The sequence below is a fragment of the Streptomyces sp. CC228A genome (assembly GCF_021390935.1).
Taxonomy (GTDB): Bacteria; Actinomycetota; Actinomycetes; order Streptomycetales; family Streptomycetaceae; genus Streptomyces.
The window spans coordinates 1-115,343 of record NZ_JAJPUI010000009.1 but is presented as its reverse complement, the minus strand read 5'-3'; the positions used below and the strand labels follow the sequence as shown (position 1 = coordinate 115,343).

The window sequence follows — 115,343 nt, the reverse complement described above, 5'->3', positions numbered from 1 at the left end:
GGCCGGGGAAGTCCTCGACGGACTCCAGGTCGTCCAGGTTCTTCCCGAGATCCTTGCCGAGATCCTTGCCGCCGAGGTCCTTCCGAAGGTCGTCCAGCTCCTTGTCCGCCGGGCCGCCGTGCCGGCCGGCCGCGCCCTCGGACTCCTCGTCGAGCTCCGTGACCTTCGCGCCCCTGGGCGGGGTGAAGGCGAAGGTGTCCGCCGCGGGCTTGGCGAAGTCGACCTGGGTGAAGCCCGCGTCCACCACGGCCTTGCCGCCCGTGCTCGGCGTGAGCGTGAACTTCAGCGGGACGCCGTTCTGCGCGTCCACCGAGACCTTGATCGCGCCGATCGTCGAGCCGCTCTGCTTCGGCTTGATGACGAGCTGGTACGCGTCCCGCCCCGCGATCCGGGCCGTGCCGCCCACCGTGACCGAGGTCGTCCCGTCGACGGCCTTCAGGGCCTCGGTCGCCAGCTCCTTGGGCGTGACCGGCGGTTCGTGCGCCTCGTCGGCGCCGCCGCTCTCGTAGGCGTCGTCCTTCGCGTGCAGGACTTCGTTGGCCTTGCTGTCGTACGTCCAGACCTCGCCGCCGCGGTGGATGACGGTGTACTCGTCGTCGCCGTCCTGGATCGTCAGCCGCTGCCGGTCCGGTCCGTCCGCCGCGACGCGCAGGGTGTGGGTGCCGGACGCCAGCTCCAGCAGCTTGGCCTCCGCCTCCTTGGCCTCCCCGGCAGCGGCCCCGGCCTCGCCCAGCAGGTCGCCGAGGCCGGCGAACGAGGGCAGGCCCAGGTCCGTGCTGACCTTCAGCGTCCCGGACATCTGCTCGACGTCGGATGCGGCGATCTTCTCGATGAGTTCCTGTGCCGTGATCTCCGGCAGGTCGGGGTCGCCGGCCGCGGCCAGCGCGGGGACGAGCCCGATCGTCGCCGCCGCGACCCCCGCCACCGCGACCGGGACCGCGTACCGCGCCATCCTCCTGCGTGCGGCCGGGGCGGCCGGGGTCGCAGTGCTGACGCTGTCGTTCGGTTCCATGTGGGCTACCTCCGTGGTGTGGTGTGTCCATCTGACCAAAGCCACACCCCGAAAGCGTCAGTCCACGGGATCAACTCGGCATACCTCTCAGGGATGACGCCCTCTCAGGGTCTCCCCATCCCGCCCCACCGGACCCGCGCCCGCATCCCGGCGGCACCCGCGAGCGCGCTCCGGCGGCGCCCGCGTCCGCATCCCGGCGGCGCCCGCGTCCGCATCCCGGCGGCACCCGCATCCGCGCCCCGGCGTCACTCGCGAGCGCGCTCCGGCGGCACCCCACCGGATCCACGTCCGCGCCCAGGCGGGCCGACGCCGCACCACCGCCGATGCCCCTCCGACACGGCACTCCGCCGCCGACACGGCACCCCGCCGCCGGACGCCGCGCCCCGCACGTGACGGCGCGCCCCGCACGCCCCCGCGCTCACCCCGCTCGGTGGACCACCAGGTCGCAGAGCTCCTCCAGCGCGGCCTTCGCGTAGCACTCCTGGAGGGGGGCCAGCATCGCCCGGGCCTCCTGCGCGTACCGCACCGTGTCCCTGCGGGCGCGCTCCAGCGCCGGGTGGGCGCGCAGCCGGAGCAGCGCCTCGGCGTGCCGCCCGTCGTCCGACAGGTCGCCGTCCAGGAGCTCCACCAGCTCCAGGTCCTCGGGCCGCCGGTGCCGCTCCGCCTCGGCCCGCAGGTGCAGGACGGGCAGCGTGGCGATGCCCTCGCGCAGGTCGGTGCCGGGAGTCTTGCCCGACTCGTGCGAGTCGGAGGCGATGTCCAGCACGTCGTCCGCGAGCTGGAACGCCACGCCCAGCCGCTCCCCGTACTGCGTCAGGACCTCCACGACCCGCTCGTCCGCGCCCGCCATCATCGAGCCGAACCGCCCGGAGACGGCGATCAGCGAGCCGGTCTTCCCCGCGATGACGTCCAGGTAGTGGCCGACCGGGTCGTCGCCCTCGCGCGGCCCGGCCGTCTCCAGGATCTGGCCGGTGACCAGCCGCTCGAACGCCTGCGCCTGGATGCGCACCGCCTCGGGGCCGAGATCCGCCAGGATGTGTGAGGCACGGGCGAAGAGGAAGTCACCCGTGAGGACGGCGACCGAGTTGCCCCAGCGCGCGTTCGCGCTGTCCACCCCGCGCCGTACGACCGCCTCGTCCATCACGTCGTCGTGGTACAGCGTCGCCAGGTGCGTCAGCTCGACCACGACCGCGGAGGGCACGATGCCGGGGGCGTGCGGGTCGCCGAACTGCGCGGCCAGCATCACCAGCAGGGGCCGGAACCGCTTGCCGCCCGCCAGCACCAGGTGCTGGGCCGCCTCCGTGATGAACGGCACGTCGCTCTTGGTGGCATCGAGGAGCCCGGCCTCGACCGCCGCCAATCCGGTCTGGACATCGGCTTCGAGAGCCTGGTCCCGCACGCTCAGCCCGAACGGCCCGACTGCGGTCACGAGGAGGTCTCCTGTCTGCTGACGATCACGACGCTCACCGTTCACACGGATTGTCGATGTGTCGCTGGATTCACTCACGTCAGCGTATCCGGTCCCGTTTGGATCGCCGTGGGCACCTTCCCGCCACCCCCGGTATGTTCGTGATCAGCGTTTTCAGACGAAATAACCGCTTTTAAGCGTACCGTCGCGCGCGCCCCGGCCGACCGGGGACGGTCCCCGCGCGCGCCCGTACGGAACAGGAGGCTCCGCCCATGCGCTCCCGCGTCCGCACCTCCTTCCCGTACCGGACGGACCGCACGGACGTCCGGGTCCCGCTGCCCGACGGCACCCTGCTGTACGCGCGGGTCTGGCGCCCGCTGACGGACGGGCCGGTCCCCGCGCTCCTGGAGTACGACCCGGGGCGGCTCACCGACGGCACCGCGCCCCGGGACGCCCAGCGCCACCCCTGGTACGCCGGCCACGGCTACGCGTCGGTGCGGGTCGACCCGCGCGGCCGCGGCAACAGCGAGGGGCTGCCGCAGGACCGTACGGACCCGCAGGACGCCGCCGCGGTCGTGGCCTGGCTCGCCGACCGGCCGTGGTGCACCGGCCGGGTCGGCATGATCGGGCTGGGCCCCGGTGGCGGCACGGCGCTGCGGGTCGCCGCCCTGGCCGCCGAGGCCGCGCCGGCGCTCGCCGCCGTGGTGGCCGTCGGCGCCCCTGACGGCCACGACGACCACGACGGCCACGACGACCACGACGGCCACGACGACCACGACAGGCGCGACACGCACGACAGGCAGCACGCCCACGACAGGCACGGCGGCCCCGACGGCCCCGGCGGTCCCGGCAGTCCCAGCGGTCCCGACGGCCCCGACGGCCCCGGCGGCCCCGACGGCCCCGGCGATCCCGGCAGTCCCAGCGGTCCCGGCGGCGACGGGCCGGTCGCCCGCGACCGGGGCAGCGGAGGTTTCGCCCCGCCCCTCACCGCCCGGGCCGCCGCACTCGCCGGTGCGGCCTCGCCGCCGGACCCGCGCTACGCCGGGGACGCCTGGCGCGACCTGTGGGCCCGGCGGCTGGCCGCACTGGAAGGACGGGACCCGACGGCCGCCGGCGAAGCCGGGCCGCCCCTCCCGTACGGCGCCGTGCGGGTCCCGGTCCTCGCGGTGGCCGGCTGGCACGACCCGCACCGGGACACCGTGCTGCGCCTGCTGGAGCACCTGCCGCGCCACCTCGTCAGAGGCGTCCTCGGACCGTGGCCGTGCCGCTACCCGGACCGGGGGGAGCCGCCCGGCCCGGCGATCGGCTTCCTCCAGGAGACCCTGCGCTGGTGGGACCACCACCTGAAGGGCCTGCGCACCGGCGCCATGGACGAGCCGCTGCTCCGTTCCTGGACCCGCGGCTGGCGCGGCGACGACGCCTGGCCGCCCCCGCACGTCACCCCGGTCGCGTACGCCCTGCAGGGCGGGCCCGCGCCGGTGCGCTCTCCGCTGCACACCGGTCTGGACGCGGGGCGTTTCGCGCCCTCCGGCGGGGACGCGGACCTGCCGCCGGACCAGCGCGCGGAGGACGCCCTGTCGGCCTGCTTCGACATCGCCGTCCCACCCGGCGGGCCGCCCCTGGAAGTGCTGGGCCACCCCGTGGTCCGCCTCGCCGTACGGGCGGACGCGCCCGCCGTCCGGGTCACGGTCCGCCTCTGCGACGTGGCCCCCGACGGCACCTCCCTGCTGGTCGCCCGGGGCACCGCCACGGGCGCCTCCGGCACGTACGGCATCCGGTGCGGCGCCACCGGCCACGCCTTCCCACCGGGCCACCGGATCCGCGTCGCCGTCTCGTCGGCGTACTGGCCGTGGGTGTGGCCGCTCCCCGCCCCCGACGCCGCGGCCCCGCCGCCCACCGCGACCACCGGCACCGGCACCGGCACCGGCACAGGCACCGGCACCGGCAACACCAGCACCACCAGCACCACCGGCACCACCGGCACGAGTGCCCCGCAGCCCGCCGCCACGGGCACGAGCACCGACCGGCCCGGCGCAGTCACCGCCGACCCCGCCGGCGGGCGCGCCGACGCGCGGGCCGCCGCAGAGGTGCACGACGGGGCCGCCACCCCGCCCGGCAGCGCCCCGGGCTCCCCGTCGGCGGCTTCACGCTCGACCCGGCCGGCTGCTCCCTCCTCCTGCCCGTCCGCGCGCCCGCGCCCCACGACGCCGCCGTCGGCTTCCCCGGGCCCGAGCACGCCCCGCCGCTGGGCGTCGGCGTCCCCGCCATGCTCGGCGCACCCGACGGCGAGCGGCCGCCGCTCCTCCTCGTACGGGACGTCGCCCGGGGCGGGTGGCGCCTGGAGGCCGACCCGTGCAGCAGCGAGCACGGCAGCGTCCGCACCTACCCGGACGGACTGGAACTCACCGAGCGCGCCGTGGAGACGTACGAGATCGAGGAGGCCGCCGGGCCGCTCTCCGCGCGGGCGCGCGCCGAGTGGCACGTGCGCTGGCACCGGCCGGACCTCGACCCGCCGTGGCACGCCGCCGTGGAGGTGCGGTCCGAGGCCGCGTCCGACGCCGCCGGGCTGCTCGTGCGCACCGAGCTGATCTGCACCGGCACAGGCGGTGAGGGTGCGGAGGGAGGTGACGAGGTCCTCCTCCACCGCACCTGGGAGAAGCGCGTGCCCCGGCCGTAACGTGTCCCCCACACACGTGGAAAGCGAGGCAAGCACCGATGCCCGAGCAGTCCGAGCGGTCCGAACAGAGGCCGCGTAGCCCGCTCGACCTCGCCGAGGGCGATCCCTTCGGCCCGCACAACCTCCCGTACGGCGTGTTCTCGACGGCGGACGACCCCGCACGCCGCCGCGTCGGCGTCCGGATCGGCAGCCATGTGCTGGACGCGGGCGCCGCCGCCCGCGCGCTGGGCTCCCCCTACGCGAGCCTGCTGGCGCAGCCCGCCCTCAACCCGCTGATGGCGGCCGGCCGCACCGCGTGGCGCGACGTGCGCCGGGCCCTCACGGCGTGGGTGACCTCGCCCGCGCACCGCGCCGCCGTCGAACCGCTGCTGCACCCGCTGGACGGCCCCGGCGCGGTCACCCTCCACCTGCCGTACGAGGTGGCCGACTACGTCGACTTCTACGCGAGCGAGCACCACGCGTCGAACGTGGGCCGGATGTTCCGCCCCGACGGCGAGCCGCTGACGCCCAACTGGAAGCACCTGCCGATCGGCTACCACGGCCGCTCCGGCACCGTGGTGGTGTCCGGCACCGACATCGTGCGGCCCTCGGGCCAGCGCAAGGCCCCGCAGGACGCGGCGCCGGTCTTCGGCCCGTCCACGAAGCTGGACATCGAGGCGGAGGTCGGCTTCCTGGTCGGCACCCCGTCCGAGCTGGGCCGCCCGGTGCCGCTGCGCGACTTCCGCGACCACGTCTTCGGGCTGACGCTCCTGAACGACTGGTCGGCGCGGGACGTCCAGGCATGGGAGTACGTGCCGCTGGGCCCGTTCCTGGGCAAGTCGTTCGCCACGTCGGTGTCGGCATGGGTGACGCCGCTGGAGGCGCTGGACGCGGCGCGGGTGGCGCCGCCCGCCCGGGACTTCCCGCTGCTGCCGTACCTGGACGACGCGGACGAGGACGAGCCGGGCGGCTTCGAGCTGCACATCACGGTGCGGATCAACGGCGAGGTCGTGGCCGAGCCGCCGTTCTCCACCATGTACTGGACGGCGGCCCAGCAGCTCGCGCACATGACGGTGAACGGCGCGTCGCTGCGCACCGGCGACCTGTACGGCTCGGGCACGGTCAGCGGGCCCGAGACCCACCAGCGGGGCTCACTGCTGGAGCTGACGTGGAACGGCCGGGACGCCCTCGAACTGACCTGCGGCAAGCGGACGTTCCTGGAGGACGGCGACGAGGTCACGCTCACGGCATGGGCGCCGGGCCCCGACGGTGTGAAGGTGGGCCTGGGCGAGGTCGCCGGCCGGATCGCCCCGGCCGTCTGACCCCGCGGCGGCAAGGGCCCGGCACCCCCGGCTCACGGGGTGCCGGGCCCGCGCGGCTCCCACAGCTGGGCCGCGCCCCGGGGTGGTCAGTCCGCCCGCCACAGGGCGGGCGCGTTCGGCGGCTCCCACCCGGGCTGCGCGGTGTGGCCCTGCAGGCAGGTGTGGCCGCGCCCGCCGTACGTGACGCGGTCGCCCGCGCGGTACGCCGTCCCCGCGGCCCATGTGCCGCCGGTGGGGGTGGGCGTGGGCGAGGGGCCCGGGTCCTGCGGTACGGCGAGGACGAAGTCGAACGTGGCGGTCCTGGCGCCGCCCGCGCTCTGCACGGTCATCAGCAGCCGCGGGTCGAACAGCGCGTCCGTGTGGTTGCGGGGCTCGCCCGGGAAGTACAGCTGCGTGGTGAGGACGGGCCGACCGGGGGCCTGCACCTTGACGTGGAGGTGGCGGGTGCGCCCCGGGTACAGGCCCGGCACGATGGTGGTCAGCCGGAACGCGCCCCGCTCGTCGGTGAACTGGTGGCCCCGGTAGCGGAACCCGGCGTTGTCGTACGCGCCGTCGGTGTCGGCCTGCCAGAAGTCGAGCAGGACGCCGGCCACGGGCCGGCAGGCCAGGCCGAAGACGTAGCCCTGCACGTCGAGCCGGACACCCCGGCCTCCGGGTTCGAGGAGTGAGGTGCGGCGCGGGGAGTCGGGCTTGAAGTAGGGGCCCTCCATCTGCGGGGGCGTGGGGTCGTCGCCGTCGTCGCACTGCGGGGTGAGCGGCGGCGGCGCGTCGGCGGTGGCGGTGCGGGCGAGGGCCGGGACGCCCATCAGGGCGGCGGGGGTCGCGACGCCGGCGGCGAGCGCGGCGCGCAACACGGTCTTGCGGCTGGGGTGCCGGGGATGCTGGTCCATGCCGGTGGCTCCTCGTGGCGAAGAGGTCTGGGGGACGGTGTCGGGAGCACCACCGAACCTAGGCGCGGCCTGCGGGGCGGGCGAGGGACGGGATGCGGTGGTCGTGGTGTTTATCCCGGCCGCCCTCCGCGCCCCGCCGGAAGTCCCCGGGGCTCAGCCCGGTCTCGCGGCGGAAGAAGCGGCAGAAGTACGAGGGGTCGTCGAAGCCGACCCGCAGGGCGACCTGGCGGACCGTCAGGTCCGTCTTGGCCAGCAGCCGTTTGGCCTCCTGGGTGCGGGCGTCGCGGACGAGCCGCCCGGGGGTGCGGCCGGTGGCCGCCTTGACGGCTTCGGCGAGGTAGCCGGGGGTGACGCCGATACGGTCGGCGCAGGCCCGCACCGACCACAGTGCGGCCTCCCCTCGGCCGATGAGCCGGCCGAACTCCTCGGCCACGCGACCGGGCCGGGCGGGCGCCGCGGGGCCTTCCGCGCGGCCGGGCCCCGTCGCGGGGGCGGGGAGTCTGGCCGCCCGGACGACGAGGATGTGCAGCAGGGCGCGCAGGACGGACGCGAAGCCCTCGGCGCCCTTGCCGTACTCGTCGTGGAGGTCGTCGACGAGCCGGGCGACGGTGGGGCGGGCCGGCCCGTCGAGCCGGAGCCACGGCCGCTCGCTCAACCGCCGCAGCAGCTCCCGGTCCCCGGGGTGGTCGAGCAGGAAGTCCTCGGTGAAGAGGATGACGGACCCGTCAAGCCCGGCCGCGCCCTCCCAGTGGTGGACCTGCCCCGGGGCGACGACCCCGAGGTGCGGGGGGCGCAGTTCCTGGCGGGCGAGGTCGACGACGTGGACGCCGCGCCCGGAGGTGACGTGGAGGATCTCGTAGAAGGTGTGCCGGTGCGGGAAGGCGGCCCTGGACAGGGGGCCGATGGTGTCGAAGGTGCCGACGGCGAAGGGCAGGGCCTGCGGCTGGGGCACCTCCAGCCGGTGTGTCGGCAGCGCGGCGTCCCCGGCGTCCCGCCCGCGTCGCATCCCCCGCCACCCCCTACAGGTCCAGACCATTCCCCTGCGGTCACCATGCCACGGGGCGGACCGCGGGGAACAGGGCGCGTTCCGCCCGTCGGCCCTCCTCCGGGTGCGGCGGCGCGCCGGGCGGCACATGCTGCTGGGGGCGGGGCAGGGAACCGCCCGGGCCCGGCCCCGCCCGGACGACCGGACCCGCCTGTACGACCAGAGCCGCCCGTACCGACCAGAGCCGCCCGTACCGACCAGAGCCGCCCGTACCGACCAGAGCCGCCGGTACGTACCGGCCCGGGGCGCCTGTACGGCAGGACCGTCCGCACGGCCGGAGCCGCGAGGCGCCCGGTCCCACCGGGACGACCGGGCCTGGCGCGGACCGGCCGGTTCGCACCGGGGGCGCCGGCACCGCCAGGGACGGCCCGGGACGGCCCGGCGACCGGTGCGGCCCGGTGGTACGACCTGCGCCCGGGACGGCCCGGGTCAGCAGGGTGACACGCACGCACTGTCGCGAGGAGCACCGCATGCACCCGAAAGGGCCCATACCCGCTGCCGCAGTCACCGCACTCGTCTCGCTGGCCCTCCTGGCAGGACCGGCGGCACCCGCCGCGACCGCGTCCGCAGGCGAGGCCGCGTCCGCACACGCCGACCTGGTCACCACGTACCAGGCGACGCTCAAGTACCACTCCGTCGAACGGGCCGTCCAGGACGGCTACCTGCCGATGCGCGGCTGCATCGAGCGGGAGGGCGAGGGCGGCATGGGCTACCACTACGTCAACAAGGCGTACAACAACACCACCGACCCGGCGCACCCCTCCGCCCTCATGTACGAGCCGGGCCCCGACGGCGCACTGCGGCTGGTGGGCGTCGAGTGGTTCGTCGAGGACGCGGACCAGGACCTGAGCACGGACGACGACCGGCCCGCCATGTTCGGCCAGCCCTTCCTGGGGCCGTCGCCGGGCGTCGAGGAGGGCATCGCCGCCCACTACGACCTGCACGTGTGGATCTACAAGCCGAACCCCAAGGGCATGTTCCACGAGTGGAACCCGCACGTGTCCTGCCCCGCGGACTGACCCGGGGCCGCACACACAGCGGTCGGGCGGGGCGCGCCACCGCGCCCCGCCCGACCGCTGCCGCGACCAGCCGCCTGCTACCGCACGAAGACGCCCGCCTGCGAGGCCAGGTCCAGGAAGTACTGCGGCGCGACGCCGAGCACCAGGGTGACCGCGACACCGACGCCGATCGCCGTCATCGTCAGCGGTGACGGCACGGCCACGGTCGGGCCCTCCGGGTGCGGTTCGCTGAAGAACATCAGCACGATGACGCGGATGTAGAAGAACGTCGCGATCGCGGAGGCGACCACGCCGACCACCACCAGCGCCCCGGCGCCGCCCTCGGCCGCCGCCTTGAACACGGCGAACTTGCCGGAGAACCCGGACGTCAGCGGGATGCCGGCGAAGGCCAGCAGGAACACCGCGAACACGGCCGCCACCAGCGGCGACCGGCGCCCGAGCCCCGCCCACTTCGACAGGTGCGTGGCCTCGCCGCCGGCGTCCCGCACCAGCGTGACGACGGCGAAGGCACCGATCGTCACGAAGGAGTACGCGGCCAGGTAGAACAGCACAGACGAGATGCCGGACGGCGTGGCCGCGATGACACCCGCCAGGATGAACCCGCCGTGGGCGATCGACGAGTAGGCCAGCAGCCGCTTGATGTCGGTCTGGGTGATGGCGACGATCGCACCGACCAGCATGGTGACGATGGCGACGCCCCACATGACGGGCCGCCAGTCCCAGCGGAGCCCCGGCAGCACCACGTACAGCAGCCGCAGCATCGCGCCGAACGCGGCGACCTTCGTGGCCGCGGCCATGAAGCCGGTGACCGGTGTCGGCGCGCCCTGGTACACGTCCGGGGTCCACATGTGGAATGGCACGGCGCCGACCTTGAACAGCAGGCCCATCAGCACCAGGGCGAAGCCGATGAGCAGCAGCACGTCGCTGCCCATGGTGGCGGCCAGCGCCGGGTCGACGGTGCCGACGGCCCCATCGACGACGTCCGCGATCCGCGCGTACGACACGGAGCCCGCGTAGCCGTACAGCAGGGCGATGCCGAAGAGGAAGAACGCGGAGGCGAAGGCGCCGAGCAGGAAGTACTTGACCGCGGCCTCCTGCGACACGAGCCGCTTGCGGCGGGCCAGGGCGCACAGCAGGTACAGCGGCAGCGACAGCACCTCCAGCGCGATGAACAGCGTCAACAGGTCGTTGGCCGCCGGGAAGGCCAGCATGCCGGCGACGGCGAACAGCGCCAGCGGGAACACCTCGGTGGTGGTGAACCCGGCCTTGACCGCGGCCTTCTCGTGGTCGCTGCCGGGCGCGGCCGCGGCCTCCGCCGCGAACGAGTCGACCCTGTGGCCGTGCCGTGCCGGGTCGAGCCGCCGCTCGGCGAAGGTGAACACCGACACCAGCGCGGCCAGCAGGATCGTGCCCTGGAGGAACAGCGCGGGCCCGTCGACGGCGATGGCGCCCATGGCGGCGATCCCCGCCTTGGTGGTGCCGTATCCGGCGACGGCGAGGCCGACGACCGCGGCGAACGCGGCGGCCAGCGCCGCGACGCTCAGGAAGAGCTGGCTGTGGTAGCGGGCGCGGCGCGGGACCACGGCCTCGACGAGGATGCCGAGGACCGCCGCGCCGACCACGATGAGGATCGGTGCCAGCTGGGCGTACTCGATCTTCGGCGCCTGGATGGCGCCGAGCGGCTCCGCGACCGGCCCGGCGGCCGCCGTCCACAGGCTGTGGAAGTCCGTTGTGCTCACTGCGCCGCCTCCACCTGGGGCCGGACCTCGGGTGCGGGGTCCTTCTGGTCGACGTCGGACATGGTGTGGCGCACCGCCGGGTTGACCACGTCGGTCACCGGCTTCGGGAACACGCCGAGGAACAGCAGCAGCGCGATCAGCGGTGCGGCCACAACCAGTTCACGGGCCCTCAGGTCGGGCATGGCCCGCACCTCGTCCTTGACGGGTCCCGTCATGGTCCGCTGGTACAGGACGAGCGTGTACAGCGCGGCCAGCACGATGCCGAGGGTGGCGACGACACCGGCCGCCGGGTACCGGGCGAACGTGCCGACCAGCACCAGGAACTCGCTGACGAACGGGGCGAGTCCCGGCAGCGACAGCGTGGCGAGGCCGCCCACGAGGAAGGTGCCCGCCAGCACCGGGGCGACCTTCTGCACCCCGCCGTAGTCGGCGATGAGCCGGGAGCCGCGCCGCGAGATCAGGAACCCGGCGACCAGCATCAGGGCGGCCGTGGAGAGCCCGTGGTTGACCATGTAGAGGGTGGCGCCGCTCTGCCCCTGGCTGGTCATCGCGAAGATGCCGAGGATGATGAAGCCGAAGTGGGAGATCGACGCGTAGGCGATCAGCCGCTTGATGTCCCGCTGGCCGACCGCGAGCAGCGCCCCGTAGACGATGCTGACCAGTGCGAGGACGAGGACCACGGGGGTCGCCCACTTCGACGCCTCCGGGAACAGCCCGAGGCAGAAGCGGAGCATCGCGAAGGTGCCGACCTTGTCGACCACGGCCGTGATGAGGACGGCGACCGGAGCCGTGGACTCGCCCATCGCGTTGGGCAGCCAGGTGTGCAGCGGCCACAGCGGCGCCTTCACCGCGAAGGCGAAGAAGAAGCCGAGGAACAGCAGCCGCTCGGTGTTCGCGGCCATCTCCAGCTCGCCGCTCGCGCGGGCGGCCGCGATCTCCGTGAGGGAGAAGTTCCCGGCGACGACGTACAGCCCGATGACGGCGGCCAGCATGACGAGCCCGCCGACGAGGTTGTAGAGGAGGAACTTCACCGCCGCGTACGACCGCTGGGCGGCGGCGTGCTCGTCGGTGCCGGCGTGCGCCCGGTCCCCGAACCCCCCGATGAGGAAGTACATCGGGATGAGCATGGCCTCGAAGACGAGGTAGAAGAGGAAGACGTCGGTGGCCTCGAAGGAGAGGATCACCATCGCCTCGACCATGAGGATCAGGGCGAAGAAGCCCTGGGTGGGCCGCCACCTCTTCGACTGGCCCGCGGCGGAGCCGCTGCCGGACGCGGCCAGGTGGTCGGCGTCGTGCCAGCCGGCGAGGATGACGAAGGGGACGAGGACGGCGGTGAGCGCGACGAGCGCCACCCCGATGCCGTCGACGCCCAGTTCGTACCGCACCCCGAAGTCCGGGATCCAGGCGTGGGACTCGGTGAGCTGGTAGCGGGCGCCGCCCGGGTCGAAGCGGGCGAACACGGTCGCGGCGAGCGCGAGCGTGGCGAGGGAGAAGGCGAGGGCCACCCACTTGGCCGCGGTGCGTCGGGCCGCCGGCACGGCGGCGGTGACGATCGCACCGGCTGCGGGCACGGCCGCCGTCGCCGTCAGGAGGTAGGACATCGCGGTCACACCCCCCTCATGAGCAGGGTCGCGGCGATCAGCACCGCAGCACCTCCGAACATCGAGACCGCGTAGGAGCGGGCGAAGCCGTTCTGCAACCTGCGCATCCGGCTGGAGAGTCCGCCCATCGACGCCGCCGTCCCATTGACGACCCCGTCGACGAGGGTGTGGTCCACGTAGACCAGCGAGCGGGTGAGGTGCTCGCCGCCGCGCACCAGGACCACGTGGTTGACGTCGTCCTGGTAGAGGTCGCGGCGGGCGGCCCTGGTGAGCAGCGAGCCGCGCGGCGCGACGACCGGCACGGGCCGCCGCCCGTACTGGGCGTAGGCGATGCCGACGCCGATGAGCAGGACCACGACCGTGGACGTGGTGACCACGGCGGCGCTCACCGGCGGATGGCCGTGCTCGAAGTCCGTGACGGGCTTCAGCCAGTTCACGAACGCGCTGTTGAGCGAGAACAGGCCGCCGGCGAAGACCGACCCGAAGGCCAGCAGGATCATCGGCACGGTCATGGACTTCGGCGACTCGTGCGGGTGCGGCATCCGACCGGGGAGGGCCTCGGCGGCGGGTTCGGCGCTGGGCACCTGGTCCGCGTCGGGGGCGGGCTGCCAGCGCTTCTCGCCGAAGAAGGTCATCAGCATCACGCGGGTCATGTAGTACGCGGTGAGCCCGGCGCCCAGCAGGGTGACCGCGCCGAGGATCCAGCCCTCGGCGCCGCCCTTCGCGAAGGCCGCCTCGATGATCTTGTCCTTGGACCAGAAGCCGGACAGGCCGGGGAAGCCGATGATGGCGAGGTACCCGAGCCCGAAGGTCACGAAGGTGACCGGCATGTACGTCCGCAGGCCGCCGTACTTGCGCATGTCGACCTCGTCGTTCATGCCGTGCATGACCGAGCCGGCGCCGAGGAACAGCCCGGCCTTGAAGAAGCCGTGCGTCACCAGGTGCATGATCGCGAAGGCGTAGCCGATCGGGCCGAGGCCCGCGGCGAGGATCATGTACCCGATCTGGGACATCGTCGACCCGGCCAGGGCCTTCTTGATGTCGTCCTTGGCGCAACCGACGATCGCACCGAAGAGCAGCGTGACCGCGCCGACCACGACCACGGCGAGCTGGGCGTCCGGGGCCGCGTTGAAGATCGCCCCGGACCGGGTGATGAGGTAGACGCCGGCGGTCACCATGGTGGCGGCGTGGATCAGGGCGGAGACCGGTGTGGGGCCCTCCATGGCGTCCCCGAGCCAGGACTGCAGCGGCACCTGGGCCGACTTGCCGCACGCGGCGAGCAGCAGCATCAGCCCGATCGCCGTGAGCGTGCCCTCGGACGTCTCGCCGGCGGAGCCGAGCACCGGGCCGAAGGCGAAGGTGCCGAAGGTGGTGAACATCAGCATGATCGCGATCGACAGGCCGATGTCGCCGACCCGGTTGACCAGGAACGCCTTCTTCGCGGCGGTGGCCGCGGTCGGCTTGTGCTGCCAGAAGCCGATGAGGAGGTACGAGGCGAGGCCGACGCCCTCCCAGCCGAAGTACAGCAGCAGGTAGTTGTCGGCGAGCACCAGCAGGAGCATCGCCGCGAGGAACAGGTTCAGATAGCCGAAGAAGCGGCGGCGGCGCTCGTCGTGCTCCATGTACCCGATCGAGTACACGTGGATGAGCGTGCCGACGCCGGTGATGAGCAGCACGAACGTCATCGACAGCTGGTCGAGCTGGAAGGCGATGTCCGCCTGGAAGCCCTCCACCGGCACCCAGGTGAACAGCCGCTGTCCCAGCGTCCGTTCGTCGGCGCTCCGGCCGAGCATGTCGGCGAACAGCACCAGGCCGAGGGCGAAGGAGGCGGCCGCCAGCAGCGTGCCGATCCAGTGCCCGAACCGGTCCAGCCGCCGGCCGCCGCAGAGCAGGACGGCCGCTCCGAGCAGAGGCGCCGCGATGAGCGGCGCGATCAGGTTCGAGGTATCCACGGTTCTAGCGACCCCTTACAGCTTCATCAGGCTGGCGTCGTCGACCGAGGCCGAATGGCGGATACGGAACAGCGACACGATGATCGCCAGCCCGACCACGACCTCCGCGGCGGCGACGACCATCGTGAAGAACGCGATGATCTGGCCGTCGAGGTTGCCGTGCATCCGGGAGAACGCGACCAGGGTGAGGTTGCAGGCGTTCAGCATCAGCTCGACGCTCATGAACACGACGATCGCGTTGCGCCGGATCAGCACACCCGCGGCGCCGATGGTGAACAACAGGGCGGCGAGGTAGATGTAGTTGACGGGATTCACTTGGCCGCCTCCTCTCCGTCCCGCCCGGCGGACCCGTCGCGCTCGCTTCCGAGCCCGCGCACGTCCTCCTGCTCCCGGCCGAGCCGCTCCTCGGAGCGCTGCTCCAGGGCCTTGAGGTCGTCCAGCGCCTGCGCGGAGACGTCGCGGACCTGGCCCCGCGCGCGCAGCGTGCGGTTGACGGTCAGCTCGGACGGGGTGCCGTCGGGCAGCAGGCCGGCGATGTCGACCGCGTTGTGCCGGGCGTACACACCGGGCGCGGGCAGCGGCGGGAGCTGCGTCCCTTCCCGTACGCGCTGCTCGGCCAGCTCCCGCTGGGTGCGGGCCTTCTCGGTGCGCTCGCGGTGGGTCAGCACCATGGCGCCGACCGCGGCCGTGATGAGCAGCGCACCGGTGATCTCGAAGGCGAAGACGTACTTGGTGAAGATGAGCACCGCCAGGCCCTCCACGTTGCCGCCGGAGTTGGCGGCGGCCAGCCCGTTGAACGTCTCCAGGGAGGCGCTGCCGATACCGGCGGCGAGGAGGGTGCCGAAGCCGAGGGCGCACAGCGCCGCCAGCCAGCGCTGGCCCTTGATGGTCTCCTTCAGCGAGTCGGCGGCGGTGACGCCGACGAGCATGACGACGAAGAGGAACAGCATCATGATCGCGCCGGTGTAGACGACGATCTGCACGATGCCCAGGAAGTAGGCGCCGTTCGCCAGGTAGAACACCGCGAGGATGATCATGGTGCCGGCCAGGCAGAGCGCGCTGTGCACGGCCTTCCTCATCAGGATGGTGCACAGGGCGCCGATCACCGCGACCGTGCCGAGCAGCCAGAACTGCACGGCCTCACCGGTCGACGTGGTGTACGCGGCGGCCAGGGTCTGCGCGGTCATGCCTCGACCACCTTCTCCGAGGCGGGTTCGCCGGGGCCGAAGTCCGACGCCGCCTCCTGCGGCCCCGCCCCGTCGGAGACGGGCTGGCGGACCGTGCCGGGCGCGGCCTCGGTGACCAGGCCCCGGTAGTAGTCCTGCTCGGTCATCCCCGGGTGGATGGCGTGCGGGCTGTCGACCATCCCCTCCTCCAGTCCCGCGAGGAGCTGCTCCTTGGTGTAGATCAGGTTCGCCCGGGAGCTGTCGGCGAGCTCGAACTCGTTGGTCATGGTCAGCGCGCGCGTGGGGCACGCCTCGATGCACAGTCCGCAGAAGATGCAGCGGGCGTAGTTGATCTGGTAGACCCGCCCGTACCGCTCGCCCGGCGAGTAGCGCTCCTCGTCGGTGTTGTCGGCGCCCTCGACGTAGATGGCGTCGGCGGGGCAGGCCCAGGCGCACAGTTCGCAGCCGACGCACTTCTCCAGCCCGTCCGGGTGCCGGTTGAGCTGGTGGCGGCCGTGGAAACGGGGCGCCGTGGTCTTCTGCTGCTCCGGGTACTGCTCGGTCAGCCGCTTCTTGAACATGGCCTTGAAGGTCACGCCGAAGCCGGCCACCGGGTTCTGGAAGTCAGACACCCTCCGTCTCCTTTCCGTCACTGGCAGTATCGGGGCCGCCACTGACAATGAGCTCTCGGTCGGCCCTGGGCCTGCGCCGCGGCACCGGCGGCAGGGTCTGCCCGGGCAGCGGGGGCACCGGGAACCCGCCGGCCATCGGGTCGAAGCCGGCGTCCTGCGCCGCCTCCGCGGCCTCCTCCTCCGCCTTGGCCCTCCGGTCGCGGAACATGTCGGCGACGAAGGACAGCAGCAGCACCGCCAGCACGGCCCCGGCGACGTACAGCACGATCTGCTGGAACGCGACGTTCTCGTTGCGCAGCGCGCGGACGGTCGCGACGAGCATCAGCCACACCACGGAGACGGGGATGAGGACCTTCCACCCCAGCTTCATCAGCTGGTCGTAGCGGACACGGGGCAGGGTGCCGCGCAGCCACACGAAGAAGAAGATGAAGGCGACGACCTTGCCCACGAACCAGAGCAGCGGCCACCAGCCGTGGTTGGCGCCCTCCCAGAACGCGGACACCGGGTACGGGGCCCGCCAGCCGCCCAGGAACAGGGTGACCGCGATCATCGACACGGTGACCATGTGGATGTACTCGGCCAGCATGAACATCGCGAACTTGATGGAGCTGTACTCGGTGTTGAAGCCGCCGACGAGGTCGCCCTCGGACTCCGGCATGTCGAACGGGGCCCGGCTGGACTCGCCGATCATCGTGACCATGTAGACGAGGAACGACACCGGTAGCAGCACGGCGAACCAGCGGTCCTGCTGCGCCTCGACGATCGTCGAGGTGGACATCGAACCGGAGTAGAGGAACACCGACGCGAAGGCCACACCCATGGCGATCTCGTACGAGATGACCTGCGCCGCCGACCGGATGCCGCCGAGCAGCGGGTACGTGGACCCGGACGACCAGCCGCCGAGGACGAAGCCGTACACCCCGAGCGAGCCGATCGCCAGGACGTACAGCATCGCCACCGGCAGGTCGGTGAGCTGCATCGTGGTGCGGACGCCGAAGACGGACACCTCGTTGCCCGCGGGCCCGAAGGGGATGACGGCGACGGCCATGAAGGCGGGGATCGCGGCCAGGACGGGCGCGAGGACGTAGATCACCTTGTCCGCGCGCTTGACGACCACGTCCTCCTTCAGCATGAGCTTCACGCCGTCGGCGAGGGACTGGAGCATGCCCCACGGGCCGTGCCGGTTGGGGCCGACGCGCCGCTGCATCCAGCCGACGACCTTGCGCTCCATCACGATGGAGATCAGGACCGTGACCATGAGGAAGGCGAAGCAGAAGACCGCCTTGACGACCACGAGCCACCAGGGGTCGCGGCCGAACATCGAGAGGTCCTCGGCCGCGAGGAGGGCCGGGTTCACGCTCGCACCTCCGACGGGTTCGAAGAGTCGGGTGAGTCGGGTGTTTCCGCCGGGGCCGGTGCGGCCGCGGCGGCCGGGTCGACCGCGGCGGGGCCGATGCGGACCAGCCGGCCCGGCACCGTCCCGGTGTCGGACAGCACGCCGCCCCCGACCGAGTTGAGCGGCAGCCACACGACCCGGTCGGGCAGTTCGGCCGTCACCCGCAGCGGCAGCCGCACCGCGCCGGAGGGGCCGCTGACCTCAAGCAGCTCGCCGTCCGCGACACCGCTCTCCGCGGCCGTGGCCGCCGACAGCCGGGCGACCGCGGCGTGCCGGGTGCCGGCCAGGGCCTCGTCGCCCTCCTGGAGCCGCCCCCGGTCGAGCAGCATCCGGTGGCGGCCAGCACCGCCTCGCCCTCGCCGGCGCGGGGCAGCGGCCGGGCCGCCTCGGACGGGTCGCCCGCCGGGGCGCCGTCCCACGCGCCGAGCCGGTCCATCTCGCGCCGCACGGAGGGCAGGTCGGGCAGCCCGAAGTGGACGTCCATGGCGTCCGCCAGCATGTGCAGGACCCGAGCGTCGGCGGGCGGCAGCGGCCGGGTCATCTGGTCCGGCTTCAGCGCGGCCTCGAACATCCGCACGCGGCCCTCCCAGTTGAGGAAGGTGCCCGGCTTCTCGGCGACCGCGGCCACCGGGAGCACCACGTCGGCCCGCCGGGTGACCTCGCCGGGCCGCAGCTCCAGGGACACGACGAATGCCGCGTCGAGCGCCTCACGCGCCCGCTGCGGGTCGGGCAGGTCGGCGACGTCCACACCGGCGACCAGCAGCGCGCCGAGCTCGCCGGTGGCGGCGGCCTCCAGGATCTGGCCGGTGTCCCGCCCGTAGCGGTGCGGCAGCTCGCGCAGCCCCCAGGCGACGGCCGTCTCCTCGCGGGCCCGCGGGTCGGTGGCCGGCCGCCCGCCGGGCAGCAGCGACGGGACGGCGCCCGCCCACAGCGCGGCGCGCTCCCCGGCCCGGCGCGGGATCCACACCAGCCGGGCACCGGTCGCGGAGGCCAGCCGCACGGCGGCGGTGAGCGCGCCGGGCACGCCCGCGAGCCGCTCCCGGCCACGATGACGGCGCCCTCGGCGCGCAGGGCCTCCGCGGCGGCGGCTCCCGGGCCGTCGAGCCCCGTGCCGGACGCGAGGGCGTCGAGCCACTCGGTCTCCGTGCCGGGCGCGGCCGCCAGCAGCGTCCCGCCCGCCTTGGTCAGGCCCCTGGTGGCGAACGGCGCGACGGAGTAGGTCCGCCGGCCGTGCTTGCGCCACGCCTTGCGCAGCCGCAGGAAGACGCCGGGCGCCTCCTCCTCGGCCTCGATCCCTACCAGCAGCACCGCGGGGGCGCGCTCCAGAGACCGGTACGTGACGCCTTCGCCGTCCAGGTCCACGCCCCGGCCGGCGACCCGGGCCGCCAGGAAGTCGGCTTCCTCGCTGCTGTGCAGGCGGGCGCGGAAGTCGATGTCGTTGGTGTCCAGCGCCACGCGGGCGAACTTGGCGTACGCGTAGGCGTCCTCGACGGTGAGGCGTCCGCCGGTCAGCACCCCGGTGCGGCCCCTGACCAGGCCCCGCGCCGCCGCCTCCAGCGCCTCCGGCCAGGACGCGGGCTCCAGCACGCCGTCCGCGCTGCGCACCAGGGGTGTGGTGAGCCGGTCGCGCTGCTGTGCGTAGCGGAACGCGAAGCGCCCCTTGTCGCACAGCCACTCCTCGTTGACCTCCGGGTCCTCGGCGGCCAGCCGCCGCATGACCTTGCCGCGCCGGTGGTCGGTGCGGGTGGCGCAGCCGCCGGCGCAGTGCTCGCACACGGAGGGCGTGGAGACCAGGTCGAAGGGGCGGGAGCGGAACCGGTACGCCGCCGAGGTGAGCGCGCCGACCGGGCAGATCTGGATGGTGTTGCCGGAGAAGTACGACTCGAAGGGGTCGCCCTCGCCGGTGCCGACCTGCTGGAGGGCGCCCCGCTCGACCAGTTCGATCATCGGGTCGCCGGCGATCTGCTGGGAGAAGCGGGTGCAGCGGGCGCACAGCACGCACCGCTCGCGGTCCAGCAGCACCTGCGTGGAGATCGGCACCGGCTTCTCGTAGGTCCGCTTCCTGCCCTCGAAGCGGGACTCGGCCTGCCCGTGGGACATGGCCTGGTTCTGCAGGGGGCACTCGCCGCCCTTGTCGCAGACGGGGCAGTCCAGGGGGTGGTTGATGAGCAGCAGCTCCATCACCCCGACCTGGGCTTTCTCTGCGACCTGGGAGGTGAGGTGAGTACGGACCACCATCCCGTCCGTACAGGTGATCGTGCAGGAGGCCATGGGCTTGCGCTGGCCCTCGACCTCGACGATGCACTGGCGGCAGGCGCCGGCCGGGTCGAGGAGGGGGTGGTCGCAGAAGCGGGGGATCTCGATGCCGAGCTGCTCGGCGGCGCGGATCACCAGGGTCCCCTTGGGGACCGAGAGCTCGACGCCGTCGATGGTCAGCGAGACCAGGTCCTCCGGCGGCACCGCCGGGCGCGCGCCTCCACCGGTGGAGGACGTGGTGACGGTCATGCGTTCACCTCCACGTGGTTGTCCGCCCAGGCGGTCGACTTGGCCGGGTCGAAGGGGCAGCCCTTGCCGGTGATGTGCTCCTCGTACTCCCCGCGGAAGTACTTCAGGGAGGAGAAGATCGGTGAGGCGGCGCCGTCGCCGAGGGCGCAGAAGGACTTGCCGTTGATGTTGTCGGCGATGTCGGCGAGCTTGTCGAGGTCGCCGAGCCGCCCCTTGCCGGCCTCGATGTCGCGCAGCAGCTGCACGAGCCAGTAGGTGCCCTCGCGGCAGGGGGTGCACTTGCCGCAGGACTCGTGGGCGTAGAACTCGGTCCAGCGGGTGACGGCCCGGACGACGCAGGTCGTCTCGTCGAAGCACTGGAGGGCCTTGGTGCCGAGCATGGAGCCGGCGGCGCCCACGCCCTCGTAGTCGAGCGGCACGTCCAGGTGCTCGTCGGTGAACATGGGCGTGGACGAGCCGCCCGGGGTCCAGAACTTGAGGCGGTGGCCGGGCCGCATGCCGCCGCTCATGTCGAGCAGCTGCCGCAGCGTGATGCCGAGCGGTGCCTCGTACTGGCCGGGTCCGGCGACGTGGCCGCTGAGCGAGTACAGCGTGAAGCCGGGGGACTTCTCGCTGCCCATCGAGCGGAACCAGTCCTTTCCGCGGTGCAGGATCGCGGGAACCGACGCGATGGACTCGACGTTGTTCACGACGGTGGGGCACGCGTAGAGGCCGGCGACCGCGGGGAAGGGGGGCCGGAGCCGGGGCTGGCCGCGGCGCCCTTCGAGCGAGTCGAGCAGGGCGGTCTCCTCGCCGCAGATGTACGCGCCCGCGCCCGCGTGCACGGTGAGGTCGAGGTCCATGCCGCTGCCGAGGATGTCCTTGCCGAGGTAGCCCGCCTCGTAGGCCTCGCGCACCGCCTCGTGCAGCCGCCGCAGCACGGGGACGACCTCGCCGCGCAGGTAGACGAAGGCGTGCGTGGAGCGGATCGCGTAGCAGGCGATGACGATGCCCTCGATGAGGGAGTGCGGGTTGGCGAAGAGGAGGGGGATGTCCTTGCAGGTGCCGGGCTCGGACTCGTCGGCGTTGACCACGAGGTAGTGCGGCTTGCCGTCGCCCTGGGGGATGAACTGCCACTTCATGCCCGTGGGGAAGCCCGCGCCGCCGCGGCCGCGCAGGCCGGAGTCCTTGACGTAGGCGATGACGTCGTCGGGTGTCATGGCGAGGGCCTTGCGCAGGCCCTCGTAGCCGTCGTGCCGCCGGTAGGTGTCCAGGGTCCAGGAGTCGGGCTGGTCCCAGAAGGCGGACAGAACCGGCGAGAGCAGCTTCTCGGGGCTGGTCTCCCCGATCTCGGGTGCCAAGGTCATCACTCCCCCTCGGTGGTCTCGTCGTGCCGGGTGGCGTCCTGCCCGCTTTCGCCGCGCGGGTGGACGACCCGGGGCGGCAGCGCCTCGCCCTTGGCGAGCTTCAGCCCGATGAGGGAGGCGGGGCCGGCGCCGCCGGTGGCCTCGACCGCGCCGGGCCGGGGGTCGGGGAAGCCGGCGAGGATGCGCGCGGTCTCCTTGAAGGTGCACAGCGGCGCGCCGCGGGTGGGGGCGACGGGGCGGCCCGCCCGCAGGTCGTCGACGAGCTTCCTGGCGCTCTCGGGCGTCTGGTTGTCGAAGAACTCCCAGTTGACCATCACGACGGGCGCGAAGTCGCAGGCGGCGTTGCACTCGATGTGTTCGAGGGTGACCTTGCCGTCCTCGGTCGTCTCCTGGTTGCCGACGCCCAGGTGCTCCTTGAGCTCCTCGAAGATGGCGTCGCCGCCCATGACCGCGCAGAGCGTGTTGGTGCAGACGCCGACCTGGTAGTCGCCGCTCGGCTTGCGCCGGTACATGGTGTAGAAGGTGGCGACCGCGGTGACCTCGGCGGTGGTCAGGCCGAGGGTCTCGGCGCACCAGCGCATGCCGGTGCGGGTGACGTGGCCCTCCTCGGCCTGCACGAGGTGCAGCATCGGCAGGAGCGCGGAGCGGGAGTCGGGGTAGCGGGCGATGATCTCCTTGGCGTCCGCGTCGAGCCGGGCGCGTACGTCGGCGGGGTAGTCGGGTGCGGGGAGCTCGGGCATGCCGAGGCTCGTCGCAGTCACGTCGGTCACCGGTCGACGCCTCCCATCACGGGGTCGATGGACGCGACGGCGACGATGACGTCGGCGATCATGCCGCCTTCGCACATCGCCGCCATGGTCTGGAGGTTGGTGAAGGACGGGTCGCGGAAGTGGACCCGGTAGGGGCGGGTGCCGCCGTCGGAGACGACGTGGGCGCCGAGCTCGCCCTTGGGCGACTCGACCGCGGCGTACACCTGTCCGGCGGGGACCCGGAAGCCCTCGGTGACCAGCTTGAAGTGGTGGATCAGGGCCTCCATGGAGGTGCCCATGATCTTCTTGATGTGGTCGAGGGAGTTGCCGAGGCCGTCGGGCCCGAGGGCGAGCTGCGCGGGCCAGGCGATCTTCTTGTCGGCGACCATGACGGGCCCGGGTTCGAGCCGGTCCAGGCACTGCTCGACGATCCGCAGCGACTGGCGCATCTCCTCCAGGCGGATGAGGAAGCGGCCGTAGGAGTCGCAGGTGTCGGCGGTCGGGATGTCGAACTCGTACGTCTCGTAGCCGCAGTACGGGTCGGACTTGCGCAGGTCGTGCGGGAGGCCGGTGGCCCGCAGGATCGGTCCGGTGGCGCCGAGCGCCATGCAGCCGGCCAGGTCGAGGTGGCCGATGTCCTGCATGCGGGCCTTGAAGATGGGGTTGCCGGTGGCGAGCTTGTCGTACTCCGGCAGGTTCTTGCGGAGTGTCTTCACGCACTCGCGGATCTGGTCGACGGCGCCGGGCGGCAGGTCCTGGGCGAGGCCGCCGGGGCGGATGAACGCGTGGTTCATGCGGAGCCCGGTGATCAGCTCGTACAGGTCCAGGATCAGTTCGCGGTCCCGGAAGCCGTAGATCATGATCGTGGTGGCGCCGAGCTCCATGCCGCCGGTGGCGATGGCCACGAGGTGGGAGGAGAGCCGGTTGAGCTCCATGAGCAGGACGCGGATGACGGTGGCCCGGTCGGGCACCTGGTCCTCGATGCCGAGGAGCTTCTCCACGCCGAGGCAGTACGCCGTCTCGTTGAAGAACGACGTCAGGTAGTCCATGCGCGTCACGAAGGTGGTGCCCTGGGTCCACGTCCGGTATTCGAGGTTCTTCTCGATGCCGGTGTGGAGGTAGCCGATGCCGCAGCGGGCCTCGGTGACGGTCTCGCCGTCGATCTCCAGGATCAGCCGGAGCACCCCGTGCGTGGAGGGGTGTTGGGGGCCCATGTTGACGACGATCCGCTCGTCGTCGGCCTGCGCCGCGGACGCGGCGACCTCGTCCCAGTCGCCGCCGGTGACGGTGTAGACGGTGCCCTCGGTGGTCTCGCGGGCTTCCGCTTCTGGCGCGTGGTAGCTGGTCACGAGTAGGACCTCCGCTGGTCCGGAGCCGGGATCTGGGCGCCCTTGTACTCGACGGGGATGCCGCCGAGGGGGTAGTCCTTGCGCTGCGGGTGGCCCTGCCAGTCGTCCGGCATCATGATCCGGGTCAGGGCCGGGTGGCCGTCGAAGACGATGCCGAAGAAGTCGTACGCCTCGCGCTCGTGCCAGTCGTTGGTCGGGTAGACCGCGACGAGCGACGGGATGTGCGGGTCGCGGTCCGGCGCGCTGACCTCCAGGCGCAGCCGCCGCCCGTGGGTGATCGAGCGCAGGTGGTAGACGGCGTGCAGCTCGCGGCCGGTGTCGCCGGGGTAGTGGACGCCGCTGACGCCGAGGCACAGCTCGAACCGGAGGGCGGGGTCGTCGCGCAGGGTGCGGGCGACGAGGGGCAGGTGCTCGCGGGCGATGTGGAAGGTCAGTTCGCCGCGGTCCACGACCGTCTTCTCGATGGCGTTGCCGGGGAGGAGCCCCTGCTCCTCCAGGGCGCCTTCGAGTTCGTCGGCGACCTCGTCGAAGTAGCCGCCGTAGGGGCGGGTGGCGGCGCCGGGCAGGCGGATGGAGCGGACGAGGCCGCCGTATCCGGTGGTGTCGCCGCCCTTGTTCGCGCCGAACATGCCGCGCTGGACGCGGATCTCCTCGCCGTGCTCGCCGCGCTGCCCGGGGAGGTTCTGCGCGGCGAGGTCCTTCTCGGGGTTCGGCTCGTGGGCCTCGGCGGGCTCGCGTGAGCGTTCGGGCCGGGTGGGCTCGGGCGGCCCGGAGTCCGGCCGGGTCGGCTTGGGCTGGTTCGACTCGCGCCGGATCGGCTCGGGCCCGTTCGCCTGGCTGTCGGTCACCGCAGCAGCCCCTTCATCTCGATCGTCGGCAGCGCCTTGAGCGCCGCCTCCTCCGCCTCGCGGGCCGCCTCGCGCGCGTTGACGCCGAGCTTGGACGACTGGATCTTCTGGTGGAGCTTGAGGATCGCGTCCAGCAGCATCTCGGGGCGCGGCGGGCAGCCGGGCAGATAGATGTCGACGGGGACGACGTGGTCGACGCCCTGCACGATCGCGTAGTTGTTGAACATGCCGCCCGAGGAGGCGCAGACGCCCATGGAGATGACCCATTTCGGGTTGGGCATCTGGTCGTAGACCTGGCGCAGGACGGGGGCCATCTTCTGGCTGACCCGGCCCGCCACGATCATCAGGTCGGCCTGGCGCGGGGAGCCGCGGAAGACCTCCATGCCGAAGCGCGCCATGTCGTAGCGCCCCGCGCCCGTCGTCATCATCTCGATGGCGCAGCACGCGAGGCCGAAGGTCGCGGGGAAGACGGACGCCTTGCGCACCCATCCCGCGGCCTGCTCGACCGTCGTCAGCAGAAATCCGCTCGGCAGCTTCTCTTCGAGTCCCATGAGTGTGCCCTTCAGCCCCTCAGTAACTCCTCAGTAACCCCAGTGGCCCCGATGCCTGCTCAGTCCCACTCCAGGCCGCCGCGCCGCCACACGTAGGCGTAGGCGACGAAGACGGTGAGGACGAAGAGCAGCATCTCGACGAGGCCGAAGAGCCCCAGCGCGTCGAAGGTGACGGCCCAGGGGTAGAGGAAGATGATCTCGATGTCGAAGACGATGAAGAGCATCGCCGTCAGGTAGTACTTGATGGGAAAGCGGCCGCCTCCGGCCGGCGTGGGCGTCGGCTCGATGCCGCACTCGTACGCCTCCAGCTTGGCCCGGTTGTACCTCTTGGGGCCGATGAGCGTGGCCATGACCACGGAGAAGATCGCAAACGCCGCGCCGAGGGCGCCGAGCACGAGGATGGGCGTGTAGATGTTCACGCTCCTCGCTCCTTCCAGTCGTCCTTGACCGTTGGACCGCACCGCGGGCGTGCGTCCCGCCGCCCCGCTTCCGCCGACCCCGCCGACCCCTCTCGGAGCGGGAAGATCGCTTTCATGTGAGGCAGTTCACAAGCCCGTCTGCCACGCATCCTATGCCCGTCGATCTGTGATCTGCGACACGGGGTGCGTCAACGTCTTTGTGATCTCTGCCACCTGGCGAACGATCATGAATTCGGATGAACGGTCATCCTCACACCAGGCGTGTTCAAGTGGTGACGATCCGCGACATCTGCGCCGGTCAGCGCTGGTCGGAGGGGGTGCGCCCTATCAAAGGATTCGCATAGCAAGCAAATTCGCCCCGGACTCCTGCGGGTGATAGGGGGACTCACCCCACTCGCGCGAGGGCCCCTCGGGTACGGAGGTGGACGCGGACACCCCGCGTGCGCGCGTTCACGAGAGGCACATGCCGACGGATGTTGCCGTCCTGTGACCTGCGCCACGTACGACAACCCGTCAGATATTGCGGGCTTGGCCAACTGGCGCATCGAGTGGTAAGTGGGCGGCAATTCGGGCGTTTTACCGAAAACCCTTGATCATGGGCCCGATGCCCCGGGACCGAAATGTCCGTTAGGGCGTCAATAAAGGCGCGCAGAAAACGGATTCAGGCCCTCCAGGCGCAACTGTGGCGCAACACACGTTTCTTGAAGGGAACCGTAACCCCCTGATAGCGGTTGTACCCATGTCCCACACCGCTCACATACCCAGCCACCGGAAGCCCCGCCGCAGCGCCTCGAAGCTCACGCTGCGCGCCGGAGTTGCCGGTGGCGTCCTCAGCACCATCGCGGTGGCCGCCTCGCCCGCCCAGGCCGAGACGGTGACCGAGACCATCGAGATGCCCACGCTCGCCGGCGTGGACCTCTCCGAGGCGCTGTCCACCGCGGTCGCCGCCTCCGCCGAGGCGACCCAGCACGACGCCCTCGTCCAGGATCTCCGGGCGCAGGAGGACGCGGCGGCCGAGAAGGCGGCCAAGGACGCCAAGAAGGCCAAGGACGAGGCGGACCGCAAGGCCGAGGCCGAGCGCAAGGCCAAGGAGGCCGAGGAGCGCCGGGCCCGCGAGGCCGAGGCGCGCGCCCGAGCCGAGGCCCGGGAGCGCGCCTCCCGCAGCAGCGGGCGCACCACCCTGTCCGCCTCCGCCTCCGCGAGCACGGGCAGCAGCACCGTCTCCGCCCCGGCCAGCGGCTCCGCCGCCGCCATCGTGGCCTTCGCCCGCGCCCAGGTCGGCGACGCGTACGTCATGGGCGCCACCGGCCCCAACGCCTGGGACTGCTCCGGCCTCGTGCAGGCCGCCTACCGGCAGGCCGGCATCGACCTGCCGCGCGTCTCCGGCTCCCAGTCCAGCATGGGCACCTCCGTCTCCCTGAACGCCCTGCAGCCCGGCGACATCCTCTACTGGGGCAGCCGCAGCGGCTCGTACCACGTGGCGATCTACGTGGGCGGCGGCAAGTTCGTCGGCGCGCAGAACCCGAGCACGGGCGTCGTCGAGCGCTCCCTCGACTGGGACCGCCCGTCGGGCGCGGTGCGCATCCTCTGACCCGCGAGGCCGTGGGCCACCGTGCGGCGCGGTGGCCGGTGGTCGCCTGCCTCCACGCGGCGCGGTGCGCTGCGCGGTGCGTCGGCTGCGTGCGAGGCGGCACTGTGGCCCCACGCGGCACGCTGCGTCGGCCCCGTACGGCCCGGCGCCCCGGGAGGTGCGGCCCGCTGACCCGCGCAGTGGCGTGACCCGCCGGGCCCGCTGCGCGCCCGGTCGTCGGCCCGCCCGTCTCCCCGCACACGCATGGGCCGGTGCTCCCCCGCCAGGGGCGAGCACCGGCCCTTCGCCGTGCGGTCAGGCCTTCGGCGCCACCTTCGACAGCCCGTTGATGATCCGGTCCATGGCGTCGCCGCCCGTCGGGTCGGTGAGGTTCGCCAGCAGCTTCAGCGTGAACCGCATCAGCATCGGGTGGGTCAGGCCCCGCTGCGCGGCGATCTTCATGACCTTCGGGTTGCCGATCAGCTTCACGAACCCGCGGCCGAGCGTGTAGTACCCACCGTAGGTGTCCTTCAGGATCTTCGGGTAGTTCTGCAGGGCCAGCTCCCGCTGCGCCGGCGTCGTGCGGGCGTGGGCCTGCACGACGACGTCCGCGGCCAGCTGCCCGGACTCCATGGCGTACGCGATGCCCTCGCCGTTGAACGGGTTGACCAGCCCGCCCGCGTCACCGACCAGCAGCAGCCCGCGGGTGTAGTGCGGCTGCCGGTTGAACGCCATCGGCAGCGCGGCGCCCCGGATGGGCTGCGTCATGTTGTCGGGCGTGAAGCCCCAGTCCTCCGGCATGGACGCGCACCACGCCTTCAGCACCTCCCGCCAGTCCAGCTCGCGGAAGGCGGACGAGGAGTTCAGGATGCCGAGGCCGACGTTGGACGTGCCGTCGCCCATGCCGAAGATCCAGCCGTAGCCGGGCAGCAGCCGGTCCTCGGGGCCACGCCGGTCCCACAGCTCAAGCCAGGACTCCAGGTAGTCGTCCTCGTGCCGCGGCGTCGTGAAGTACGTGCGGACGGCGACGCCCATGGGGCGGTCGTCGCGCCGGTGCAGCCCCATGGCCAGCGACAGCCGCGTGGAGTTGCCGTCGGCGGCCACGACGAGCGGGGCGTGGAAGGTGACGGGCGTCTTCTCCTCGCCCACCTTGGCGTGCACGCCGGTGATCCGCCCGGTGCGGTCGTCGACGATCGGCGCGCCGACGTTGCACTGCTCGTACAGCCGGGCACCCGCCTTCTGGGCCTGCCGGGCGAGCTGCTCGTCGAAGTCGTCCCGCTTGCGGACGAGTCCGTAGTCCGGGTACGAGGCGAGGTCCGGCCAGTCCAGCTGGAGCCGCACCCCGCCGCCGATGATCCGCAGCCCCTTGTTGCGGAGCCAGCCCGCCTCCTCGGAGATGTCGATCCCCATGGCGACGAGCTGCTTCACCGCGCGGGGGGTGAGGCCGTCGCCGCACACCTTCTCGCGCGGGAACGCCGTCTTCTCCAGCAGGAGCACGTCGAGGCCCGACTTGGCGAGGTGGTAGGCGGCGGTCGAACCGGCCGGTCCCGCCCCGACGACGATCACGTCCGCGGTGCGTTCGGAGGGGGTCGAGGGGGTCTCGGTCACGGCGGTCACGGCGGGTCTCCCGAGGCTCGAGTTCGCGTGCAGGGGCACTGGACACCGGGCAGTCTATGGGGCCCCGCCGCCGCCCCGTCCCGGTGCCCGGCCCCGCCCCCGCACCGCGGGCCCGCCGGTCGGGCGGGACGCGCCGCGGCGAGCCGTTCGCCTGCCGCCACGCCTCCGCCGGTCGTCCCTCCGACCACCGCGGTACGGGGCGCGGGCTCCGGTCGGCCCTGCGCCGCCGGGGCGCGCCGCCGGGGCCGGGCAGCAGCCGACCGGCCCTCCTCCCGGACCGGCGCCGCCGGGACCTGGCCCGGCCCCACCGGGACCTGCAACCACCTGGCCGTCAGGGCGCCTTGCCGTCAGGGCGCCTTGCCGTCAGAGCGCCTTGACGCCCCGGTGCAGGGCGACGATGCCTCCGGTCAGGTTGCGCCAGGCCACCTTCGACCAGCCCGCCTTCTGCAGCATGCCGGCGAGTTCCCGCTGCTCGGGCCAGCTCTGGATGGACTCGGCGAGGTAGACGTACGCGTCGGGGTTCGAGGACACGGCGCGGGCGATCGGCGGCAGGGCCCGCATCAGGTACTCCTCGTACACCGTGCGGAACGGCGCCCACGTGGGGTGCGAGAACTCGCAGATGACGACCCGCCCGCCGGGCTTCGTCACGCGGTACAGCTCGCGCAGGGCGGCGTCGGTGTCCTGGACGTTGCGCAGCCCGAAGGAGATGGTCGTCGCGTCGAACGCGTCGTCGCGGAACGGCAGCCGCGTCGCGTCGCCGGCGGTGAGCGGCAGCCACGGGTGGCGCCGCTTGCCCTCCTTCAGCATGCCGAGGGAGAAGTCGCACGGCACGACATAGGCGCCGCTCTCCACGAAGGCCATGGAGGACGTGCCGGTGCCCGCGGCCAGGTCCAGGACGGTCTGCCCGGGCCGGGCGTCGACGGCCCTGGCCACCTCCTTGCGCCACCGCCGGTCCTGGAAGAGGGAGAGGACGTCGTTGGTGAGGTCGTAGTGGGCCGCGACGTCATCGAACATCGAGGCGACTTCGTGCGGCTGCTTGTCCAGCTTTGCTCGGGTCACGCAGCCCATTCAAGCAGGGCCGCGGCAGGGCCGGGACGGCACGCCCCGGCCCTGCCATGCGTGGTGCAGGGCGGCCCGAGGCCCTGCCGTCCGCACCGCCGCCGCAGGGCCGGACGGGGCCCTCCGGCCGTGACGGCCTACGCCCGCCGGTGGACGAGGCGGCCGCCCAGGACGGTCGCCACGCAGGTCGCCGCGCCGCGTTCCCGGAGGGCGGCGGCGTCCGGGACGTCGAAGACCGCGAGGTCTGCGGGGCCGCCCACCTCCAGCGGCCCGTGCACGGCGCCCGGCAGGTCCCGGCCCTCCACGAGCGGGTCGAGGCTCGGGCCGGACACGAGGATGCCGGGGCCGCCGAGCGCGGACACCACCCGCAGCCCGGACCGGGCCACGGCGGGCCGCACCGGGTCCGGGAAGCCGCCCGTGGCGGCGACGGCGGTGGTGCCGTGCGCCAGCATGCGCTGGACCCCGCGCCGCGCGCTGCCCGCCCAGTCGTACGTCTCGGGCGCGGCCAGCGCGTCGACGGGGACGGGTTCGGTCCCCAGCCGGTCCGCTTCCCTGGGGTCGGGGTGGTAGAGCCGCGTCAGCAGCCAGCGGGTGTGCCACTGCCGCAGGCCGGGCGTCAGCAGTCCCGGCCAGCGCCGCACCCGCGCTTCCGGGCGGGAGGCGGCCAGCTCCTCGTACGGGCCGACGGCGGCGATCCGCCCGCCGTCCACGAGCACGGCGCCCTCCGGCACCGGTTCGCCGGCCAGGGGGACGACGAGGGGCGAGGTGTGCAGGGTGAGCATCCCGGACCGGACCGTCAGTTGGAGGTGAGCAGCTTCAGTTCGGGGTGGGCGGTGCCGCCCTCGATGGCCGTCGAGGAGATGTGCGAGACCACGCGGTCGTCGACCGGGTCGTTCGCCGGGTCCTCGTGGACGACGAGGTGCTCGTACGTCGTGGAGCGCTGCGCGGGCACGCGCCCGGCCTTCCGGATGAGGTCGATGATCTCCATCCGGTTGGAGCGGTGCTTGGCGCCCGCGGAGGACACGACGTTCTCCTCCAGCATGATCGAGCCGAGGTCGTCCGCGCCGTAGTGGAGCGACAGCTGCCCGATCTCCTTGCCGGTGGTGAGCCAGGAGCCCTGGATGTGGGCGACGTTGTCGAGGAAGATCCGCGCGACGGCGATCATGCGCAGGTACTCGAAGAGAGTCGCCTGCGTCCGGCCCTTCAGGTGGTTGTTCTCGGGCTGGTAGGTGTACGGGATGAAGGCGCGAAAGCCGCCCGTGCGGTCCTGGACGTCGCGGATCATGCGCAGGTGCTCGATGCGCTCGGCGTTGGTCTCGCCCGTGCCCATGAGCATCGTGGAGGTGGACTCCACACCCAGGCCGTGCGCGATCTCCATGATCTCCAGCCAGCGCTCGCCGGACTCCTTCAGCGGGGCGATGGCCTTGCGCGGGCGCTCCGGCAGCAGTTCGGCGCCCGCGCCGGCGAAGGAGTCGAGGCCGGCGGCGTGGATGCGGCGGATGGCCTCCTCCACGCCGACGCCGGAGATCCGCGCCATGTGCTCGACCTCGGACGCCCCGAGGGAGTGGATGACGAGCTGCGGGAACTCCTTCTTGATGGCGGAGAAGTGCTCCTCGTAGTACTCGACGCCGAAGTCCGGGTGGTGGCCGCCCTGGAACATGATCTGCGTGCCGCCCAGCTCGACGGTCTCGGCGCAGCGGCGCAGGATGTCGTCCAGGCCGCGGGTCCAGCCCTTGCCGCTCTTCGGCGGGGCGTAGAACGCGCAGAACTTGCAGGCGGTGACGCAGACGTTCGTGTAGTTGATGTTCCGCTCGATGATGTACGTCGCGATGTGCTCCGTACCGGCGTAGCGGCGGCGCCGCACGGCGTCGGCGGCGGCCCCGAGCGCGTGCAGGGGCGCGGAGCGGTACAGCTCCAGCGCCTCCTCGGGGGTGATCCGCCCGCCGTCGGCGGCGCGGTCGAGAACGGACTGCAGCTCGGCCTTCTCGGTCACCGGTTGCGTACCTTTCGGCGGGTTGCGGGCGGACTGGTTCAGCCTACGCCAGGGGGCCGCGCGGGCCGCCCGGGGCCTTCGCTCGCCCGGGGCGCCGGAGCCTTTGCTCAGCGGAAGCGGTCGAGGGTGGCGGTGGGGTTGCCCGCGCGCGGCTCGTCCGAGGTGTACTCCAGCCGCTCCCCGTTCAGCTTGAGCTTCACCGTGTGGGCGCCGCTGGTGCACCGGTTGTGGGGTTTGGCGCTGGCCCTGCCCTCGACCAGCAGCGTGTCCTCGGTGGCGCTGGTCAGGGTGATGTCGTCCTCGCAGGTGAAGTTGCCGAACGCGTCGAACTGGTTGACCGTGCCCACGCGCTCGCCGGTGCCGCCCTCGGTGAGGACCACGGTGAAGGTGCCCGCCGATATCTCGGTGCCCGCGAAGGTCAGTCTGAAGGGGCCCTTCCACGTGCCGACGAACGCCTTCGGCACGGAGGTCACGGCCGCGGGCGACCCGGCGCCGGAAGGCGAGGGTCCGGTCGGCGCGGTGCCGCCGGAGCCGCCTCCGGATCCGGACCCGGAGGCACCGGGGCTCTGGGAGGCCGCGGTGGGGCCGCCGCCCGGCCGGCCGCCGCCCGGGAGCACGTCGAAGAGCACCGCCGCGCCCGCGGTGACGGCGGCGAGCGCGCCCGCCACGGCCAGGGCGACGACGCCCCTCGCCTTGCGGCCGCCGCGCGGCCCGGCGGGTTCGGTGCCGGGGGCGGCGGACGGGGAGACCGGTGGGGTGCGGGGCGGCGGCGGCACCGCATCCTCGGTGGGCAGGTGGGCGACGGGCGGCGGCCCGAAGGCCCCGGCGGAGTCGGCCGCGGTGGGCGGGGGCGGGGTCGCCGTACCGGTGAAGGGCACCGGCCCCGACCCCGTACCGGCGCCCGGCCAGGACCCCGTGCCCGAGTCCGTACGCGCACCCGGCCCTCGTGCGGTCCCGGCGCGTCCTGGGCCGGTGCCGCGCCGTGCGGGCCCGCCTCCAGGTCCAGCAGCCGTACGGCGGCGCGGCTGACGTCCTCCACGACCGGCGGCGGCAGCCACCCGCCCGCCATCGACGCGGCCGCGCCGTCCGGTGCCAGGGCGGCGGCCAGCTCACCCGGCGCGGGGCGGGCGGCCGGGTCCTTGGCCAGGCACGCGGCCACCAGCTCCCGCAGCGTGCCCGCCAGCTCCGGGGCCAGCTCGGGTTCCTCGTGCACGACCTTGTACAGCAGGGCCGCCGAGGAGTCGCCGGAGAACGGCGGGACGCCGGTCGCGGCGAAGGCGAGCACGGCGCCCAGGGAGAAGACGTCCGTGGCCCCGTCGACGCCCTGGCCGCCCGCCTTGCCGAGGATCTGCTCGGGCGACATGTAGCCGGGCGAGCCGACGGACACGCCGGTGGAGGTCAGGGAGGCGGTGCCGTCGGTGGCGCGGGCGATCCCGAAGTCGATGAGCCGGGGGCCGTCCAGGGCGAGCAGCACGTTGGACGGCTTGACGTCGCGGTGGACGAGCCCGAGGGCGTGGACGGCGGCGAGCGCCTCCGCGAGCCCGGCGCCCAGGGCCCGCACGGACCGCTCGGGCAGCGGCCCGTGGGCGGCGACCGCCTGGGCGAGCGACGGCCCGGCGACATAGCCGGTGGCGACCCACGGGACGGGCGCCTCCGGGTCGGCGTCCAGGACGGGCGCGGTCCACCGGGCGCCGACCCGCCGGGCGGAGGCGACCTCGCGGCGGAACCGCTCCCGGAACTGCTCGTCCAGCGCGAAGTGCGGGTGCACGACCTTCACGGCCACGGTCCTGCCGCCCTCGGTGCGGGCCAGGTAGACCCGGCCCATGCCGCCCGCGCCGAGCCTGCCGAGCAGTCGGTAGGGACCGATGACCCGCGGTTCGTCCGCATCCAACGGCTGCATGTGCCGGTGCTCCCCGATTCCGTACCCGTGCGTCCGCCGCGGGCCCGGCGCCCGCGGCGGTGCCGCGGCGGACGCGCACCGCGGTGTCGCGGCGGCGTGCGCGGCGGCGTCCGCGACAGCAGCGTAGAGCCCGCCGCGGCAGACCTCCCAGGGATTGCCTGCGGGATCACAGGCCCGTGAGCCAACCCATCCAGGCATTCCCCCATCTATCCGGCCGTAGTCGACGACGCCCCCGCCCGTCCGCCACCAGAAGCACACGTCCCGGAGACCTTCCATGAAACGTCCGCTGAAGACCCTCGCGGCAGCCGCCGCGCTCGGTTCGCTCACGCTGGCCGCGGGCTGTTCCGGCGAGCCCGTCTCGTTCGACACCCCGGCGGCCGCGGCCGCCTCCCCCACCGCGCGGGCCGGCGCCCCGGCGGAACGCGACTCGGGGAAGAACGGCGACCCGGCCGACGGGGCGGCGGCGAAGACCCTGCTCCCGACGGGCCCGCGCGCCGAGTTCACCGAGGCGAACACCGTCGAGGACGGCACGAAGATCGCCGTCACGACCCTGGAGGGCAGGAAGTCCGGCTTCACGGGCCGGGTGTGGGTCTGGGCCCCGCCGCAGTATTTCGAACCGCGGTACGCGAAGAGCGGGTTCCCGGTGCTGATCGCCCTGCCGGGCGGCAACGGCTACCCCAAGAATTACTGGATGGGCACCGACCTGAAGCTGCAGAGCAGCATCAGCCGGTGGTCGAAGGACGGCAGAAGCCTGCCCTTCATCGTCGTGATGCCGGTGCTCAACCCGGACGACACCCACTACTACGACGGCAGCGACATACCGGGCCGCGAGAAGATGGGCACCTGGATGACGGAAGACGTTCCCGATTTCGTCAGGGCGAATTTCCGTACATTCACCTCGCGGGACGGCTGGGCCTTCATGGGCTCCTCGTCGGGGGCCTTCGTCGGCCTGAAGTCGGTCCTCAAGCACCCGGAGAAGTTCAAGGCGGTCATCGCGTCGGGCCCCGACACGGTGCCGGACTCCCCGCTGTGGGCGGGCCACGAGGCGGAGAAGCAGGCGAACAACCCGGAGAAGCTGGCCGAGGCCCTGTCGAAGCAGCCGAGCGACCCCGCCAGGGACGTCTACATCGCGTTCCAGATCGGCTCTGAGGAGTCCGGCCTGCAGAACCTCCGCTCGTTCATGGGGAAGTACGGCAAGGGCCCGGTCAAGACCCGCCTGGAGGTCATCGAGGGCGGCGGCCACAACGCCAGGAGCTATGTGCGGGGCATGGGGGACGGCTCCATCGAGTGGATCAGCAAGCACATGCAGGCGCCCGTCCCGTCCCCGTGAGTCATCCCCGCCGACGCCCCAGCAGCTCCACCCGCACATCCGCCGGGAACCCCGCCGCGTGGCCGACCCGGCGGGCGAACTCCCGCACTCCGGCGAGCTGTTCGGGGCCGAACCGGAAGTCCAGCGTGGTGAAGTAGCGTTCCAGCAGCTCCGCGTCGAACGCCTCCCACCGCGCGGCCTGCTCGGCGACCTTGCCGACCTCCTCCAGCGACAGGTCCCGGGACGCCAGGAACGCCGCGTGCACCTCCGCCACGACCTCGGGCGCGGCGGCCAGGTAGTCCTTCCGCGCCGCCCACACCGCGAACACGAAGGGCAGCCCGGTCCACTCCTTCCACATCAGCCCCAGATCATGGACCCGGAGCCCGAGCCGCGGAGCGTCGTGCAGGGAGGCCCGCAGCGCGGCGTCGCCGATCAGCACGGCCGCCTCCGCCTCCTGCATCATGACGCCCAGGTCGGGCGGGCAGGTGTAGTAGTCGGGCGCCACGCCGTACCGCTCGGCGAGCAGCAGCCGGGCGAGGCGTACGGACGTGCGGGACGTGGAGCCGAGGGCGACCCGGGCGCCGTCCAGCTCCTCCAGGGGCCGCTGGGAGACGATCACGCAGGACATGACGGGCCCGTCGCAGCCGACGGCGATGTCCGGGAAGGCCACCAGCTCGTCGGCGTGCCGCAGGTACTCCACGAGGGTGATCGGACCGATGTCGAGGCCCCCGGCGACGAGCTGCTCGCTGAGCCGCTCCGGGGTGTCCTTGCTGAGCTCCAGGTCGAGCAGGGTCCCGGTGCGGGCGAGCCCCCAGTAGAGCGGTAGGCAGTTCAGGAACTGGATGTGCCCGACACGGGGCCGGGTACGCCGAGAGGTGTCCACTGTGTCCACATGGTGAGGCTAGACCCCGCCGGACGGCCCCCGTCCCACCGGGTGGGCCGCCCGCCGCCGGGTCCCTGCGGGGGGTGCGCGGCACGGCGGGGCACCCGCAGGGCGGGGCCTCCAGGGGGGTGGAAATCCGCCCCTGACCCGGACCGCCCCCGTTCAAACATCCGGGTGACATCTTGAAGGGGTGATCTTTCCCTCTACCGCTGCTCGGACCGTGCGTGCTAGGCTCAACGCAAGTTGCAGTTTGGTTTCCCTTGCAGTACAGAGCCTGCGGAGCATGTAACCGCGGGCTCTCGTAGTTTTCAGACTTGTTTGCAGGTTCTGGAGCAGGGCGACCCTTTGGCCCAAGGAGGGCTTTATGGCTACCGGAACCGTCAAGTGGTTCAACGCTGAAAAGGGCTTCGGCTTCATCGCCCAGGACGGCGGCGGCCCGGATGTCTTCGTCCACTACTCCGCGATCAACGCGAACGGTTTCCGCTCGCTTGAGGAGAACCAGGTCGTGACCTTCGACGTGACGCAGGGCCCGAAGGGCCCGCAGGCGGAGAACGTCACGGTCTCCTGACTTAGCAGTACCCCAAGGGGCCCTGTTCCAGCGTTTCCGCTGCGAACGGGGCCCCTGCCCTTTTTCCCGAAGGCAAACGCCGCCCGCCGGGAGCCGTACGCAAGGCAACCGGGGGGCGGGCGCCGACCTCCGCCGCGCGCCCGCCGCAGGCTTCCCGCTCCCGGGCCGGGCCGCAGGCCCTCAGCCGATCTCCCGCACCAGCCGGGACAGCACCGGTACGGGTACGGAGTGCCGCTCGGCGGCCCTCAGCAGCGCGCCGCCGACGGCGTCCAGCTCCAGGGGCCGGCCCGCCTCGGCGTCCCGCTGCATGGAGGACTTCGTGGCGGCGGGGAACGCGTCGTACCGCGCCACGATCGCTTCGGCGTCGAGCGGCACCCCGGCGGCCCGGCCGACGGCGACGGCCTCCCCCACGGCACCGACCAGCTCGTCACGCCGCGCCGTCCTCACCTCACCGATGGGCAGGCCGTACCGCGTGGTGAGCAGCGCGAACGGCGCGAGCAGCGCCAGCTTCCCCCACAAGGCCGCCTCCACGTCCTGCCCCACGCTCACCCCGATCCCCACGCCGCGCAGCACCCCGGCCAGTGCCTCCAGCCGCTCCCGCAGCGCCTCGGGCCCCGCCAGCTCCACGTCCGTGAAGGGCGTGCCGTGCTCGATCACCCCGGGCGCGACCCGCGTGGCCTCCACCCGGATGGCCCCGGCCGCGACTCTCCCGGGCCCGTACCGCTCGCGCAGCAGCTCCAGGTGGTCGATCCCGTTCAGGAGGGGCACGACCAGGGTGTCGTCCCGCAGCACGTCGGCGGGCACCCGCTCCAGCGCCTCCCGCAGGGCCGTCTCCTTCACGGCGACCAGCACCAGGTCCGGGGCGTCCGCCAGCCGGGTACCGGCCTCGACCGCCGCGTGGAAGTCCCCGTGCTGCCCGCTGCGGACCCGTATCCCTCCGTCACGCAGCGCACCCGCGGTCTCCTCCCCCGCCAGGCAGACCACCCGGTGCCCGCCCCGGGCGAGCAGACCCGCGAGCAGCCCGCCCACCCCTCCGGGCCCCAGCACGGCCACCGTCAGACGTCCGTTCACGCTCACGCGCTTCCCCCCTGTCGCATCGGCTGATGCATGATCAACGCCGGGCGTACGCGGAAAATGCCCGTCCCGCCGGGAGGGGCGCGCCGCCTCGTACCCTGAAGCCATGACCGAGCGGAAACCTCCCGGTGTCACTTTCGAGTCATGGGTCGACAAGCAGATCCGCGAGGCCGCCGAGCGCGGCGCGTTCCAGGACCTCGCGGGCCTGGGCAAGCCGCTGCCCGACGACTCGGCGCCGTACGACGAACTGTGGTGGATCAAGGGCAAGATGCGCCGCGAGGGGCTGTCCGCCCTGCCGCCCGCGCTGGCCCTGCGCAAGGAGGCCGAGGAGGCCCTGGAGCGGATCGCCCGGGCGTCCTCCGAGGCGGAGGTACGCCGCCTCGCGGCGGACCTCAACGAGAAGATCGCCGCCGCGGTGCGCCGCCCGCCCCCGGGCCCTCCGCTGCACCTGAAGCCCCTCGACGTGGACGCCCTCGTCCGTGACTGGCGCACGCACCGCGACGACGGGGACCGGCGCGCGTAGCGGGCGGACCGGGACCCTGCGGGGTCAGGGCGACGGCGGGCGGCAGTCCCGGCAGCGCCCGGGTTCCGGGGCGCGGAAGGCCCGGTCGCAGCCCTCGCAGGTGTGGAACGGGTGCGGCCGGTCCGGGGCGGGCCTGTCGGGCAGGGGCGGCGGGATCAGCTCGGCGAGCCGGTGCGCCAGGATCCCGGCGGGGTACGCCATCTTCCCGGGTAACCCGTGCGTGAGCCCTCGGCGTACGGCGACGGGGTCGGCGTTCCGCTCCAGCCAGGCGGCGACGGCGGGGGCGAGGCGCCGGACGTCCGCCTCGGCGAGCAGCAGCCGCGGATCGTGGCAGCGCAGTTCGGCCAGCAGCCCAGCGGCCACCCGGAGCCGCTCGGGGTCGGCGTTCCGCGGCGCGGGCAGCGGCGCCTTGCGCCTCGCGGCGGGCGCGGGGTCCACAGCGGAGGGCGGGGCTGTCTCCGCCGCGACGGCGGCGGGCGCCTCCTTCACGGCGGGACCGGGTGTGGCGGGTGTCGGCCTCTGCTCCGGGGTGCGCTGGGCAACGGGAGCCGCGGGCCGGGCGGCGGGTGCAGGGGAGCAGGCAGGAGCCGCGGGCCGGGCGGGCGCCGGGGGCCGTACGCCGGGTGCGGCGGTCCCTGCGGGAGCGGCGGCTTCCTGACCGCCAGGGGCGGGCGCGGCGCTTCGGGCGGGGGCGGGCTTGGTGGCGGGCCTGGGGCTGGGTGCCGACGGAGCGGCGAGCGCGGCGCTCCAGGCGGGGGTGGGCTCCGGTGGGGTGGCGGGCCTCGGGCCAGGTACCGCCGGAGCGGCGAGCGCGGCGCTCCAGGCGGGGGTGGGCTCCGGTGGGGTGGCGGGCCTCGGGCCAGGTACCGCCGGAGCGGCGAGCGCGGCGCTCCAGGCGGGGGTGGGCCCCGGTGCGGTGGCGGGCCTGGGGCTGGATACCGACGGAGCGGCGGGCGCGGGGGTGAGGGTTCCTTCCCCAGCAACGGCGAGCGCAGGCCTGGCAGGGGGCTTGAAGGTGGGGGCGGGCCCGGGGACTGTCGGGCTCTGCCGCGGGATGCCCGGGGCGGCGGGTGCGGCGGGTGCGGCGGACGCGGCAGGGGCCACCGGCCGCGTAGGAGCCACGGACCGCGCAGGGTCCGCCGACCGGGCCGGAGCCCCGCAGCGCGCAGAAGCCGCCGACGGAGTGGGAGCCGCCGACGGGGTGGGAGCCGCCGACGGAGCCGGAACCACCGACGGGGTGGGAGCCGCCGACGGAGTACGAGCAGGGCCGGGAGCAGCAGCGCCCTCTACGGCGGCGGGACCCTCATCGGGCGCAGCCCCGTACGTGGCCGCAGGACCCGCGTCGGGAACAACACCCAGGCGCGCGCCGGGCACAGCACCCGAAACTCGCCCGCCGGCATCAGCGCCCACCCCCGCGTCATCCATCGCACCCGCCCCCGCGTCAGGCGCAGACGCAGGCGCAGGCGCAGGCGCAGACACAGACACGGGGGCGGGTGTGGTGGCGGTGACTGTGGCGGTGGCCTTCAGGTGGTCCCCGCCGACGCCCGCGGGCTGGTTGTAGAAGACGGTCCGGGTCACGAGCTTGCCGTTGGAGAGCCGCTTGCGCTCACGTTCCAGGTATCCGGCGGCCTCCAGCTCCCGAAGCCCGGCGGCGATCCGCTCCTCGCTCTCCGGGAAGCGGGCGGCGAGGAACCGGATGCTGATCCGGGCGCCGTCCGGCAGGGACTGGATGTGCAGGGCGAGCCCGATGGCGAGCAGGCTGAGCCCCCGGTGCTGGGCGAGGTGGTTGCCCACGACGGTGAAGTGGCGGGTGTGCCGGGCGTTGACGTGAACGACGCCTGATCGGGGGGCGGTTGCCGGAAGGGCGCCATCGGCGGGGGGCACCGCGCTAAGCTGCTGGGTATCCATTTGGGAAGGTCCATTCCTGAGTGGTCAGGCCCCCTCCCCGGATCGGTAGTCCGGCTGGGGGCCGCCGCATGTCTGCGGTGGTCGGCTTCGTGCTCGCTGCGAGCATATGCCGCCCAACCATCCAAACCCTGGCCTCAGTTGGACAATCCACTCGTGTGAGTGACGGGTAGGTCGGGGTGGGTGGGGAAGGTTCTTTCCCTCTTACGTTCTTCTCTTGAGAGACGACGCGGACGACCGGGTCGCGGCGCACCGCGACCCGGTCCGACCAGCACAGAGTCACCCGAGTCCCGGCCCCGCAACCGGGCCCCGGCGGGGCCCGTCCCGCGCCCGCGGCCCTCCCGCCCCTCGGCCCTACCCGGGCGCCACACCGGCCGGGCATCCCCGCCGCACGGGCGACGCTCAACCGGCCGCAACCGCGGCCCCCGCCGTGCCGACGGGCTCACGCGCGAAGAACTCCGCCGCCTCGGCCAGGGCACTCGCGTCGGCCAGGACCTGCCCGGGAGCGCTGCCGTTGCCGAGCAGCAGCCCGCCCCAGCGCATCTCCATGTAGGAGGCGGTGTGCCGCAGCGCCGCGTGCAGCGGATCGGCCACCGACCGGTCCTCCTCGGCGAGCACGCTGACCCCCCACAGCGTCTTTCCGGCCATGCGCTCCTTGAAGTCGAGCCCCGGCACCCGCATCCACCCCGTCCAGTGGTCGAGGTAGTGCTTGACCGGCGTGGAGAAGCTGTACCAGTACAGCGGCGTGGCGATCACGACGTCCGTCGCGCCCAGGGTGGCGTCCAGCAGCCGCTTGGCGTCCCCCTCGGGCGCCGGGTGCGTCCCGTCCCCGGTGTGCCGCAGGTCCGCGAACTCCGGGAGTGCCAGCTGCCGCAGGTCCGTCCACTCCTGCCGGACGCCCGCGGGCAGCCGCTCGGCGGCCCGCCGGGTGAGCTGCTCGGTGTTGCCGTCCGGGCGCGTGCTCCCCAGCACGAAAAGAAACGTCCGCTCTGTCTCTGCAGCCATCGCCGCGACTCCCCACTGGTCATGAGCTGGAACAAGATCAGCCGTGCACAGACGACAACTCCCCCAGCAGGCCCCGCATTCCGTACATCCGTACGCCCGTACGTCCGGTGGTACGCGTGGCCGGAGGGCCGGCAGGGCTGGTAGCCCCCGCGCCCCCGCCAGGGGGAAGCCCGCCACGGGGGAAGGGCCCGCGGCCGCGCGCCGGGGGGACAGCCGCCGACAGGGGCGTCCGGTCCGGGACTGGGGCCCCCGGTCCGGGACTGGGGCACCGGTGGCTCCCTGGGGACTTCCCACCGCTACGCGCGCCGGGTCCGGCCCCGGCCATCGGCAGCTCCCCGCCGTTGTCAGTGGCACCCGTTAGCGTCGACGGCATGGAACTGCGCATCGAGCAGCACGCGTTGACCGAGGCCGTGGCATGGGCGGCCAGGGTCCTCCCCACCCGGTCGCCAGTGCCCCTCCTCGGCGGCCTGCTGCTGGAGGCGGAGGGGGACCGCCTCCGCGTCTCGGGCCTGGACCACGAGGCGTCGGCGCGCGTGGAGACCGAGGCGGAGACCATACGGCCGGGCCGGGCACTGGTCATGGGCCGCAGGCTCCTGGACGTGTGCCGGGTCCTGCCGGAAGGCCCGGTGACCGCCGCGGTGGACAGCCCCTCACGCCTGACGCTCGGGGCCGGGGGCGCCCGCTTCGGCCTGTCCCTCCTGCCCTTGCAGGACCACCCCGCGCCCCCTGGCGTACCGGAGGTGCGCGGAGAGGTGGACGCGCCGGCGTTCGCGGCGGCGGTGGCACAGGTGGCGGCCGCTGCGGGCAGGGACGAGACGCTCCCCGCGCTGACGGGCCTCCGCCTGGCGCTCACCTCTGGAACGCTCACCCTGGCGGCGACGGACCGCTACCGCTACGCCCTCCGCACGATCCCGTGGAAGCCGACGGGCGCGGGGCTCCCCTCAGCGGCGGCCCCGGAGACCGAAGCGCCCGCGACGGAGACTGCCGAGACAGGGGTCTCCGCGGCGGAGGCCGTTGAGACTGCGGCCCACGCGGTGGAGGCCCTGGTGCCTGCCCGCCGCCTGGCGGAACTGACCCGCGCCCTCGCGACCGAACCGGGCACCCTGACCGTGGCCCTCGACGATGGCACCTTGGCCCTGGCGACCTCCACGCGCCGCGCCACGACACGCCTCCTGGAGGGCAGGCTGCCCCGCCACGACAAGCTCTTCGCCCTGGACGACACCCCGGCAACGGCCACGCTCGACCGGGCGCCCCTGACGGAGGCGGTGAAGCGCGTGGCGGTGGTGGCGGACCGGGACAGCCCGATCCACCTGACCTTCACCGGCGACACGGTCCACCTCCAGGCCGGCCACGAGGACGACGTGGCCTCCCAGCACGTCCCGGCCCACCTGGACGGCGAAGCCCCCCTGACGGTCGCCTTCAACCCGGCGTACCTCCTGGAAGCCCTCACCACCTTCGAAGCGTCCACCCTCCACCTCCACCTCCAAGGCCCCGGCCAACGCGCCCTCCTCACCGCAGGCCCCACCCACCAGCACCTCCTCATGTCGATGCGGACACCGGGGGTGTGAGGGGGCGCCCTGGTGCCGAAGCTGCCCCCGTCCCGCGCGACTTCACAAGGGCACGCCGCGGGTCGATCGACCCGACCACCCTCACCCGCGCCTTCACCACGCTCCTCGGCAGTGCGGCCTCCGCCGCATCCGCTTTCACGGCCTCCGCCACTCCACCGCCACCCCCGTTATGTTTTCTGCGGCTCCGCAACGGGGCCGCTGGCCTCCGGGCCCGGCATGACTGTTGCCCCCTGTCGAAGGCATGACCTGGGGGGTGGTGTCACCGGGTCCGGGGGTGTTCGTCGGAGACGCTGATCAGAGGTCCGGCCACCGTCCGGTCCGGCGCAATGCCGGACAGTTCGCGGGCGGCAGGTCTGCATAACGTGGATGCGCGAGCACGACACCCGAGCCGAGGCCGGCACCGCCAACACCCCCTGGGAAGGGGCACGATGTTCGAGATCGAAGACGTGGGCGTGTTCCTGGGCCTGGACGTCGGCAAGAGTGCCCACCACGGTCATGGGCTCACCCCGGGCGGGAAGAAGGTCTTCGACAAACCGCTGCCCAACAGCGAGCCCAGGCTGCGGGCCGTCTTCGACAAGCTGCGCGACAAGTTCGGCACCGTCCTGGTGATCGTGGACCAGCCCGCCTCCATCGGCGCCCTGCCGCTGACCGTCGCCCGCGACGCCGGCTGCCAGGTCGCCTACCTGCCCGGACTCGCGATGCGCCGGATCGCCGACCTCTACCCGGGCGAGGCCAAGACCGACGCCAAAGACGCCGCCGTCATCGCGGACGCCGCACGGACTATGCCGCACACCCTGCGCTCGCTGGAACTGACCGACGAGATCACTGCCGAGCTCACCGTGCTCGTCGGCTTCGACCAGGACCTCGCCGCCGAGGCCACCCGCACCTCCAACCGGATACGCGGTCTGCTCACCCAGTTCCACCCCTCGCTGGAGCGCGTCCTGGGCCCGCGCCTGGACCACCAGGCCGTGACCTGGTTGCTGGAGCGCTACGGATCCCCGGCCGCCCTGCGCAAGGCAGGCCGCCGCAGACTCGTGGAGCTGATCCGCCCGAAGGCCCCGCGCATGGCCACCCGGCTGATCGACGACGTCTTCGACGCGCTCGACGAACAGACCGTCGTGGTCCCGGGCACCGGCACCCTCGACATCGTGATCCCCTCCCTGGCCGCCTCGCTCACCGCTGTTCACACCCAGCGCCGGGCGATGGAAGCCCAGATCAACGCTCTGCTGGAGGCTCACCCTCTTTCCCCGGTCCTGACGTCGATGCCCGGCGTCGGCGTCAGGACCGCCGCCGTCCTGCTGGTTACCGTCGGCGACGGCACCAGCTTCCCCACCGCAGCCCACCTCGCCTCCTACGCCGGCCTCGCACCCACCACGAAGCAGTCCGGGACCTCGATCCACGGCGAACACGCACCCCGAGGCGGAAACCGGCAGCTCAAACGGGCGATGTTCCTCTCGGCCTTCGCCTGCATGAACGCCGACCCGGCCTCCCGCACCTACTACGACAAGCAACGAGCCCGCGGCAAAACCCACACCCAGGCACTCCTCCGCCTCGCCCGCCAACGCATCAGCGTCCTGTTCGCCATGCTCCGCGACGGCACCTTCTACGAACCCCGGACACCGACGGACGTCGAACTCGCCGCATAGCTTCAGCAAGCCCGAACCACCCGAAACCCGACAGAGGTGCCTTGACGAAAGACATAGAGGCACCCTCCTGGAACAGGGCGTCGAACTCGTCGTCATCAAGGAACTCCTCGGCCACGCCCACATCGGCGTCACCGCCACCGTCTACGCCCACGTACGCCTCCACCTCCAGCGCGACGCCATCGACACCCTCAGCACCGCCCTGGACGCCCCTGCCAACGACAAGTCGACCCGCAACGACGGCGACGACCCGCCGCTGTGCGGAGCCACCGTCCACTGACGTTGCCGTCAACTACTGCCGTCACCCCACGCAGAAGCCCCGCCAGGACGCACCTGACGGGGCTTCAACTTTGCTGGCGCTATCGACCCTTTAAGCGGGATGTGTTTCACGCCAACATTTCACGCGACCGAGAGTTAACCCTGAGACTGGGCCCCAGAAAACTCCCAAGAGAGTCGAAGCTACCCTGACCGAAGCACCTTCATCTGAGGGTCAAAACAGTTCAGTCCAAATCTGTTGGCAACCTGTGCCACATACGCAGACGCCACATCTGCGCTACTCCACGCAAGCGCGATGTAAACGTAAGGCCCACTTGCCCCTTTGGAAAGTGGCGTTGCAGCCCAGGGCGTATCGTCTCCGGTATCCCTATCAGGCCAACGCTCAGTAAGGGCGGCCAGGAAGTCGGCGATGACGCTTACCACTGGGAACAGCTCATCACCGTCGAGATACTCGTCGTAAAGGCGATTATGCACCCTAGCCGCTTCGCGACCGCTGGCCGGCACATCCCCTTGCCAAACCGCCAGGTCATAGCTCATCTTTCACTCACCTCGTCTCGCGTGCAGTAGAGCTCGGCGCTTGCCAATGCTCTTTTCCTGACCCCTCCTACCATGCCTTTGCCCCGCCATAAAGGATTATGTTGACGTCAGCCTGCGGGAGCAAATCACCACTCTTCAAGCCCCAGCTACTCAGCTGGTCGGACCGCAGGATCACATTCCCGCCATCCCCAAGCTGCCCATACACAGTCTTCTGCGGAGGCGACAGTCTGGCTGAAGGGCCATTCTTCACTTCAAAATACTCGGGCGCACCCAAGCCGGGACCATTCCTGGTTGCGACGACATCAACATACGATATCGTCCCGTCTTTAGCTTCAAGCTTCACGTGCGTCCCCATGATCGTGTAACCACGGCCCTGAAGCTCCTGGATAGCTCTGGCTTCGCCCACCGCGCCCTTGGCCGGTCCGCACGGTCCGCTGTTGTGAACGAGAACCGGCGTCTGCCCCGCCAGCACATAGTACGTGTGCAGGTCCGCGACAGTCAGGTTGTAGGTGTTCTGGCGGGCCTGGTATGCGCGGACAGCGTTGACAGCGACCGTGGAACCCTCATCGGTGCGGAGCGTCATGCCCGGCTTGAGCTCACCCGCATCGAGCCATGCCTTCTCCGACTCGGACCAGAAGGGGTGGTGGTCCGTCGCGACGATGACCTTCGGGCCGTCTTCCGTGGAGACGGTGACATCGACGTAGGACTTGTCGTCCGCCGTGAAGATCGTCGCCGTTACGGTCTCCGCTTCGACCTCGCCCGTTTCCGGATCTGTCGCGAGGACTTTGTCTCCCACCTCAAGTTCTTCGATGGGTTTGACAATGCCGTCCGCAAGCAGGACCTCGGTCCCCGCAACGAAGCTGTCGCCCGTGGGGCAGCGTCCGGGTCGGGAACCCTTACTGGGCTTCATCAGCCCTCTGGCAACAAAACCCCCGGTGAGATAAAAGTCCATCGTTGCTTCAGCAACGACATCGCTGAGCTTCTTGCGACGATCACAAGACGCCCCATCCTCAAAGCAGACGATGTCGTGAATGGCGTACTCGACTGTCAGGCTGAATGGCAGCTCAGAAACGCAGCCGTAATCGTTGCGCACGCAGCCATTACGCATGTCGTACGCCCGGGACACCCCCGGGTACTTCTTCTCGACCTTCGCCATGACCTTGTGGAAGGTCTTCCGGTTCTTGAAGGTGACCACTGCGGACCCGATCCGCACAGGAAGGGGGTTGTCGTAGTAACCACTCTGGTAGCCGCTCTGGTCGCTACTCCCGTATTTCAGCTTGTGGACCTTCGCGGCCGTATTGCATCCACCGCAGCCGCCGCTGTCGAAGCCGCCGTCGTTGTTGCCCTCGAAGAGCTTGAGGCCCGTGGGGTCCGAGTTGGTGATCGGGTTCTGGTTGGCGTAGGCGTACCCGTTCATCTGGAGCGGGTCCGCGATGTCGATGATCGGGTCCGCCGAGATGAACCGGCCCGTCGACGCGTCGTACTCGCGGGCGCCGATGTGCGTGAGGCCCGTCTTCGGGTCGTCGATGCCGACGCCCAGGAAGGTGCGGCGGTCCGGCCAGGTGGTCGGCTCGGTGCCGCGCGGGTTGCCGTACGGGTCGAACTTGCGGCGGGTCACCGCCTGGCCGGCCGCCAGGTCGACCGCCGTCTCTCCGGTGTTGTGGTGGTCCGTCAGGACGAGCGTCAGCTTGTGGCCCGTCGCCTTGCCGCCCGTGGAGCGGACCGTCGTCGGCGCCCCCGGGTGGGTGTAGTAGCGGCGGGCGTCCACCGGGGTGCCGGCGGTCGTGACCACGATCTCCACCTCGCCCAGGTACAGCGTGCGGGTGGTGCCGTCGTCCTCGACCAGGCGGTTGCCGGACGCGTCGTACAGGTACGTCACGTCCGGTGTGCCGTCGTCGTCCGTGTCGGCGGACGTCAGCTTGTTGCGGCGGTCCCAGCTCAGGGACTGCGTGTCACCGCCGATGACCCGCTCGGTCGTGTTGCCCGAGGCGTCGTACGCGTACGTCGACTGGGATGTCACCGTCTGGCCCGGGGTGCGGACCGTCGCGTCCACCCGTGCGAGGGTGTGCGGCTGGTGGGTTCCCGCGGGCAGCGGGCCCGAGGGCGTGCTGCCGTACGTGTAGGCGTACTCGTCGTCCAGAGCCTCGTCCGTGAGGTCGTGGACCTTCATGCCCGTCCGGTTGCCGATCGCGTCGAACGCATACGAGTGCCAGTAGCCCGCCCCGTCGACGCTGGGCGACACGTCAGCCCGGTCGGGGCCGGCGTCCTGGGCCGCCGAGCTGCGCGGGCAGCCCGGGGTCTTCGCCGTCCACGCGTGGGCCAGGCGGCCCATCGGGTCGTACGCGAAGCACTGGCGGTCCACCCGCGTCGCCGACTGGGTGTCCGTGACCGACGTGATGTTGCCGACCGTGTCGTACGCGTACGCCAGGGTCGAGAGGCGGCTCGGGTTGAGGGTCTCCCGGTCGGTGGTCGACTTCACGAGCCGGCCGGTGTCCTGGTCGTAGACGGACGTCGACCACACCCGGTTCGGAGCCTCGCCCGACGCGGTGCGCAGCACCTGGCCGAACGGGTTCGAGACCGTCTCCGCCGTGTACCAGGCGAGACCGGACGTCGTGCGCGGTGAGCCCTCGCCGTCGTAGCGGGTGATGACCTTCTCCGCGGCGAGCCCGCCGGGGGTCGCCGGGAGGTCCACCGACTGGAGGAGGCCCGTGGCGGTGTAGGTGCTGCCGTACGTGTAGGTGCCGGCCAGGCCCGTCGTCCTGGGCGTGGACGGGATGGTGATCCGGGTGCCGGTGGGGCGGTACTCCTGGTCGTAGCCCGTGACCTCGGACGTGAACGCCGCGCCTTCGTTGTACCGGGTCGACGCCACCGGCAGGCCCTTGGCGCCCGGCAGGGTGTCATACGTCCACTTCGCCACGAGCGGGCCCGTCGCGGAGTCGTCGCGCAGCTCCGTCTGGCGGCCCAGGACGTCGTACGACGTGTGCTGGGCGCGGCCGCGCGAGTCCTTCGTCCAGGTCCGCCGGTCCAGTACGTCGTAGCCGAAGTAGCCGGCGCCGACGTCCGGGTCCGTGGAGGACGTCATGCGGCCGCGCACGTCGTACGTGTACGTCCACTTGTTGCCGTCGGCGTCGGTGACCTGCGAAAGGAGCCCGCGGGGGTCGTAGGCGTACGACGTGTCGATGCTTGCCGGCGGGTCCTCGGGCTCGGTGCCGGCGGCGGGCTGTGTGCCGGTGATCGCCGTGAGGTCCGTGGTCGTGAAGTGCTGGATCTTCGAGGTGCGGCCGAGCGCGTCCGTCCACGTGCGCGCGGCGCGGCTGCCGGACAGCGGGGTCGCCCCCTTGACCGACATGCCGGAGCGGGTGAGGGTCCAGTCGCCTCCGTAGGCGACCGTGGAGGAGTGCTGGGGGTCGCCCTCGTACAGGGTCGTGGCGCGCAGGGGGCGGCCGAGGCCGTCGTAGGACGTCTGAATCGCGTTCGGGATCTGCGTGAGCGACAGCGGTGCGAAGAGCTGGGTCTCCGGCTCGCCGTCCGCCAGGTAGGCGTTGCGGGTCTCCTGGGCGGTGCCGTTCGCGTTGTACAGCGTCTCCGTGATGATCCGGCCGCCGCCCAGCGCCTCCGTCTGCGTCTGGCGGGGGCGCATCAGGCCGTCGTAGATCTCGACGGTGTCGCTGTACGTGCCGTTGTCCCGCAGGACCAGGGTGCGTACCGACGGGACCTCGTTGTCCTCGATCTGGTACTCGAACTTCGCGGACGCCGCGTCGGTGCCCTGGGTGCGGGACGGCGACCAGACCGCCGTGGCGCGGCCGAGCGCGTCGAACGTGCCGCTGGTCTTGCGGCCGTTGGCGTCGGTGACGGACAGGGCGGTGCCGCGGGCCGGGTCGAGGGCCGTCGTGGTGGTGTGTCCGGCGGCGTTGGTGGAGGCGGTCTGGAACGCCGGGCCGGTGGCGGGCGTGTAGGCGACGGTCGTCGCGTGGCCGGCCGCGTCCGTGACCTTGGTGCTGCGGCCGAGCGCGTCGTACACGGTACGGGCGGAGGTGACCCAGCCGGTGCCGTCGGCGTCGACGGTGTCGACCTGGAACGGCAGGCCCTTGAGGGGGGCCGTGCCGAAGGCGGCGAGGGCGTCGTACGAGACGCGCTGCGCGGAGATGATCTGCGTGCCGGTCGCCGTCGCCGCCTCGGCGCAGGTCCCCACCGTGGTGCGGGAGTGGTGCGGGAGGCCGATGAGGTGCTTGGCGGTGTTGTGGACGTACGAGGTGGTGGTGCACTTCTCGTCGCCGGTCGTCATGCTGCCCGTGCCGTTCGGGGTGAGCGTGAGCGTCTGGGCGGTGAGGGTCACGCCGTACGTCGGGTCGAACGTCAGCTGGGTGCGCTGTGTGCGGGTGCGGCCTTCGCTGATGGTCTCGACGGTGTCCGTGCGGGACGTGGCGGTGCGGTACGCCTTCAGGGCCGGGAGGCCGGTGCGCGCCCGGGAGGCGGTCTCCTTGCCGTACGGCCACGACAGCGTGCGCGACACGAGGGTGCCGCCTGCCTTCGTGTAGGTGAGGGTCTCCGCCGGCATGCCCTGGTACGGCAGGAGGTCCTCGCCGAGGGTCTCGGTGCCGGTGGAGTCCTTGACGGTGACGGTGTCGCGGCCGGCGTCGCCGGACATGCCGCGGAAGTAGCGGGTGCGCGTCTGGGACTGCTGGGTGGCGTCGTGGGCCGTCTGGTCGGCGCTGGTGACGCCCTTCTTCGTGACGACGCCGGCGTAGCCGCGCCACTGGTCGTAGGTGCGCAGGGCGGGCTTGGTGAACTCGTCGGTGTTCTTGGCCCAGGCGCCGCCGCCCTCGTAGGTGTACGTGGTGGTGACGTCGGGCTGGCGGGCCACGCGGTCCTTCTCCGTCACCGCCTCGACGACGTACTTGTTGAACCACTCCACCGGCGGCTGGTAGCCGTCCTTGGACATGCGCTCGTCGGTGAACGCCTCGGCGTCCGCCGACCAGTGGACGGGGAAGCAGCGGGTGGTGTTCGAGGCGGGCGAGGGGTGTTCGGTGCCGACGGGGCAGTGGTCGGAGTAGTCGACGTGGATCTCGCCGCCGGTCTCGGTGCGGATCGTCTCGACGCGCAGGCGGTCGAAGTCCGGTGTCTCGTCCGTGGCGCTCTTCGCGACCCGGTTAGGCATGTCCTCGACGTTCGGGAGGAACACGACCGGCGGCAGGACCTTGTCGGCCTCCTCCTTCGGGGAGCCGGGCCGGTTGTGGCCGGTGCGGGTGATGGACTCCAGCCACAGCGGGGGGTGGGTGTCCGTGCGCTGCTTCGGGAAGGACTGCTTCAGCGTCCAGGTGTCGACCGGGGACAGGGCGGTGGAGCCGGGGGTGCGCTGGCCGTAGGTCTCGACCTCCTCGAGCTTGACGCGGCTCCAGAAGGTCGGCGCCGTGACGTAGCAGTTCTTGGCGCCGACCTTGCAGTGGAGCGTGGAGGGCGTGTCCCACCAGGGCTGCTTGTCCTGGTAGTTCTTGGACTCGAACTTCGTGTCGGAGCAGGTGGCGGAGTCGCCGTCGCAGCGCTGGGCGGTCTTGAAGACGACCTTGCCCGCGGGGGCGCCGTCCAGATCGTCGGCGCGCAGGCCGTACAGGATCTGGGTGGGGTAGCTGTCGCGGTCGTAGGAGACGGCCTGAGCGAACTTCTCGTTCTTGGCGTAGCGGTTCTGCTCCTTCTTCCAGTCGACGATCATGGCGTTGCCGTGGACGTCCTCGACGTAGTCGAGGTTCCAGCGCCATGCCTGGGTGCAGGAGGAGTCGGCGTAGGCGGTGGCGTGGCAGGGCTCGCCGCTGTGGTTGCCGAAGACGGGGACCGTGGCCGTCGAGTTGGTGGCGGTGGCGCGGCCGGGCAGGGTGCCCCGGCCGAACCAGTAGCGGGTGCCGTCCGGGGTGGTGACGATCCAGTGCTCGCCGTCGTACTTGCCGGTCTGGGCGGCCTTGGTGCTGCCGTCCTTGGCCTTGTACTCGATCCGGGCGCCGGTGTCGTTCTGCGCGACCCACTTTCCGGTGGCGTCGTCGCGGACGAGGGAGGTGGCGGAGCCGCCGAGCGACATCACGACGTTGTCGCCGGCCCAGCACAGGTCGGACTTCTTCTTGTGGGTGCTGTTGTCGTTGTTCGGGGTGCCGGAGCGGTCGTCGTCGCAGGAGCGGTAGCGGCGCTCGATGAAGCCCGGGTGGTAGTCCCAGCCGTCACCGATCCACGATGCCTGGCCGTTGGCGACGGAGGTGCGGCCGTCGACGGACTGGGAGGAGTAGGAGAGGGCGACCTTCGGCGCGGGCCCGGCCGGCGGCTCGGGGAGGGGCAGCGGGTACGTCCAGGAGAAGCCGCCGCTGCTGCCGCCCGCCGACCAGGTGCCGGTCGCGGAGAGCGGGGTCGCCTTGTACGTGCCGCCCGCGCCGGCCGCCGAGTCGGTGGCGGCCAGGACGACGGGGCCGCCGCCGGACTGGGTGGACAGGCCCTGTGCCTGGCTCGCGGCCGGGTCGACGGTGGCGCGGACCGTGTCGCCTGACGGATCGTTGCTGCTGGGCACGTCGACGGGGGTGGTGCACTCCTCCAGCTCGGGCGTGGTGAGGAAGCACTGGGGGAGCTGGGTCAGCTTGAGGCGGGAGGACCACTCGGTGCCGAACAGGTCCTCGAACTGGCCGTAGTCCAGCTCGATGTCGACGGGTGTGGAGCCGCTCTCGGGCGGGGTGACCGTGATGAGGGCGCCGTCGACGTCGGCCGCTTCGGTGCTGGTGCGGGGCTCGACGGCGACGTCCCAGGTGCCGCTGGGGGCCGGCGGGTTCGGGTCGGCCTCGGTCGGTGACGCCTTGCCGATGCTGACGGGCAGGGTGCCGACGGGCACGAGGTCCTCGCCCGCGCCGTCCAGGGTGACGGGGGCGGTACCGCCCGCGGGAGGCGTGATGGCCGTGGGGTCGAACACGGTGGGCGGCTCGACGGCCGAGCCGGACCAGGCGCTGAGTTCCTCCATCTTGGCCTGGTCGGGATCCGCCGGCTCCTCCTGCTGGAGGGCGTCCAGCACCGGGCCGCTGCGGGGGGCCGGGGGTGCGATGGCCCAGGCCTCGGCGGGCAGCAGCGTCGCCGCGAGCACGGCCGAGAGCGCGACGCCGAGGCGGCGGGCGCGCGCGGTGCGTCTGCGGCGGCGTACCGCGGCGCTCGACCAGCGCGACGCCGCGCGCGAAACCGCGTGCGGGGAAAGCCGGTTGAGGCTTTCGGGCACGCGGAAGGTGCGTCCTGAAACGGACGAGGACATGTGACCCCCCACTTCCGCCGCGCGCCATCAGAGGGAGGGCATGCGGGGAAAACGACAAATAGCCAGGTGATTGTGCAGGGGTGGTGAACGCGAAATCCACAAGCCTCGAACAGCTGTGACCTCAATCACGCGATGGATGTATATGCACAGGGCGAAGGGGAGTTGACGGGGCGTCGCCGTACATCGCTGCACATGTCGCTGTGATCGACTTTTCTGCGGATCTTGGCGCTCTACCGGCACAAAAAGGCTCACTGTCTGCCTGGTTTGACCGTGAAACGCCCCACCGGACACGCCCGCTTCCCGCCGGGGAGTGAATACGCCTCCTCATCACCACCCCCAGGGACGCCGCCACCCGGCGCTCCGGTTCTCAGTCGCCCCCGCTCGAAAGGGGCGTGACGAAATCGTGAACATGGTTCATGCTCTGCTGGCACACATCTGCGTGCCGGCAGGAGTTCCGAGGGCCGCTCGACAACCAGGCGCCCGCGGGGGGAAAGGAAGTCATGGACGCCGCCTCAAAGACGGTGGAGAGCGACGAGAACGCGCCATCGGAGAAAAGACCCGGAGCGGCAGCGTCCCCTCCGGATCCACTCGCCGCACCGGGAAAGCGCAGCCGCCGGCGCCGCCGCTACGCCGCCCTGGCCGCTCTCCTGGCGGTCGCCGTGGCCGTACCCCTCGGCGTCCGGGCCGGGCAGGGCACCGACACCCACGCTCGTCCCGATCGCCCCGAGACGGCGAAGGCCGCGCCGGAGCAGCCGGTCACCGCCGACGCGGCGATGCGGAAGGCGAAGCGCACCGGCAAGGACGTCGAGGTCACCGCGTACCGCAGTGCAGGCTCCACCACGTGGGCCCAGCCCGACGGGCTGCTGCGGACCCGCATCCACAGCTCGTCGATCCGCGCCGAGGTCGACGGCGAGTGGAAGCCCGTCGACACCGACCTCCGGCGCGTCGACGGCGGATACGCGCCCAAGGCCGTCAACGACCCGCTGCTCTTCAGCGCGGGCAGCGGCGGCGAGGGCGAGCGCGCCTCCCGCTCCCTGCCGCGGACCGCCCTCGTCCGCAGCACGGCGGACCGCACGGCCGAGAAGGACCCCGCCGACTGGAGCGACCTCGTGCAGCTCACCACGGGGCGCCACCGGATGGTCGTCAAGTGGCCGGGCCGGCTGCCGGCACCCGTGGTCAGCGGTCCCCGCGCGCTGTACGAGGACGTGCGGCCCGGCATCGACCTGCTGCTCACCGCGCGGGACAGCGGCTTCTCCCACGTCCTCGTCGTCAAGGACCGCGAGGCCGCGCAGGACCCGCTGCTCGACCGGCTCTCCTACCATCTGGCCTCGCCCACCCTGACGTTCGTCATGGACCCGGAGTCCAAGGCGGTCAGCGCCCGGGACAGCGCGGGCCAGGAGTTCGCCGCCTCGCCCACGCCGTACATGTGGGACTCCTCGGCCCCGGTCCGCACCACCATCGGCGAGACGCCGACGCCGGACCCCGCGGTGGGCGGCACCTCCCTGGCCCTGCCCGGGCTGGCGGGCCCTCAGCCGGGCACCCGTGACGCCGTGCTCGACGCGGCCCTCGGCGCGAACGGCAAGCTGGACCTCGTCGGCGCCGACCGGATGCTGGCGGACCCCGACACCACGTACCCCGTCTTCATCGACCCCTCCTTCAAGGGGCGGAAGCTCAACTGGACGACGCTGTACGCGAAATACCCCTCGTCCAGTTTCTGGAACGGGCAGAACTTCAACGACGGCGCGAACGAGGCGCGGGTCGGGTACGAGCGGACGACCGGCGGCCTCTCCCGCTCCGTCTTCACCTTTGAATTCGGCCAGGCACTGCACGGGACGAAGATCCAGACGGCGTATTTCCGCGCCCGCCAGATCTACTCGTGGGGATGCAGCGCACGCCAGTACAACCTGCACCTGACCGGGTCCATCTCCTCCTCCAGCACCTGGAAGAACCAGCCGACGTGGGGAGAGGTACTCGACAGCAAGAGCAACGGCTACGGATACAGCGCCGACTGCCCCGACCAGTGGTCGGCTCTGAACATCACGTCGGCGGCCCAGAAGGGCGCCGACCGGAGTTGGAGCACCCTCACGCTCGGGCTGCGCGCCGCCAATGAGAGCGACACCTACGCGTGGAAGAAGTTCACGGCGAACGGCGAGAACGCGCCGTACATCGAGGTGACCCACAACCGCCCGCCGAACTCGCCCAAGGCGTCGGCGATGAAGACCTACCCGGGCGGCACCTGCGACTACACGGCCCCGTATCCCGGCATCGGCAAGTCGGACATCACCTTCACCGTCACGGCGAGCGACCCGGACGGCAACCTGAAGTCCATCGTCCTGAAGGTCTGGCCGAGCGGCAGCGACTCCACCACCTCCGCCGTCGTCCACCAGACGCTCACGCCCAACAGCAGCGGCACGGTCACGGCGACGTACCCCTGGTCGAAGTTCACCAGCGGCAAGGCCTACTCATGGGAGGCGATGCCCGTCGACACGCTCGGGGAGACGACCCGGTGGGGACCCGCCGAGACGGGCTCCGCGTGCCAGTTCACCGTCGACCACTCCGCGCCCAACAGCCCCGAGGTCGTCTCCGACGCCTTCCCGCCGTCCGGTGACGACGGGTCGGTCTGGTCGACGGTGACCTTCGGCGGCTCCGGCCGGTTCACCTTCTCCCCGGCCGGGTCGACGGACGTGAAGGAGTACCAGTACGGCTTCACCACGGCCTTCGCGTCCAGGGCCGCCACGACCGGCGGGCCCGTGACCGTCACCCTCACCCCGCCGCACGCCGGGCCGACCGCGCTGTACGTGCGCTCCGTGGACGGCACCGGCAACATCTCGCGGGCCACGGTGTACACCTTCCAGGTGCGGCCCGCGCCGGTGTCCGACAGCCCCATGGACGTGACCGGCGACCAGGTGCCCGACCTGTACACCGTCGACGCGGACGGCAACCTGGCCCTGCACGCCAAGGCCAAGGGCAGCGACCGGCTCCACACGTCCATGCCCGCCGCGTACACGACCGACACGGCCGACGGCTCCGCGCAGCTCGTGGCCGACGGCTACTGGACCGGGGCGCTCATCACCCACAACGGCGACTGGCTGCCCGGCGACGGGGTCCAGGACCTGGTGGCGCGGATGCCCGACGGCAAGCTGTACGTGTACCCCGGCGACGGGTACGGCGGCTTCGACGTCACCCGCCGGGTCGAGGTGCTGCTGCCGTCCGGGGCCCCCGCACCGGCGTCGCTGCGGCAGATCCTCGCCGTCGGCGACGTCACCGGCGACGGGCGGGCCGACCTGCTGGCCCTCGCGGGCACCGACCTGTGGGCCTTCACCGGCTACACCGGGGTCAGCTTCGCCAAGGCCGCGCACCTCACCGGCGAGGCCTGGAGCGAGCGCGACCTCGTCCAGGTCGGCGACGTCACGGCGGACGGGGCGCCCGACCTCGTCTACCGGAACAACCCGACCGGGCAGCTCCACCTGCGGTACGGCAAGAAGGCGGCGGGCGGCGGCCTCGCCCTGGCGTCGATCGGCACGAAGGCGGCCTCCGCGGGGCAGCTCGACACATACGGACCGTCCGGCTGGTCCCGTTCGGCGCTGCCCATCGTGACCGGCACCCCGGACATCAGCGGGGACGGCGTGCCCGACGTCATCGCGCTCTTCGCCGGCGGCCAGGCACGCGTCTACCCGGGCCGGGCGATCGGGCTCACCTCGGCGAACGCCTTCTACATCATCAAGGACTCCGTAGGGACCAGCTGGTCCGGATACACGGCCATCGGCTGACCCCGGGCGCCCAGCGACGCGGAGCCCCCGACCGGTACCCCCGGCCGGGGGCTCCGCCGTTCAGTGCCAGGCGGCGGTGAGGTCGGCGGCGTGGACCGCCAGGGTGCCGCAGACGAAGGCCAGTTCGTGGGAGACGCCCGCCGGGTGCGGGAGGAGTTCGTCGAGTTGCAGGGCGCCCAGCCGGAGGTGGTGGCCGTCCGGCTCGTCGGCCTCCAGGCGGAAGGTGCGGACGTCCGCGTACCGCAGGTGCAGGGCGCCCGCGTGCTTCCACTCGTTCGGTGTGAAGGCCAGTTCCAGGGCGAGCGCGCCCCCGCTGTCGGTGAGCGTCGAGCGGGCGAGCGTCAGGTCCTTGACGCAGCGGGGACTCGTGAAGTCGTGGTGGGCCGGGTCCTGCGCGAGGCGCCGCGCCCCCGGGGGCAGCGCGTCGAGCAGGCCCGGCAGGGCGTCCCGGTAGGGCCGCGGGTCGAGGGCCACCCGTACCGGTCGGGGAGCGGGGTGATCCGTGCGTACCGCACCGGTCAGGACGCATCCGCGGTGAGGCGGGAGAGGCCCGGCCACGTGAGGGTCATCAGGGTGGTCGCGGCGTCGCGGGCGGAGGCGCCGGGGGTGTCGTTGGCCCAGTCCGCCAGGGACTCGGCCGCGCCCGCCAGGGCGTGGGCCAGGGGGGCCGCCACCCGCTGCGGGACCTGCGCGTGGGAGGTGACCAGCGTCGCCACGTACGCGACGATCTCCGCGCGCAGCGACGCGACCTCCGCGGCGAAGGGTTCGCCGTGGGTGCGGGCCTGGCGGTGCAGGATCGCCCAGCCGTCCGGATGCTGCGCCGTGTGGCTGAAGAACGCCAGGAGCGCCGACCACAGCGTGCGCTCCGGGGACCGGCGGGCGTCGGCGGCAGCCCGCTCGATCGCCGCCTTGAGCGCCGACGCCTCCCGGCGGATGCACGCGCTGAACAGCGCGTCCTTGGAGGTGAGGTAGAGGTACACGAGCGGCTTGGACACCCCTGCCGCCTCGGCTATCTCGTCCATCGACGCCGCCTGGTAGCCCCTGCGGCCGAAGACGCGGACCGCCGCGTCCAGCATCTGCTGCTCCCGCACCTCCCGCGGCAGGCGCTTGGCCCTGGTGTCCATGGCGACAGACTACTGGGCGGTTTCGCATGGGTGTGCCCCCTCGGCGCGGGCCAACGGGGGGCGTGGACCCGGTGAGGTGAGGGAGTGTCACCCCGCACCGGGCAGCAGCATCACCTGCGGTCGCCGGGCTGCCACCGCCTGTGACACCGCACGCCGAAGCGCCCCGGACCACCGCGGGTCCGGGGCGCTTCGGCGTGTGCACGGGGCAGGTCCTCCCTGACGCAGGGCCTGCACGAGCAGGGGCGCTACGCGGCGGCGGGGACGGCCTCGCGCTCTTCGCCGGCCGGCTCCGGGTCGTCCACGGGGGACGCCGACGCCGAGTTGTACGCGTCCAGGTCGAGGATCTTCTCCCGGGCGGCGACCACGACCGGCACCAGTGCCTGGCCGGCCACGTTCGTGGCGGTGCGGACCATGTCGAGGACCGGGTCGATCGCCATGAGGAGGCCGACGCCCTCCAGGGGCAGGCCGAGGGTGGAGAGGGTCAGGGTCAGCATGACCGTCGCGCCCGTGAGGCCCGCCGTCGCCGCCGAGCCGATGACGGAGACGAAGGCGATCAGGACGTAGTCCTGGATGCCGAGCTCGACGTTGAAGATCTGCGCGATGAAGATCGCCGCCAGTGCCGGGTAGATCGCGGCGCAGCCGTCCATCTTCGTGGTGGCGCCGAACGGCACCGCGAAGCTCGTGTACTCCTTCGGCACGCCCAGGCGCTCGGTCACGCGGACCGTCACCGGCATGGTGCCGACCGACGAGCGGGAGACGAAGGCCAGCTGGATGGCCGGCCAGGCGCCCTTGAAGAACTGCAGCGGGTTGACCTTGGCGACCGTGGCGAGGAGCAGCGGGTACACGCCGAAGATCACGAGGGCGCAGCCGATGTAGACGTCCGCGGTGAACGTGGCGTACTTGCCGATCAGGTCCCAGCCGTACTCGGCGATGGCGTAGCCGATGAGGCCCGTGGTGCCGATCGGCGCGAGGCGGATGACCCACCACAGGGCCTTCTGGAGGAGCTGCAGCACGGACTCGCTCAGGGCGAGGACGGGCTGCGCCTTCTCACCGAGCTTGAGGGCCGCGACACCGGCGACGGCCGCCATGAAGACGATCTGCAGGACGTTGAGCTCGGTGAACGGCGTGATGACGTCCGTCGGGATGATGCCGGTCAGGAAGTCCAGCCACGAGCCGGCGTTCTCCGGCTTCTTGCCGTCCATCGGCGTCAGGCCGGTGCCGGCGCCCGGGTTCGTCAGCAGGCCGATGGCCAGGCCGATCGCGACCGCGATCAGCGAGGTGATCATGAACCAGAGGAGGGTGCGGGTGGCCAGCCTGGCGGCGTTGTCGACCTTCCGCAGGTTGGTGACGGACACCAGGATCGCGAAGAAGACCAGCGGGGCCACGGCCAGCTTCAGCAGCTGGACGAAGATGTGGCCGACCTTGTCGAGGGTGGTGTAGAGCCAGGCCACGTCGTAGCTGCGGGCGATCCAGCCGAGGACCACACCGAGGACGAGACCGGCGACTATCTGGGCCCAGAAGGGCACCTTGGCGAGGGGGCGCGCGGACACGGACACACTCCAGTAGTGCGCGAGGGGACGTACGGGGGCAAGGGTGCTGCGGGGCGCCCGCGCGCTCGGGGCGGCGCCGCCGGGGAGAGCCGGGCCGGGGCAGGCAGGGCCTCAGGGCCTCAGGCTGCGCGGCTGCGACACGCCGCGGAGAAACAGCGGCACAGGTCGACGTGCAGGCGCGCCACGAGCGGGGTGCTCATGGCCCGGTACGGGAGGCGCGCTGCGGTCTTCATGGCCTGAACGTTAACACCTGAACTTTGAGAGCCTCAAAGGCGTTCTTTGAGGGGTGGGAGCCCTGCTTCGACCTTGGAATGTGCAACACCCCAGGACGGGAGCCGTGTTCCCGTCCCGGGGTGCCCGGAATGCGTGTGCGGTGTGTGACGTACGCGATAGCGCTACGCGTGGCCCTCCTGCGCGTGGCCCTCCTGCGCGTGGCCCTCCTACGTGGCGCCCTCCTACGCGTGGTCCTCCTGCGCGCGGTTGGCGTTCAGCCGGTTCTTCGCCTTGTCGACCCGCTCGACGATCTGCGCCGACATCGCGTCCCGCTGCCGGCGCAGCAGGACGTAGCTGAGCGGCGCGGACACGACGATCGACAGCAGCAGTACCCACAGCCCGTTCGAGTCGCCGAGGCCGCGCGGGACCAGGCCGAAGGCGACGAGGGTGTACAGGACGACGAAGCAGGCGGCGAAGACGCCGAAGCGCATGAGGGTGTACTTGAGGGTGGCGCTCGACCTGGTGGGGGTGGCGGACACGGCGGGCCCTTCCTTCTCCGTACGGTCCCGGGACCGCGCTGGGCGGGCCCGACGTGCTGACTGGTCTGACTGGTCCTGTCCGACTAGTGAAGCACGTGCCGTATCGATCACTTCAGGGGGAGCAGCATGTGGATGTCGTCGCGGTACTCGCCGTCCCCGACCCGGATCGCGTCGGGGATGCGGCCGACCTCCTTGTAGCCGCAGGAGGCGTAGAACCGCTCCAGGCCCAGGCCGCCGCGGCAGGTGAGGCGTATCGCCTCGATGCCCGGCATGTCCCACACGGCGGCCTCGGCGGCGGCGAGCAGGGCGCGGCCGCAGCCCGTGCCGTGGTGCCGGGGGTGGACCATGACCGTGTAGAGCCACACCCAGTGCTGCATCAGCCGGTGGCTGTTGAAGGCGACGAAGGCGGTGGCCGCGATCCGCTGCTCCTCGTCGTAGCCCGCGAGCAGCCGCATGCGGCCGTCCGCGAGGGCGGTGAGGTGCTGCACCCATTGCGGGCGGATGTCCTCCGGGGTGACGGGCGGCACGAAGCCGACGGCCCCGCCGGCGTTGGTGACGTCCGTCCACAGGGTGAGGACACCGTCACGGAGGTGCTGGTCGACGGGCGGGTCCAGGACGAAGTTGAGCGGCATGCCTCCGACGATAAGCCGCTCAGCGGAGTGCCTCGGCGGCGACCGCCAGGTCGGACACCAGGCCCGCGTACGCCGCCTCGCGGTCCCGGTCGCCCGCGCGGAGGACCGCGGAGGGGTGGATGGTGGCGACCAGGCAGTCGCCGCGCTCCTCGTACGGCAGGAGGATGCCGCGCTGCCGGGTGACCCGGAACGACGAGCCGAGCAGCGCCTTGCCGGCGGTGGCGCCGAGGGCGACCAGGACGTCCGGGTCGACGAGCCGGACCTCGGCGTCGAGCCAGGGCTTGCAGGCGGTCGCCTCGCGGAGGGTGGGCGCCTTGTGGATGCGGCGCTTGCCGCGCTCCGGGACGTGGGCGAACTTGAAGTGCTTGACGGCGTTGGTGACGTACGTGTCGTCCGGGTCGATGCCGGCCTCGTCGAGGGCGCGGTCGAGGACGCGGCCCGCGGGCCCGACGAAGGGCCTGCCCTGCCGGTCCTCCTGGTCGCCGGGCTGCTCGCCGATGAGGAGCACCCGGGCGTGGGCGCTGCCGGCGCCGAAAACGGTCTGCGTGGCCGCTTCGTGCAGGGGGCAGCCGCGGCAGCCGCCCGCGGCCTCCCTGAGTTCGGCGAGCCCGGCGCCCTCCGGCACGAAGGGCTCCGCCGTGTACGCGCCCTCGGGGCGCTGCGTGCTCGCGGTCCTCGCCATGCGCGCCGGGTACCCCCGGCGGCCCGCCTGTCACCCCGGCGCCGCGGGCGCCGTCCGCTTCGCCGTACGGTCCGCCGTGCGGGCACGGGCGGGTGCGGCCCGCCGGGCGGGGCGGCGGGGGCGGTCGCCTGGAGGCCGGGTGGGCCGGTGGGCGTGACGGGGGCCCGGCGGCCCGGTGACGGGGGCCGGTGACGGGGGCCGGTGGGCGTGACGCGGGGCCGGTAGGCCGGGCGGCCGGGCCGTCCCGGCCGTCCCGTCTGCGCCGCCCGCGGGGGCCTCGGGCTCAGACCCGCATCGGCTGCGGCGACTCGCGGCGGTCCGGGTCCGGGCCCGGGTACTCGCGGATGACCTCGTAGCGGGTGTTCCGCTCCACCGGGCGGAAGCCGGCGTCGCGGATCAGCTCCAGCAGGTCGTCGCGGGTCAGCTTGTTCGGCGTGCCGTAGTTGTCCGCGTCGTGCGTGATCTTGTACTCGACGACGGAGCCGTCCATGTCGTCCGCGCCGTGCTGGAGCGCGAGCTGCGCCGTCTGCACACCGTGCATCACCCAGAAGACCTTGACGTGCGGGACGTTGTCGAACAGCAGCCGGGAGACCGCGAACGTCTTCAGGGCCTCCGCGCCGGTGGCCATGGTGGTGCGGGCCTGGAGGCGGTTGCGGACCTTGCCGTCCTGCATGTCCACGAAGTCGTGCTGGTACCGCAGCGGGATGAAGACCTGGAAGCCGCCCGTCTCGTCCTGCAGCTCACGCAGCCGCAGCACGTGGTCGACGCGGTGGCGGGGCTCCTCGATGTGGCCGTACAGCATGGTGCACGGCGTCTTGAGGCCCTTCTCGTGCGCCAGGCGGTGGATGCGCGACCAGTCCTCCCAGTGGGTGCGGTGGTCGACGATGTGCCGGCGCACCTCCCAGTCGAAGATCTCCGCGCCGCCGCCGGTGAGCGACTCCAGGCCGGCGTCGATGAGCTCGTCGAGGATCTCCGAGGCGGTCATGCCGGAGATCGTCTCGAAGTGGTGGATCTCCGTCGCCGTGAACGCCTTCAGGGAGACGTTCGGGAGGGCCTTCTTCAGTTCCCGCAGCGAGCGCGGGTAGTAGCGCCACGGCAGGTTGGGGTGGAGCCCGTTGACGATGTGCAGCTCGGTGAGGTTCTCCGACTCCATCGCCTTCGCGAGGCGCACGGCCTCCTCGATGCGCATGGTGTACGCGTCCTTCTCCCCCGGCTTGCGCTGGAAGGAGCAGTAGGCGCACGACGCGGTGCACACGTTCGTCATGTTGAGGTGGCGGTTGACGTTGAAGTGGACGACGTCGCCGTTCTTGCGGGTGCGCACCTCGTGGGCGAGGCCGCCGAGCCAGGCGAGGTCGTCCGACGCGTACAGCGCGATACCGTCCTCACGGGTCAGCCGTTCACCGGACCGGACCTTCTCCTCCAGCTCGCGCTTGAGCCCCGCGTCCATCAGGCCGCCTCCCATACGTCTTCCGCCATTCGGTGCCCTTCGGGCTCCACTTACCGTACTCCCCCGCCTTCCGGGCCCGGCGACCCCGTGGTGCGCGGGGCCTCAGACCTCGTCCGGCAGTTCGCCGACCCGGTTCTCCCACTTCGTGGACAGCACGATCGTGGTGCGGGTGCGGGAGACGCCCTTGGTGCCGGAGAGGCGGCGGATGATCTTCTCCAGGCCGTCCACGTCGTTGGCCCGGACCTTGAGCATGTACGAGTCGTCGCCCGCGATGAACCAGCAGTCCTCGATCTCCGGCAGGTCCTTGAGGCGACGGGCCACGTCCTCGTGGTCGGCGGCGTCCGAGAGCTGGATGCCGACGAGGGCGGTCACACCGAGGCCGAGCGAGGCCGCGTCGACCGTGGCGCGGTAGCCGGTGATCACCCCGGCCGCTTCGAGGCGGTTGATGCGGTCGGTGACGGAGGGCCCGGAGAGCCCGACGAGTCGGCCGAGCTCGGCGTACGAGGCCCTGCCGTTCTCGCGCAGAGCCTGGATGAGCTGCCTGTCCACGGCGTCCATATGCCTGAAGCCTTCCATTGTTCAGCGATACCGCAAGTTCTACTGTAGAATCTAAGGCGAAGCGGGGTCAATGACCTGAGAATCTGTGACCCCGTGTTGTGTTCAGTCGATCAACGACGATCCCTGAGGAGATGACACCCACCGTGTACACGATCGAGATGGCCTACGCCCAGATGCGTTACCTGCAGGAGCAGGCCAGCCGCTCGCGTGTCAGCAGCTTCGCCCCGTCCGAGCGCGTCGTGCGACGGGAGACCGAGGTGTGGGAGGACGCCGGCGCGGCCGGCGGCCGCGCACGCCGTACCCGCGGCCGGAAGCACTGAGCCCACCGCACCCCGCGCCCGCTGCGGCCCCGCACCGGAGTGCGCACCACCGGCCGGAGGCCCGCCCGCCCGGCGGCCGGGCCCTCGGCCGACCGGGTGGCCGGCCGGCCGGTCAGTCCTTGCGGGAGCCACCGAGCTCTCCCTTCCAGCGGCGGTACAGCCCGTGCGGCACCCCCGCCGCGTCCAGCACCCGGCCGGCGACGAAGTCCACCAGGTCCTGGATGTGCGTCGCCCCCGCGTAGAACGCCGGAGAGGCGGGCAGCACCACGGCGCCCGCCTCCTCCAGCGCCACCAGCTGCCTGAGCGTCGGCCCGTTCAGCGGGGTCTCCCGCACGGCGACGACCAGCGGGCGCCGCTCCTTGAGCGTCACGCCCGCCGTCCGCTGGAGCAGGTCCTTCGACAGGCCCAGCGCCACCCCCGCCACACACGCCGTGGAGGCGGGCACGATCAGCATCCCCTTGGCCGGGTACGAGCCGGAGGACGGCCCGGCGGCCAGGTCGCCCGCCGCCCAGTGCCGTATGTCCGCGCCCGCCACGTCCACGTCGAAGGCGCGCGCCGAGCCGTCCGCCCCGCGCGCCAGCCACTGCGCGAGGTCCTCGCGCCAGCGGGCGTCGCGGAACGCGATGCCCGTCTCGTCCAGCAGCGTCAGCCGCGAGGCCCGCGAGACGACGAGGTCCACGCTCTCCCCGGCGGCCAGCAGCCCCGCAGCACGGCCGCCGCGTACGGTGTGCCGGACGCCCCGGACACCCCGACGACCCACGGCCGCCGCTGCCGCGCTGCCTGCTGCTCTTCCACCACCGGTACGGGCTCCACGCCGACGAGCCTATCCGCCCGCCGGAGCGCGGGGCCCCGCGCGGTCCGCCGGGGAACCGGCCCGGTCCGCCGCGCGTTTCCCCACCGTGGGACGCGCGACAGGTACGGGGGGCGCGATGCGCAGCAGCACGGCGGCGGGAAGAGAGTGGACCGGGGCGGACCGGGTGAAGGCCGCCGCGTGGCTGATGGCGGGCTGGATCGCCCTGCTGTGGCTGCTGGAGGTCGCCGACCTGCTCACCGGGCACGCGCTGGACCCGTACGGGATCACCCCGCGGGAGGTCGGGGAACTGCGGGACGTCGTCCCGGCGGCGTTCCTCCACTTCGGCTTCGGCCACGTGGCGGCGAACTCGGTCCCGCTGCTGGTCTTCGGCTTCCTCGCGGCGCTCGGCGGCATCCGCCGCTTCCTCGCGGTGGCCGCGATGATCATCGTGGTGGACGGCCTGGGCGTCTGGCTGGTGTCGCCCGCGTACAGCAACACGGCGGGCGCGTCGGGCCTGGTCTTCGGCCTCTTCGGCTACCTGGTGGTGCGGGGCTTCGTGGACCGCAAGGCGCTGGACATCGGCGTGGGCCTGGTGATCGGCCTGGTGTGGGGCTCGACCGTCCTGCTCGGCATATCGCCCACCCAGTCGGACGTGAGCTGGCAGGGCCACCTGTTCGGCCTGGTCGCGGGTGTGGCGGCGGCGTTCGTCTTCCGGCGGCGGCGACCGGGCCGGGCGGGCGCGCCCGGCCCGGACGCCTGAGGTCAGGCCTCGGACCGGGGATCGACGGGGAGCCGGCTGGTGTCGATTGCGAGACGACCAGCACCCGAGTCGACAGTGAACGTCTTGCCGTAGGGAATGACGTCCCGGCCTCGGTATCCGTCGGGGCCCGGATTCCACAACGTCACACACTGCCGCCGGTACGGGTCGAAGATCAGGTAGTGCGGGATACCGCGCCGCGCGTAGGCCGTGTCCTTGATCTCGTAGTCGTTGCGCACGCTGCTCGGAGAGACGACCTCCACCACGAGTTCGATGAGCTCCGGTCCGTAGGCGCTGAGGTTCTTGCTCACCTCGGCCTCAGGGATCACCGCGAGGTCGGGGCAGAACTCGTTGGCGTCGTCGAACGGGACGGCGACATCGCTGATGAAACCCCACTCCGTCTCGACCTGGGCTTCAAGCAGGTTCCACACCAACCGGATGGTCTGGGCGTGGTGTGGCTTGACCGGACTCATCATGAGGGCGCCCTCGACAATCTCCGACCGATAACCCGGGAACATGCCCTCGAGTCGGCTGAGCTGCGAGTGCAGGCGGTCGATCTCCGAGACGGTCACGTCAGCCTCCCTTCCTTGCACTCGATGGTAGGGCGCACGCTACTCAGAGAGTCAGGCCGCGCACCGCCAGATCGAGGACCGCACACACGAACAGGGCCATGCCGATGAAACCGTTGACCGTGAAGAACGCCCTGTTCAGCCGGGACAGGTCGTGCGGCCGGACGATCGTGTGCTCGTACACGAAGGCCCCGGCGACGATCAGCAGGCCCAGCCACAGCAGCGGGCCGCCGCCGGTGAGGACGGCGAACCACACGAACAGCGCCATCGTGACGGCGTGGCAGACCCGGGCGCTCCGGATCGCGGCCGGGACGCCGAAGCGGGCCGGCACGGACCTCACGCCCGTCTCGCGGTCCGAGTCGACGTCCTGGCAGGCGTAGATCAGGTCGAAGCCGCCGATCCACACGCCGACCGCCAGGCCGAGCACCACCGCGTCCCAGGACCACTCCCCGGTGACGGCGAGCCAGCCGCCGACCGGGCCCATGCCCTGGGCGAGGCCGAGGATGGCCTGCGGGTAGTTCGTGAACCGCTTGCCGTACGGGTAGACCACCATCGGGACGACGGCGACCGGCGCGAGCGCCAGGCACAGCGGGTTCAGCAGCGCCGCCGCGCCCAGGAAGACCACCAGGGCGATCAGCGCACCGGTCCACGCGGACCGGACGGACACCGCGCCGGTGACCAGCTCCCGCCCCGCGGTGCGCGGGTTGCGGGCGTCGATCTCCCGATCGATGATCCGGTTCGCCGCCATGGCGAAGGTGCGCAGCCCCACCATCGCCACGGTGACCAGCAGCAGCGTCCACCAGTCGACGCTGCCGCCGTCGAGGAACATCGCCGTCAGCGACGCGATGTAGGCGAAGGGCAGCGCGAAGACCGAGTGCTCGATCATCACCAGGCGCAGGAACGCCCTGACCCTGCCGGGCTGCGGGGCGGCCGCGGGAACGGCGCCCTCCGCCGCGGTCACAGCCCGTACTCCTTCCAGCGGCGGGTCACCTTGGCCGCCGTCGCCGCGTCCGACTCGATCATCTCGGGCCAGCCGCCGTCCCGCACATAGCCCTCCTCGGGGAGCTTGCGCGTCGCGTCGATGCCGGCCTTGCCGCCCCAGAACTTCTGGTACGAGGCGTGGTCCAGGTGGTCGACCGGACCCTCCACGACCGTCAGGTCCCGGGAGTAGTCGACGTTCCCGAGGGCGCGCCACGCCACCTCGTGGTAGTTGTGCACGTCGCAGTCGGCGTCGACGACCACGATCAGCTTCTCCAGCGACAGCATGTGCGCGCCCCAGATGGCGTGCATGACCTTCTGGGCGTGCTTCGGGTACTTCTTCTCGATCGAGACGATCACGCAGTTGTGGAAGCCGCCGGACTCCGGCAGGTGGTAGTCCACGATGTCGGGCACGATGACCTTCAGCAGGGGCAGGAAGAAGCGCTCGGTCGCCCTGCCCAGCGGGCCGTCCTCCGTCGGCGGGCGGCCGACCACGATGGACTGGAGCAGCGGGCGGCGGCGCATCGTCACGCAGTCGATGGTCAGCGCCGGGAAGTCCTCCTGCGGCGTGTAGAACCCGGTGTGGTCGCCGAAGGGGCCCTCCGGGAGCATCTTGCCGGGCTCCAGCCAGCCTTCCAGGACGACTTCGGCGTGCGCCGGGACCTGGAGGGGGACCGTCTTGCAGTCCACCATCTCGATCCGCTTGCCCTGCACGAAGCCGGCGAACAGGTACTCGTCGATGTCCTCGGGCAGCGGGGCCGTCGAGGCGTACGTGACGGCCGGGGGCGCGCCGAAGGCGATGGCGATCGGCAGGCGCTCGCCCCTGCGCGCGGCGACCTGGTAGTGGTTGCGGCTGTCCTTGTGGATCTGCCAGTGCATGCCGATGGTGCGGCGGTCGTGGCGCTGGAGGCGGTAGAGGCCGAGGTTGCGCACGCCCGTCTCGGGATGCTTGGTGTGCGTCAGGCCGAGGTTGAAGAAGGAGCCGCCGTCCTTGGGCCAGGTGAACAGCGCGGGCAGCGCGTCGAGGTCCACCTCGTCGCCCTGGAGGACGACTTCCTGGACGGGGGCGTCCTTCACCTTCCTCGGCGGCACGTGCGTCATCGCGCCGAGCTTCCCGAACGCCTCCCGCACCCCGACGAAGCCGCTCGGCAGCTCCGGCTTCAGCAGGCCGCCGATCTTCTCGCTGATGGCGTCGTACGACTCCAGTCCGAGCGCCTTGAGCAGGCGGCGGTCCGTGCCGTACACGTTCATGGCCAAGGGCATCGCGGAGCCCTTGACGTTCTCGAAGAGCAGCGCGGGACCGCCCGCCTTCTGCACCCGGTCGACGATCTCACCGACCTCCAGGTGCGGGTCGACTTCGGCCTTGATGCGCTTGAGGTCGCCTTCGCGCTCCAGCGCCCTGAGCAGCGAGCGGAGATCGTCGTAAGCCATGCGCCCAGTATCCGGGATGCCCGCGGCCGCGCCCCGGGCGGGCCCCTGGCGAGGTGCACGCCGAGCCCCCGGCCGGGCGGGGGGCACCGGCTACGCTGGGCGTGTCACCGGGGCTGCCGAACGCGGCCCGCCAACGCATTCAGGGGGCTGTCCCACATGCTCAGGGCACTGATGTACATCCTGCCGATCGTCCTGACGATCTTCGCGTTCATCGACTGCCTGAACACCCCTGAGGACGAAGTGAAGCACCTGCCGAAGGTGGCGTGGGTCTTCATCATCCTGCTGTTCTGGGTCGTCGGCCCGATCGTGTGGCTCGTGGCGGGCAGGACCCGGCGCGCGGCGGCCGGAGGGGCAGCCGGCGGGGGGCGCCGCGGCTCCCGTGCGCAGTGGGTGGCCCCGGACGACAACCCCGAGTTCCTTGAGTCCCTGCGCGAGCAGAACAAGAAGAAGGACGAGGCGCTGTTCGAGGACTGGGAGGCGGACCTGCGCCGCCGCGAGGAGGAGCTCAGGCAGCGCGAGGAGGACGGCGGCGAGGACGGCCCGCGGGGCGGGCGGAAGGGCGAGCAGCACGGCGAGGGCGACACGCCCAGGTCCTGACCGCCGGGACCACCGGCCCGCACCCGCCCCGCGCCCAGGTCCAGCCCCGGCCCGCACCCGCTGCGCCCGCTCCGCACCCCCGGCCCGCACCCGCTCCGTACGTGAGCCCTGACCACCGGCCCGCACACCCCGCGCTCCCCCTGGCCACCGGCCCGCGCACCCCGCGCCCCAGGCCCCGACCACCGGCCCGCCCCCGCCCCGCGACCGGCTCCGCGGTCCGGCCGCGCGCGGAGGGCGCGTCACGGTCGGGTGACGACCCCGGCACCAGTACGAAACTCTCCGCGACACAGCAAGCACCCTTGGCTATCCTGCACCTGAAAGTGTGACAGGACGTGTCTTGTGACGCTGACGCTACGGGGGGTGGCGGGTGGACAGAGAGCTGTACGGCCGCGAGGCGGTGCTCGATCCGGCCGGCCTCGCCGCCCGCCTGACCGGCCTCGCTCCGTACGGCTTCGCCAAGGTCGCCTACGAGCACGGCGACGACCCCCCCGTTATGTTTTCTGCGGCTCCGCAACGGGGCCGCTGGCCTCCGGGCCCGGCATGACTGTTGCCCCCTGTCGAAGGCATGACCTGGGGGGTGGTGTCACCGGGTCCGGGGGTGTTCGTCGGAGACGCTGATCAGAGGTCCGGCCACCGTCCGGTCCGGCGCAATGCCGGACAGTTCGCGGGCGGCAGGTCTGCATAACGTGGATGCGCGAGCACGACACCCGAGCCGAGGCCGGCACCGCCAACACCCCCTGGGAAGGGGCACGATGTTCGAGATCGAAGACGTGGGCGTGTTCCTGGGCCTGGACGTCGGCAAGAGTGCCCACCACGGTCATGGGCTCACCCCGGGCGGGAAGAAGGTCTTCGACAAACCGCTGCCCAACAGCGAGCCCAGGCTGCGGGCCGTCTTCGACAAGCTGCGCGACAAGTTCGGCACCGTCCTGGTGATCGTGGACCAGCCCGCCTCCATCGGCGCCCTGCCGCTGACCGTCGCCCGCGACGCCGGCTGCCAGGTCGCCTACCTGCCCGGACTCGCGATGCGCCGGATCGCCGACCTCTACCCGGGCGAGGCCAAGACCGACGCCAAAGACGCCGCCGTCATCGCGGACGCCGCACGGACTATGCCGCACACCCTGCGCTCGCTGGAACTGACCGACGAGATCACTGCCGAGCTCACCGTGCTCGTCGGCTTCGACCAGGACCTCGCCGCCGAGGCCACCCGCACCTCCAACCGGATACGCGGTCTGCTCACCCAGTTCCACCCCTCGCTGGAGCGCGTCCTGGGCCCGCGCCTGGACCACCAGGCCGTGACCTGGTTGCTGGAGCGCTACGGATCCCCGGCCGCCCTGCGCAAGGCAGGCCGCCGCAGACTCGTGGAGCTGATCCGCCCGAAGGCCCCGCGCATGGCCACCCGGCTGATCGACGACGTCTTCGACGCGCTCGACGAACAGACCGTCGTGGTCCCGGGCACCGGCACCCTCGACATCGTGATCCCCTCCCTGGCCGCCTCGCTCACCGCTGTTCACACCCAGCGCCGGGCGATGGAAGCCCAGATCAACGCTCTGCTGGAGGCTCACCCTCTTTCCCCGGTCCTGACGTCGATGCCCGGCGTCGGCGTCAGGACCGCCGCCGTCCTGCTGGTTACCGTCGGCGACGGCACCAGCTTCCCCACCGCAGCCCACCTCGCCTCCTACGCCGGCCTCGCACCCACCACGAAGCAGTCCGGGACCTCGATCCACGGCGAACACGCACCCCGAGGCGGAAACCGGCAGCTCAAACGGGCGATGTTCCTCTCGGCCTTCGCCTGCATGAACGCCGACCCGGCCTCCCGCACCTACTACGACAAGCAACGAGCCCGCGGCAAAACCCACACCCAGGCACTCCTCCGCCTCGCCCGCCAACGCATCAGCGTCCTGTTCGCCATGCTCCGCGACGGCACCTTCTACGAACCCCGGACACCGACGGACGTCGAACTCGCCGCATAGCTTCAGCAAGCCCGAACCACCCGAAACCCGACAGAGGTGCCTTGACGAAAGACATAGAGGCACCCCCCCGGTCACCGTCTTCACCGGCGGCCGCGGCATGGGCAAGACCGCCCTCCTCAAGCAGATACGCAACGCCTACCGCGGCGGCACCCCGCTCGCCCTGCTCGACTGCGCGCACGTCGAGGAACCCGCCGAGCACGGCGCCGGGTGGAACCCGGTCACCGGCGCCCTCGCCGAGCTCGCCGTGCAGCTCTCACCGCGCGTGCTCTCGGCCCCGCCCGTGCAGTTCCCCCGCCTCTGCCTGGGCCTCGCCGCCGTCACCAGCATCGGCTGGTCCCAGGAGGACGACGAGCGCGCCCGCCGCGACCTCCAGCGGCTCGCCCCCGTCATGGCGACCGTCGACGAGTCCAAGGGCATGGGCACCGCCTGGGTCAGCAAGGTCCTCGCCACGCTCGCCTCGACCGTCGCCGACGGCACCGCCCCGATGGCCGGCGTCCTCGCCGAAGCCACCGTGGAGACCGTGCTGGAGGAGGTGTACGGCCGCTACCAGCGCCGCACGGAGGGCTGGTACGGCACATACCGCGACGCCGGCGGGAACGGGAAGCTGGGCCTGCACCGGCTCGCCGTCGACTTCCGGCACGGCGGGCCCCGCCGCGCCGCAGCCGAGCGGCGGCTGGTCGGCGCACTCGTGGAGGACCTGCGCCGCGCCTACACCGGCCTCACCCGGCTCGGCAGCCGCCGGGGACGGCCCGTCCTGCTGCTGGACAACGCGCACGCGCCGCTCGGCCGCCGCCTCGTCGAGCCCCTCCTGCGGGACCGCGCCGACGGCCGCCGCGACCAGCTCGTCGTCATCGCCGCCTCCCTGCAGACCGACCACGAGGGCCTGCGGCACGCGACCCGCCGCCGACTGCCCGAGGTCGCCCACCTGGCGCCCTGCCCGCGCGGCGACGACATCACCTCCGGCGTGCTCGCCGTGGAGCTCACCCCGCTGAGCACCGCCCACACCCGCAGCCTCTTCGACCGGTACGACCCGGCGGGGCACGCCCCCGCCGACCTGCCGGGCGCCGTGCACCGGCTGACCGGGGGCCGCCCGCTCGGCGTGGACCTGCTGGGCCGGGCGGCCGGCCAGGCCCCGGCCGCACTGCGCGGCGCGCTCACCCCCGGCGCGCTGCTGGACCTGACGGTGGAGCTGCGCGAGGACTCCCCGGGCGTACCGGTCGCCGAGACACTGCTGGCCCGGCTGCTGCCCGGTCGGCACCGCGACGAGCCCGCGGTGCTCGCGGTGCTGGCCGCCGCCCACGACGAGGGCTCCGCCCGGGTGCTGGCCCGCACCCGGCTGCGCGCCGCCTCCGCGGAGGGCGACGTGGCGCTGCGGGCCCGCGACACGCTCCGCGCCGACGGCTGGCCGACCGGGCCCGCGCGCCCGGCTCAGCCCGCGCACTTCGTGGCCGACCCGCTGCTGCGGGCCCTGCTGCTGCACCGGCTGCGCTTCCACGACGGCGACGCGCCCGCGTACGCCGCGTGGCGGGCCGTCCACGAGACCCTCCGCACCCACTACGAGCACGGGCCCACCCCGTACCGGCTGCGCCAGGAACTGGCGCTGGGCCGCACGGAGAGTGCGGTGACCGAGCTGCGGACCGCCTTCCCGGACCCGGACGTGCAGGGCTGGCTGGCCCGGCTGCGGTTCGTCGCCTCCGCGCCGTACCCCCGGGAGCTCCACCGGTCGGGGCCCGACCCCCGCCGCGCGCTCGCCCTCGGGCAGGACCCGGGCGGGGAGCCCCCGGCCGGGCTCACCGGCGACGCGGCGGCGCTGCACATGGCGGTACGGCGGCTGCTGCACGCCCTGTGGCTGCTCACCGACCCGCTGACGCTGCCCGACGCCGAGGTCGTCGACCGCATGGCGTACGAGCTGCGCCAGCTGTCCGGCCGGCACCTGACGGGCAGCAGCGCGCTGTGGGACGCGGCCACCCACTGGCCGAGGGACATCCGAGCCTGGCGCAGCCCGTCGTTGCCGCCGGGGAGCGAGGACGGAGCGTGACGAGCATGCGCAACCCCCTGCGCTACCGCGTCTTCTACACCACCCGTCAGCGGATCGTGACCAGCACCGTGGTGCTCGCCCTGCTGGCGTGGGGCACCGTCACGGTGGTCCGGCGCGTCACCACGCCCGAGGACCGCTCGTGCGCCCCCGGCGTGGTCCGCCCGGTCGGCAGCGACGAGTGCGTGGGCGTCGCCTCCGCCGGGGACGGCTACGCCTTCGGCGAGGACGGGCTGGCGCAGGTCGCCGCCGCGATCGGCCGCGAGAACGCGGCCCTGAAGGACGGCGAGTACGCCACGGTCGCGCTGCTGCTGCCGCTGACGTCGGCCGACGCGGGCCTCCGCGCCAAGATGCGGCACGAGCTGCAGGGCGCCTTCGCCCAGCAGTACCGCGCGAACCGGCAGAACAACGAGGCCCCGAAGATCCGGCTGCTGCTCGCCAACACCGGCAAGGACAACGCCCACTGGAAGGTCCCCGTCGAGCAGTTGAAGACGATGACGGGCGCACCGCACCACCTGCGGGCGGTGTCCGGCATCGCCACCAGCTCCACCGCCGTCCGCTCGGCCGTCGGCGAGCTCACCGGCGCGGGCATCGCCACCGTCGGCACCACCATCACCGCCGACGACATCGCCAACGGCCCCGGCGGCTCCCCCTTCCCGGGCCTCGCCCGGGTGTCCCCCACCAACGGCGACGAGGCGCGGGCGCTGGCCCACTTCGGCCGCGTCAACGCCGCGAAGGCGCTGCTGGTCCACGACACCCGCACCGGCGACCACTACACCGACACCCTGAAGGACGCCTTCTCCTCGCTGCTCTCGCGCTCCCCGTACGAGCCGCAGCTCTTCACCTCCGGCGAGGACCCGAACGCCGAGGGCACCACCGCCAACACGTTCCGCCAGATCACCCACCTGGTGTGCGACACCCGCGCGGAGACGATCTTCTTCGCGGGGCGCCACGTCCAACTGCGGCAGTTCATCAACGCGCTGGGCGGCCGCGGCTGCAAGGACCGCTCGTTCACGCTGCTCACCGGCGACGAGGGCTCCTACCTCGGCGCGGACCCGCAGCTCGACCGGTCGGCGCTGGAGAAGGGCCTCACGGTCCGGTACGCGGCGCTCGCCCACCCCGACGCGTGGCGCGCCCGCGACGGCTACGAGGCGCCCGCGACCGGCGGGTCGACGGAGGCGTACGACACGTTCGTACGGACCCTCGCCGAGGTCTCCAAGGCGCCCGCGGGGCCCATCGGGCCGACCGCGCTCGCCGACGGGCAGGCCATCATCGCGTACGACGCGCTGGCGGCGGCCGTGCGCGCGGTCCGCGAGGCCACGCCGCCGGGGCGGCACCTGCCGCCGGTGGCGGACGTGGCACGGCAGTGGCCCCAGGTGAAGGGCTCCCTGAAAGTGCAGGGCGCGAGCGGCTGGATCTGCCTGGACAACTACGGCAACCCGCACAACAAGGCGGTGCCGGTGGTGCAGTTGACGCGCGGCACACCGGCGTTCGTCGCCATGGCCTGGCCTGAGGGGAAGCCTCCGGCGGCGGACTGCCTGCCACCGCGGCAGTGAGAGCGGCGGCGGGATGTCCGGGGCGGTGGGCAGGCGCACCCGGCACCGCACCGCCGCCGACGGCACCACCACCGTGCCGCCGACGGGGCCGGCGCCGTACCGCCGGCACCACCACCGTCCCGCCGACGGTGTCAGAGCAGCACCGCCGACAGCCGGTCGAAGCGCACCCGCCAGGCCGCCTCCTGGTCCTCGCGCAGCGCCTCAGGGCCGTCGAACGTGTGGGTCAGGCGGAGCACGGTGGCCGCGCGGTCGCCGTGCTCGCCGGGTTCCAGGTGGAAGCGGACCCGGCCGGCCCCGCCCGTGAACGTGTACTCGACGACCCGTTCGACGTCCCAGGCCGTGACCGTCCCGGTGACCGCCGCACCGGCCGGGTCGTCCAGCCACCGCAGCGCCACCGCGCCGCCGAGCCTCGGCTCCAGCACGTCGACCGCGGCCAGCCACGACCGCAGCCCGTGCCGCGCGGCGAGGGCGGGCCAGACGTCCTCCTCCGGGCGCGGCAGGTGCACCACCTGCCGGACCGTCCGCGTACCGTGCGGGGCGTGCGGGGCGTGAGCGACGTCCATGCCTCCAGCGTCGCGCGGCTGCCGCGGCGCCGCTACCGCAGCGCGGCCCTGGGCTCCCCCCAGGTCGCTCCGCGCCCGCGTACGGCTGGCTGCCGGGTCACTCCACGCCCGCGTAGGAGTGCAGGCCGTCCACGAAGATGTTCACGCCGTAGTAGTTGAACAGCCAGCAGCCGAACGCCACCAGCGCCAGCGCCGCCGCCTTGCGGCCCTTCCAGCCGACCGTCGCCCGCGCGTGCAGGTAGCAGGCGTAAGCGACCCAGGTGATGAAGGACCAGACCTCCTTCGGGTCCCAGTTCCAGTAGCGGCCCCAGGCGTCGCCCGCCCAGATCGCGCCCGCGATGATCGTGAACGTCCACAGCGGGAACACCGCCGCGTTCACCCGGTACGCCAGCTTGTCGAAGGAGGCCGCCGACGGCAGCCGCTCCATCACGGACCGGGCGAACGCGCCCGATTTCTCGCCGAGCGCCGCCTTCGCCTCGTACTTGTCCTTGAGGAGGTACAGGATCGTGGCGACGGCGCCGATGTAGAACACCGCGCCGCAGAAGATCGCGGTGGAGACGTGGATCCACAGCCAGTACGAGTCGAGGGCCGGGACGAGCTGGTCGCTCTCGGTGTACAGCCAGGTCGTGGCCACGCCCAGGTCGAGGAGGACCGTCGTCACCAGGGGCAGGCCCAGCCAGCGGACGTTCTTGCCCGCGAGGAGGAACGCGAGGTACGTGCCGGTCGCCACCGTGGAGAACGTCAGCGAGAACTCGTACATGTTGCCCCAGGGCGCCCGCTGCACCGACAGGGCGCGAGCCACGACGGCGCCCAGTTGGAGCAGGAACGCGAGGGTGGTGAGGGAGACCGCGATCCGCCCGTACAGGTCGCCCTTGAGGTCCCCGCCGGCGGCTCCGGGGCCGTCCGGTACGTCCCGGGCGCCGGCGGCGGCGCGGGTGACGACCTTCGGCTTGTCGAGGACCTGGGTGCCGCCGCCCGCGGTGCGGACCTGCACGGCGGGCGCCGCGGCGGTCCGGTGCGCGGGGGCGAGCGCGGCGGCCGTGCGGCCGACCTTGCTGCGGCTGCCGAGCACCCACTCGGTGATGTGCGCGAGGAACGCCAGCGTGTAGACGGCCATCGCCGAGTAGACGAGGACGTTGCTGATCTGCGCGAGATTCTCGTTGGTCGCGGCGGCGATGTCGGTCACTGCTTGGCCCCTTCGGCGGGAACAGCCTGGTCGGTGTCGGCGCCGGCCGCCGGAGCCGCTGGCTCCGGCGCGGTGGGCGCCACGGCGTGGAGTTCGGCCGCGAGCTCGGCCAGTTCCTCCGGAAGCTTGGCGGACTCGCTGCGGCCGAGCCCCGCCATCTCGATGACGGTCACGCCGTCCTCACCCGCGGCGGCCCGCACCCAGACGCGGCGGCGCTGCACGAACAGCGAGCCGACCAGGCCGGCGAGGGCGGCGACGGACCCGGCGAGGGCCCAGCCGTTGCCGGGCTGCTGGGAGACCTGGAAGCCGGCCCACTCCCGGATCTCCTTCTCGAAGGTGACCGTACCGGCCCCGTCGGGAAGGGTCATGGTCTCGCCGGGCAGCAGGGTCTGCTTGAAGATGTCGCCGTTCTTGTCCTTGAACGGGGTCATCTTGCTGGTGTCGAGCTGGTAGACGTTCTGCGGGATGCCGGAGTCGATCCGCAGGTCGCCCTGGTAGGCCGACAGGTTCAGCGCGGGGAACGCCAGGCCGGGGAACTCGGAGAACATCTGCCCCTGTCCCTTGCCCGCGTACGTCGGCACGAAGAACAGCGGGAAGCCGAGCTGCTTCTTCTCGCCCTTCGCGTCGCGGTAGCCGTCCATCACCTTGAGCACGCCGGTGGAAGTGACGTTCGCGTCGATCGGCAGCAGCGGCACGGGCTCGCTGGACACCACCTTGCCGCGGGCGTCCCGGACGGTGACCACGGGCGCGTACCCGTGGGAGATCAGGTACACCTTCGCGTCGCCGATCCTGAGCGGCTCGTTGACGCGGATGACGGCCTTCTTCTCGGGGCCGCCGCCCTCGGAGTAGCGGATGTCCGCCTCGAACGTGCGGGGCGTGCCGCGCTGCGGGCCGCCCGTCTCGTAGGTGCCCGTGAACTGCTTGAGCTCGAAGCTGAACGGCTCCAGGTCGTCGAGGGCGAAGAGGCTGCCGGAGCGGAAGTCGTCGTACTGGGTGAGGGTGTTGGCGAAGCCGTAGCCCTCGCCCTCCACGATCAGCTTGCCGCCCTCGGAGCGGAAGAGCTGGCCGCAGGCGAACGCCACGAGCATCACGATCAGCGCCACGTGGAAGAGGAGGTTTCCGGCCTCCCGGAGGTAGCCCTTCTCCGCGGCGACCGCGTCCCCGGCCACATGGCTGCGGAAGCGGCGCTTGCGGAGCATCCGCAGCGCGGCCTCGCGGGCCTCGTCGGGCGTGGCCGTGGTGCGCCAGGTCGCGTACGCGGGCAGCCGGGTGAGGCGGCGGGGCGCACCCGGCGGACGGCTGCGCAGCTGCCCCGCGAACTGCCAGGTGCGGGGCACGATGCAGCCGATGAGGGAGACGAACAGCAGGATGTAGATCGCGGAGAACCACACCGAGCTGTAGACGTCGAACAGCTGGAGCTTGTCGTAGATCGGACCGAGGGTCTCGTGCCTTTCCATGAAGGCGCGGACCTTGGTGTCGTCGACGTTGTTCTGCGGGATGAGCGAACCGGGGACGGCGCCGAGGGACAGCAGGAACAGCAGGAGCAGCGCGACCCGCATGGACGTCAGCTGCCGCCAGAACCAGCGGATCCAGCCGACGAGGCCGAGCGCGGGCAGGGTGACGGCGTCGTCCGGCTCCTGGACGGGCGCGGTGGACAGGCCCCGCCCGGTCGCCTCCTGCGACTCGGCGCGCTCGGCGGATCCCGGCTCGCCGCCCTCGTCCGCCGCTCCGGCGGGCCCGTGCTCTCCCGTGCCGCCGTCCGGCCGCGGCGGCCGTTACCCCCCGGGCTTCCAGGGCGCCCCTGACGGCCGGTGCCGCCCGTGGGCCCGGTGGGCTCGGGACGGCCCGTGTCGCCCGTCGGCCCGGCGGGCTTCGGGTGGGCTTCCTGCGTGTGCCGGGCCGACTCCGTCGACCCGGTGCGTTCCGTGTTGCTCATCGTGCCTCAGATTCCCACCGTGAACCCCTGCGACCAGCTCTGCATCTGCTGCACGAGGACGCCCCACGCCCCTGTCAGCAGCAGCACACCGGTCAGGATCATCATGCCGCCGCCGATCCGCATCACCCACACGTAGTGCCGCTTCACCCAGCCGAAGGCGCCGAGCGCCTTGCGGAAGGCGACGGCCGTCACGATGAACGGGACGCCGAGACCGAGGCAGTACGCGAACGTCAGCAGGGCGCCGCGCCCCGCGCTGGCCTCGTTCAGGGCGAGGACGTTCACGGAGGCGAGCGTCGGCCCGACGCACGGGGTCCAGCCGACGCCGAAGAGCACGCCGAGCAGCGGCGCCCCGACGAGGCCGGACACCGGACGCCGGTGGAAGCGGAACTCGCGGCGGGTCACCCAGGACATGAACCCCATGAAGAAGAACCCCATGAAGATCATGACCACGCCGAGTATCCGGTTGAGCAGCTCCTGGTGTGCGAGGAGGGTCTGCCCGGAGTACCCGAAGAGTGCGCCGCCGGAGACGAACACGGCGGTGAACCCGAGGACGAACAGCGCGGCCCCGGCGGCCATGCGGCCCCGCCGCGCCTCCGCGAGGTCGGTACCGGTGACCCCGGTGACGTACGAGAGGTAGCCGGGCACCAGCGGCAGGACGCACGGGGAGAAGAAGGACACCAGGCCGGCGAGCAGGGCCAGGGGCAGCGCCAGCAGGAGGGCCCCGCTGAGGACGGTGTCGTTCATCGACTACTTCCCCGACGCCTTCTCGGCGATGAGCGGCTTGACGAGGGACCGCAGGTCGTCCTCGCCGAGTTCCTTCAGCGACCGTGCCGCGATGTTGCCGTCGCGGTCGAGGATGACGGTGGAGGGAATGGACTGCGGGCTGAGCGTGCCGCGGGGGAAGCCGTTGACGACGATCTTTCCGATGGGGTCGTGGAGGCTCGGATAGGTGATGCCGAACTCCTCCTCGAAGAGGAGTGCCTTGTCCTTCTGCGGGTCGCGGGTGTTGATGCCGACGAACTCGACGCCCTCGGGCTTCAGCTCCTTGGCGACCTTCTGGAAGTGCGGCGCCTCGGCGCGGCAGGGCGCGCACCAGGAGCCCCAGACGTTCATGACGACGACCTTGCCCTTGAAGTCGGCCACGTCGAGCTTCTCGCCGTCCAGCGTCTCACCGGCGAGGTTGTGGGGGGCCTGGCGTTCGCCCCTGGCGACGGTGGAGACGCCGCCGGCGTTGGTGATGAAGTTGGTGTTCCCGCCGCCGCCGGACTTGCCCGTGTCACCGCTGCACGCGGTGAGCAGGAGCGCGGCCGTCACGGCACCGGCAGTGAGCAGAAACCCTCGGGGGGCACGGCTGAGGCTCATGTGAAAAGTTTCGCATGGCCCATTCCGGGATCTTGCCCACCCCCCTCGGTCGCCCGAAAGACCCATGAAGCCCCTTGTCAGGGCGGGCTAAGTGAAGCCCGCATAAGGAAAGGAGCGCAGAGCGCAGGTGATCAAGGCGGCGCGTCGATCATGCCCGCAGGTACGACTTCCAGCCGCCGGCGGGGGATTTTCCGACACCGAGTCCGCGCAGCTTCCGGAGGATCTCCGGGTCCTGCACGTCGAGCCAGTCGACGAACTGGCGGAAGGACACGAGCCGCACGTCCTTCTTCCCCGCCATCCCCTTGAGGGATTCCTCGACGGCGTCCATGTAGATGCCACCGTTCCACTGCTCGAAGTGGTTTCCGACGAAGAACGGCGCGCGGTTCGTTTCGTACGCCCGCCGGAATCCGCTCAGATACGCCTCGGTGGCCTGCTTCCGCCAGCCGGGATAGCGGGAGGGCACGCCCTTCGTGGTGTTCCCGGACTGGTTGGCGAGGATGTTGTAGTCCATGGAGAGGACCTCGAAGGAGCGCCCGGGGAAGGGCATCGCCTGGAGCGGCAGGTCCCACAGGCCCTGGCGCTTGCCGGGCCACACCTGGAGGCCGCCGGGCGACGAGGCGTCGTAGCGCCAGCCGAGCTTCTTCGCCGTGGGCAGCAGGCCGTCCCGGCCGAGCAGGCAGGGGGTGCGCCCGCCGACGAGTTCCCTGCGGTAGTCGAAGGGCAGCGGGTCCTCGTCCTTCCAGCCGGTGTGGGTCTTCCATTCGGTGACGAAGGTCACCGCCTGGTCGATCTCGCTGCGCCACTGCTCCGGGGACCAGTTCCCGACGGATCCGGATCCGGCGCAGAAATGGCCGTTGAAATGCGTTCCTATTTCGTGGCCTTCGAGCCAGGCGCGGCGGATGGCGGCGAGGGTGTCCTTGATGTGGTCGTCGGTGAGGTATCCGATGTCGGAGGCGCCGACGCGGTTGTTCGGCGGGCGGTAGAGGGTCTTCTTCGACTCGGGCAGCAGATAGATCCCGGAAAGGAAGAACGTCATGGCCGCGCCGTGGTTCTTCGCCAGGTCGAGGAACCGGGGGAACAGGCCGTTCCCGACCTCGCCCGCGCCGTCCCAGGAGAACACCACGAACTGCGGCGGCGTCTGGCCCGGCTCCAGCGGGACGGGCCGCTCGGGCTGGTGCGGCTGTTTCCCGGTGTCCGCTGTGGAGCCGTCCCCTATGAGCCGACCCTGCGGCTTCCCACCGCCGGGCCCTCCCCGGTCGCCGCCCTTGCCGTCGGCGCCCTTGCCGTCGCCGCCCCGGCCTCCGGGCCCCGCGCCGCCACCGCTGCCGCCGGTGAGCCCACAGCCGGCCAGTCCGGCCGCCGCGGCGGTCCCGACTCCGGCACCCAGCAACGCCCTTCGGGTGATCTCGCGCATGCTTTCCCCCTCCGTGCTCGCGTGCTCCGGACATACGTCCGGACCGGCACTGGCAAAGATGGCGGAAAAGAGCTGCCGGTTCCCGTGGCGAGGCCGCGAAGGGGAAGAAGATGCGGGGATCTTCGTACGGAATCACTGTGGCCGAAAAGCGTCCCCCTGATCGCACGGCGGGTGGGACGGCGCGGCCTCCGCGACGCGGGGCGGGCCGCGCGGGTCAGCACGCCCCGGCCTCGGGCCCGCGCCCCCGCACGGGCGTCCCCGGGCGGAGGCCCGAGGGATGCAGGCGTACGGAAGACGCACGGGACGAACGCGGGCCCGGCACCACGGGCCGGTCCGGCGCCGCGGACTGGTCCGGCGCCACGGGAAGGACGCGGCCCGGCACCACGGGCCGACCCAGCACCACGGGCTCATCCGGCGCCACGGGAAGGACGCGGCCCACCACCACGGGCTCATCCGGCGCCACGCGAAGGACGCGGGCCCGATGAATGCGGGTGTACGGAAGGCGTACGGGACGAGCGCGGCCCGGTGCCGCGGGGCCGGTCCGGGGCCACAGAGAGACACAGGCCCGGCCACGGGCGGGGACGCGCCCTCGCCGCGGGGGTGCGGGGGCGGGCGCCGCCCCCGCAGGGCGCCCCGCTACGCGCCGAACGCCTTGGACTTCCCCTTCACCGGCTTCGCGCCCGCGAGCAGGTGCGGCGGCACGAGGTCCCGCGCCGGTTCGCTGTAGCCGACCGACACGATCGCGTCGCCGTGGTACGTGAACGTCGTCAGCGACGCCAGCGTGCACTGCCGCCGCCGCGGGTCGTGCCAGAGCCGCCGCCGCTCCACGAAGCTCCGCACGATCCAGATCGGCAGCTGGTGGCTCACGCACACCGCCTCGTGGCCGCGGGCCGCGTCCCGCGCCGCGTTCAGCGCGCCCATCATCCGTACCACCTGGTCGATGTACGGCTCGCCCCACGAGGGGCGGAACGGGTTGGTGAGGTGGCGCCAGTTCCCCGGCCTGCGCAGCGCGCCGTCGCCCACGCCGAAGGTCTTGCCCTCGAAGACGTTGCCCGCCTCGATCAGCCGCTCGTCCGTGGCCAGGTCCAGGGCGTGCGCCTTCGCGATGGGCGCCGCCGTCTCCTGGGCCCGCTCCAGCGGCGACGCCACCACGTAGGTGACGTCCCGGTCCGCCAGGTGCTCGGCGACCCGGTCGGCCATCTGCCGGCCGAGCTCCGACAGGTGGTAGCCGGCCCGGCGCCCGTACAGGATGCCGTCCGGGTTGTGCACCTCGCCGTGGCGCATCAGGTGGACGACGGTGACGTCCTTGCCCCCGGTCATACGGCGGCCTCCGGCGCCGCCTCGGCGGCGGCGCGGGCGGCGGCGGCAGCGCGGCCGCGATCCGCTCGACGGCACGCTCGTCGTGGGCCGTCGACACGAACCACGACTCGAACGCCGACGGCGGCAGGTACACGCCCTGCGCCAGCATCGCGTGGAAGAACGCGGTGAACCGGAAGGCCTCCTGCCGCTTGGCGTCCTCGTAGTCGAACACCTCGCGGTCGGTGAAGAAGACCGAGAACATGTTGGACGCGGTCTGCAGCCGGTGCGCCACGCCCTCCTTCGCGAGCGCGTCGGTGACCAGCCCCTGGATCTCCTTCGACACCGCGTCGACCTTGGCGTACGCCGCGTCGTCCAGCAGCCGCAGCTGGGCGAGGCCGGCCGCCGTGGCGATCGGGTTCCCCGACAGCGTGCCCGCCTGGTAGACGGGGCCTGCCGGCGCCAGGTGCGCCATGACGTCCGCCCGGCCGCCGAACGCCGCCGCCGGGAAGCCGCCGCCCATGACCTTGCCGAACGTCATCAGGTCCGGCACCACGCCGTCGACGCCGTACCAGCCGGCCTTCGAGGTGCGGAAACCGGTCATGACCTCGTCGGAGACGAACAGCGCGCCGTTCTTCGCGCACGCGTCCTTCAGGCCCTGGTTGAAGCCCGGCCGCGGCGGCACCACGCCCATGTTGCCCGGAGACGCCTCCGTGATCACGCAGGCGATCTCGCCGGGGTGGCGGTGGAACGCCTCCTGCACCGCCTCCAGGTCGTTGTACGGCAGCACGATCGTGTCGCCCGCCTGGGCGCCCGTCACACCGGGCGTGTCGGGCAGCCCGAAGGTCGCCACCCCGGAGCCGGCCGCCGCCAGCAGCGCGTCCACGTGGCCGTGGTAGCAGCCCGCGAACTTGATCACCTTGGCGCGCCCGGTGAAACCGCGGGCGAGCCGGATCGCCGACATCGTGGCTTCGGTGCCGCTGGACACCAGCCGCACCTGCTCCACCGGCGCGATCCGCGCCACGATCTCCTCGGCGAGCGCCACCTCGCCCTCGCCGGGCGTCCCGAAGGACGTCCCGCGCGCCACCGCCTGCTGCACGGCGGCGAGCACCTCGGGGTGGGAGTGGCCGAGGATCATCGGCCCCCACGAGCAGACGAGGTCGACGTACTCGCGCCCGTCCGCGTCCGTAAGGTACGGACCCGTACCGGACACCATGAAACGGGGCGTACCGCCCACGGCGCGGAAGGCCCGGACGGGAGAGTTCACGCCGCCGGGCGTCACGCGGGACGCGCGGTCGAAGAGCGACTGTGACACTGGGGCTTCGTATGAATACGACACTTGGGTCCTGACCTGCGAGAACGAGTGGACGGACGGCTAGCGGACGGCTGGCGTGCAGCTACCTGGCGGGCGAGCAGCGGCCCCTTTCGCGCCACTCCGGTCCACCGGATTGACGCGATCGGGCCGACGCCCTTGCTCGATCGGGAGTCGTTACCTCACGATCTTGTTTCATCAGGCTCACGAAGGGTTTCCGAACCTTCTTTTAGGCAAGGCGCCAGTCCTCCGCGTCTGCGAAACTGGGGCGTCATAGGGACAGCTCACGGAAACCATGGTGTCAGAGGCCCGGACGTTCCAGCGGAACAGGTGTTTCACCACACGCCCGCGGGGGAGGTCACTGACACGATGATCGGGTCGCACGGCGGGGACCGTGCCGCCCAGCAAGCAGTCGGGTGGAGATATGCAGCGCGGTGGCGGACGGGGCGACGGGACGGGCGACCGGGGTCCCGGGCCTGCCCGGCGGGGGAGGCACCGGCGACAGCGGGATCCCGTGGAGCGGGACGACCCCGCGGCGGAGCGGTACGACGCGGCGGAGCGGGGCACCCCCGTGGGAGGCGGGCCCATGGCCATGAGCGGTGACCCCTTGGCCGGCAGGGGCGGCGGCCGCGGCATGGGCGTGACGTACAAGTACTTCGGCGCCCCCAACGGCGCCACGGCCGCACGGGTCCCCGTCTCCATGCGCCCCGAGGAGCTCGGGGGCGACGAGCTGGGCATGGGCGGCCTCTTCACGAAGATCAAGCCGGAGACCATAGCCGCAATGGTCCTCACCGGGCTCCAGGGCATGCCCCTCCACAAGGTCCCCCCGCTCGAACTGGTCGTCCTGCACCCCGACTACGCCGTGGTGAAGCTCCCCACGACGGTCGTCGACCCGCTGCGCGGCGTCGGCGAGGAGTCCGTGGGCGCGGCCGCCTTCATCTGGTCCACCGTCCCCGACCGCAGCGGCCCCAGCGACGCCTTCACCGTCTACCGGCTGCTGCACGAGTGGCAGGACTTCTCCGTACGCCTCCACGAAGCCGGCCACCAGCCGTACTGCCTGGTCTGGGGGTGACCCCGACCGCCTCTGCGGCCTGACCACCCCTTGGAGCCCCTCACCCTCCGGGGCCTGACCGCCCCTTTCCTGGGAGCCGACCGCCCTTTCGGGGCCTGACCGCCCCTTTCCTGGGAGCCGACCGCCCTTTCGGGGCCTGACCGCCCGGGGCCCGGCGAGCATCTGCGTCCGGCGGGCCCCCGCGTCCAGGGCCAACGCCGGGGACACCGCACAGGGGCGCGTGGACCAGCGGCACCGGCCGCACGCCCCGGCCGTGCCGGGAACCCGCGGCCCCGCAGGCGGGCGCCACCGCGCCTCGGCGGCCGAAACGCCTGGCCGGGCAGCGCCGCCGGTGGCATTCTGGCCGCGTGAACGGACCGGAGATCCACATACGCTTCGCCCCCTCCCTGGGCCTCTTCGTACCCGCCGCCCGCCGCGCCGGGCGGACGGCCGTCCTCACCGACGGGGTGTCCACCCTCGGCCACGTCGTGGAATCCCTCGGCGTCCCCCTCACCGAGGTCGGCGCCCTGCTCGCCGACGGCCGGGCCGTCGCCCCCTCGCACGTCCCCGCGCACGGCGAGGAGATCGAGGTACGCGGAGTCGACCGCCCCCAGCAGGTGCCCGGCGCACCCCTCCGGTTCCTCCTCGACGTCCACCTCGGCACCCTCGCCCGGCGCCTGCGGCTGCTCGGCGTCGACGCGGCGTACGAGAGCGAGGACATCGGCGACGCCGCGCTCGCCACCCGGTCCGCGCGGGAGCAGCGCGTGATGCTCTCCCGCGACCGGGGCCTGCTGCGCCGCCGCGAGCTGTGGGCCGGCGCGTACGTGTACAGCCACCGGCCCGACGACCAGCTCCGGGACGTCCTGGAGCGGTTCGCCCCGCGCCTCGCGCCCTGGACCCGGTGCACCGCCTGCAACGGCGAGCTCACCGAGGCGCACAAGGACGAGGTGCGCGACCACCTGGAGCAGGGCACCGAGCGGACGTACGACGTGTTCGCGCGCTGCACCGCGTGCGGCCGGGTCTACTGGCGGGGCGCGCACCACTCCCGCCTCGACACCATCGTCCGCACCGCCCTGCGCGACTTCGGCGACGGCACGGCCGCCTGACCGCGGCCGCACCGGCCCGGTCACCCGCCCCGCCGGGGCCCCGGCGCCCGCGCCCCGACCGCGAGGCGGCCCGGACCCGGCGCCCGCACCCCGGTCAGAAGGCGTACGGGTCCCCGGTGGCGGGCACCAGCACCCGCTGGTCGTTGTCGTCCGGGTACCGGTCGGTCGCACCCCCGCACCACACGGTGTCGACCCGTACCGTCACCTCGAACGGCGTGCCCTCCACCTGGAGGCGCAGGGCGACCTCCTGGGCGGTGCCGTCGGCGGGCAGGGCGCCCGTCGAGCACAGCACCACCCGGTCGCCGCCGCGCAGGCACCCCGCGGGAAGGGTGCGGCCGACCTCCGCGAGCGGCACCGAGACGGTGACCCGCAGCGTCGCGTCCTCCAGGTCCGAAGGCCCGAGGTTCCGGCTCAGCACCAGCACGTCCAGCCGCCCGCCGGAGGACAGCGCGGCGTACCCGTGGTGCGCCACGTCGGCTTCGGGCGCTGCGGCCAGCGCGCTGTGCGGGACACCCACGGCCGCGGCCATGGCGGCAGCCGCCGCGAGGGCGGCTCTACGCATCGCAGACATGGCCGAAAGGTATCCATTTCACACGGTATGAACCGCGGCAGCCACGCGGCCGTGTCCCCCGTTCACCCCGGACACCTATGCTGACGGCGGATCACCCCGCAGTCCCCTGACCCCTCGCGAGGAGCGCCCGACATGACCGCCGCCGCCCGCCCCGTCGCCGTCGTCACCGGAGCCAGCAGCGGCATCGGCGCGGCCACCGCCCGCCGCCTCGCCGAAGCCGGCCACCGCGTGGTCCTCACGGCCCGGCGCAAGGACCGCGTCGAGGCCCTCGCCGCCGAGCTCTCCGCGGCGGGCCACGAGGCGGCCGCGCACCCTCTGGACGTCACCGACCGCGCGGCGGTCGACGCCTTCGCGGCCTCGCTCGACCGCTGCGACGTGCTGGTCAACAACGCGGGCGGCGCCCTGGGGGCCGACCCGGTCGCCACCGGCGACCCCGACGAGTGGCGCCGCATGTACGAGGTCAACGTGATCGGCACCCTGCACATGACGCAGGCGCTGCTGCCCGCCCTCACGGCCTGCGGCGCGGGCACGGTGGTGGTGGTCTCCTCCACCGCGGGCCACGGCACGTACGAGGGCGGCGCGGGCTACGTGGCCGCCAAGCACGGCGCCCACGTCCTCGCGGAGACGCTCCGCCTGGAGATCGTGGGCACCCCGGTCCGCGTCGTCGAGATCGCCCCCGGCATGGTGAAGACCGAGGGGTTCGCCACCACCCGCTTCCACGGCGACACGGAGAAGGCCGCGAAGGTGTATGCGGGCGTGGCCGAGCCCCTCACGGCCGACGACGTGGCCGACACCGTCGCCTGGGCGGTCACCCGCCCGCCGCACGTCAACATCGACCTGCTGGTCGTCCGGCCCCGCGCCCAGGCGTCCAACACCAAGATCCACCGGGAGCTGTGACCCGGGCTCAGCCCTTCACGCAGATGACCTGCTTCAGCTTCGCGACGACCTCGACGAGGTCCCGCTGCTGGTCGATGACCTGCTCGATGGGCTTGTAGGCGGCGGGGATCTCGTCGACCACGCCGGAGTCCTTGCGGCACTCCACGCCCCGCGTCTGCTCGGCCAGGTCGCCGGCGGTGAACCGCCTCTTGGCGGCGTTGCGGCTCATCCGCCGGCCCGCGCCGTGCGAGGCGGAGTTGAAGGACGCGTCGTTCCCGAGGCCCTTCACGATGTACGAGCCGGTGCCCATCGAGCCGGGGATGATGCCGTACTCGCCGCTGCCCGCCCGGATCGCGCCCTTCCGGGTGACCAGGAGGTCCATGCCGTCGTAGCGCTCCTCCGCCACGTAGTTGTGGTGGCAGGAGATCTCCTGCTCGAAGGAGACCTTGGCCTTCTTGAACTCCTTGCGGACCACGCCCTTGAGCAGCGCCATCATGAGCGCGCGGTTGTGCTTCGCGTACTCCTGCGCCCAGAACAGGTCGTTGCGGTAGGCGGCCATCTCGGGCGTGTCGGCGACGAACACGGCCAGGTCGCGGTCCACCAGGTCCTGGTTGTGCGGGAGCGACCGGGCGACGCCGATGTGGTGGTCGGCGAGCTCCTTGCCGATGTTGCGGGACCCGGAGTGCAGCATGAGCCACACCGCACCGGCCGTGTCGATGCAGACCTCCACGAAGTGGTTCCCGCTGCCGAGCGTGCCCATCTGCTTGGCGGCGCGCTCCCGGCGGAACCGGACGGCCTCGGCGACGCCGTCGAAGCGGCCCCACAGGTCGTCCCAGCCGGCCGGGGAGAAGCCGTGCAGCTGCGCCGGGTCGACCATCTCGTCGTGCATCCCGCGGCCCACCGGGATTGCCGCCTCGATCCTGGAGCGGAGGCCCGACAGGTCGCCCGGGAGGTCGTTGGCCGTCAGCGACGTCCTGACCGCGGACATGCCGCAGCCGATGTCCACCCCGACCGCCGCCGGGCAGACCGCACCGCGCATGGCGATGACCGAGCCGACCGTCGCGCCCTTGCCGTAGTGCACGTCCGGCATGACGGCCAGCCCCTTGATCCACGGCAGCGTCGAGACGTTGCGGAGCTGCTGCATCGCGGCGTCCTCGACCGTGGCGGGGTCCGTCCACATCCGGATCGGGACCTTCGCCCCGGGCACCTCTACGTACGACATGGTTCCTCTATCCCCCCGAAAAGTCCGAAATCGCAAAAACCGGTGCCAGTAGCCACACATGGGGCAGTGGAACGGCAGCGACGGCTGTGCGTGCGATACACATTGTGTTCACCGGCCGCCGACCACCGGCAAGCCGTTTTCAGCGTCCACCCGCAGCGAAGGGAGCCCGGGACCGTGCAGCGAAGGGCGTACGCACCCAGCCTGGCCGCGCTCGCCGCGGTCCTCGCCACCGGGCTCGCCGGGTGCACCTCGGGCTCCGCCGACGGCGGCGCCGCGCTCGACTCCAAGACCGGCGCAGCCGCCGGCCCCGCGGCCGCCCCCGGCCGCTACAGCACCCTCTTCGAACCGTGCGGCTCCGTGGGCCGGGCCCTCCTGCAGGAACTGCTGCCCGGCGCCGCCGACCTGCCGCCCGAGCAGCGCGACCGCGTCCTGCGGGGCGCCGCCGCCGTCACGTACGACAGCAGCCGCCGCGCCGGGTGCAGTTGGAAGGCGGACGGCACCGCCGCCCACCACCAGCTCACGCTCGATTTCGAGCGCGTCGTCTCCTACGACCCGGCCGTCAGCGACGACGACCGCGCCCAGGAGGTCTTCACCGACAAGGAGGCCGAGGCCGGGCTGCCCGCGCGCACCCCGAACGCCTCCACCGCGGCGGTGCCCTCAGGGGCCGCGGTCCCGGCCGCGTCCGGCAGCCCGAGCACCACCGCCGGCACGGCCGACGGGCCGCAGGCGCAGACCGCCGCACCCGCCCCCAGCTCCTCGGCCGGCGCCTCCGCCCCCGGCGCGCCCGCACCCTCGGCCACCCCGGACGAGCTGCGCCCCCGCGCACTGGAGGACCTCGGGGACATCGCGTTCCTGAACGACGTCGTCACCCCCGCGGGCGCCACCGCGCAGCAGCGCACCGTGAGCGTGGTGTTCCGCACATCGAACGTGCTGGTGACCGTGCGGTACGCGGCGCAGGCCGCACGTGTCGGGGAGGTTCCGGACAGTGAGGAACTGCAGGACAAGGCACGCAGACTGGCCCGGCAACTGGCCGACCGATTCGAGGAGTGAGCGCCGTCACGGCCCGGTCGGCCGCGGCCGGGCCCTGCCGGCCCGCGGCCGAATCGGGCTAACGTGGCCGGGCCGGCAAGCGGCCGACACGCGACAGACAGAGCGACCGACTGAAGGAACCATGCACCGATCAGCCCCGCGCCTCACCCGCATACTCGCCTGTGCAGCCGTCGTCCCGGCGCTGCTGGTCACCGCCGCCTGCTCCTCGGACGACTCCGACGCATCCGGCAGCAGTGGAGCCGGAGCCACGTCCTCCCCCGCGGCCGGCGCCTCCGCGCCGCCGTCGCCCTCGGCCAAGCCCTCGCCCAGCGTCGCGCCCGCGAAGTTCGCCAAGCTGCCCGACGCGTGCAGGACGCTCGCGGAGAAGACGGTCGACGAGCTGGTGCCCGAGGCCAAGAAGAAGGGCGGCACACCGGGCCAGTCGACCGACCTGGGGGCCCGCGCCGCCTGCTCCTGGAACGGGCTGGACGACAAGGGCGTCAAGGGCTCCGACTACCGCTGGATCGACGTGTCGCTGCTGCGGTTCGAGTCGGAGCAGGCGATCGGCAGCGCCGAGCAGCGGGCCCAGCGCAAGTACACCGACAAGGTGGCCGAGACGCAGACCCTCGAAGGCGCCAAGAAGGTGGCCACCGCCCCGGCGAAGGGCGTCGGCAACGAGGCGACCACCATCACGTACGAGCTGAGGAAGACCGACGCGGACTTCCGCTACGCGGTCGTCGTGGCCCGCACGGAGAACGTGGTGGTCACCGTCTCGTACAACGGCACCGGCTACGCGGGAGCGAAGGCACCGTCCAACGAGGACATGGTCGAGGGCGCCGTGAAGGCCGCGCAGGAGGCGGTCGCCGCCGTCGCGAAGGCGAACGCCTGACGCGGTGACGGCCCACCAGCAGGCGGGGCCCTTCGGGGCGTTGGCCCTGCGGCTGCCGCAGGGGCGCTCTCCCACGGGGAGGCGCAGGGGTGCCGGCTCCCGCGGTGAGCCCCAGGAGGTGGGCTCCCGGCGGCGTGTGTCAGGCTGTGCCCCCGAGTTTCGGATCTGAGTGGGGGAGGGACCGCGCGTGCCCGCGATGCAGCTCACACGGACGCACCGTGTCCTGATCGGTGTCGTCATCGCGGGCGCGGTGGTCATCGCCGCGATCGGTTTCGCGGGGTCGTACACGGCGGTGCGGGACCTGGCCGAGAAGAAAGGTTTCGGCGACTTCTCGCTGGTCTTCCCCATCGGCATCGACGCGGGCATCTGCGTGCTGCTCGCCCTGGACCTGCTGCTGACGTGGATCCGGATCCCCTTCCCCCTGCTGCGGCAGACGGCGTGGCTGCTGACGGCCGCGACGATCGCCTTCAACGGCGCGGCGGCATGGCCCGACCCGCTGGGCGTCGGCATGCACGCCGTCATCCCGGTGCTGTTCGTGGTCACCGTGGAGGCCGCCCGGCACGCGGTCGGCCGGATCGCGGACATCACCGCCGACAAGCACATGGAGGGCGTGCGGCTCACACGGTGGCTGCTGTCTCCGATACCGACCTTCCGCCTGTGGCGCCGGATGAAGCTGTGGGAGCTGCGCTCGTACGAGCAGGTCATCAAGCTCGAACAGGACCGGATGATCTACCAGGCGCGGCTGCAGGCCCGGTTCGGGCGCGGCTGGCGGCGCAAGGCCCCGGTGGAGGCGCTGATGCCGCTGCGGCTCGCCAGGATCGGGGTGCCGCTCGCGGAGACGGCGCCGGCCGGCCTGGCGGCGGCGGGCATCGAGCCGGTGCTGCTGCCGCCCAAGCCGGTGGCGGCGGGCACCACCGTGACGGTGGAGACCGTGAAGGCGCAGGCGGTGACGGCGGACACCGCGGTGGCCGCGGTCACCGCCGGGCCCGTCGGCGCGGCGGGCGAGCTGCCGCGGCAGGCGACGCCGCAGCGCCCGGACCGGCAGCCGCAGCCGGACGCGGAAGCCGAGGCCGGTGCAGGTGCCGAGGCCGGTGTGGCCGAGGACGGCGCGGAGGGCGCGTACAGGAGCGGCCAGGGCGGACCGGTGGCTCCCGAGCCGCCGCACGCGGTAGGGGGCCGGGCCGACGCCCGTGCCCGCAGGGGCATGCCCCAGGCGCCCCGAAGCCCGACGGGCCGCAGCCCGGGCAGGCCCGGGAACCCCGCGGGCAGGCGGGCCCGGCGGGCGACGCCGCCCGGTCCCGTGTGCGGGAGGCCGCCCGGACCGGCGCGCAGGACCGGCCGCAGGCCACCGCGCAGGCAGAGGGCCAGCCCCCGTGCAGGCAGAGGGCCAGGCCCCCGTGCAGGCAGAGGGCCAGGCCCCCGTGCGGGCAGAGGGCCAGGTGCCCGGACACGTGGCGCAGCAGGCCGCCGGGCAGGCGGACCGGCCGCACGCCGAGGCCGCGGGCCCGGCCCCGCAGCAGCCCTTCGGCCGGCCCGGCCCCTACGACCAGCCGCATCCCCGGCAGTTCCGGCCGCAGCCTCCGGTGCGGCCGCGGACGGAGGCGGAGGGCGAAGCCGCGCACGCGGAGCAGGCCGGCGCCGGGTACGCGGACGCCCTGCCGCCCCAGGCGCCCGGCCCCGACGCCCCGCAGGAGCACGGCGCCCCCTACCCGGCGCCGCAGGGGTACCCGCAGCCCGGGTTCCCCCAGCCGCAGTACGGCCCGCCCGTGTACGGCCAGGAGCAGCCGGCGTACGGGCAGGAGCACGGCCGCACCGGCGCCTCCCCCGGCGAGCAGGCGCACCCTGCACCGAACACCCACCACAGCCCCTGGTTCGCCGCGCCCAAGGTGGCGCCCGACACCTACACGGGGACGTACGCCCCCACGCAGCAGGAGGCCGACGGGGCCGCGGAGACTGCCGCCGCCGCCGACGGCGGCGAGGACGACCCGGACACCTCCGGAACCCAGGAGTTCGCCGGCCTGGCGTACGACGTGTTCCGCACCTACGCCCGGCAGAACGGCAACTGGCCCAGCGCAGACGTCCTGGACATACACCTCACGGACGCGTACGGGGTGAGCCACCCACGCAGTGCCGCCCTGCTGCGCCGACTGCTGCCGGAGTTCAAGAACCGCTACCAGGCCGAGCTGGAGGCCGAGCACATCGCCTAGGGGCCGAGCGGCGGCCGGGCCAGGGCGACGCGCCCAGGTGCGGCCGGGCCAGGGCCTCGGGGCCAGGTGCGGCCGGGCCAGGGCCGCGGGGCCAGGGGCGGCCGGCCGGGTCAGGGGCGGCCCGCGGAGCGGGCGCGGGCCTTGGCGGTCTCCCGGTACACCGCGAGAGCGGCGCCCACGAGGGCGAGCACGGCGTAGCCGGGCGTGGGGATGTCCCACCACCGGTGCAGCAGCCCCCACGGGTGGTCTCCGAAGGCCCGTCCGGCGATGCCCAGGACGCCCTGGATGCCGACGAGCCAACCGACGAGCGCGACGAGTTCCCTCATGGGTCCACGGTCCCGCACGGACGGGCCGGTCGCGTCGTGCTCGGGGGCGAGGCCGCGGTCATCCCAAGGGTGCAGGAACGGCCGGAGGGCCTCACCCGCGCACACCGTGCGGGTGAGGCCCTCCGTCACACGGCCCCGTGCCGGGCCCCGGACCGGAGCCGAGCCCGCCGTCAGGCGGCGAGCAGCTTGCGGACGCGGTCGGCGCCGACGGCGAGCAGCAGGGTCGGCAGACGCGGGCCGGTCTCGCGGCTGACGAGCAGCCGGTAGAGCAGCGCGAAGAACGCGCGCTGGGCCGTCTTCAGTTCGGGCGTCGGCTTGGCCTCGGGGTCGAGCCCGGCCATGACCTTCGGCACGCCGTAGACGAGCGTGGTGAGCCCGTCCAGCGACCAGTGCGTGTCCAGGCCCTCCAGGAGCAGCCGCAGCGACTCGCGGCCCTCGTCGTCGAGCGAGCGCAGCAGCTCCGTGTCGGGCTCCTCGCGCACGATGGTGCGGGCGTCCGCCGGCACCTGGGTGGTGATCCAGTTCTCGGCGCGGTCCAGCCGGGGCCGGACCTCGTCGAGGGACGCCAGGGGGTCGGCCGGGTCGAGTTCGCTGAGGATGCGCAGGGTCTGCTCGTCGTGGCCCGCGGTGATGTCGACGACGGAGGCGAGGGTGCGGTACGGCAGCGGGCGCGGTGTGCGGGGCAGCTCGCCGGCGGCGGTGCGTACGGCACGGGAGTGGGCGGCGGCGTCGGCCGGGAGGGCGGTGCCGTCGGCGACCTTGGCCTCCAGCTTGTCCCACTCGTCGTACAGCCGCTGGATCTCCTGGTCGAAGGCGACCTTGAAGGACTGGTTGGGCTTGCGGCGGGCGTAGAGCCAGCGCAGCAGCGGTGCTTCCATGATCTTCAGGGCGTCGGCGGGGGTCGGCACCCCGCCCTTCGAGGACGACATCTTGGCCATGCCGGAGATGCCGACGAAGGCGTACATGGGGCCGATGGGCTGCACGCCGTCGAAGATCTCGCGGACGATCTGGCCGCCCACGACGAAGGAGGAGCCCGGGGAGGAGTGGTCGACGCCGCTGGGCTCGAAGATCACGCCTTCGTACGCCCAGCGCATCGGCCAGTCGACCTTCCACACCAGCTTGCCGCGGTCGAACTCGCGCAGGTGGACGGTCTCGGAGTGGCCGCACACGCAGGTGTAGGTGAGTTCGGTGGTCTCGTCGTCGTAGGACGTGACGGTGGTGAGGTCGCGCTCGCAGCGCCCGCAGTAGGGCTTGTACGGGAAGTAGCCCGCGGAGCCGCCGGAGCCGTCGTCCTCGCCGGCGGCGCCGGAGCCCTCGGCGGCGGCGAGCTCGGCCTCGTCGACCGGCTTCTGCTGCTGCTTCTGGGCCTTGGCCTTGGGCTGGCCGGTGGTCTTGTCCTTGGTGCGGTAGCGGTCGAGGATCGCGTCGATGTCGTGGCGGTGCTTCATCGCGTGCAGGATCTGCTCGCGGTAGGCGCCGGAGGTGTACATCCGGGTCTGGCTGATGCCGTCGAACTCGACGCCGAGCTCGGCCAGCGACTCGACCATGGCGGCCTTGAAGTGCTCCGCCCAGTTCGCGTGCGGGGAGCCGGCCGGGGCGGGCACCGAGGTGAGGGGCTTGCCGATGTGGTCGGCCCAGGTGTCGTCGACGCCGGGGATGCCCTGCGGGACCTTGCGGTAGCGGTCGTAGTCGTCCCAGGAGATCACGTGCCGGACCTCGTGGCCGCGGCGGCGGATCTCGTCGGCGACGAGGTGCGGGGTCATGACCTCGCGGAGGTTGCCCATGTGGATGGGGCCCGAGGGCGAGAGACCGGAGGCGACCACGACCGGTTTGCCAGGCGCACGTCGCTCCGACTCGGCGATGACCTCGTCCGCGAAACGGGAGACCCAGTCGGTCTCGGTGCTGCTCTGAGCCACGATCGGCACGTCCTTGATGTCTCTGGTGTGGGTTTCGAAGGTGGTGCGGGGTGGGGCCCGCGTGCGCCGCGGGGTGTCGCCCTGCGCCCATTCTCCCAGACGGAAGTCGTGCGCCCGAGGTTGTCCACAGGCTGTGGGGCGGCGGGCGCCGGCGGTTGTCCACAGGCGCGGGCGTCGGGAGTAAAGAGGTTGCCGCCACGTGGGACACTTGACAACCGGAAAAAGTCGTCAGGGGCGCCGCAGCGGCCCGGCGGCGCCTCGACGATCAGGAACGGAAGCTCATGGCCTCGGTCCCTTCTCTCGCTTCGACCGTCCAGCAGCGTCTCGCGGACGCCCTCTCGGCTGCCCTGCCGGAGGCCGGCGCCGCCGACCCGCTGCTGCGACGCAGCGACCGGGCCGACTTCCAGGCCAACGGCATCCTGGCCCTCGCGAAGAAGCTGAAGGGCAATCCGCGGGAGCTGGCGGCCAAGGTGGTGGACGCGCTGCCGTCGGGTGACCCCGTCCTGAAGGAGGTCGAGGTGTCGGGCCCCGGCTTCCTCAACATCACGGTCGGCGACCGGGCGATCACCGAGACGCTGGCGGCCCGCGCCGGCGACGACCGGCTGGGCGTGCCGTACGCGCAGGACGCCGGCACCACGGTGATCGACTACGCCCAGCCGAACGTGGCGAAGGAGATGCACGTCGGCCACCTGCGGTCGGCGGTCATCGGCGACGCCATGGTGCAGATCCTGGAGTTCGCCGGCGAGAAGGTGGTCCGGCGCCACCACATCGGGGACTGGGGCACGCAGTTCGGCATGCTGATCCAGTATCTGATCGAGCATCCGCACGAGCTGGACCACAAGGCGGACAGCAGCGACACGGCCGCCTCCGGTGAGGAGGCGATGTCGAACCTGAACCGGCTGTACAAGGCGTCGCGGGCGCTGTTCGACTCGGACGAGGAGTTCAAGGCGCGGTCCCGCGACCGGGTCGTCCTCCTCCAGTCCGGCGACGACGAGACGCTGAAGCTGTGGCAGCGGTTCGTCGACGAGTCGAAGATCTACTTCTACTCGGTCTTCACCAAGCTCGACATGGTGATCGACGACGCGGACGTGGTCGGCGAGTCGGGCTACAACGACATGCTGGACGAGACCTGCCGGCTGCTGGAGGAGTCCGGTGTCGCCGTCCGCTCGGAGGGTGCGCTGTGCGTGTTCTTCGACGACGTGAAGGGCCCGGACGGCAACCCGGTGCCGCTGATCGTGCGGAAGTCGAACGGCGGGTACGGGTACGCGGCGACGGACCTGTCCGCGATCCGCGACCGGGTGGAGAACCTGGGCGCGGACACCCTGCTGTACGTGGTGGACGCGCGGCAGTCGCTGCACTTCAAGATGGTCTTCGAGACGGCCCGCAGGGCGGGTTGGCTGAAGGAGGGCACGAAGGCGGTCCAGTTGGCGTTCGGCACGGTCCTCGGCAAGGACGGAAAGCCGTTCAAGACCCGTGAGGGCGAGACGGTCCGGCTGGTGGACCTGCTGGACGAGGCGATCGACCGGGCGTCCGCGGTGGTCCGGGAGAAGGCCGAGAACCTGCCGGAGGACGAGCGGCTGACCGAGGAGGAGATCGCGGAGCGCGGCGCCCAGGTGGGCATCGGCGCGATCAAGTACGCCGACCTGTCGACGTCGGCGGCCCGGGACTACAAGTTCGACCTGGACCAGATGGTGTCGCTGAACGGCGACACGTCGGTGTACCTGCAGTACGCGTACGCCCGTATCCAGTCCATCCTCCGCAAGTCGGGCGACGCCGAGCCGGTCCCCCACCCGGAGCTGGACCTGGCCCCCGCCGAGCGCGCGCTGGGCCTGCACCTGGACCGGTTCGGGGAGGCGCTGGCCGAGGTGGCGGAGTCGTACGAGCCGCACAAGCTGGCCGCGTACCTGTACGGGCTGGCGTCGCTGTACACGACGTTCTACGCGGAGTGCCCGGTGCTGAAGGCGGACACGCCGGAGCAGTCGGAGAACCGGCTGTTCCTGTGCGACCTGACCGCCCGCACCCTGCGGCAGGGCATGGCCCTGCTGGGCATCCGGACGCCCGAGCGGCTCTGAGCCCCCGCGCGCCCGGCCCCCACGGGCCGAGCCCGGCGGCAGACGCACGCGAGGGGCGGCGGTGAGCGACCGCCGCCCCTTCTGCGTGAGCGGCCGCCGCCCTCTCGGCGGTGGGCGGCCGCCGCCTCCTCGGCGCGAGCAGTCGGGGTCAGATGAGCGGGCGGGAGGGCTTGCCCTTCACCTCGTCGATCTCGACGTGCGCCTTCTGCAGCAGCTGCGTGGCGATGTCCATCAGCGCCCGGGCCCCGGCGATCTCCTCACCGACCCGTAGCTGCTCCCTGTCGGAGGGGTGCCGCTGGGCCTGGCCGTGGCCGCGCACCTCGGTGCCGTCAGCGAGCCGGACCATGGCGGCGGACTTGGTGCGGTTGCCGTCCTCCTGGAACTCCATGTCGACATGCCATCCGACGAGCGTGTGTTGTTGCATGGCGGTCACCTCCGGGTGGTCCTCATTCCAGGGTGCTCCGCGCCCGCCTGATCCGCCCGTCCTCCGCGTGGCCGGATCTGTACCGTGACGCTGCCCACACCGTCCGCGACGGCACTCCGCACCTCCGCCGCTCGAACGTACGCTCGCCGCATGCGCTACGCAGACGGCCCCACCGCGACAGTCGAGATCACCATCGAGGCGCCCCCGGAGCGGGTCTGGGAACTGGTCACCGACATCGGCCTCCCCGCACGGCTGAGCCCGGAGCTCCGACAGGTCGAGTGGCTGGACGGAGCGACCGGCCCGGCCGTCGGCGCCCGGTTCGAGGGCCGCAACGTCCACGAGGCGGTCGGCGAGTGGCGCACCCACTCGCGGGTGGAGGTCCTGGACGCGCCGAAGCTGTTCAGCTGGGCCGTGGTCTCCGCGCGCCCCGACCGGAACCCGGACTTCGCGCGCCCCATGGCCACCTGGAGCTTCGCGCTGGAACCCCTGGCCGACGGCACCGGCACGCTGCTGCGCCAGACCGCCCGCATGGGCCCCGCGCCCTCCGGGATCACACCGTTCATCGAGAAGGCGCCGGAGCGCGAGGAGCAGATCGTCGCCGCCCGGCTGGACCGGCTCCGCACCAACATCGAAGCGACCCTGCGCGGGGTGAAGGCCCTGGCCGAGGAGCGGGAGTCACGTCCGTGAACCGCCGTGCCCGCACCCGGCCGGCCGCCGCGGCCGCCGCCGCCCTGCTCGCCGCCGCCGTCACCGCCTGCGGGACGGCCCGCCCCTCCGACCCGGCCGCCCGCCCCGCGGACCCCTCCGCACCCGCCGCCGATACGCCCACCGCGAGCGCCCCCGCCTCCCCGTCGGGCGCCTCCCCGTACGTGGAGCCCGGGGTCGTGGACGGCGCGCCCCACCACGGAGGCAACAACGCCTACCGCCGCTCCGCCGAGATGTCCGCGGAAGGCGCGCGCAACGCGCAGAGGGAAGCGGACCGCATCAGGCCGGTCCTCCAGCGGCTCTGGGAGCAGCAGACCTGGGACGTCGCGAGCGTCCGCGCGGCGCTGCGCACGCTCGGGTACGACGAGAAACGGCTCGCCGAGGCCGTCCAGCGCATGCCCGCGCGCTACGAGACCGACCACTACGTCACCCCGGAAGGCACGCGGATCGGCCTCTTCGTCGAGCCCGGCGCCTGCGTCACCGCGTTCGTGCAGCCGTCGAACGTCGAAGTGCGGACGAACGGCGTGTACCTGGAGGGCGGCTGCTTCCAGCCACCGTACGGCCACTGAGCACGCCGGCCACCGAGCACGCAGCCACGGCGGCACGGCGGCACGGCGGCACGGCGGCACGGCGGCACGGCGGCACGGCGGCACGGCGGCACGGCGGCACGGCGGCACGGCGGCACGGCGGCACGGCGGCACGGCGGCACGGCGGCACGGCGGCACGGCGGCACGGCGGTACGGCGGCGGCGCAGCGTCCCCCCGCGAGCCCCTTCGCACCCGGCTCCCCAGCCGGACGCGCCCACCCACGTCCCCGGACGCGCCCACCCGCGTCCCCGCCCCCTCACTCGCCTCACCCACCTCACCCGAATCGCCCCACCGCCCAGCCGCCCGGCTGCCCAGCCGCCCGGCCCTCAACTCCCGGGCTCGGCGGGCCGGCTGCCCGCGCACTCCCGGCTGACTGTCAGTGGCGGGCCGTAGTGTCGAAGGCATGGTCATCAACCCCAACGCGCTGGGCCTGGACCTGCCGCCCGGCACCGTACGCGTCCAGCCGTCGTACTGGTACGCGGACGAGCCCGCCACACCCGACCTCTGGTCCCGACTCCTGACCGCGCGGGAGGCTGCCGGCCTGCAGCCGGTGCTGCTGACGGAGAAGCAGTTCCCGTACACCGACCGGTCGGGCGACGCCGACGACCACGACCCCGCGGCGACCCTGTCCGCGCTGTGGGGGCACGTCCAGGAGATCGGCCGCGAGGAGCCCTGGCCGGGACCCGCCGCGCCGGGCACGCGCTCCGCCGACCCGGACGAGAGGGCCGCGCTGCTCGCGGACGAACTCGCCACGGACGACAAGGACTTCACCGGCGCGCACGCCGCCCTCGTGCCCGCCCGCAGCAGCGCGGACATCGTGACCGCACTCGGCTGGAGCGGGGCCTGCAACTTCACGGATGCGGCCCGACTGGCCGCGATCCTCCGCTCGTGGGAGGACCGCTTCGGGATACGCGTCGTCGGACTCGGCCCCGACATCATGTCGGTGTCCGTCGCCGCGCCGCCCCGCACCCGGGACCACGCGCTCGCGGTCGCACGGGAGCACTTCGCGTTCTGCCCCGACATCGTGGGCCAGGGGGTCGGCTCGATCGAGGAGTACGCGGAGGAGGACGTGCTCAACAGGCAGGACTGGTGGTTCTGGTGGGACTGAGACAGCGCGAGCAGCATGTCATCCGACTCCGAGGCCCGCGGCGTTTGTAGGGGTGGAGAGGCGCCACTCCGCCCGTACGACACCGCACAAGCAAGGAGCAGCAGGATGAACAAGCACGTGCTGGCCGCGTCCCTCGCGGCCGTCGCGCTGGCGGCGGCGCCGACCGCCGCGGTCGCGGCCGCCCCGGCCGCCGCCCTCACGCACCGGGCCGCCCCGGCAGGTGCCGCCGCCTCGGCCGCGGCGCCCGCGGACGCGACCGCCGCCGAGTCCGCCGGGAAGCGGTCCGTCCGCGTCGTGCGGCCCGGCGAGCGCGTCGGCGTGGCCCCCGGCTGGCGGATGTGGCTGACCCCGGAGGGCAAGCACTGGTCCGGCCCCGACGGCTACGAGATCTTCCGCAGCGTCGTCGACGGCAACATCGACCCGACGCAGCCAGGCGTCAGCCTCCAGACCGACGGCACCGGCAGCGGCATCCTCCACACCGGCCTCTACTACGGCACCCGGGACGTCGGCCGCGTCGAGCTCACGTACGGCGGCACCACCACCGTCCGGGCCGCCCTCGTCGAGCTGCCGGGCAGGCCCGGCTGGGGCGCGTGGCACGTCGCCACCCCGGTGTACGACCAGTCCGGCACCCCCGGGGTCGCGCTGTACGACCGGGCGGGGCAGCTGCTGGCCGAGCTGCCGGCACGGGACTTCTGACCGGCCGCACCAGACCGGTGGCGGGACCCGGCGACGGGGCGGGTCCCGCCACCCGTACCCCACACCACGAGGATGCCCACCGTGCCGTACGAGTCGCGCTCCGAAGACGACGGCTTCGCCGAGTTCGCCGCGGCGGCCTGGCCCCGGCTGGTGCGCACCGCCCAGCTCCTCACCGGGGACTTCCACGAGGCGGAGGACCTGGTGCAGACGACGCTGGCCAAGCTGTACGGCCGGTGGGGGAAGGTGCCGCGGGAGGACCTCGGCCTGTACGTGCGCCGCGCGCTCGTCAACAACAACCTCAGCCGGGTCCGCCGCAGACGGGTCGTGCACCTGCTGACGCCGTTACTCCCCGACTCGGTCCGCCACGCCCACGCGGGCCACGCCGAGGCGGTCGAGCAGCGCACCGCGCTCCTGGAGGCGCTCGCGGACCTCACGCCCCGGCAGCGGGCCGTGATGGTGCTCCGCTACTGGGAGGACCTCAGCGAGCAGGACATCGCGAAGGTCCTGGACTGCTCCCTCGGCACGGTGAAGACCCATGCCCGCCGCGGACTCGAGGCCCTGCGCACCCACCCCGGCCTTGCCGCGCGCGACGTCCGCCCCCATGCCACCCCCGGAGCCCGACCATGACCCCCGCATCCGCACCCGAGCCCGGAGCCGGGGCCGACGAGACCGACGAGGCCGCCCGCAGGCTCCGCACGGCCTTCACCGAAGCCGCCCGCGGCGTCACCCCGGGGCCGCTGCCGCTGGCCGCCGTCCGGCGCGAAGGCCGGGCCCGGCGGCGACGCCGGGCCACCGCCCTGGCCACGGGCGCCGCCCTGGTGGCCACGGCCCTGCCGCTGCTCGCCGTGCGGGTGCTGACCGACCCGACCTCCGCGCCGGTGGCGACACCTCCGCGGCCCAGCAGCCCGCCCGCCTCGCGGGAGCCCTCCCCCAGCGCACGGCCGGCCGCGCCGCCGACCGCGGTGTCCCCGGGCGAACGGGTGGACGCGGGAAAGGGCTGGACGCTGTGGCTCACCGAGGACGGCAAACACACGTCGGGCACCGACGGAGAAGAGGACTTCCGCCCCATCGGCACCGGCAACCTCGACACGTCCGTGCCCGGGGTCACCCACCAGTCGGTGACGGGCACGCAAGGGGGCTTCCACTCGGGCCTGTTCTACGGCACGAGGAACGCCGCCCGCCTGGAGCTCACCGACGGCCGGGGCACGCGGATCCCCGGGACCCTGGTGGAGCTGCCCGGCAGACCGGGCTGGGGCGGCTGGTACGCCCACACCCCACCCGCCGAGGACGGCGGCCACCCGGGCTACGCGGTGACCCTGTACGACACCCAAGGCAACGCGGTGGCGACCCTGCGAGCCGCCCCCTAGACCCACCGGCCGGCGGCCACCCCGGCGGGCCGCCCGCGCCCCCGATCCGGCAGCCCGCCGCGTACGGCCTTGCTCCGCAGCCCGCGAGCAGCGGAAGCCTGACAGGCCCCGCCCAGCGACCGGCCGGGCACACCCCGCCCCCGACGGCAGTCCGGGCGGTCCTCAGGCGCGCCCCGCCAGCCGGCCGCTCAGGCGCGCCCCGCCAGCCGGCCGCTCAGGCGCGCCCCGCCGGCCGGCCGCTCCGGCGGGCCCGCACCGGACCGCCCGCCCAGAGCCCGCACCGGACCGCCCGCCCAGGGCCGGCGCGGGACCGACCGCCGCGCACCGGCCACCCGTCCCGCGCAGGCGGCACGTCACCCGCGTCCTACGTCGAGCGCAGCCAGCGCGCGGCCTCGGTCGCCCAGTACGTGAGGATCATCTGGGCGCCGGCCCGGCGGATGCCGGTGAGGGACTCCAGGACGGCCTTGTCGCGGTCGATCCAGCCCCGCTCGGCGGCGGCCTCGATCATCGCGTACTCGCCGCTGATCTGGTACGCGGCGACGGGCACGTCGACGGCGTCCGCCACCTTGGCCAGGATGTCGAGGTAGGGGCCGGCCGGCTTGACCATGACCATGTCGGCGCCCTCGTCGAGGTCGAGCGCCAGCTCCCGCATCGACTCCCGCACGTTCGCGGAGTCCTGCTGGTACGTCTTGCGGTCCCCCCGCAGCGAGGACCCGACGGCCTCGCGGAACGGGCCGTAGAAGGCGGAGGCGTACTTGGCGGTGTACGCCAGGATCGCCACGTCCTCCTTGCCGATGGTGTCGAGCGCGTCGCGGACCACGCCGACCTGGCCGTCCATCATGCCGCTCGGCCCCACGACGTGGACGCCGGCGTCCGCCTGCACCTGGGCCATCTCGGCGTACCGCTCCAGGGTGGCGTCGTTGTCGACGCGCCCCTCGGCGTCCAGCACGCCGCAGTGCCCGTGGTCGGTGTACTCGTCGAGGCACAGGTCGGACATCACGACCAGCTCGTCGCCCACCTCGGCCCGCACGTCCCGGATGGCGACCTGGAGGATCCCGTCGGGGTCGGTCCCGGCCGTCCCGAGGGCGTCCTTCTTGGACTCCTCCGGCACACCGAACAGCATGATCCCGGAGACACCCGCCTCGACCGCCTCCACTGCGGCCTTCCGCAGGGTGTCGCGGCTGTGCTGGACGACGCCGGGCATGGCCTGAATCGGCACGGGCTCGCTGACACCCTCCCGCACGAAGGCGGGCAGGATCAGGTTCGCAGGATGCAGCCGCGTCTCCGCGACCATCCGCCGCATCACGGGCGTGGTACGCAGCCGCCGCGGCCGCGCCCCGGGAAAGGATCCGTACACTGTCATGCCTTCACGCTACGCCCGCCCCACCGGTGCCTTTGCCGACGCCCAGTCGGCGCCGGCCGGCACCACCGGCCGGCGCCACCCGCTCGGCGGGCCGCACCCGACTGCGCCAGAACACGCGTGGCCCGCACCCGACTGCGCGGGTGCGGGCCGCATACGGCGAACCGTTACGTCGTCGTCCGGCGGCGCCGGGCGCCCGGGCGGCGCTCCGACGGGCGGGTCACCGGGTCGCCCGCCTCCAGCGCCGCCTCGCGGCGCCGCGCGCCGAACTCCGCCAGCGCCTCCGCCAGCTTCGTCACCGACGGCTCAGGCGACAGGACGTCGACCCGCAGGCCGTGCTCCTCCGCGGTCTTGGCGGTCGCGGGGCCGATGCAGGCGATCACGGTCACGTTGTGCGGTTTGCCGGCGATGCCGACCAGGTTCCGCACCGTCGACGACGACGTGAACAGCACCGCGTCGAACCCGCCGCCCTTGATCGCCTCGCGGGTCTCCGCCGGCGGCGGCGAGGCGCGCACGGTCCGGTAGGCGGTGACGTCGTCGACCTCCCAGCCCAGCTCGATCAGCCCGGCCACGAGCGTCTCGGTCGCGATGTCGGCGCGCGGCAGGAAGACGCGGTCGATCGGGTCGAAGACCGGGTCGTACGGCGGCCAGTCCTCCAGCAGCCCGGCCGCGGACTGCTCGCCGCTCGGCACGAGGTCCGGCTTCACACCGAAGTCCACGAGCGCCTTCGCGGTCTGCTCGCCCACCGCCGCGACCTTGATCCCGGCGAAGGCGCGGGCGTCGAGCCCGTACTCCTCGAACTTCTCGCGCACCGCCTTGACGGCGTTCACCGACGTGAAGGCGATCCACTCGTAGCGACCCGTGACCAGGCCCTTGACCGCGCGCTCCATCTGCTGCGGGGTGCGCGGCGGCTCCACGGCGATGGTCGGCACCTCGTGCGGCACCGCGCCGTAGGAGCGGAGCTGGTCGGACAGCGACGCCGCCTGCTCCTTGGTGCGGGGCACCAGCACCTTCCAGCCGAAGAGCGGCTTGGACTCGAACCAGGCGAGCTGGTCGCGCTGGGCTGCGGCGCTGCGCTCGCCCACGACGGCTATGACGGGCTGGTGGCCCTCGGGCGAGGGCAGCACCTTCGCCTGCTTGAGCACCTGCGCGACGGAGCCGAGCGTGGCCGTCCAGGTCCGCTGCCGGGTCGTCGTCCCGGCGATGGTGACCGTCATCGGGGTGTCGGGCTTGCGGCCCGCCGCGACCAGCTCGCCGGCGGCGGCGGCCACCGAGACCAGCGTCGTGGACACGACGACGGTGCCGTCGGAGGCGCCGACCTCCGCCCAGCAGCGCTCACTCGCGGTGCGGGCGTCCAGGAACCGGACGTCCGCACCCTCGGCGTCGCGCAGCGGCACACCTGCGTAGGCGGCCACACCGACGGCGGCGGCCACACCGGGCACCACCTCGAAGGGGATGCCCTCGGCGGCGCAGGCGAGCATCTCGGCGCCCGCGTTGCCGTCGAGGCCCGGGTCGCCGCTCAGCGCACGCACCACCCGCTTGCCGCTACGCGCGGCCTCCATGACAAGATTGGCCGCATCCCTCAACACGGGGACCCCGGCGGTCATTGACGCATCGTCAACAACCGTCAGCTCGGGCGTGCTCACACCGGCCCGGGCATGGCCGCGTACGACGTCGAGCACCTCGGGCTCGGCGATCAGTACGTCCGCCCCGGCCAGCGCCTCCACGGCGCGCAGAGTCAGCAGCCCCGGATCACCGGGTCCGGCGCCGAGGAAGGTGACGTGCCCGCACGCGGAGAACGCCGAGTAGGCCTTGGATGCAGTGGTGGGGCTCAAAGTGCTCGCTCCCCCATAAGACCGGCCGCGCCCTTGGCGAGCATCTCGGCCGCGAGTTCGCGGCCGAGGGCCACCGCGCCGTCGTGCGGCGTGGGTACGGGACCGGTGGTGGACAACTGCACCAGCGTGGAGCCGTCGGTGGTGCCGACGACGCCGCGCAGGCGCATCTCATGAACATCCTCGCCGCCGGGGAGGACCTCTGCCAGCGCGCCCACGGGCGCGGAGCAGCCGGCCTCCAGGGCGGCGAGCAGGGACCGCTCGGCGGTCACGGCGGCCCGCGTGTGCTCGTGGTCGAGCTGGGCGAGCACGGCGGCGAGCGCGGCGTCGGCCGCCGGGCACTCGATCGCCAGAGCACCCTGCCCGGGAGCGGGCAGGACGGTGTCGGGCGACAGGAAGTCGGTCGCCTCGTCGATCCGGCCGATGCGGTTCAGCCCTGCGGCGGCCAGCACGACGGCGTCGAGCTCCCCGCTGCGGACGTACCCGATGCGGGTGTCGACGTTCCCCCTGATGGCCACGGTCTCGATGCGCAGTCCGTGGTCACGTGCGTACGCGTTGAGCTGCGCCATGCGGCGCGGCGAGCCGGTGCCGACGCGTGCGCCGTCGGGCAGCCGGTCGAGGGTGAGCCCGTCGCGGGCGACGAGCACGTCCCGCGGGTCCTCGCGGAGCGGGACCGCGGCGAGGACGAGGTCGTCGGGCTGCGCGGTGGGCAGGTCCTTCAGGGAATGCACCGCGAAGTCCACCTCTCCGGCGAGCAGGGCCTCGCGCAGGGCGGTGACGAAGACGCCGGTGCCGCCGATCTGCGCCAGGTGCTCGCGGGAGGTGTCGCCGTACGTGGTGATCTCCACCAGCTCGACGGGGCGCCCGGTCAGCCGCCGGACGGCCTCCGCGACGTGCCCGGACTGGGCCATGGCGAGCTTGCTGCGCCTGGTCCCCAGCCGCAGTGCCCGCTCGGTGCTGGTGCTCTGGGCCCTCTCGGTCATACGTGCCCTCGGTTCTTGAGGTTCTTGACGGCGGCGTCGGTCAGGTCGGCCCGGGAGACGGCGGCGACCGTCTCCGGGTCGAGATCGAACAGTGTGCGCAGTGCGTCGGCGTACCCGGCGCCGCCGGGCTCGCTGGCGAGCTGCTTGACCCGCACGGTCGGCGCGTGCAGCAGTTTGTCGACGACACGGCGCACGGTCTGGGTGATCTCGGCGCGCTGCTTGTCGTCAAGGCCGGGCAGGCGGCCCTCCAGGCGGGCCATCTCGCCGGCGACGACGTCGGCGGCCATGGTGCGCAGCGCGACCACGGTCGGGGTGATGCGGGCGGCGCGCTGGGCGGCACCGAACGCGGCGACCTCGTCGGAGACGATGCGGCGCACCCGGTCGACGTCGTGCGCCATGGGGGCGTCGGCGGACGCCTCGGCGAGGGACTCGATGTCGACGAGCCGTACGCCGTTCATGCGGTGCACGGCGGCGTCGACGTCCCGCGGCATGGCCAGGTCGAGCAGCGCCAGCGGCGTGGCGCGGCCGGTCATGGCGGCCTCGACGGCCTGCTCGGTGAGGACGAGGCCGGTGGCGCCGGTGCAGGACACGGCGATGTCGGCGGCAGCCAGCTCGGCGGGCACGGCGCTCATCTCGACGGCCCGGGCGGTGAGGCCCGTATGACCGCTGCCCGGCTCGGTGAGGATGCAGGTCAGGCGCTCGGCCCGCTCGAAGGTGCGGTTGGCGACGACCACCTCGTCGACCCCGGACCGGGCGAGGGTGGCGGCGGCCAGGGACGACATGGAGCCGGCGCCGATGACCAGGGCCCGCTTGCCCTTGGCCCAGACGTCGACGGTCGTGCCGGTCGCGAGCTGCTCCAGCCCGAAGGTGACGAGGGACTGGCCGGCGCGGTCGATGCCGGTCTCGCTGTGCGCCCGCTTGCCGACCCGCAGGGCCTGCTGGAAGAGGTCGTTCAGCAGCCGCCCCGCGGTGTGCAGCTCCTGGGCGCGGCTGAGGGCATCCTTGATCTGCCCGAGGATCTGGCCCTCGCCGACGACCATCGAGTCCAGGCCGCAGGCCACCGAGAAGAGGTGGTGGACGGCCCGGTCCTCGTAGTGGACGTACAGGTACGGGGTGAGCTCCTCCAGGCCGACGCCGCTGTGCTGGGCGAGGAGTGTGGACAGCTCGGCGACACCGGCGTGGAACTTGTCCACGTCGGCGTAGAGCTCGATGCGGTTGCAGGTGGCCAGGACGGCGGCCTCGGCGGCCGGCTCGGCGGCGAGGGTGTCCTGCAGCAGCTTGTTCCGGGTGTCGGGGTCGAGGGAGGCCCGCTCCAGCACGCTGACGGGCGCGCTGCGGTGGCTGAGGCCGACGACGAGGAGGCTCATGCCGGCATCACGGCGGGCATGTCCCCGTCCGGTCCCTTCCGTCCGCCGGTCGCGCCGGGGCCGCCCGCGGCGGCGCGCGCGCCGTCGGCGGCCGCCCGCACGGCCGCGGGGACGGCGCTGACGGCGCCGACGGCGTCGCCGCCCTCCTCGCCGGACTTCCGCTGCTCGTGGAAGGCGAGGATCTGGAGTTCGATGGAGAGGTCGACCTTCCGCACGTCGACGCCGTCGGGGACGGACAGCACGGTCGGCGCGAAGTTGAGGATCGAGGTGACGCCGGCGGCGACGAGGCGGTCGCAGACCTGCTGGGCGGCGCCGGCGGGCGTGGCGATGACGCCGATGGACACGCCGTTGTCCTCGACGATCTTCTCCAGGTCGTCGATGTACTGGACGGGGATGCCCGCCACCGGCTTGCCGACGAGGGACGCGTCGGCGTCGATCAGCGCGGCGACCCGGAAGCCGCGGGAGGCGAACCCGCCGTAGTTGGCCAGGGCGGCGCCGAGGTTGCCGATGCCGACCATGACAATCGGCCAGTCCTGGGTGAGCCCGAGCTCGCGGGAGATCTGGTAGACGAGGTACTCGACGTCGTACCCGACACCGCGGGTCCCGTACGAGCCGAGGTAGCTGAAGTCCTTCCGCAGCTTCGCCGAGTTGACGCCGGCCGCGGCGGCGAGCTCCTCCGACGAGACCGTGGGTACGGAGCGCTCCGACAGCGCGGTCAGCGCACGCAGGTACAGCGGAAGCCGGGCGACGGTGGCCTCGGGGATGCCTCGGCTACGGGTCGCCGGTCGGTGAGTTCGGCCAGTTGCCACGGTGCTCCTGCGGGATGAGCGGGGCTGCGGGCGGCCCGTCCCGAGACCGCCCCGTCGACAGCAGGCTATGTCTTTGTGAACGCGTGCACAAAGATGATGTCCGCTTTGTCCGAGCAAAGTGACCGGGCTCACGCGTCCCGATCGCGCCATCACGGAACCGAGGGGAGCCTCGGTGCGTTGATGATCCGAAGGGGCCCGACCGGCAGGAACCTGCCACCGCACCGCCCGGAACCGGCCATCCGCGCCGGCGCGGCCTCGGGAGCACGGGCGCACGGCCCCGCCGCGAAGGGTACGCGCTCTCACGGCCCCGCGGGACCGGGCGGGCGCTTCAGGACGCGAGCGCGCGGCGCAGACGCGCCGGGTCCACCTTCCAGAAGGTGTGCTGCTCGCCGTCCACCAGGACCACGGGGATCTGCTCCCAGTACGCCCGGTGCAGCTCCTCGTCCCGGGTGATGTCCTTCTCCTCCCATACGGCGCCGGTCTCGGCGCAGACCTGCTCGATGACCGTGCGCGCCTCGTCGCACAGGTGGCACCCGGGCTTCCCGATGAGCGTGACCGTCCTGGGGCCGGCCCCGGGGTCCGCCGCCTTCTTCTTCGTCCGTCCGAACATGGCCCCATTGTCGGCCGTGGCGGCGGGGGACCGAACACACTGGCTATGCTCGCGTCATGGCCGCACCGCGATGGCTCACACCGAGACGACGCCCCGCCACCGCGCGCAGCGTGCTGGCAGGCGAGGCCGCGGCTGAGGCGGCGCGCAAGACGTCGCAGCAGCTGGAGGCGCTGGCGGAGGCGGAGGCCGAGGCGCGCGCAGCCGAGGCCGGCACCCTGGGCAAGGAACCGGAGGCGGAGTTCCCGGTACCGGGCGACACCCGCGCGGCCGCGTTCTTCGACCTGGACAACACGGTCATGCAGGGCGCCGCGATCTTCCACTTCGGCCGGGGCCTGTACAAGCGGAAGTTCTTCCAGCGTCGGGAGCTGGCCCGGTTCGCCTGGCAGCAGACGTGGTTCCGGGTCGCCGGCGTCGAGGACCCCGAGCACATGCAGGACGCCCGGGAGAGCGCCCTGTCCATCGTGAAGGGGCACCGCGTCTCGGAGCTGATGACCATCGGCGAGGAGATCTACGACGAGTACATGGCCGAGCGGATCTGGCCGGGTACGCGCGCGCTCGCCCAGGCCCATCTGGACGCCGGGCAGAAGGTGTGGCTGGTGACGGCCGCCCCCGTGGAGACCGCCACGATCATCGCCCGCCGCCTGGGGCTGACGGGCGCGCTCGGCACGGTCGCCGAGTCGGTGGACGGCGTCTACACGGGGCGGCTGGTCGGCGAGCCCCTGCACGGTCCCGCGAAGGCGGAGGCGGTACGGGCCCTGGCGGCCGCCGAGGGCCTGGACCTCGCGCGGTGCGCGGCATACAGCGACTCGCACAACGACATCCCGATGCTGTCGCTGGTGGGCCACCCGTACGCGATCAACCCCGACGCCAAGCTCCGCAAGCACGCCAAGCTGCACGACTGGCGGCTGCGGGACTACCGCACGGGCCGCAAGGCCGCGAAGGTCGGCATCCCGGCCGCGGCAGGCGTGGGCGCCCTGGCCGGCGGCACGGCGGCCGCCGTGGCCCTCCACCGCCGCACCCGCCGCTGACCCGGCACCCCGCACGCACGCGCCCCCGCCGCTCCCCCCGGCCCGCCCCGCGCCGCCCTTCGGAACGCTCCCCCGTACGGGTCGAGCAGGACGCCGCAGCAGCCCGGCAGGGCTCCCCCGCCGTAGCCGCACCAGTCGAGCAGCACCCCGCCCGGCCCGGCAGGGCCGCCTCCGCGCAGCCGTGGCCGCACCGGCCGAGCGGCCGCCGCGCGCGGAATCCCTCCCCGTCCCGGTCGAGCAGGGCGCCCCGCCCGCCCGGCAGGACCCCGCACCAGGGGAGCGTGGCCCCGCGCCCAGCCGGTACGGAACTCCTTCCCCCGCGCCCCGCGCCGGTCGGGCACATGTGCACCGCATCCGCCGCCACGGACCCCCGTGACAGCCCGGACCCCGTGTGACGAGCAGCCGCGCACGCCGGGGCTCGCCAAGGCGCCAACAGCGCGGTGCGCCGCTCACGCGCCGCGGCGTACGCCCCCACCTTGGCGACCGCTCCGCGCGCCCTCCCCGCGCCCCCGGCGCGGCCGGCTGTCACCCAGCGGCACGCCGGAGCCCGCGAGGCCAATCCCCGGGTCTTACCCGCGCCGGGCCGCCGCCAGTCGCGCACGGCGCACTCGACCACAACACTGCGCGCGGGCAGGCATATCCCGAAGTCATCCGATCAACAAACGGTCACTAAGTGCTACTTGATCAGTCACTTAGACGTAACAGAAGCGACTGAATCGATGATTTGAGCAACTCGGCGTAGCACTCCCTGCACTAAGCGTTATTCTCCTCAGACGCATACGGAACCCCCCACGCGTCGTCACGGCGAGCCACGTCGCATGACACGACGAGTGAACGGTCCCGCACTGCACGTGATGGAAGCTCTGCCTCTGGGAGTCCCGTGTACCCACACGTCGGGGTTGACGCCTCGGGCCTGGCTACGCTCCGCGCAACGGTCCTCGACCACCTGCGCGGCTTCGTCCCCACCGCGTACGCCGTCCCCGCCTTCGCCGTACCGGCACCAGCACCGGCCGGACCCTGCTACGCCCTGGCCGACGGCGGTGCCGCAGCCGTCGGCAGACGGACGGGCCGGGGCGGCGCGGGGACCTCGGCCACCGCGCGCCGGCCCACGGCCGACAGTGACAGCGCCCGCATGATGGAGCTGGTCGAGCGGGCCCAGGCCGGTGAGGCCGAGGCCTTCGGCCGGCTGTACGACCAGTACAGCGACACCGTCTACCGCTACATCTACTACCGCGTCGGCGGCAAGGCGACCGCCGAGGACCTCACCAGCGAGACGTTCCTGAGGGCCCTGCGCCGGATCTCCACCTTCACCTGGCAGGGTCGCGACTTCGGGGCCTGGCTGGTCACGATCGCGCGCAATCTGGTCGCCGACCACTTCAAGTCGAGCCGCTTCCGGCTGGAAGTGACCACCGGCGAGATGCTCGACGCGAACGAGGTGGAGCGCAGCCCCGAGGACTCCGTGCTGGAGTCCCTCTCGAACGCCGCGCTGCTGGAGGCCGTGCGCAAGCTGAACCCGCAGCAGCAGGAGTGCGTCACGCTGCGCTTCCTGCAGGGCCTGTCGGTCGCGGAGACCGCCCGCGTGATGGGCAAGAACGAGGGCGCGATCAAGACCCTCCAGTACCGGGCCGTCCGCACGCTCGCCCGGCTCCTCCCCGAGGACGCCCGCTGACCGGGGACCGGTCCCGCCCGTCCCTCCGGGGCGCGCAGCCCCGTCCGCAGCCCGGCGCCCGATCCCGTTCCGCGTCCCCGTCCCCCGCCCGGCCCCCGCCGGTGATCTCTTCTGATCCCTTCTGTCGGCCACGCCGACAACTCACTTTCGGTAACGTCCCCATGACGCGCTGGTCCGATCATCTTTCGTGCGTAACCCAAGTGCCGCGACTCTCGTTGTGCGGGATGCAGGCTCCCTGTGGTCACGCCATGTCCGCAGCCACTCAACCCGTCGTGTGGGTGTGTTCACGGCACGCAACCTTCCGGACCCCCAGGGGAGTCGACCGTCATGACGAGAGGAGGTGCCGCCAGTGATCGCGAACGTATCGGCGCACCGGCGGGCGAACGCCTTCGCCCAGGCCCTGGAAGAACAGGCGGCCCAGCAGCCCGAGGCGTCGGCCGAACCCACCGAGCAGGGTCGGCTGTTGGCCCTGGCCAACGGCCTCGGCGAGTTGCCGCGGCCCGAGTTGGACCCGGAAGTCAAAGTGGTGCAGCGAGCACAGCTCGTCGCCGCCATGGAAGCGATGCTCCAGGAAGGCACGGCCGCGGGCGGAGCGCCCGCGGACCCTACGGTGCCGGAGCAGCGGGCGGCGGGCACCCGGGGCTCCCACCGGGCCACCGCGCTCCGGAGGTTGCGGCCCCGCAGCCGCTGGTCGAAGGGGCTCGCCGCCGGCGGGCTCACCGTGGGAGTGGCCGCGGGAGCCTTCAGCGGGGTGGCCGCTGCCAGTTCCGACGCCCTCCCGGGTGACTCGCTGTACGGCCTGAAGCGCGGTATGGAAGACCTCAGCCTCGGGATGGCGGACAATGACGCCGACCGCGGCGAGGTGTACCTCGACCACGCCTCGACCCGGCTCAGCGAAGCCCGCCGCCTGATGGAACGCGGACGCCTCGGCGATCTGGACCACGAGTCCCTGAACGAAATCCGCCGCACCCTGAGCGGCATGCACCACGACGTGGCGGAAGCCCACCGGCTGCTCCGCCGGGCGTACGAGCGCGACGGCGGCATCGGCCCGATGGCGACGCTCGACTCGTTCGCCCGCACGCACCGCGGCACCTGGGACGGGCTGCGCGGCCAGCTGCCGCCGCAGCTCCAGGACGTGGGCCGGCAGGTGACCTCCGTCTTCAACGCCATAGACGAGGAGGTCGGCCCGCTCCAGTCGAAGCTGCCCGGCGGCCCGCAGGAGAAGAACCGCGGCGGCGTCACCGCGCCCGGGAGCAGCCCCGGCGCCGACACCCCCGGCGCCGACACCCCCGGCGGCGCGGCACCGTCCGGCTCGGCCCCGTCCAGTCCCGAGTCCCGGTCCTCCGGCACCGACGACGACCCGAGCGGCTCCGCCGAACCCAGCAGGAGCGGCGCCACCGAGAAGGACGACGGCGGCGGACTGCTCGGCGGCAGCACGGGCGGTCTCCTGGGCCCGGACGAGCCGACGACCACCCCGTCGTCGCCCGAGGGCAGCGCACCCGCTCCCCTCCCGCCGGCCCCGGACGTCACCCTCCCACCGCTCCTCCCCGGCCTCCTGCCGGGCCTGAGCATCGACGAGGAGGACGCGGGCTGACCCCCGCAGCAGCAGTGGGTGCCGCTCCCGGAGCGGCACCCACTGCCATGCGGGGCCCGGAGCGGCACCCGCTGCCGTACGGGTAGCGGGCCTGCCGCCGACCGCCGAACCACCGGCCCGCCCGCGAGGCGAGCAGTCACCCGCTCCTCCCGCCCCCACCCGTGGCGCCAAGGGGCAGGTGAGCGCGCGGGCCACACCGCGCCGGCAGGAGCCTCGCGCGGCTCTAGAAGAACACCGACCTGCGCCGCACCAGCAGCTTGTACAAGGTGTGCTGGATCTCCTCGCGCACCTGGTCCGTCAGGTTGAACATCAGCATCGGGTCCTCCGCGGCCTCCGGCGCGTACCCGTCCGTCGGGATCGGCTCACCGAACTGGATCGTCCACTTCGTCGGCAGCGGCAGCACGCCGAGCGGCCCGAGCCACGGGAACGTCGGCGTGAGCGGGAAGTACGGGAAGCCCAGCAGCCGCGCGACCGTCTTCGCGTTGCCGACCATCGGGTATATCTCCTCGGCGCCCACGATGGAGCACGGCACGATCGGCACGCCCGCGCGCAGCGCCGTCGAGACGAAGCCGCCGCGCCCGAACCGCTGGAGCTTGTACCGCTCGCTGAACGGCTTCCCGATGCCCTTGAAGCCCTCCGGCATCACCCCGACGACCTCGCCGCGCCGCAGCAGCCGCTCCGCATCCTCCGTGCACGCCAGGGTGTGCCCGGCCTTGCGGGCCAGCTCGCTGACGACCGGCAGCACGAACACCAAGTCCGCCGCCAGCAGCCGCAGATGCCGCCCGGCGGGGTGCCGGTCGTGCACGGCCACCTGCATCATCAGACCGTCCAGCGGCAGCGTCCCCGAGTGGTTCGCGACGACCAGGGCGCCGCCCTCCGACGGGATGTTCTCGATGCCGCGCACCTCCACCCGGAAGTACTTCTCGTACAGCGGCCGCAGCAGCGACATCAGGACCTGGTCGGTGAGCTCCTCGTCGTAACCGAACTCGTCGACCTCGTACTCACCCGTGACCCGGCGCCGCAGGAGCTGTCCGTACCGCCGAGGGCGTGGTGCTGCCGCACGAGGACGTGATGCCGGAGGTCGTGGAGGAGCGGGCCCGCCCTCATGCGGACCCTCGGAGCCCACCTGGAGCCGCTGCTGCTCACCTACCGCGCAGGGACGGCGGAGCCACCGGGGCGTCGGCCGTCATCGAGCGGACGATCCAGGCGCCCCGCTGCTGGCCACGACCACCGAGGACGGGTTCAGCCACCGCCTGTGGGCGGCTGACGGACCCCAGCGAGCTGGCGGCCGCCACCGACGACCTGAGCCGCCACCAGGCGCTGATAGCCGACGGGCACCACCGCTGGGCGACGTACCTGCGCCTTCGGGAGGAGCAGTCGGGACCCGGCCCCTGGAACTACGGCCTCGTCCTCCTCATCGACACGGCGGAGTACCCGCCCAGGTCCGCGCCATCCACCGCCTCCTGTACGGCCTGCCGGTGGCCGACGCCGCGGCGGCCCTCGACGGGGCGGCTCCGGTGCGGAGTGCTGGAAGGCGCTTCCTCGCTCACGTCGGCCCTGGAGGTGCTGGCCGACGCCGCGGGGGGCGGCGGGAACGCCTTCGTCCTCGCCGGCGACGGGGGTTTTACCCTCGTCGACCGCCCCGATCCGGAGCTGCTCGCCCGCACGGCGTCCCGGCGGGCGCCTGAGCCCTGGCGCACGCTGGATGCCACCGTCCTGCACGCCACGATGCTCGACCACCTGTGGCACGTCTCGACTCGCCCGAGCACATCGCGTACATCCACGACGCGGAGGCGGCCGTGGAGCAGGCGGAGCGCCGGGGCGGTACGGCCGTCCTGATGCACCCAGTGCGGAGGAGGTCGTACGGGACCTGGCGCGCCGGGGCGTGACCATGCCCCGCAAGTCGACGTCGTTCGGCCCGAAGCCCGCGACGGTCTGGTGCTGCGCAGCCTCACCCTGGACTGAACGCCGAAAGGGCGGCACCCCGGGTGGGGGTGCCGCCCCTTCCTTGCGTCGCGGCGCACTCAGCCGGCGTCCGGCCTGCCAGCGGATGTCCCGCTCAGCGGCCTCGCCGTCGGCGCGGTCCTCGGGGCGGGCGTCCTCAGCGGCCGCGTCGCCGCTGTCCTGGTCGCCGCCGTCAACGAGCGCTGCCGCTTCCGGCGCTCTCGTCGGGTCTCGTCGGCCCCGTCGGCCCCGTCGGCCCCGTCGGCCCCGTCGGCCCCGTCGGCCCCGTCGGCCCCGTCGGCCTCGTCGGCCTCGTCGTTCTCATCCACCTCGTCGACCTGATCAGACGCGTCGACCTCGTCGAGAACCGGCGGTCTCGTCGAACGCGTCCGTGAACTCGATGCCGTCGAGCTCGGCCAGCCGGTCCGACGCGTCGGTCGACCCGTCCTTGTCCGACTCCAGGGCCTTGGCAGAACCACTCGCAGGCCTCGTCCTCCCGGCCGGCCGCCAGGAGCGCGTCGCGTAAGCGTACCGCAGCCGCGCGGTCCCACGGCTGGACTGAGTGGGAGGCGAGCTCCGGCGACTGGAGGGTCACGATCGCGGCGTCCAGCTGGCCCATGTCCCGCCGGGCTCCGGCGGCCACGAGCCGCATCTCGACCTGACCGGCCCTGTCCAGCTTGTGGACCTCCGGCGCGCCTGCCATGTCCAGCGCCTTCTCGGGGCGTCCGAGCCCGCGCTCGCAGTCCGCCATGACGGGCCACAGCTCGACGCCACCGGTCATCCGCCGTGCCGCCCGGAACTCGGCGAGCGCCTCCGCGTACTTCTGCGTGGCGTACGCCGCGAAGCCGCGGCCTCCCCGTACGGCGGCCACACGCGAGGCCAGCCGCAGCGCGACCCGCGAGTAGCCGTAGGCGCCTCCGGGTCCTCGTCGATGAGCCGGGCGACCATCACCAGGTTCTTGGCGACATCCTCTGCGGCGAGGGTCTTCGGCAGGCTCATCAGCTCCTGCCGCACGTCCTTGTCGATCTCGTCGCCGGTGACGTCCGGGGATGGCAGCCGCTTGACGGCCTACGCCGTCGCGTGTGCTCCCTCCGCATGCC

At 72.8% G+C, this 115,343-nt stretch carries 92 protein-coding genes and 6 pseudogenes (1 of these 98 running past the window's edge); 35 read left to right on the top strand and 63 right to left on the bottom strand.

Translation table 11 applies throughout. From position 1 onward, the window contains the following. Positions 1–1,012, bottom strand: partial view of a sigma-E factor regulatory protein RseB domain-containing protein gene (locus tag L6E17_RS24010; protein ID WP_236242820.1) — the 5' portion only. 263 nt of this gene lie to the left of the window's left edge; only the first 1,012 of its 1,275 coding nucleotides appear in the window; it begins with the start codon at positions 1,010–1,012; its stop codon lies beyond the left edge, outside the window. 418 nt (positions 1,013–1,430) lie between these two features. Further along, on the bottom strand, positions 1,431–2,441 hold the full coding sequence (locus tag L6E17_RS24005; protein WP_236242819.1) for a polyprenyl synthetase family protein: 1,011 nt from the start codon (positions 2,439–2,441) through the stop codon (positions 1,431–1,433). Between the two features lie 251 nt (positions 2,442–2,692). On the opposite strand from L6E17_RS24005, the gene L6E17_RS24000 reads away from it, so the two are divergent. Both L6E17_RS24000 and fahA read left to right on the top strand, forming a co-directional pair. After that, positions 2,693–5,008 carry a CocE/NonD family hydrolase gene (locus L6E17_RS24000; RefSeq protein WP_236242818.1) on the top strand — a complete coding sequence of 772 codons (2,316 nt, stop codon included), beginning with the start codon at positions 2,693–2,695 and terminating at the stop codon, positions 5,006–5,008. Between the two features lie 127 nt (positions 5,009–5,135). Further along, a complete protein-coding gene (gene fahA / locus L6E17_RS23995) occupies positions 5,136–6,398 on the top strand; it encodes a fumarylacetoacetase (RefSeq protein ID WP_236242817.1) in 1,263 nt (420 codons plus the stop codon). A gap of 86 nt (positions 6,399–6,484) precedes the next feature. On the opposite strand, the gene L6E17_RS23990 is transcribed toward fahA, so the two are convergent. After that, entirely contained in the window at positions 6,485–7,288 is an 804-nt protein-coding gene (locus L6E17_RS23990) for a carbohydrate-binding protein (protein WP_236242816.1), read from the bottom strand. A gap of 58 nt (positions 7,289–7,346) precedes the next feature. Continuing rightward, positions 7,347–8,294: an AraC family transcriptional regulator gene (locus L6E17_RS23985; RefSeq protein ID WP_236242815.1), complete on the bottom strand. Its 948-nt coding sequence runs from the start codon at positions 8,292–8,294 to the stop codon at positions 7,347–7,349. Positions 8,295–8,803: 509 nt separating this feature from the next. Between L6E17_RS23985 and L6E17_RS23980 the strand changes: the two genes are divergently transcribed. Then, a complete protein-coding gene (locus L6E17_RS23980; RefSeq protein ID WP_236242814.1) occupies positions 8,804–9,352 on the top strand; it encodes a hypothetical protein in 549 nt (182 codons plus the stop codon). A 77-nt stretch (positions 9,353–9,429) separates the two neighbouring features. Here L6E17_RS23980 and nuoN read toward each other — a convergent pair whose 3' ends face one another. The 14 genes and pseudogenes from nuoN to L6E17_RS23910 form a co-directional block, all read right to left on the bottom strand. Further along, positions 9,430–11,091, bottom strand: a complete 1,662-nt coding sequence (nuoN, locus tag L6E17_RS23975) for an NADH-quinone oxidoreductase subunit NuoN (RefSeq protein ID WP_236242813.1) — start codon at positions 11,089–11,091, stop codon at positions 9,430–9,432. Beyond that, positions 11,088–12,692 carry an NADH-quinone oxidoreductase subunit M gene (locus L6E17_RS23970; RefSeq protein ID WP_236242910.1) on the bottom strand — a complete coding sequence of 535 codons (1,605 nt, stop codon included), beginning with the start codon at positions 12,690–12,692 and terminating at the stop codon, positions 11,088–11,090. Before L6E17_RS23970 ends, nuoN begins: the two co-directional genes overlap by 4 nt. A gap of 5 nt (positions 12,693–12,697) precedes the next feature. Further along, positions 12,698–14,644: an NADH-quinone oxidoreductase subunit L gene (nuoL, locus tag L6E17_RS23965; RefSeq protein WP_236242812.1), complete on the bottom strand. Its 1,947-nt coding sequence runs from the start codon at positions 14,642–14,644 to the stop codon at positions 12,698–12,700. 15 nt (positions 14,645–14,659) lie between these two features. Beyond that, positions 14,660–14,959 (bottom strand): NADH-quinone oxidoreductase subunit NuoK, encoded by a 300-nt coding sequence (gene nuoK, locus L6E17_RS23960; RefSeq protein ID WP_071264787.1) that lies wholly within the window; start codon positions 14,957–14,959, stop codon positions 14,660–14,662. After that, positions 14,956–15,831: an NADH-quinone oxidoreductase subunit J gene (locus L6E17_RS23955; protein WP_236242811.1), complete on the bottom strand. Its 876-nt coding sequence runs from the start codon at positions 15,829–15,831 to the stop codon at positions 14,956–14,958. The genes nuoK and L6E17_RS23955 overlap by 4 nt, the downstream gene beginning before the upstream one ends. Next, a complete protein-coding gene (nuoI, locus tag L6E17_RS23950) occupies positions 15,828–16,463 on the bottom strand; it encodes an NADH-quinone oxidoreductase subunit NuoI (protein ID WP_374109132.1) in 636 nt (211 codons plus the stop codon). The genes L6E17_RS23955 and nuoI overlap by 4 nt, the downstream gene beginning before the upstream one ends. Beyond that, positions 16,435–17,763, bottom strand: a complete 1,329-nt coding sequence (nuoH, locus tag L6E17_RS23945) for an NADH-quinone oxidoreductase subunit NuoH (protein ID WP_236242909.1) — start codon at positions 17,761–17,763, stop codon at positions 16,435–16,437. The genes nuoI and nuoH overlap by 29 nt, the downstream gene beginning before the upstream one ends. 32 nt (positions 17,764–17,795) lie before the next feature. Then, positions 17,796–20,343, bottom strand: a pseudogene (locus L6E17_RS23940) (NADH-quinone oxidoreductase subunit G). Further along, complete coding sequence (gene nuoF, locus L6E17_RS23935; protein ID WP_236242809.1) at positions 20,340–21,689, bottom strand: NADH-quinone oxidoreductase subunit NuoF; 1,350 nt, start codon at positions 21,687–21,689, stop codon at positions 20,340–20,342. The pseudogene L6E17_RS23940 and the gene nuoF overlap by 4 nt, the downstream one beginning before the upstream one ends. Then, positions 21,689–22,429, bottom strand: a complete 741-nt coding sequence (gene nuoE, locus L6E17_RS23930) for an NADH-quinone oxidoreductase subunit NuoE (RefSeq protein ID WP_236242908.1) — start codon at positions 22,427–22,429, stop codon at positions 21,689–21,691. Before nuoE ends, nuoF begins: the two co-directional genes overlap by 1 nt. A gap of 26 nt (positions 22,430–22,455) precedes the next feature. Continuing rightward, a complete protein-coding gene (locus tag L6E17_RS23925) occupies positions 22,456–23,787 on the bottom strand; it encodes an NADH-quinone oxidoreductase subunit D (RefSeq protein WP_236242808.1) in 1,332 nt (443 codons plus the stop codon). Then, positions 23,784–24,635: an NADH-quinone oxidoreductase subunit C gene (locus L6E17_RS23920; protein ID WP_236242807.1), complete on the bottom strand. Its 852-nt coding sequence runs from the start codon at positions 24,633–24,635 to the stop codon at positions 23,784–23,786. Before L6E17_RS23920 ends, L6E17_RS23925 begins: the two co-directional genes overlap by 4 nt. After that, positions 24,632–25,186: an NADH-quinone oxidoreductase subunit B family protein gene (locus L6E17_RS23915; protein WP_236242806.1), complete on the bottom strand. Its 555-nt coding sequence runs from the start codon at positions 25,184–25,186 to the stop codon at positions 24,632–24,634. The genes L6E17_RS23920 and L6E17_RS23915 overlap by 4 nt, the downstream gene beginning before the upstream one ends. Positions 25,187–25,245: 59 nt before the next feature. After that, positions 25,246–25,605: an NADH-quinone oxidoreductase subunit A gene (locus tag L6E17_RS23910; RefSeq protein WP_071264774.1), complete on the bottom strand. Its 360-nt coding sequence runs from the start codon at positions 25,603–25,605 to the stop codon at positions 25,246–25,248. A gap of 739 nt (positions 25,606–26,344) precedes the next feature. Here L6E17_RS23910 and L6E17_RS23905 point away from each other — a divergent pair. Continuing rightward, entirely contained in the window at positions 26,345–27,196 is an 852-nt protein-coding gene (locus L6E17_RS23905; protein WP_236242805.1) for a C40 family peptidase, read from the top strand. A gap of 294 nt (positions 27,197–27,490) precedes the next feature. Here the strand turns inward: L6E17_RS23905 and L6E17_RS23900 are convergent, their stop codons facing one another. The 6 genes from L6E17_RS23900 to L6E17_RS23880 all read right to left on the bottom strand — a co-directional run bounded on the left by L6E17_RS23900 (position 27,491) and on the right by L6E17_RS23880 (position 33,744). Continuing rightward, on the bottom strand, positions 27,491–28,783 hold the full coding sequence (locus L6E17_RS23900) for a geranylgeranyl reductase family protein (RefSeq protein ID WP_236242907.1): 1,293 nt from the start codon (positions 28,781–28,783) through the stop codon (positions 27,491–27,493). A gap of 372 nt (positions 28,784–29,155) precedes the next feature. Beyond that, a complete protein-coding gene (locus tag L6E17_RS23895) occupies positions 29,156–29,851 on the bottom strand; it encodes a demethylmenaquinone methyltransferase (RefSeq protein ID WP_236242804.1) in 696 nt (231 codons plus the stop codon). Positions 29,852–29,988: 137 nt separating this feature from the next. Further along, positions 29,989–30,633: a hypothetical protein gene (locus L6E17_RS23890; RefSeq protein WP_236242803.1), complete on the bottom strand. Its 645-nt coding sequence runs from the start codon at positions 30,631–30,633 to the stop codon at positions 29,989–29,991. Positions 30,634–30,647: 14 nt separating this feature from the next. Beyond that, complete coding sequence (gene mqnC, locus L6E17_RS23885; protein WP_236242802.1) at positions 30,648–31,844, bottom strand: cyclic dehypoxanthinyl futalosine synthase; 1,197 nt, start codon at positions 31,842–31,844, stop codon at positions 30,648–30,650. A gap of 107 nt (positions 31,845–31,951) precedes the next feature. After that, the gene (locus L6E17_RS31175; RefSeq protein WP_308315930.1) at positions 31,952–32,317 is read right to left on the bottom strand and encodes a hypothetical protein; all 366 of its coding nucleotides are present in this window, start codon (positions 32,315–32,317) and stop codon (positions 31,952–31,954) included. Continuing rightward, a complete protein-coding gene (locus tag L6E17_RS23880) occupies positions 32,314–33,744 on the bottom strand; it encodes a serine/threonine-protein kinase (protein ID WP_308315929.1) in 1,431 nt (476 codons plus the stop codon). Before L6E17_RS23880 ends, L6E17_RS31175 begins: the two co-directional genes overlap by 4 nt. A gap of 274 nt (positions 33,745–34,018) precedes the next feature. On the opposite strand from L6E17_RS23880, the gene L6E17_RS23875 reads away from it, so the two are divergent. After that, entirely contained in the window at positions 34,019–35,074 is a 1,056-nt protein-coding gene (locus L6E17_RS23875; RefSeq protein ID WP_236242801.1) for an esterase family protein, read from the top strand. Between the two features lies 1 nt (position 35,075). Here L6E17_RS23875 and L6E17_RS23870 read toward each other — a convergent pair whose 3' ends face one another. Further along, positions 35,076–35,936: a menaquinone biosynthetic enzyme MqnA/MqnD family protein gene (locus L6E17_RS23870; RefSeq protein WP_236242906.1), complete on the bottom strand. Its 861-nt coding sequence runs from the start codon at positions 35,934–35,936 to the stop codon at positions 35,076–35,078. A gap of 364 nt (positions 35,937–36,300) precedes the next feature. Here L6E17_RS23870 and L6E17_RS23865 point away from each other — a divergent pair, with 364 nt between their 5' ends. Then, positions 36,301–36,504, top strand: coding sequence for a cold-shock protein (locus L6E17_RS23865; protein WP_071273049.1), 204 nt, complete (start codon positions 36,301–36,303; stop codon positions 36,502–36,504). A 180-nt stretch (positions 36,505–36,684) separates the two neighbouring features. Here L6E17_RS23865 and L6E17_RS23860 read toward each other — a convergent pair whose 3' ends face one another. Next, positions 36,685–37,575, bottom strand: coding sequence for a ketopantoate reductase family protein (locus tag L6E17_RS23860; protein WP_236242800.1), 891 nt, complete (start codon positions 37,573–37,575; stop codon positions 36,685–36,687). Between the two features lie 109 nt (positions 37,576–37,684). On the opposite strand from L6E17_RS23860, the gene L6E17_RS23855 reads away from it, so the two are divergent. Next, positions 37,685–38,101, top strand: a complete 417-nt coding sequence (locus tag L6E17_RS23855) for a DUF1992 domain-containing protein (protein ID WP_236242799.1) — start codon at positions 37,685–37,687, stop codon at positions 38,099–38,101. A gap of 24 nt (positions 38,102–38,125) precedes the next feature. Here the strand turns inward: L6E17_RS23855 and L6E17_RS23850 are convergent, their stop codons facing one another. Then, positions 38,126–38,590 carry a hypothetical protein gene (locus L6E17_RS23850; protein WP_236242919.1) on the bottom strand — a complete coding sequence of 155 codons (465 nt, stop codon included), beginning with the start codon at positions 38,588–38,590 and terminating at the stop codon, positions 38,126–38,128. Positions 38,591–39,628: 1,038 nt separating this feature from the next. On the opposite strand from L6E17_RS23850, the gene L6E17_RS31630 reads away from it, so the two are divergent. Further along, positions 39,629–39,943, top strand: coding sequence for a hypothetical protein (locus L6E17_RS31630; protein WP_374109131.1), 315 nt, complete (start codon positions 39,629–39,631; stop codon positions 39,941–39,943). 465 nt (positions 39,944–40,408) lie between these two features. On the opposite strand, the gene L6E17_RS23840 is transcribed toward L6E17_RS31630, so the two are convergent. Further along, the gene (locus L6E17_RS23840; RefSeq protein WP_236242798.1) at positions 40,409–41,011 is read right to left on the bottom strand and encodes a flavodoxin family protein; all 603 of its coding nucleotides are present in this window, start codon (positions 41,009–41,011) and stop codon (positions 40,409–40,411) included. 371 nt (positions 41,012–41,382) lie between these two features. Here L6E17_RS23840 and dnaN point away from each other — a divergent pair, with 371 nt between their 5' ends. Beyond that, positions 41,383–42,579, top strand: coding sequence for a DNA polymerase III subunit beta (gene dnaN, locus L6E17_RS23835; protein ID WP_236242797.1), 1,197 nt, complete (start codon positions 41,383–41,385; stop codon positions 42,577–42,579). Between the two features lie 428 nt (positions 42,580–43,007). Next, positions 43,008–44,225 (top strand): IS110 family transposase, encoded by a 1,218-nt coding sequence (locus tag L6E17_RS23830; RefSeq protein ID WP_236238829.1) that lies wholly within the window; start codon positions 43,008–43,010, stop codon positions 44,223–44,225. Positions 44,226–44,681: 456 nt separating this feature from the next. Here L6E17_RS23830 and L6E17_RS23825 read toward each other — a convergent pair whose 3' ends face one another. Continuing rightward, the gene (locus tag L6E17_RS23825) at positions 44,682–45,035 is read right to left on the bottom strand and encodes a hypothetical protein (protein WP_236242796.1); all 354 of its coding nucleotides are present in this window, start codon (positions 45,033–45,035) and stop codon (positions 44,682–44,684) included. 67 nt (positions 45,036–45,102) lie between these two features. Beyond that, a complete protein-coding gene (locus L6E17_RS23820; protein WP_236242795.1) occupies positions 45,103–52,272 on the bottom strand; it encodes a polymorphic toxin-type HINT domain-containing protein in 7,170 nt (2,389 codons plus the stop codon). A gap of 533 nt (positions 52,273–52,805) precedes the next feature. On the opposite strand from L6E17_RS23820, the gene L6E17_RS23815 reads away from it, so the two are divergent. Continuing rightward, positions 52,806–56,075 (top strand): VCBS repeat-containing protein, encoded by a 3,270-nt coding sequence (locus L6E17_RS23815; RefSeq protein ID WP_236242794.1) that lies wholly within the window; start codon positions 52,806–52,808, stop codon positions 56,073–56,075. Between the two features lie 60 nt (positions 56,076–56,135). On the opposite strand, the gene L6E17_RS23810 is transcribed toward L6E17_RS23815, so the two are convergent. The 8 genes from L6E17_RS23810 to L6E17_RS23775 form a co-directional block, all read right to left on the bottom strand. Continuing rightward, positions 56,136–56,549, bottom strand: coding sequence for a hypothetical protein (locus L6E17_RS23810; RefSeq protein WP_236242793.1), 414 nt, complete (start codon positions 56,547–56,549; stop codon positions 56,136–56,138). Between the two features lie 44 nt (positions 56,550–56,593). Then, entirely contained in the window at positions 56,594–57,199 is a 606-nt protein-coding gene (locus L6E17_RS23805) for a TetR/AcrR family transcriptional regulator (RefSeq protein WP_236242792.1), read from the bottom strand. Between the two features lie 245 nt (positions 57,200–57,444). After that, positions 57,445–58,755 (bottom strand): dicarboxylate/amino acid:cation symporter, encoded by a 1,311-nt coding sequence (locus tag L6E17_RS23800; protein WP_374109130.1) that lies wholly within the window; start codon positions 58,753–58,755, stop codon positions 57,445–57,447. Positions 58,756–59,204: 449 nt separating this feature from the next. Next, on the bottom strand, positions 59,205–59,501 hold the full coding sequence (locus L6E17_RS23795; protein ID WP_308315928.1) for a DUF4229 domain-containing protein: 297 nt from the start codon (positions 59,499–59,501) through the stop codon (positions 59,205–59,207). A 107-nt stretch (positions 59,502–59,608) separates the two neighbouring features. Then, positions 59,609–60,133, bottom strand: a complete 525-nt coding sequence (locus L6E17_RS23790) for a GNAT family N-acetyltransferase (RefSeq protein ID WP_236242790.1) — start codon at positions 60,131–60,133, stop codon at positions 59,609–59,611. Between the two features lie 19 nt (positions 60,134–60,152). Continuing rightward, entirely contained in the window at positions 60,153–60,815 is a 663-nt protein-coding gene (locus L6E17_RS23785) for a UdgX family uracil-DNA binding protein (protein ID WP_236242789.1), read from the bottom strand. A 283-nt stretch (positions 60,816–61,098) separates the two neighbouring features. Beyond that, positions 61,099–62,262, bottom strand: coding sequence for an aminofutalosine synthase MqnE (mqnE, locus tag L6E17_RS23780; RefSeq protein WP_236242904.1), 1,164 nt, complete (start codon positions 62,260–62,262; stop codon positions 61,099–61,101). Between the two features lie 102 nt (positions 62,263–62,364). Further along, complete coding sequence (locus tag L6E17_RS23775) at positions 62,365–62,820, bottom strand: Lrp/AsnC family transcriptional regulator (protein ID WP_236242788.1); 456 nt, start codon at positions 62,818–62,820, stop codon at positions 62,365–62,367. Between the two features lie 131 nt (positions 62,821–62,951). Between L6E17_RS23775 and L6E17_RS23770 the strand changes: the two genes are divergently transcribed. Beyond that, the gene (locus L6E17_RS23770; protein WP_236242918.1) at positions 62,952–63,140 is read left to right on the top strand and encodes a hypothetical protein; all 189 of its coding nucleotides are present in this window, start codon (positions 62,952–62,954) and stop codon (positions 63,138–63,140) included. A gap of 112 nt (positions 63,141–63,252) precedes the next feature. Here the strand turns inward: L6E17_RS23770 and L6E17_RS23765 are convergent. After that, positions 63,253–63,953, bottom strand: a pseudogene (locus L6E17_RS23765) (UbiX family flavin prenyltransferase). 116 nt (positions 63,954–64,069) lie between these two features. Here L6E17_RS23765 and L6E17_RS23760 point away from each other — a divergent pair. Further along, positions 64,070–64,693, top strand: coding sequence for a rhomboid family intramembrane serine protease (locus tag L6E17_RS23760; RefSeq protein WP_236242787.1), 624 nt, complete (start codon positions 64,070–64,072; stop codon positions 64,691–64,693). A 2-nt stretch (positions 64,694–64,695) separates the two neighbouring features. On the opposite strand, the gene L6E17_RS23755 is transcribed toward L6E17_RS23760, so the two are convergent. From L6E17_RS23755 to L6E17_RS23745, 3 genes are read right to left on the bottom strand one after another with little or no spacing between them, the layout of a single operon-like run. After that, positions 64,696–65,262, bottom strand: a complete 567-nt coding sequence (locus L6E17_RS23755; protein WP_236242786.1) for a Uma2 family endonuclease — start codon at positions 65,260–65,262, stop codon at positions 64,696–64,698. A gap of 43 nt (positions 65,263–65,305) precedes the next feature. After that, positions 65,306–66,220: a menaquinone biosynthesis prenyltransferase MqnP gene (gene mqnP, locus L6E17_RS23750; protein WP_236242785.1), complete on the bottom strand. Its 915-nt coding sequence runs from the start codon at positions 66,218–66,220 to the stop codon at positions 65,306–65,308. Then, positions 66,217–67,668 carry a menaquinone biosynthesis decarboxylase gene (locus L6E17_RS23745; protein WP_236242784.1) on the bottom strand — a complete coding sequence of 484 codons (1,452 nt, stop codon included), beginning with the start codon at positions 67,666–67,668 and terminating at the stop codon, positions 66,217–66,219. Before L6E17_RS23745 ends, mqnP begins: the two co-directional genes overlap by 4 nt. A gap of 156 nt (positions 67,669–67,824) precedes the next feature. Between L6E17_RS23745 and L6E17_RS23740 the strand changes: the two genes are divergently transcribed. The 4 genes from L6E17_RS23740 (at position 67,825) to L6E17_RS23725 (ending at position 73,826) form a co-directional block, all read left to right on the top strand. Continuing rightward, positions 67,825–68,265, top strand: a complete 441-nt coding sequence (locus tag L6E17_RS23740) for a PLD nuclease N-terminal domain-containing protein (protein ID WP_236242783.1) — start codon at positions 67,825–67,827, stop codon at positions 68,263–68,265. Between the two features lie 752 nt (positions 68,266–69,017). Beyond that, positions 69,018–70,235 (top strand): IS110 family transposase, encoded by a 1,218-nt coding sequence (locus L6E17_RS23735; RefSeq protein WP_236238829.1) that lies wholly within the window; start codon positions 69,018–69,020, stop codon positions 70,233–70,235. A 97-nt stretch (positions 70,236–70,332) separates the two neighbouring features. Further along, positions 70,333–72,273 carry a hypothetical protein gene (locus L6E17_RS23730; protein ID WP_236242782.1) on the top strand — a complete coding sequence of 647 codons (1,941 nt, stop codon included), beginning with the start codon at positions 70,333–70,335 and terminating at the stop codon, positions 72,271–72,273. Positions 72,274–72,278: 5 nt separating this feature from the next. Continuing rightward, positions 72,279–73,826, top strand: coding sequence for a hypothetical protein (locus L6E17_RS23725; RefSeq protein WP_236242903.1), 1,548 nt, complete (start codon positions 72,279–72,281; stop codon positions 73,824–73,826). A 131-nt stretch (positions 73,827–73,957) separates the two neighbouring features. Here the strand turns inward: L6E17_RS23725 and L6E17_RS23720 are convergent, their stop codons facing one another. From L6E17_RS23720 to hemL, 8 genes and pseudogenes are all read right to left on the bottom strand, one after another. Then, on the bottom strand, positions 73,958–74,389 hold the full coding sequence (locus tag L6E17_RS23720) for an SRPBCC family protein (RefSeq protein WP_236242781.1): 432 nt from the start codon (positions 74,387–74,389) through the stop codon (positions 73,958–73,960). A 97-nt stretch (positions 74,390–74,486) separates the two neighbouring features. Beyond that, the gene (gene ccsB / locus L6E17_RS23715) at positions 74,487–75,575 is read right to left on the bottom strand and encodes a c-type cytochrome biogenesis protein CcsB (RefSeq protein WP_236242780.1); all 1,089 of its coding nucleotides are present in this window, start codon (positions 75,573–75,575) and stop codon (positions 74,487–74,489) included. Further along, entirely contained in the window at positions 75,572–77,233 is a 1,662-nt protein-coding gene (locus tag L6E17_RS23710) for a cytochrome c biogenesis protein ResB (protein WP_374109138.1), read from the bottom strand. The genes ccsB and L6E17_RS23710 overlap by 4 nt, the downstream gene beginning before the upstream one ends. Before the next feature lie 284 nt (positions 77,234–77,517). Then, positions 77,518–78,255, bottom strand: coding sequence for a cytochrome c biogenesis CcdA family protein (locus tag L6E17_RS23705; protein ID WP_236242778.1), 738 nt, complete (start codon positions 78,253–78,255; stop codon positions 77,518–77,520). 3 nt (positions 78,256–78,258) lie between these two features. Beyond that, positions 78,259–78,873, bottom strand: a complete 615-nt coding sequence (locus tag L6E17_RS23700; protein ID WP_236242777.1) for a TlpA disulfide reductase family protein — start codon at positions 78,871–78,873, stop codon at positions 78,259–78,261. A gap of 148 nt (positions 78,874–79,021) precedes the next feature. Then, the gene (locus L6E17_RS23695; RefSeq protein ID WP_236242776.1) at positions 79,022–80,287 is read right to left on the bottom strand and encodes a hypothetical protein; all 1,266 of its coding nucleotides are present in this window, start codon (positions 80,285–80,287) and stop codon (positions 79,022–79,024) included. 636 nt (positions 80,288–80,923) lie between these two features. Continuing rightward, a complete protein-coding gene (locus L6E17_RS23690; protein ID WP_236242775.1) occupies positions 80,924–81,607 on the bottom strand; it encodes a histidine phosphatase family protein in 684 nt (227 codons plus the stop codon). Beyond that, a pseudogene (gene hemL, locus L6E17_RS23685) lies at positions 81,604–82,922 on the bottom strand (glutamate-1-semialdehyde 2,1-aminomutase). The gene L6E17_RS23690 and the pseudogene hemL overlap by 4 nt, the downstream one beginning before the upstream one ends. 559 nt (positions 82,923–83,481) lie before the next feature. Between hemL and L6E17_RS23680 the strand changes: the two are divergent. After that, on the top strand, positions 83,482–83,967 hold the full coding sequence (locus L6E17_RS23680) for a hypothetical protein (protein ID WP_374109137.1): 486 nt from the start codon (positions 83,482–83,484) through the stop codon (positions 83,965–83,967). 347 nt (positions 83,968–84,314) lie between these two features. Further along, positions 84,315–85,052: a Mut7-C ubiquitin/RNAse domain-containing protein gene (locus tag L6E17_RS23675; RefSeq protein WP_236242773.1), complete on the top strand. Its 738-nt coding sequence runs from the start codon at positions 84,315–84,317 to the stop codon at positions 85,050–85,052. Between the two features lie 94 nt (positions 85,053–85,146). On the opposite strand, the gene L6E17_RS23670 is transcribed toward L6E17_RS23675, so the two are convergent. Further along, positions 85,147–85,623: a hypothetical protein gene (locus tag L6E17_RS23670; protein WP_236242772.1), complete on the bottom strand. Its 477-nt coding sequence runs from the start codon at positions 85,621–85,623 to the stop codon at positions 85,147–85,149. A gap of 132 nt (positions 85,624–85,755) precedes the next feature. Between L6E17_RS23670 and L6E17_RS23665 the strand changes: the two genes are divergently transcribed. Beyond that, entirely contained in the window at positions 85,756–86,520 is a 765-nt protein-coding gene (locus L6E17_RS23665; protein WP_236242771.1) for an SDR family NAD(P)-dependent oxidoreductase, read from the top strand. A 7-nt stretch (positions 86,521–86,527) separates the two neighbouring features. On the opposite strand, the gene L6E17_RS23660 is transcribed toward L6E17_RS23665, so the two are convergent. Further along, a complete protein-coding gene (locus L6E17_RS23660; RefSeq protein ID WP_236242770.1) occupies positions 86,528–87,721 on the bottom strand; it encodes an RtcB family protein in 1,194 nt (397 codons plus the stop codon). A 174-nt stretch (positions 87,722–87,895) separates the two neighbouring features. On the opposite strand from L6E17_RS23660, the gene L6E17_RS23655 reads away from it, so the two are divergent. The 4 genes and pseudogenes from L6E17_RS23655 (at position 87,896) to L6E17_RS23640 (ending at position 91,846) form a co-directional block, all read left to right on the top strand. Next, complete coding sequence (locus tag L6E17_RS23655; protein WP_236242769.1) at positions 87,896–88,771, top strand: DUF3558 domain-containing protein; 876 nt, start codon at positions 87,896–87,898, stop codon at positions 88,769–88,771. 121 nt (positions 88,772–88,892) lie between these two features. Further along, positions 88,893–89,639: a DUF3558 domain-containing protein gene (locus L6E17_RS23650; protein ID WP_236242768.1), complete on the top strand. Its 747-nt coding sequence runs from the start codon at positions 88,893–88,895 to the stop codon at positions 89,637–89,639. A gap of 187 nt (positions 89,640–89,826) precedes the next feature. Continuing rightward, positions 89,827–90,543 (top strand): annotated as a pseudogene (locus L6E17_RS23645) (DUF2637 domain-containing protein); the annotation flags it as partial. A 547-nt stretch (positions 90,544–91,090) separates the two neighbouring features. After that, on the top strand, positions 91,091–91,846 hold the full coding sequence (locus L6E17_RS23640) for a hypothetical protein (RefSeq protein WP_236242767.1): 756 nt from the start codon (positions 91,091–91,093) through the stop codon (positions 91,844–91,846). Positions 91,847–91,956: 110 nt separating this feature from the next. Here the strand turns inward: L6E17_RS23640 and L6E17_RS23635 are convergent, their stop codons facing one another. Further along, positions 91,957–92,172, bottom strand: coding sequence for a hypothetical protein (locus tag L6E17_RS23635; protein WP_236242766.1), 216 nt, complete (start codon positions 92,170–92,172; stop codon positions 91,957–91,959). Positions 92,173–92,342: 170 nt separating this feature from the next. Further along, positions 92,343–94,097, bottom strand: a complete 1,755-nt coding sequence (gene lysS, locus L6E17_RS23630; protein ID WP_236242765.1) for a lysine--tRNA ligase — start codon at positions 94,095–94,097, stop codon at positions 92,343–92,345. 272 nt (positions 94,098–94,369) lie between these two features. Here lysS and argS point away from each other — a divergent pair, with 272 nt between their 5' ends. After that, a complete protein-coding gene (gene argS, locus L6E17_RS23625) occupies positions 94,370–96,160 on the top strand; it encodes an arginine--tRNA ligase (protein ID WP_236242764.1) in 1,791 nt (596 codons plus the stop codon). Positions 96,161–96,308: 148 nt separating this feature from the next. Here the strand turns inward: argS and L6E17_RS23620 are convergent, their stop codons facing one another. Further along, positions 96,309–96,584, bottom strand: a complete 276-nt coding sequence (locus L6E17_RS23620) for a DUF1876 domain-containing protein (protein ID WP_236242763.1) — start codon at positions 96,582–96,584, stop codon at positions 96,309–96,311. Between the two features lie 150 nt (positions 96,585–96,734). Here L6E17_RS23620 and L6E17_RS23615 point away from each other — a divergent pair, with 150 nt between their 5' ends. From L6E17_RS23615 to L6E17_RS23590, 6 genes are all read left to right on the top strand, one after another. Next, positions 96,735–97,271, top strand: coding sequence for an SRPBCC family protein (locus tag L6E17_RS23615; protein WP_236242762.1), 537 nt, complete (start codon positions 96,735–96,737; stop codon positions 97,269–97,271). Further along, entirely contained in the window at positions 97,268–97,858 is a 591-nt protein-coding gene (locus L6E17_RS23610) for a hypothetical protein (protein ID WP_236242761.1), read from the top strand. Before L6E17_RS23615 ends, L6E17_RS23610 begins: the two co-directional genes overlap by 4 nt. A 421-nt stretch (positions 97,859–98,279) precedes the next feature. Beyond that, positions 98,280–98,984: a DUF4253 domain-containing protein gene (locus L6E17_RS23605; protein WP_236242760.1), complete on the top strand. Its 705-nt coding sequence runs from the start codon at positions 98,280–98,282 to the stop codon at positions 98,982–98,984. Positions 98,985–99,089: 105 nt separating this feature from the next. Continuing rightward, the gene (locus L6E17_RS23600) at positions 99,090–99,680 is read left to right on the top strand and encodes a hypothetical protein (RefSeq protein ID WP_236242759.1); all 591 of its coding nucleotides are present in this window, start codon (positions 99,090–99,092) and stop codon (positions 99,678–99,680) included. A 72-nt stretch (positions 99,681–99,752) separates the two neighbouring features. Then, the gene (locus L6E17_RS23595; RefSeq protein ID WP_374109129.1) at positions 99,753–100,307 is read left to right on the top strand and encodes a SigE family RNA polymerase sigma factor; all 555 of its coding nucleotides are present in this window, start codon (positions 99,753–99,755) and stop codon (positions 100,305–100,307) included. Beyond that, positions 100,304–101,047 carry a hypothetical protein gene (locus L6E17_RS23590; RefSeq protein WP_236242757.1) on the top strand — a complete coding sequence of 248 codons (744 nt, stop codon included), beginning with the start codon at positions 100,304–100,306 and terminating at the stop codon, positions 101,045–101,047. The genes L6E17_RS23595 and L6E17_RS23590 overlap by 4 nt, the downstream gene beginning before the upstream one ends. Positions 101,048–101,411: 364 nt before the next feature. Here L6E17_RS23590 and hemB read toward each other — a convergent pair whose 3' ends face one another. The 6 genes from hemB to L6E17_RS23560 form a co-directional block, all read right to left on the bottom strand. After that, the gene (gene hemB / locus L6E17_RS23585) at positions 101,412–102,410 is read right to left on the bottom strand and encodes a porphobilinogen synthase (protein WP_236242756.1); all 999 of its coding nucleotides are present in this window, start codon (positions 102,408–102,410) and stop codon (positions 101,412–101,414) included. Positions 102,411–102,574: 164 nt separating this feature from the next. Continuing rightward, positions 102,575–104,242, bottom strand: a complete 1,668-nt coding sequence (locus L6E17_RS23580; RefSeq protein ID WP_236242755.1) for a uroporphyrinogen-III synthase — start codon at positions 104,240–104,242, stop codon at positions 102,575–102,577. Continuing rightward, positions 104,239–105,222 carry a hydroxymethylbilane synthase gene (hemC, locus tag L6E17_RS23575; RefSeq protein ID WP_236242754.1) on the bottom strand — a complete coding sequence of 328 codons (984 nt, stop codon included), beginning with the start codon at positions 105,220–105,222 and terminating at the stop codon, positions 104,239–104,241. Before hemC ends, L6E17_RS23580 begins: the two co-directional genes overlap by 4 nt. Further along, entirely contained in the window at positions 105,219–106,589 is a 1,371-nt protein-coding gene (locus tag L6E17_RS23570) for a glutamyl-tRNA reductase (RefSeq protein WP_236242753.1), read from the bottom strand. The genes hemC and L6E17_RS23570 overlap by 4 nt, the downstream gene beginning before the upstream one ends. Beyond that, positions 106,586–107,398, bottom strand: a complete 813-nt coding sequence (locus L6E17_RS23565; protein ID WP_236242752.1) for a redox-sensing transcriptional repressor Rex — start codon at positions 107,396–107,398, stop codon at positions 106,586–106,588. The genes L6E17_RS23570 and L6E17_RS23565 overlap by 4 nt, the downstream gene beginning before the upstream one ends. Before the next feature lie 328 nt (positions 107,399–107,726). After that, positions 107,727–108,008 carry a glutaredoxin family protein gene (locus L6E17_RS23560; protein ID WP_236242751.1) on the bottom strand — a complete coding sequence of 94 codons (282 nt, stop codon included), beginning with the start codon at positions 108,006–108,008 and terminating at the stop codon, positions 107,727–107,729. Positions 108,009–108,064: 56 nt separating this feature from the next. On the opposite strand from L6E17_RS23560, the gene L6E17_RS23555 reads away from it, so the two are divergent. From L6E17_RS23555 to L6E17_RS23545, 3 genes are all read left to right on the top strand, one after another. Further along, positions 108,065–109,036 (top strand): HAD family phosphatase, encoded by a 972-nt coding sequence (locus L6E17_RS23555; protein ID WP_236242750.1) that lies wholly within the window; start codon positions 108,065–108,067, stop codon positions 109,034–109,036. An 880-nt stretch (positions 109,037–109,916) separates the two neighbouring features. Continuing rightward, on the top strand, positions 109,917–110,705 hold the full coding sequence (locus L6E17_RS23550; RefSeq protein ID WP_071270510.1) for an ECF subfamily RNA polymerase sigma factor, BldN family: 789 nt from the start codon (positions 109,917–109,919) through the stop codon (positions 110,703–110,705). A gap of 349 nt (positions 110,706–111,054) precedes the next feature. After that, a complete protein-coding gene (locus L6E17_RS23545) occupies positions 111,055–112,299 on the top strand; it encodes a DUF5667 domain-containing protein (protein ID WP_236242749.1) in 1,245 nt (414 codons plus the stop codon). Positions 112,300–112,522: 223 nt separating this feature from the next. Here L6E17_RS23545 and L6E17_RS23540 read toward each other — a convergent pair. After that, positions 112,523–113,323: pseudogene (locus tag L6E17_RS23540) on the bottom strand (lysophospholipid acyltransferase family protein); the annotation flags it as partial. 23 nt (positions 113,324–113,346) lie between these two features. Between L6E17_RS23540 and L6E17_RS23535 the strand changes: the two are divergent. Beyond that, positions 113,347–114,138 (top strand): DUF1015 family protein, encoded by a 792-nt coding sequence (locus L6E17_RS23535; RefSeq protein ID WP_236242748.1) that lies wholly within the window; start codon positions 113,347–113,349, stop codon positions 114,136–114,138. A 447-nt stretch (positions 114,139–114,585) separates the two neighbouring features. Here L6E17_RS23535 and L6E17_RS23530 read toward each other — a convergent pair. Further along, positions 114,586–115,299 (bottom strand): annotated as a pseudogene (locus tag L6E17_RS23530) (hypothetical protein). Positions 115,300–115,343 lie beyond the last annotated feature (44 nt).

Bases quoted from the DNA above. Each gene is read 5' to 3' on its own strand.
- L6E17_RS24000 (WP_236242818.1), top strand. From the start codon at position 2,693: ATGCGCTCCCGCGTCCGCACCTCCTTCCCGTACCGGACGGACCGCACG.
- fahA (WP_236242817.1), top strand. From the start codon at position 5,136: ATGCCCGAGCAGTCCGAGCGGTCCGAACAGAGGCCGCGTAGCCCGCTC.
- L6E17_RS23990 (WP_236242816.1), bottom strand. From the start codon at position 7,288: ATGGACCAGCATCCCCGGCACCCCAGCCGCAAGACCGTGTTGCGCGCC.
- L6E17_RS23985 (WP_236242815.1), bottom strand. From the start codon at position 8,294: ATGCGACGCGGGCGGGACGCCGGGGACGCCGCGCTGCCGACACACCGG.
- L6E17_RS23980 (WP_236242814.1), top strand. From the start codon at position 8,804: ATGCACCCGAAAGGGCCCATACCCGCTGCCGCAGTCACCGCACTCGTC.
- L6E17_RS23970 (WP_236242910.1), bottom strand. From the start codon at position 12,692: ATGTCCTACCTCCTGACGGCGACGGCGGCCGTGCCCGCAGCCGGTGCG.
- L6E17_RS23955 (WP_236242811.1), bottom strand. From the start codon at position 15,831: ATGACCGCGCAGACCCTGGCCGCCGCGTACACCACGTCGACCGGTGAG.
- nuoH (WP_236242909.1), bottom strand. From the start codon at position 17,763: ATGTTCGGCCGCGACCCCTGGTGGCTCGTGGTCGTCAAGGCGGTCTTC.
- nuoF (WP_236242809.1), bottom strand. From the start codon at position 21,689: ATGACCTTGGCACCCGAGATCGGGGAGACCAGCCCCGAGAAGCTGCTC.
- nuoE (WP_236242908.1), bottom strand. From the start codon at position 22,429: ATGCCCGAGCTCCCCGCACCCGACTACCCCGCCGACGTACGCGCCCGG.
- L6E17_RS23915 (WP_236242806.1), bottom strand. From the start codon at position 25,186: ATGGGACTCGAAGAGAAGCTGCCGAGCGGATTTCTGCTGACGACGGTC.
- L6E17_RS23905 (WP_236242805.1), top strand. From the start codon at position 26,345: ATGTCCCACACCGCTCACATACCCAGCCACCGGAAGCCCCGCCGCAGC.
- L6E17_RS23890 (WP_236242803.1), bottom strand. From the start codon at position 30,633: ATGCTCACCCTGCACACCTCGCCCCTCGTCGTCCCCCTGGCCGGCGAA.
- L6E17_RS23880 (WP_308315929.1), bottom strand. From the start codon at position 33,744: ATGCAGCCGTTGGATGCGGACGAACCGCGGGTCATCGGTCCCTACCGA.
- L6E17_RS23875 (WP_236242801.1), top strand. From the start codon at position 34,019: ATGAAACGTCCGCTGAAGACCCTCGCGGCAGCCGCCGCGCTCGGTTCG.
- L6E17_RS23865 (WP_071273049.1), top strand. From the start codon at position 36,301: ATGGCTACCGGAACCGTCAAGTGGTTCAACGCTGAAAAGGGCTTCGGC.
- L6E17_RS23855 (WP_236242799.1), top strand. From the start codon at position 37,685: ATGACCGAGCGGAAACCTCCCGGTGTCACTTTCGAGTCATGGGTCGAC.
- L6E17_RS23840 (WP_236242798.1), bottom strand. From the start codon at position 41,011: ATGGCTGCAGAGACAGAGCGGACGTTTCTTTTCGTGCTGGGGAGCACG.
- dnaN (WP_236242797.1), top strand. From the start codon at position 41,383: ATGGAACTGCGCATCGAGCAGCACGCGTTGACCGAGGCCGTGGCATGG.
- L6E17_RS23830 (WP_236238829.1), top strand. From the start codon at position 43,008: ATGTTCGAGATCGAAGACGTGGGCGTGTTCCTGGGCCTGGACGTCGGC.
- L6E17_RS23825 (WP_236242796.1), bottom strand. From the start codon at position 45,035: ATGAGCTATGACCTGGCGGTTTGGCAAGGGGATGTGCCGGCCAGCGGT.
- L6E17_RS23815 (WP_236242794.1), top strand. From the start codon at position 52,806: ATGGACGCCGCCTCAAAGACGGTGGAGAGCGACGAGAACGCGCCATCG.
- L6E17_RS23805 (WP_236242792.1), bottom strand. From the start codon at position 57,199: ATGGACACCAGGGCCAAGCGCCTGCCGCGGGAGGTGCGGGAGCAGCAG.
- L6E17_RS23790 (WP_236242790.1), bottom strand. From the start codon at position 60,133: ATGCCGCTCAACTTCGTCCTGGACCCGCCCGTCGACCAGCACCTCCGT.
- L6E17_RS23785 (WP_236242789.1), bottom strand. From the start codon at position 60,815: ATGGCGAGGACCGCGAGCACGCAGCGCCCCGAGGGCGCGTACACGGCG.
- mqnE (WP_236242904.1), bottom strand. From the start codon at position 62,262: ATGGACGCGGGGCTCAAGCGCGAGCTGGAGGAGAAGGTCCGGTCCGGT.
- L6E17_RS23775 (WP_236242788.1), bottom strand. From the start codon at position 62,820: ATGGACGCCGTGGACAGGCAGCTCATCCAGGCTCTGCGCGAGAACGGC.
- L6E17_RS23770 (WP_236242918.1), top strand. From the start codon at position 62,952: ATGACACCCACCGTGTACACGATCGAGATGGCCTACGCCCAGATGCGT.
- L6E17_RS23760 (WP_236242787.1), top strand. From the start codon at position 64,070: ATGCGCAGCAGCACGGCGGCGGGAAGAGAGTGGACCGGGGCGGACCGG.
- L6E17_RS23745 (WP_236242784.1), bottom strand. From the start codon at position 67,668: ATGGCTTACGACGATCTCCGCTCGCTGCTCAGGGCGCTGGAGCGCGAA.
- L6E17_RS23740 (WP_236242783.1), top strand. From the start codon at position 67,825: ATGCTCAGGGCACTGATGTACATCCTGCCGATCGTCCTGACGATCTTC.
- L6E17_RS23735 (WP_236238829.1), top strand. From the start codon at position 69,018: ATGTTCGAGATCGAAGACGTGGGCGTGTTCCTGGGCCTGGACGTCGGC.
- L6E17_RS23730 (WP_236242782.1), top strand. From the start codon at position 70,333: ATGGGCAAGACCGCCCTCCTCAAGCAGATACGCAACGCCTACCGCGGC.
- L6E17_RS23725 (WP_236242903.1), top strand. From the start codon at position 72,279: ATGCGCAACCCCCTGCGCTACCGCGTCTTCTACACCACCCGTCAGCGG.
- L6E17_RS23720 (WP_236242781.1), bottom strand. From the start codon at position 74,389: ATGGACGTCGCTCACGCCCCGCACGCCCCGCACGGTACGCGGACGGTC.
- L6E17_RS23705 (WP_236242778.1), bottom strand. From the start codon at position 78,255: ATGAACGACACCGTCCTCAGCGGGGCCCTCCTGCTGGCGCTGCCCCTG.
- L6E17_RS23700 (WP_236242777.1), bottom strand. From the start codon at position 78,873: ATGAGCCTCAGCCGTGCCCCCCGAGGGTTTCTGCTCACTGCCGGTGCC.
- L6E17_RS23695 (WP_236242776.1), bottom strand. From the start codon at position 80,287: ATGCGCGAGATCACCCGAAGGGCGTTGCTGGGTGCCGGAGTCGGGACC.
- L6E17_RS23690 (WP_236242775.1), bottom strand. From the start codon at position 81,607: ATGACCGGGGGCAAGGACGTCACCGTCGTCCACCTGATGCGCCACGGC.
- L6E17_RS23680 (WP_374109137.1), top strand. From the start codon at position 83,482: ATGGCCATGAGCGGTGACCCCTTGGCCGGCAGGGGCGGCGGCCGCGGC.
- L6E17_RS23670 (WP_236242772.1), bottom strand. From the start codon at position 85,623: ATGTCTGCGATGCGTAGAGCCGCCCTCGCGGCGGCTGCCGCCATGGCC.
- L6E17_RS23665 (WP_236242771.1), top strand. From the start codon at position 85,756: ATGACCGCCGCCGCCCGCCCCGTCGCCGTCGTCACCGGAGCCAGCAGC.
- L6E17_RS23660 (WP_236242770.1), bottom strand. From the start codon at position 87,721: ATGTCGTACGTAGAGGTGCCCGGGGCGAAGGTCCCGATCCGGATGTGG.
- L6E17_RS23650 (WP_236242768.1), top strand. From the start codon at position 88,893: ATGCACCGATCAGCCCCGCGCCTCACCCGCATACTCGCCTGTGCAGCC.
- L6E17_RS23635 (WP_236242766.1), bottom strand. From the start codon at position 92,172: ATGAGGGAACTCGTCGCGCTCGTCGGTTGGCTCGTCGGCATCCAGGGC.
- argS (WP_236242764.1), top strand. From the start codon at position 94,370: ATGGCCTCGGTCCCTTCTCTCGCTTCGACCGTCCAGCAGCGTCTCGCG.
- L6E17_RS23620 (WP_236242763.1), bottom strand. From the start codon at position 96,584: ATGCAACAACACACGCTCGTCGGATGGCATGTCGACATGGAGTTCCAG.
- L6E17_RS23615 (WP_236242762.1), top strand. From the start codon at position 96,735: ATGCGCTACGCAGACGGCCCCACCGCGACAGTCGAGATCACCATCGAG.
- L6E17_RS23605 (WP_236242760.1), top strand. From the start codon at position 98,280: ATGGTCATCAACCCCAACGCGCTGGGCCTGGACCTGCCGCCCGGCACC.
- L6E17_RS23600 (WP_236242759.1), top strand. From the start codon at position 99,090: ATGAACAAGCACGTGCTGGCCGCGTCCCTCGCGGCCGTCGCGCTGGCG.
- L6E17_RS23595 (WP_374109129.1), top strand. From the start codon at position 99,753: ATGCCCACCGTGCCGTACGAGTCGCGCTCCGAAGACGACGGCTTCGCC.
- L6E17_RS23590 (WP_236242757.1), top strand. From the start codon at position 100,304: ATGACCCCCGCATCCGCACCCGAGCCCGGAGCCGGGGCCGACGAGACC.
- hemB (WP_236242756.1), bottom strand. From the start codon at position 102,410: ATGACAGTGTACGGATCCTTTCCCGGGGCGCGGCCGCGGCGGCTGCGT.
- hemC (WP_236242754.1), bottom strand. From the start codon at position 105,222: ATGACCGAGAGGGCCCAGAGCACCAGCACCGAGCGGGCACTGCGGCTG.
- L6E17_RS23570 (WP_236242753.1), bottom strand. From the start codon at position 106,589: ATGAGCCTCCTCGTCGTCGGCCTCAGCCACCGCAGCGCGCCCGTCAGC.
- L6E17_RS23560 (WP_236242751.1), bottom strand. From the start codon at position 108,008: ATGTTCGGACGGACGAAGAAGAAGGCGGCGGACCCCGGGGCCGGCCCC.
- L6E17_RS23555 (WP_236242750.1), top strand. From the start codon at position 108,065: ATGGCCGCACCGCGATGGCTCACACCGAGACGACGCCCCGCCACCGCG.